This is a genomic window from Pseudomonas sp. P4_D7 (genome assembly GCF_056401755.1).
Window position 1 is genome coordinate 112989 of sequence record NZ_JBFUIR010000008.1, and the last position, 96746, is coordinate 209734.

At 60.3% G+C, this 96746-nt stretch carries 87 protein-coding genes; 44 read left to right on the top strand and 43 right to left on the bottom strand.

Annotated elements, in window-relative coordinates; translation table 11 throughout:
- Window positions 1-17: 17 nt before the first annotated feature.
- The 9 genes from AC1DVF_RS08235 to AC1DVF_RS08275 form a co-directional block, all read right to left on the bottom strand.
- The gene (locus AC1DVF_RS08235) at window positions 18-1175 is read right to left on the bottom strand and encodes a D-alanyl-D-alanine carboxypeptidase family protein (RefSeq protein ID WP_038361911.1); all 1158 of its coding nucleotides are present in this window, start codon (window positions 1173-1175) and stop codon (window positions 18-20) included.
- Between the two features lie 187 nt (window positions 1176-1362).
- Window positions 1363-2373, bottom strand: a complete 1011-nt coding sequence (locus tag AC1DVF_RS08240) for a septal ring lytic transglycosylase RlpA family protein (RefSeq protein ID WP_093434584.1) — start codon at window positions 2371-2373, stop codon at window positions 1363-1365.
- Window positions 2373-3383, bottom strand: coding sequence for a lytic murein transglycosylase B (mltB, locus tag AC1DVF_RS08245; RefSeq protein WP_093434581.1), 1011 nt, complete (start codon window positions 3381-3383; stop codon window positions 2373-2375). The genes AC1DVF_RS08240 and mltB overlap by 1 nt, the downstream gene beginning before the upstream one ends.
- A gap of 17 nt (window positions 3384-3400) precedes the next feature.
- Window positions 3401-4504, bottom strand: a complete 1104-nt coding sequence (rodA, locus tag AC1DVF_RS08250; protein ID WP_175559619.1) for a rod shape-determining protein RodA — start codon at window positions 4502-4504, stop codon at window positions 3401-3403.
- Window positions 4505-4535: 31 nt separating this feature from the next.
- Window positions 4536-6431: a penicillin-binding protein 2 gene (gene mrdA, locus AC1DVF_RS08255; protein ID WP_477782301.1), complete on the bottom strand. Its 1896-nt coding sequence runs from the start codon at window positions 6429-6431 to the stop codon at window positions 4536-4538.
- A gap of 10 nt (window positions 6432-6441) precedes the next feature.
- Complete coding sequence (rlmH, locus tag AC1DVF_RS08260) at window positions 6442-6909, bottom strand: 23S rRNA (pseudouridine(1915)-N(3))-methyltransferase RlmH (RefSeq protein WP_003185785.1); 468 nt, start codon at window positions 6907-6909, stop codon at window positions 6442-6444.
- Between the two features lie 9 nt (window positions 6910-6918).
- On the bottom strand, window positions 6919-7413 hold the full coding sequence (rsfS, locus tag AC1DVF_RS08265) for a ribosome silencing factor (protein ID WP_016986117.1): 495 nt from the start codon (window positions 7411-7413) through the stop codon (window positions 6919-6921).
- Window positions 7414-7485: 72 nt separating this feature from the next.
- Window positions 7486-8208, bottom strand: a complete 723-nt coding sequence (nadD, locus tag AC1DVF_RS08270) for a nicotinate-nucleotide adenylyltransferase (protein ID WP_093434574.1) — start codon at window positions 8206-8208, stop codon at window positions 7486-7488.
- Complete coding sequence (locus AC1DVF_RS08275) at window positions 8177-9448, bottom strand: glutamate-5-semialdehyde dehydrogenase (RefSeq protein ID WP_099759364.1); 1272 nt, start codon at window positions 9446-9448, stop codon at window positions 8177-8179. The genes nadD and AC1DVF_RS08275 overlap by 32 nt, the downstream gene beginning before the upstream one ends.
- A 177-nt stretch (window positions 9449-9625) precedes the next feature.
- Here AC1DVF_RS08275 and AC1DVF_RS08280 point away from each other — a divergent pair, with 177 nt between their 5' ends.
- The 6 genes from AC1DVF_RS08280 (at window position 9626) to AC1DVF_RS08305 (ending at window position 21711) form a co-directional block, all read left to right on the top strand.
- On the top strand, window positions 9626-10321 hold the full coding sequence (locus tag AC1DVF_RS08280) for a DNA-3-methyladenine glycosylase (RefSeq protein WP_093434571.1): 696 nt from the start codon (window positions 9626-9628) through the stop codon (window positions 10319-10321).
- Between the two features lie 71 nt (window positions 10322-10392).
- Entirely contained in the window at window positions 10393-11709 is a 1317-nt protein-coding gene (locus tag AC1DVF_RS08285; protein ID WP_186621790.1) for a bifunctional DedA family/phosphatase PAP2 family protein, read from the top strand.
- Between the two features lie 549 nt (window positions 11710-12258).
- Complete coding sequence (locus AC1DVF_RS08290) at window positions 12259-14091, top strand: hypothetical protein (protein WP_477782302.1); 1833 nt, start codon at window positions 12259-12261, stop codon at window positions 14089-14091.
- Between the two features lie 49 nt (window positions 14092-14140).
- Entirely contained in the window at window positions 14141-17614 is a 3474-nt protein-coding gene (locus AC1DVF_RS08295; RefSeq protein WP_477782303.1) for a calcium-binding protein, read from the top strand.
- Window positions 17615-17967: 353 nt separating this feature from the next.
- On the top strand, window positions 17968-19695 hold the full coding sequence (locus AC1DVF_RS08300; protein WP_477782304.1) for a hypothetical protein: 1728 nt from the start codon (window positions 17968-17970) through the stop codon (window positions 19693-19695).
- 48 nt (window positions 19696-19743) lie between these two features.
- Window positions 19744-21711: a hypothetical protein gene (locus AC1DVF_RS08305; RefSeq protein ID WP_460130267.1), complete on the top strand. Its 1968-nt coding sequence runs from the start codon at window positions 19744-19746 to the stop codon at window positions 21709-21711.
- Window positions 21712-21770: 59 nt separating this feature from the next.
- Here AC1DVF_RS08305 and AC1DVF_RS08310 read toward each other — a convergent pair whose 3' ends face one another.
- The 5 genes from AC1DVF_RS08310 to AC1DVF_RS08330 all read right to left on the bottom strand — a co-directional run bounded on the left by AC1DVF_RS08310 (window position 21771) and on the right by AC1DVF_RS08330 (window position 24427).
- On the bottom strand, window positions 21771-22331 hold the full coding sequence (locus tag AC1DVF_RS08310; protein ID WP_460089054.1) for a hypothetical protein: 561 nt from the start codon (window positions 22329-22331) through the stop codon (window positions 21771-21773).
- Between the two features lie 71 nt (window positions 22332-22402).
- Window positions 22403-22633, bottom strand: a complete 231-nt coding sequence (locus AC1DVF_RS08315) for a hypothetical protein (protein WP_093434550.1) — start codon at window positions 22631-22633, stop codon at window positions 22403-22405.
- A gap of 114 nt (window positions 22634-22747) precedes the next feature.
- On the bottom strand, window positions 22748-23338 hold the full coding sequence (locus tag AC1DVF_RS08320) for an LON peptidase substrate-binding domain-containing protein (protein ID WP_460130270.1): 591 nt from the start codon (window positions 23336-23338) through the stop codon (window positions 22748-22750).
- Between the two features lie 10 nt (window positions 23339-23348).
- Window positions 23349-24065, bottom strand: coding sequence for an LrgB family protein (locus AC1DVF_RS08325; protein ID WP_053124192.1), 717 nt, complete (start codon window positions 24063-24065; stop codon window positions 23349-23351).
- On the bottom strand, window positions 24065-24427 hold the full coding sequence (locus AC1DVF_RS08330; RefSeq protein ID WP_093434544.1) for a CidA/LrgA family protein: 363 nt from the start codon (window positions 24425-24427) through the stop codon (window positions 24065-24067). Before AC1DVF_RS08330 ends, AC1DVF_RS08325 begins: the two co-directional genes overlap by 1 nt.
- Before the next feature lie 193 nt (window positions 24428-24620).
- Here AC1DVF_RS08330 and AC1DVF_RS08335 point away from each other — a divergent pair, with 193 nt between their 5' ends.
- The 3 genes from AC1DVF_RS08335 (at window position 24621) to AC1DVF_RS08345 (ending at window position 27585) form a co-directional block, all read left to right on the top strand.
- A complete protein-coding gene (locus AC1DVF_RS08335) occupies window positions 24621-25076 on the top strand; it encodes a MaoC family dehydratase (protein WP_007909575.1) in 456 nt (151 codons plus the stop codon).
- A gap of 112 nt (window positions 25077-25188) precedes the next feature.
- A complete protein-coding gene (locus tag AC1DVF_RS08340; protein WP_099757277.1) occupies window positions 25189-26916 on the top strand; it encodes a C13 family peptidase in 1728 nt (575 codons plus the stop codon).
- A gap of 27 nt (window positions 26917-26943) precedes the next feature.
- A complete protein-coding gene (locus AC1DVF_RS08345; RefSeq protein ID WP_093434538.1) occupies window positions 26944-27585 on the top strand; it encodes an oxidoreductase in 642 nt (213 codons plus the stop codon).
- 127 nt (window positions 27586-27712) lie between these two features.
- Here the strand turns inward: AC1DVF_RS08345 and AC1DVF_RS08350 are convergent, their stop codons facing one another.
- The 4 genes from AC1DVF_RS08350 to AC1DVF_RS08365 form a co-directional block, all read right to left on the bottom strand.
- Window positions 27713-27997, bottom strand: coding sequence for a YceK/YidQ family lipoprotein (locus AC1DVF_RS08350; RefSeq protein WP_007909569.1), 285 nt, complete (start codon window positions 27995-27997; stop codon window positions 27713-27715).
- Window positions 27990-28637, bottom strand: coding sequence for a flavin prenyltransferase UbiX (ubiX, locus tag AC1DVF_RS08355; RefSeq protein ID WP_477782305.1), 648 nt, complete (start codon window positions 28635-28637; stop codon window positions 27990-27992). Before ubiX ends, AC1DVF_RS08350 begins: the two co-directional genes overlap by 8 nt.
- Complete coding sequence (mpl, locus tag AC1DVF_RS08360) at window positions 28634-29983, bottom strand: UDP-N-acetylmuramate:L-alanyl-gamma-D-glutamyl-meso-diaminopimelate ligase (protein WP_007909560.1); 1350 nt, start codon at window positions 29981-29983, stop codon at window positions 28634-28636. Before mpl ends, ubiX begins: the two co-directional genes overlap by 4 nt.
- Before the next feature lie 371 nt (window positions 29984-30354).
- Window positions 30355-32268 carry a sigma-54-dependent Fis family transcriptional regulator gene (locus tag AC1DVF_RS08365; protein WP_477782306.1) on the bottom strand — a complete coding sequence of 638 codons (1914 nt, stop codon included), beginning with the start codon at window positions 32266-32268 and terminating at the stop codon, window positions 30355-30357.
- Window positions 32269-32568: 300 nt separating this feature from the next.
- Between AC1DVF_RS08365 and exaC the strand changes: the two genes are divergently transcribed.
- The 11 genes from exaC to AC1DVF_RS08420 all read left to right on the top strand — a co-directional run bounded on the left by exaC (window position 32569) and on the right by AC1DVF_RS08420 (window position 42996).
- Window positions 32569-34089 carry an acetaldehyde dehydrogenase ExaC gene (gene exaC, locus AC1DVF_RS08370; RefSeq protein ID WP_016984137.1) on the top strand — a complete coding sequence of 507 codons (1521 nt, stop codon included), beginning with the start codon at window positions 32569-32571 and terminating at the stop codon, window positions 34087-34089.
- Window positions 34090-34369: 280 nt separating this feature from the next.
- Window positions 34370-35740, top strand: a complete 1371-nt coding sequence (eat, locus tag AC1DVF_RS08375; RefSeq protein WP_194934917.1) for an ethanolamine permease — start codon at window positions 34370-34372, stop codon at window positions 35738-35740.
- A 190-nt stretch (window positions 35741-35930) separates the two neighbouring features.
- Window positions 35931-37325 (top strand): ethanolamine ammonia-lyase subunit EutB, encoded by a 1395-nt coding sequence (locus tag AC1DVF_RS08380; RefSeq protein ID WP_477782307.1) that lies wholly within the window; start codon window positions 35931-35933, stop codon window positions 37323-37325.
- Window positions 37322-38155 carry an ethanolamine ammonia-lyase subunit EutC gene (eutC, locus tag AC1DVF_RS08385; RefSeq protein WP_371914441.1) on the top strand — a complete coding sequence of 278 codons (834 nt, stop codon included), beginning with the start codon at window positions 37322-37324 and terminating at the stop codon, window positions 38153-38155. The genes AC1DVF_RS08380 and eutC overlap by 4 nt, the downstream gene beginning before the upstream one ends.
- A gap of 115 nt (window positions 38156-38270) precedes the next feature.
- Window positions 38271-38732: a GNAT family N-acetyltransferase gene (locus tag AC1DVF_RS08390; protein ID WP_007910890.1), complete on the top strand. Its 462-nt coding sequence runs from the start codon at window positions 38271-38273 to the stop codon at window positions 38730-38732.
- Between the two features lie 230 nt (window positions 38733-38962).
- On the top strand, window positions 38963-39613 hold the full coding sequence (locus AC1DVF_RS08395; protein WP_064118832.1) for a DedA family protein: 651 nt from the start codon (window positions 38963-38965) through the stop codon (window positions 39611-39613).
- 4 nt (window positions 39614-39617) lie between these two features.
- Window positions 39618-40430 (top strand): M90 family metallopeptidase, encoded by an 813-nt coding sequence (locus tag AC1DVF_RS08400; RefSeq protein ID WP_320336268.1) that lies wholly within the window; start codon window positions 39618-39620, stop codon window positions 40428-40430.
- 112 nt (window positions 40431-40542) lie between these two features.
- Entirely contained in the window at window positions 40543-41070 is a 528-nt protein-coding gene (gene ppa / locus AC1DVF_RS08405) for an inorganic diphosphatase (RefSeq protein ID WP_003205933.1), read from the top strand.
- Window positions 41071-41293: 223 nt separating this feature from the next.
- Window positions 41294-42040 (top strand): S24 family peptidase, encoded by a 747-nt coding sequence (locus AC1DVF_RS08410; RefSeq protein WP_093434520.1) that lies wholly within the window; start codon window positions 41294-41296, stop codon window positions 42038-42040.
- A gap of 430 nt (window positions 42041-42470) precedes the next feature.
- Window positions 42471-42710, top strand: a complete 240-nt coding sequence (locus AC1DVF_RS08415) for a type II toxin-antitoxin system RelB/DinJ family antitoxin (protein WP_016984130.1) — start codon at window positions 42471-42473, stop codon at window positions 42708-42710.
- Window positions 42700-42996 (top strand): type II toxin-antitoxin system RelE family toxin, encoded by a 297-nt coding sequence (locus tag AC1DVF_RS08420; protein WP_016984129.1) that lies wholly within the window; start codon window positions 42700-42702, stop codon window positions 42994-42996. The genes AC1DVF_RS08415 and AC1DVF_RS08420 overlap by 11 nt, the downstream gene beginning before the upstream one ends.
- A 54-nt stretch (window positions 42997-43050) precedes the next feature.
- On the opposite strand, the gene AC1DVF_RS08425 is transcribed toward AC1DVF_RS08420, so the two are convergent.
- The 6 genes from AC1DVF_RS08425 to AC1DVF_RS08450 are packed head-to-tail and all read right to left on the bottom strand — an operon-like array spanning window position 43051 to window position 53246.
- The gene (locus AC1DVF_RS08425; RefSeq protein WP_099757285.1) at window positions 43051-43863 is read right to left on the bottom strand and encodes a YfaP family protein; all 813 of its coding nucleotides are present in this window, start codon (window positions 43861-43863) and stop codon (window positions 43051-43053) included.
- 3 nt (window positions 43864-43866) lie between these two features.
- On the bottom strand, window positions 43867-45486 hold the full coding sequence (locus tag AC1DVF_RS08430) for a DUF2300 domain-containing protein (RefSeq protein WP_477782308.1): 1620 nt from the start codon (window positions 45484-45486) through the stop codon (window positions 43867-43869).
- A 1-nt stretch (window position 45487) separates the two neighbouring features.
- The gene (locus AC1DVF_RS08435; RefSeq protein ID WP_477782309.1) at window positions 45488-50062 is read right to left on the bottom strand and encodes an alpha-2-macroglobulin family protein; all 4575 of its coding nucleotides are present in this window, start codon (window positions 50060-50062) and stop codon (window positions 45488-45490) included.
- On the bottom strand, window positions 50059-50709 hold the full coding sequence (locus AC1DVF_RS08440; RefSeq protein ID WP_093434508.1) for a DUF1175 domain-containing protein: 651 nt from the start codon (window positions 50707-50709) through the stop codon (window positions 50059-50061). The genes AC1DVF_RS08435 and AC1DVF_RS08440 overlap by 4 nt, the downstream gene beginning before the upstream one ends.
- Window positions 50694-52406 (bottom strand): DUF2138 domain-containing protein, encoded by a 1713-nt coding sequence (locus AC1DVF_RS08445; RefSeq protein ID WP_099757288.1) that lies wholly within the window; start codon window positions 52404-52406, stop codon window positions 50694-50696. The genes AC1DVF_RS08440 and AC1DVF_RS08445 overlap by 16 nt, the downstream gene beginning before the upstream one ends.
- A 48-nt stretch (window positions 52407-52454) precedes the next feature.
- Window positions 52455-53246, bottom strand: coding sequence for a YfaP family protein (locus AC1DVF_RS08450; RefSeq protein ID WP_186621763.1), 792 nt, complete (start codon window positions 53244-53246; stop codon window positions 52455-52457).
- 355 nt (window positions 53247-53601) lie between these two features.
- On the opposite strand from AC1DVF_RS08450, the gene AC1DVF_RS08455 reads away from it, so the two are divergent.
- The 4 genes from AC1DVF_RS08455 to AC1DVF_RS08470 all read left to right on the top strand — a co-directional run bounded on the left by AC1DVF_RS08455 (window position 53602) and on the right by AC1DVF_RS08470 (window position 58766).
- Window positions 53602-53844, top strand: a complete 243-nt coding sequence (locus AC1DVF_RS08455) for an exodeoxyribonuclease VII small subunit (protein WP_003228627.1) — start codon at window positions 53602-53604, stop codon at window positions 53842-53844.
- On the top strand, window positions 53841-54728 hold the full coding sequence (gene ispA, locus AC1DVF_RS08460) for a (2E,6E)-farnesyl diphosphate synthase (RefSeq protein ID WP_099757289.1): 888 nt from the start codon (window positions 53841-53843) through the stop codon (window positions 54726-54728). The genes AC1DVF_RS08455 and ispA overlap by 4 nt, the downstream gene beginning before the upstream one ends.
- A gap of 91 nt (window positions 54729-54819) precedes the next feature.
- Window positions 54820-56718: a 1-deoxy-D-xylulose-5-phosphate synthase gene (gene dxs / locus AC1DVF_RS08465; RefSeq protein WP_477782310.1), complete on the top strand. Its 1899-nt coding sequence runs from the start codon at window positions 54820-54822 to the stop codon at window positions 56716-56718.
- 164 nt (window positions 56719-56882) lie between these two features.
- Window positions 56883-58766, top strand: coding sequence for a TonB-dependent receptor domain-containing protein (locus AC1DVF_RS08470; RefSeq protein WP_099757291.1), 1884 nt, complete (start codon window positions 56883-56885; stop codon window positions 58764-58766).
- Window positions 58767-58876: 110 nt separating this feature from the next.
- On the opposite strand, the gene AC1DVF_RS08475 is transcribed toward AC1DVF_RS08470, so the two are convergent.
- The 12 genes from AC1DVF_RS08475 to nrdR form a co-directional block, all read right to left on the bottom strand.
- On the bottom strand, window positions 58877-59677 hold the full coding sequence (locus tag AC1DVF_RS08475) for a cobalamin-binding protein (protein ID WP_116255922.1): 801 nt from the start codon (window positions 59675-59677) through the stop codon (window positions 58877-58879).
- Window positions 59677-60096 carry a hypothetical protein gene (locus AC1DVF_RS08480; RefSeq protein ID WP_016984118.1) on the bottom strand — a complete coding sequence of 140 codons (420 nt, stop codon included), beginning with the start codon at window positions 60094-60096 and terminating at the stop codon, window positions 59677-59679. The genes AC1DVF_RS08475 and AC1DVF_RS08480 overlap by 1 nt, the downstream gene beginning before the upstream one ends.
- Window positions 60093-60710 (bottom strand): GTP cyclohydrolase II, encoded by a 618-nt coding sequence (gene ribA / locus AC1DVF_RS08485; protein ID WP_016984117.1) that lies wholly within the window; start codon window positions 60708-60710, stop codon window positions 60093-60095. The genes AC1DVF_RS08480 and ribA overlap by 4 nt, the downstream gene beginning before the upstream one ends.
- Before the next feature lie 148 nt (window positions 60711-60858).
- Complete coding sequence (locus AC1DVF_RS08490; protein ID WP_477782311.1) at window positions 60859-61596, bottom strand: substrate-binding periplasmic protein; 738 nt, start codon at window positions 61594-61596, stop codon at window positions 60859-60861.
- 37 nt (window positions 61597-61633) lie between these two features.
- Window positions 61634-62137 carry a phosphatidylglycerophosphatase A family protein gene (locus AC1DVF_RS08495; RefSeq protein ID WP_007910933.1) on the bottom strand — a complete coding sequence of 168 codons (504 nt, stop codon included), beginning with the start codon at window positions 62135-62137 and terminating at the stop codon, window positions 61634-61636.
- Window positions 62134-63099 carry a thiamine-phosphate kinase gene (thiL, locus tag AC1DVF_RS08500; RefSeq protein ID WP_460089063.1) on the bottom strand — a complete coding sequence of 322 codons (966 nt, stop codon included), beginning with the start codon at window positions 63097-63099 and terminating at the stop codon, window positions 62134-62136. The genes AC1DVF_RS08495 and thiL overlap by 4 nt, the downstream gene beginning before the upstream one ends.
- A 27-nt stretch (window positions 63100-63126) precedes the next feature.
- Window positions 63127-63627 carry a transcription antitermination factor NusB gene (nusB, locus tag AC1DVF_RS08505; RefSeq protein WP_477782312.1) on the bottom strand — a complete coding sequence of 167 codons (501 nt, stop codon included), beginning with the start codon at window positions 63625-63627 and terminating at the stop codon, window positions 63127-63129.
- Entirely contained in the window at window positions 63624-64100 is a 477-nt protein-coding gene (gene ribH / locus AC1DVF_RS08510; protein ID WP_003228649.1) for a 6,7-dimethyl-8-ribityllumazine synthase, read from the bottom strand. Before ribH ends, nusB begins: the two co-directional genes overlap by 4 nt.
- A gap of 91 nt (window positions 64101-64191) precedes the next feature.
- Window positions 64192-65283, bottom strand: a complete 1092-nt coding sequence (gene ribBA, locus AC1DVF_RS08515) for a bifunctional 3,4-dihydroxy-2-butanone-4-phosphate synthase/GTP cyclohydrolase II (RefSeq protein WP_039761895.1) — start codon at window positions 65281-65283, stop codon at window positions 64192-64194.
- 16 nt (window positions 65284-65299) lie between these two features.
- Entirely contained in the window at window positions 65300-65962 is a 663-nt protein-coding gene (locus tag AC1DVF_RS08520; protein WP_477782313.1) for a riboflavin synthase, read from the bottom strand.
- Window positions 65963-66009: 47 nt separating this feature from the next.
- Window positions 66010-67143 (bottom strand): bifunctional diaminohydroxyphosphoribosylaminopyrimidine deaminase/5-amino-6-(5-phosphoribosylamino)uracil reductase RibD, encoded by a 1134-nt coding sequence (gene ribD, locus AC1DVF_RS08525; RefSeq protein ID WP_460089064.1) that lies wholly within the window; start codon window positions 67141-67143, stop codon window positions 66010-66012.
- Window positions 67140-67604, bottom strand: a complete 465-nt coding sequence (gene nrdR, locus AC1DVF_RS08530) for a transcriptional regulator NrdR (protein ID WP_007910946.1) — start codon at window positions 67602-67604, stop codon at window positions 67140-67142. The genes ribD and nrdR overlap by 4 nt, the downstream gene beginning before the upstream one ends.
- A gap of 128 nt (window positions 67605-67732) precedes the next feature.
- On the opposite strand from nrdR, the gene AC1DVF_RS08535 reads away from it, so the two are divergent.
- The 3 genes from AC1DVF_RS08535 to trxA all read left to right on the top strand — a co-directional run bounded on the left by AC1DVF_RS08535 (window position 67733) and on the right by trxA (window position 69882).
- Window positions 67733-68197, top strand: coding sequence for a YbaY family lipoprotein (locus AC1DVF_RS08535; RefSeq protein WP_053124259.1), 465 nt, complete (start codon window positions 67733-67735; stop codon window positions 68195-68197).
- Complete coding sequence (locus AC1DVF_RS08540; RefSeq protein WP_320336258.1) at window positions 68194-68847, top strand: class I SAM-dependent methyltransferase; 654 nt, start codon at window positions 68194-68196, stop codon at window positions 68845-68847. The genes AC1DVF_RS08535 and AC1DVF_RS08540 overlap by 4 nt, the downstream gene beginning before the upstream one ends.
- A 162-nt stretch (window positions 68848-69009) precedes the next feature.
- Window positions 69010-69882 carry a thioredoxin gene (gene trxA, locus AC1DVF_RS08545; protein ID WP_093434468.1) on the top strand — a complete coding sequence of 291 codons (873 nt, stop codon included), beginning with the start codon at window positions 69010-69012 and terminating at the stop codon, window positions 69880-69882.
- An 88-nt stretch (window positions 69883-69970) separates the two neighbouring features.
- Here the strand turns inward: trxA and AC1DVF_RS08550 are convergent, their stop codons facing one another.
- Complete coding sequence (locus tag AC1DVF_RS08550) at window positions 69971-70330, bottom strand: hypothetical protein (protein ID WP_099757297.1); 360 nt, start codon at window positions 70328-70330, stop codon at window positions 69971-69973.
- A gap of 135 nt (window positions 70331-70465) precedes the next feature.
- Between AC1DVF_RS08550 and AC1DVF_RS08555 the strand changes: the two genes are divergently transcribed.
- The 5 genes from AC1DVF_RS08555 to AC1DVF_RS08575 all read left to right on the top strand — a co-directional run bounded on the left by AC1DVF_RS08555 (window position 70466) and on the right by AC1DVF_RS08575 (window position 74652).
- A complete protein-coding gene (locus AC1DVF_RS08555) occupies window positions 70466-71059 on the top strand; it encodes a DUF2796 domain-containing protein (RefSeq protein WP_093434462.1) in 594 nt (197 codons plus the stop codon).
- 138 nt (window positions 71060-71197) lie between these two features.
- Complete coding sequence (locus tag AC1DVF_RS08560; protein WP_016984101.1) at window positions 71198-71908, top strand: ABC transporter ATP-binding protein; 711 nt, start codon at window positions 71198-71200, stop codon at window positions 71906-71908.
- A gap of 1 nt (window position 71909) precedes the next feature.
- The gene (locus tag AC1DVF_RS08565) at window positions 71910-73175 is read left to right on the top strand and encodes an ABC transporter permease (RefSeq protein ID WP_093434459.1); all 1266 of its coding nucleotides are present in this window, start codon (window positions 71910-71912) and stop codon (window positions 73173-73175) included.
- Window positions 73176-73186: 11 nt separating this feature from the next.
- Window positions 73187-73705 carry a DUF3299 domain-containing protein gene (locus tag AC1DVF_RS08570; protein WP_093434953.1) on the top strand — a complete coding sequence of 173 codons (519 nt, stop codon included), beginning with the start codon at window positions 73187-73189 and terminating at the stop codon, window positions 73703-73705.
- 248 nt (window positions 73706-73953) lie between these two features.
- Window positions 73954-74652, top strand: a complete 699-nt coding sequence (locus AC1DVF_RS08575; protein ID WP_007910962.1) for an OmpW/AlkL family protein — start codon at window positions 73954-73956, stop codon at window positions 74650-74652.
- A gap of 382 nt (window positions 74653-75034) precedes the next feature.
- On the opposite strand, the gene AC1DVF_RS08580 is transcribed toward AC1DVF_RS08575, so the two are convergent.
- The gene (locus AC1DVF_RS08580; protein ID WP_093434456.1) at window positions 75035-75967 is read right to left on the bottom strand and encodes an NAD-dependent epimerase/dehydratase family protein; all 933 of its coding nucleotides are present in this window, start codon (window positions 75965-75967) and stop codon (window positions 75035-75037) included.
- Complete coding sequence (locus AC1DVF_RS08585; protein ID WP_049802170.1) at window positions 75960-76844, bottom strand: sugar nucleotide-binding protein; 885 nt, start codon at window positions 76842-76844, stop codon at window positions 75960-75962. The genes AC1DVF_RS08580 and AC1DVF_RS08585 overlap by 8 nt, the downstream gene beginning before the upstream one ends.
- 307 nt (window positions 76845-77151) lie before the next feature.
- Here AC1DVF_RS08585 and AC1DVF_RS08590 point away from each other — a divergent pair, with 307 nt between their 5' ends.
- The gene (locus AC1DVF_RS08590; protein WP_477782314.1) at window positions 77152-81438 is read left to right on the top strand and encodes a DEAD/DEAH box helicase; all 4287 of its coding nucleotides are present in this window, start codon (window positions 77152-77154) and stop codon (window positions 81436-81438) included.
- 115 nt (window positions 81439-81553) lie between these two features.
- On the opposite strand, the gene AC1DVF_RS08595 is transcribed toward AC1DVF_RS08590, so the two are convergent.
- The gene (locus AC1DVF_RS08595; RefSeq protein WP_477782315.1) at window positions 81554-83647 is read right to left on the bottom strand and encodes a mechanosensitive ion channel family protein; all 2094 of its coding nucleotides are present in this window, start codon (window positions 83645-83647) and stop codon (window positions 81554-81556) included.
- A gap of 360 nt (window positions 83648-84007) precedes the next feature.
- Between AC1DVF_RS08595 and AC1DVF_RS08600 the strand changes: the two genes are divergently transcribed.
- From AC1DVF_RS08600 to AC1DVF_RS08615, 4 genes are read left to right on the top strand one after another with little or no spacing between them, the layout of a single operon-like run.
- Entirely contained in the window at window positions 84008-84934 is a 927-nt protein-coding gene (locus AC1DVF_RS08600; RefSeq protein WP_477782316.1) for a DUF72 domain-containing protein, read from the top strand.
- On the top strand, window positions 84931-85728 hold the full coding sequence (locus AC1DVF_RS08605; RefSeq protein WP_095048826.1) for an endonuclease/exonuclease/phosphatase family protein: 798 nt from the start codon (window positions 84931-84933) through the stop codon (window positions 85726-85728). Before AC1DVF_RS08600 ends, AC1DVF_RS08605 begins: the two co-directional genes overlap by 4 nt.
- Window positions 85725-86999: a cardiolipin synthase ClsB gene (gene clsB / locus AC1DVF_RS08610; protein ID WP_477782317.1), complete on the top strand. Its 1275-nt coding sequence runs from the start codon at window positions 85725-85727 to the stop codon at window positions 86997-86999. Before AC1DVF_RS08605 ends, clsB begins: the two co-directional genes overlap by 4 nt.
- Window positions 86996-87982, top strand: coding sequence for a lysylphosphatidylglycerol synthase domain-containing protein (locus AC1DVF_RS08615; protein WP_093434437.1), 987 nt, complete (start codon window positions 86996-86998; stop codon window positions 87980-87982). The genes clsB and AC1DVF_RS08615 overlap by 4 nt, the downstream gene beginning before the upstream one ends.
- A gap of 115 nt (window positions 87983-88097) precedes the next feature.
- Here the strand turns inward: AC1DVF_RS08615 and AC1DVF_RS08620 are convergent, their stop codons facing one another.
- From AC1DVF_RS08620 to AC1DVF_RS08630, 3 genes are all read right to left on the bottom strand, one after another.
- Window positions 88098-88856: an alpha/beta hydrolase family protein gene (locus tag AC1DVF_RS08620; RefSeq protein ID WP_093434434.1), complete on the bottom strand. Its 759-nt coding sequence runs from the start codon at window positions 88854-88856 to the stop codon at window positions 88098-88100.
- A complete protein-coding gene (locus AC1DVF_RS08625) occupies window positions 88846-89955 on the bottom strand; it encodes a DUF3182 family protein (RefSeq protein WP_477782318.1) in 1110 nt (369 codons plus the stop codon). The genes AC1DVF_RS08620 and AC1DVF_RS08625 overlap by 11 nt, the downstream gene beginning before the upstream one ends.
- 278 nt (window positions 89956-90233) lie before the next feature.
- The gene (locus AC1DVF_RS08630; protein ID WP_460089073.1) at window positions 90234-91235 is read right to left on the bottom strand and encodes a GlxA family transcriptional regulator; all 1002 of its coding nucleotides are present in this window, start codon (window positions 91233-91235) and stop codon (window positions 90234-90236) included.
- 102 nt (window positions 91236-91337) lie between these two features.
- Here AC1DVF_RS08630 and AC1DVF_RS08635 point away from each other — a divergent pair, with 102 nt between their 5' ends.
- The 7 genes from AC1DVF_RS08635 to AC1DVF_RS08665 all read left to right on the top strand — a co-directional run bounded on the left by AC1DVF_RS08635 (window position 91338) and on the right by AC1DVF_RS08665 (window position 96583).
- Window positions 91338-91892 carry a cysteine hydrolase family protein gene (locus AC1DVF_RS08635; RefSeq protein ID WP_460089074.1) on the top strand — a complete coding sequence of 185 codons (555 nt, stop codon included), beginning with the start codon at window positions 91338-91340 and terminating at the stop codon, window positions 91890-91892.
- A gap of 143 nt (window positions 91893-92035) precedes the next feature.
- Entirely contained in the window at window positions 92036-92704 is a 669-nt protein-coding gene (locus AC1DVF_RS08640) for a YjfI family protein (protein ID WP_186621718.1), read from the top strand.
- Window positions 92705-92721: 17 nt separating this feature from the next.
- Window positions 92722-93420, top strand: a complete 699-nt coding sequence (locus AC1DVF_RS08645) for a PspA/IM30 family protein (RefSeq protein ID WP_016983574.1) — start codon at window positions 92722-92724, stop codon at window positions 93418-93420.
- A 199-nt stretch (window positions 93421-93619) separates the two neighbouring features.
- Entirely contained in the window at window positions 93620-94270 is a 651-nt protein-coding gene (locus tag AC1DVF_RS08650) for a DUF2491 family protein (RefSeq protein WP_093434420.1), read from the top strand.
- 14 nt (window positions 94271-94284) lie between these two features.
- Window positions 94285-94710: a DUF350 domain-containing protein gene (locus AC1DVF_RS08655; protein WP_007917221.1), complete on the top strand. Its 426-nt coding sequence runs from the start codon at window positions 94285-94287 to the stop codon at window positions 94708-94710.
- 17 nt (window positions 94711-94727) lie between these two features.
- The gene (locus AC1DVF_RS08660) at window positions 94728-95423 is read left to right on the top strand and encodes a DUF1190 domain-containing protein (protein ID WP_099757306.1); all 696 of its coding nucleotides are present in this window, start codon (window positions 94728-94730) and stop codon (window positions 95421-95423) included.
- 2 nt (window positions 95424-95425) lie between these two features.
- Window positions 95426-96583 (top strand): glutathionylspermidine synthase family protein, encoded by a 1158-nt coding sequence (locus AC1DVF_RS08665; RefSeq protein WP_477782319.1) that lies wholly within the window; start codon window positions 95426-95428, stop codon window positions 96581-96583.
- The last annotated feature ends 163 nt before the right edge of the window (window positions 96584-96746 follow it).

The following is a 96746-nucleotide window of genomic DNA, read 5'->3' on the forward strand; positions in this document are numbered from 1 at the left end:
ATGCAGGTCAACACAAATCAGTTGAACAAGCCGTAGAAGAATAGACGGATGCTATCCCACATGCGGCGGAAGATACCACCCTCCTCGACGCCATCCAGAGCGATCAGGTCAGCGCTGTGCACGACCTTGTCTTCCAGTTTGACTTCGACTTTACCGATCACGTCGCCCTTGGCGATTGGCGCGGTCAGTTGCGGGTTCATGGTCATGCTCGCAGCAAGCTTCTTCAGCTGGCCTTTTGGCAGGGTCATGGTCAGGTCTTCAGCCAGGCCGGCCTTGACTTGATTGGTGGTGCCTTTCCACACCGGGGCCTGAGCCAGTTCGGTGCCCTTCTGATAGAAGGTCTGGGTTTCGAAGAAGCGGAAGCCGTAAGTCAGCAGCTTCTGGGTCTCAGCGGCGCGAGCCACTTCGCTGTTGGTGCCGAACACCACGGCGATCAGACGCTGGCCGTCACGTACAGCCGAGGACACCATGCAGTAGCCGGCTTCGTCGGTGTGACCGGTTTTCAGACCGTCAACGGTCTTGTCGCGCCACAGCAGCAGGTTGCGGTTAGGCTGCTTGATGCCATTCCAGAAGAACTCTTTCTGCGAGTAGATCGCGTAGTGAGCCGGGTCTTCGTGGATGATCGCACGGGCCAGGATCGCCATGTCGTGAGCCGACGAGTAGTGCTCCGGGTTTGGCAGACCGGTCGGGTTCATGAAGTGGGAATTGGTCATGCCCAGATCAGTCACAGTCTTGTTCATCAGGTCGGCGAACGCGTCTTCGCTGCCGGCGATGTGCTCGGACAGCGCCACGCTGGCGTCGTTGCCGGACTGGATGATGATGCCGTGCAGCAGGTCGCTGACAGTCACCTGCGAGCCGACTTTGATGAACATCCGCGAACCGCCGGTGCGCCAGGCGTTTTCGCTGACGGTCACCGGATCGTTTTCACCGATCTGGCCGCGACGGATTTCCAGGGTCGCGATGTAAGCGGTCATCAGCTTGGTCAGGCTGGCCGGTGGCAGACGCTGGTCGCCATTGTTCTCGACCAGTACGTTGCCGCTGCTGGCATCCATCAGAACGTAGGCTTTGGCAGCCAGTTGCGGTGGCGACGGCATCATCTCGGCCGCGAAGGCGGCTGGCGAGAGGAGCAGCGGGACTAGCAGACACAGGCGTTTGGCAAAGGTGGTGATGTTCATCCGTCTCTCGAAATCGCTAATGGAAACTGTCCTTGCGGACAAAATTTAATCAGATGACTTTCTAACGAGTCATCGCGTGTTCAGTTGCTCACTCCAGTCACCCTTGCCGGGCTTTTGTTCTTCGACGAGCCAACAACCTGGTTCACCCCCCGATACCGCAAGTGAACCGTCAATCAAGTTCTACGTATTACTCGGTGACCACACTTGGCGAACCAAGGTTGGCCAGGCGCACGCTGTTCTGCACCTGGGCAATTTCACCCGGCGAGCCGATCGGCCCCAGGCGAACCCGGTGCAGGGTCTGTTGATTGCGCACGATCGAGCTGATGAACACCGGAGCGCTCACCATCCCGCTGAGCTTCGACCTCAGCAGTTCTGCAGCGTCCGGGTTGGCGAACGCGCCCACCTGCAGATACTGGCCAGACGCTGGTGCAGAAGCGTTTTTTTTTGCACTCATCGGCACAGGGACGGTGTCGGAGGCATGTTGCTGCGGTGGTGGCGTCCATTGCTCGACGGTGCCGGCCGAGGCCGTGATCACCGGGGCGCTATTCTGCGCGACTTGCGGCTCGTTGAGCATCAAAGGCGCCGGACGGCCCTTGGCGGCCCACCATTGCTGAGGATCGATGCCTTCGACCTTGACCCGCGCGGTGCCGATTTCGGCATAACCGAGCTTCTTCGCCGCAGCATAGGACAGGTCGATGATACGGTCGGAATAGAACGGCCCACGGTCGTTGACCCGCAGGATCACGCTCTTGTTGTTGTCCAGGTTGGTCACCCGAACGTAACTTGGCAGTGGCAATGTCTTGTGGGCGGCACTCATGCCGTAAAGGTCGTAGACCTCGCCGTTGGCCGTGTTCTGACCGTGAAACTTGGTGCCGTACCAGGACGCCGTGCCCGAAGCCACGTAGGTCTTCGATTCCTGCAGCGGGAAGTAGGTCTTGCCCAGCACCGTGTACGGGTTGGCCTTGTACGGACCGGTGTGCAGGGTCGGCGTGGCGTCCGGGATGCGCGACACATCGACGTCCCACCACGGCGCGCCATCTTTATGCGCACGGTTGATGTCCAGGCCCGGCTGGGCACGCACAGCGGTCGTGGTGGTTTTCTGAGTCGGCGAACGGCTGGTCGAGCAACTGGCGACCAGCACCGCCAACGCAGCGAATGCCACCAGCTTCAGGGGTTTATTGTTAGGCAATGCCCGCATTACTTGACGCCCCGTGCTTGTACCAGCTGTTCAGACAGTTGATGTACGGCCATGGCGTACATCACGCTGCGGTTATAACGCGTGATCGCGTAGAAATTCTTCAGGCCCATCCAGTATTCAGGGCCGTTGTCGCCTTCGAGGCGAAATGCAGTAACCGGCATATCATCGCGCAGCGCATCATGACTTGACCAGCCCAGCGCCCGCAACTCTCCAACGGTTTTCGTCGGCTCAATGCCGGTGGTCAGGCCTTCATCGACCTGCTCGCCGCGGACATCGGCACGGCTGACCACCGGCTCACCGGCGACCCAGCCGTGACGCTTGAAATAACTCGCGACGCTGCCGATCGCATCATCCGGGTTGTTCCAGATATTGATGTGGCCGTCACCGTCGAAATCCACCGCATAGGCGCGAAAGCTGCTCGGCATGAACTGCGGCAGGCCCATGGCCCCGGCGTACGAGCCTTTGAGGGTCAATGGATCGACCTGTTCTTCACGCGCCAGCAGCAGGAACTCACGCAGTTCCTTGCGGAAAAATTCGGCACGGGGAGGATAGTCGAAACCGAGCGTCGACAAGGCATCGATCACCCGGTAATTACCGGTATTACGTCCGAAAAAGGTTTCAACGCCGATGATCGACACGATGACTTGTGCCGGCACGCCGTATTCCTGCTCGGCCCGGGCCAGGGTGGCCTCGTGCTGACGCCAGAAGTCCACACCACGGGCGATACGCGCGTCGGTGATGAACATCGGACGGTATTCTTTCCACTGCTTGACCCGCTCGGCAGGCCTGGAAATGGCGTCGAGAATCGCCTGCTTGCGCTGAGCTTCGCGGAACACCGCCATCAGCTGCTCACCAGCAAAACCATAGTCGCGGGTCATTTCACCGACGAACTCGGCCACCTGCGGCGAGCCTTCGTATTCGCCGGCCAGCGCTTCCTGCACGCTGCCCAGCAGGCCCATCAGGCCTACCAATGGCGCGCATCGAGTCGCCCAGCCACGCATAACTTGCATTGAACTCTTCACCTTATTCAAACCTGTGCGATCCACTTGCGATGGGTATGGATCGACATCAAAACCCCAAACGCTGACAGCAGCGTCACCAGCGAAGTTCCTCCGTAGCTAATGAACGGCAACGGCACCCCTACAACCGGCAACAGGCCACTGACCATACCGATGTTGACGAAAACGTAAACAAAAAACGTCATGGTCAACGCGCCGGCGAGCAATTTGCCGAACAGCGTCTGGGCTTGAGCGGTAATCACCAGCCCCCGGCCAATCAGCAACAGATAGATCAGCAACAGCGCGCAGATACCGACCAGACCGAACTCTTCGCCGAGTACGGCAATGATGAAGTCGGTGTGGCTTTCCGGCAGGAAGTCCAGGTGCGACTGGGTGCCGAGCAGCCAGCCCTTGCCGAACACGCCGCCGGAACCGATCGCGGCTTTCGACTGAATGATGTTCCAGCCGGTGCCGAGCGGATCGCTTTCCGGGTCGAGGAAGGTCAGGATTCGCTGCTTCTGGTAGTCGTGCATGATGAAAAACCACATCGCCACCGACACCGGGATCGCCGCTGCCAGCACGCTGAGAATCCAGCGCCAGCGCAACCCGCCCATGAACAGCACGAACGCACCACCGGCGAGAATCAGCAGCGAAGTGCCGAGGTCAGGCTGACGGACGATCAGGATGAACGGCACACCGATCAGCATCAGGCTGATGCCGACATGCTTGAGTTGCGGCGGCAACGTGCGCTTGGACAGATACCAGGCGATGGTCGCCGGCATCAGGATCTTCATGAACTCCGAAGGCTGGAAGCGGATCACCCCGGGGATGTTGATCCAGCGCGTCGCGCCCATGGCGTTGTGGCCCATGATGTCCACCACCATCAGCAGCACCACGCCAATCACATAACCGAGCGGTACCCAACGGGCCATGAAACGCGGTTCGAACTGGGCGATGACGATCATCGACACCAGACCGATACCGAACGAAGTGGCCTGTTTGGCCAGCAGATCCCAGCTTTTGCCACTGGCCGAATACAGCACGAACAGGCTGCCGGCGGCGAGGATCAGCAGCAGGATCAACAACGGGCCATCGATATGCAGTCTTTGCAGCAGCGTCGCGCGGCGACGCATCACATCCTCACTGGAGAGCATGCGATCAAAGTTATTCATCACGGGCCGTAGCCTCCGCACTGATTGGGCTGGCGTATTCGGCCTTCAAACGTCCGTCCTGATCGAGCAGCCAGGCATCCATGACCTGGCGCACCACCGGCGCGGCAACGCCGGAACCGGACTCACCGTTCTCGACCATCACCGATACGACGATGCGTGGATCGTCGGCCGGAGCAAAACCGACGAACAAGGCGTGGTCGCGGTGGCGCTCCTGAACCTTGGAACGGTCGTACTTCTCGCCCTGTTTGATCGCCACGACCTGCGCGGTGCCCGACTTGCCGGCGATGCGGTATTGCGCGCCGATCGCCGCTTTGCGCGCGGTACCACGGGCACCGTGCATGACCTGCTGCATGCCGTGGTTGACCTTGGCCCAGTCCGACGGATCACGCAGGACAATGTCCGGCATCGGGTTTTCATCCACCGGCTTCACCCCTTCGAGGGATTTGGCCAGGTGCGGACGGTTCCACACGCCTTTGTTGGCCACCAGCGCTGTGGCTTGTGCCAACTGCAGCGGAGTCGATTGCATGTAGCCCTGGCCGATCCCGAGGATCAGGGTTTCGCCGGGGAACCACGCCTGCTTGCGCGTCGCCCGCTTCCACTCGCGGGACGGCATCAGACCTGGGGATTCTTCGAACATGTCCAGCGAGACCTTCTGGCCGATGCCGAACTTGTTCATGTAGGCCGACAGCCGATCGATGCCGAGCTTGTGGGCCAGGTCATAGAAGTAGGTGTCGTTGGACCGCATGATCGCCGTGTCGAGGTCGACGAAACCGTCACCGGTACGGTTCCAGTTACGGTACTTGTGGTCATAGTTGGGCAGCATGTAGTAGCCAGGGTCGAATACCCGGCTCGACGCAGTGACCACACCGGAATCAAGGCCAGCAATTGCCACCGCCGGTTTGATCGTCGAGCCCGGCGGGTACAGACCGCGCAACACGCGGTTGAAGAGCGGCCGGTCGATGGAATCACGCAACTCGGCATAGGCCTTGAAGCTGATCCCGGTGACGAACAGGTTCGGGTCGAAACTCGGCTGACTGACCATCGCCAGCACTTCGCCGGTCTTCGGATCGAGCGCAACTACCGCACCACGACGTCCACCGAGCGCAGCCTCCGCGGCTTCCTGCAACTTGATGTCCAGGCTCAGAACAATGTCCTTGCCGGGAATCGGATCAGTGCGCTTGAGCACGCGCAAGACGCGGCCGCGGGCGTTGGTTTCGACTTCTTCGTAACCGACCTGACCGTGCAATTCCGGCTCGTAGAAACGCTCGATGCCGGTCTTGCCAATGTGGTGGGTGCCGCTGTAGTTGACCGGATCGAGGGTCTTCAGCTCTTTCTCGTTGATCCGCCCCATGTAGCCGACCGAGTGCGCAAAGTGCGCGCCCTGCGGATAGTGACGAACCAGCTGCGCCACCACTTCTACGCCGGGCAGCCGGAACTGGTTCACCGCAATCCGGGCGATCTGCTCCTCGGTCAGCTCGAACAGGATCGGCACCGGCTCGAACGGTCGGCGCCCCTGACGCATGCGTTTCTCGAAGATCACCCGGTCCTCAGGCGTCAGCTCCAGCACTTCGACGATGACGTCGAGCACTTGCTGCCAGTCGCCGGAGCGCTCGCGGGTCATGCTCAGGCTGAAGCTTGGACGGTTGTCCGCCACCACCACGCCGTTGCGGTCGAAAATCAACCCACGGGTCGGTGGAATTGGCTGCACATGGACACGGTTGTTTTCCGAGAGCGTCGAGTGGTACTCGTACTGGATCACCTGCAAGTAATACAGCCGCGCGATCAACACGCCAATCAGCAACATGATCGCAATGGCCCCGAACACGACGCGGCTACGCACCAGGCGTGCGTCCTTTTCGTGGTCCTTGATGCGGATCGGCTGAGACATGTGGGCTGGATTACTTGTGGTAAGGGTGACCGGACAACACGGTCCAGGCACGATACAACTGTTCGCCGATCAGGATCCGCACCAACGGGTGCGGCAACGTCAGCGGCGACAACGACCAGCGCTGATCGGCACGGGCGCAGACTTCAGGCGCCAGCCCTTCCGGGCCACCGACCATGAAATTGACCGTGCGCGAATCCAGCCGCCAACGGTCGAGTTCGACCGCCAACTGCTCGGTGCTCCAGGGTTTGCCGTGGACTTCCAGCGTGACGATCCGCTCGTTCGGCCCGACCTTGGCCAGCATGGCTTCGCCTTCCTGGCGGATGAATCGGGCCACGTCGGCATTCTTGCCACGGGTATTGAGCGGTATTTCCACCAGTTCCAGCGCCAGCTCGGACGGAAGACGCTTGGCATATTCATGCCAGCCTTCTTCCACCCACTTGGGCATGCGTGAACCGACGGCGATCAGGCGCAGTCGCACAGCAATCCCTTACAGCTGGTCTTTGTTGAGCTTGGTGAAATGCTCGTGGGTGTTTTCCGGGCTGTGATGCTTGGCGTCGGCCGCGCGGCTTTGCTCGGCACCGGCCCACAGGCGTTCCAGGTCGTAGAACTGACGTGCCGAGGCGGTCATCATGTGCACGATCACCAGGTCCAGGTCGAGCAGCACCCAGTCACTGTCGCCCTTGCCTTCTTCGCCCAGCGGCTTGGCGCCCTGCTTTTTGACTTCTTCGCGAACCTTGTCGAGCATCGCGTTGATCTGGCGGTTGGAAGTACCGGTGGCGATGATCATGTAGTCAGTGATGCTCTGCTTGTCGCGAACATCGATGATCTGGATGTCTTGTGCCTTGACGTCTTCCAGGGCAGCCACGGCCAGCTTGACCAGTTCGTCGCCTTTCAGCGGCTCATTGGTGTTGACCGGTTCTGGCAGCGGGGCGCTCTTGAATGTGCCTTTGCGCTTTACTTTGGTTTGGTCTTTGTCAGTCATATAAAACTCGTTTTGCTCGTATATTCGGCGGCTTGGCGACACGTGGATTCGTATCAGTGAAGCACGCCTTGTTCAGTTCGACGCACGGTACAGACCGTGCGCATCGATGTAGGCCAGGACCGCGTCGGGCACCAGGAAACGTACCGACTTACCGCTGGCCAGCAGTTGACGGATCTGGGTGGCGGAAACCGCGAGCGGTGTCTGCCAGACGAATGCAATCTGTCCGCTCGGCCCTTTCAGGGCCAGCGGGTCGCTCACCGAACGCGCTGCCAGCAGGTTGCGCAAGGCATCCGGCGGTTCGCTGTCGGCGTCCGGGCGCTGTAGCACCAGGATATGGCAATGCTGGAGCAACTCTTCCCAGCGGTGCCAAGTGGGCAGGCCGCAAAATGCGTCCCAGCCCAAAAGCAGAAAAACCTGGGTCTCGGCGGGCATTTCAGCGCGCATCGACTCCAGGGTATCAATGGTCCAGGACGGTTTGTCCCGCTGCAATTCGCGGGCGTCCACCACCAGCGGCGGCAATCCGGCCACCGCACATTCGACCATCGCCAGTCGATCCTGCGCCGAGACCTGCGGCGTACCGCGATGAGGCGGCCGCGCGTTCGGCATCAGGCGCAACTCATCGAGCGCCAGCGCTTCGGCGACTTCCAGCCCACCGCGCAAATGGCCGATGTGCACCGGGTCGAACGTGCCGCCCAGGACGCCAATGCGCCGGGGGCGGGACTCGTTGCCGGTTTGCGGCGCTGTCAGGTCGAGGCCGGTCAAGTCAAACCGTCGCCTGGCCGCGCAACTGGCCATCACCGACCACAACGTACTTCTCGCAGGTCAGTCCTTCGAGACCCACCGGGCCGCGGGCGTGCAGCTTATCAGTAGAAATGCCGATCTCGGCACCCAATCCGTATTCAAATCCATCGGCAAAGCACGTCGGCGTGTTGATCATCACCGAGGCCGAGTCGACTTCCGCCACAAAGCGGCGGGTATCGGCGAGGTTTTCGCTGACAATCGAATCGGTGTGATGGGAGCCGTAATGGTTGATGTGTTCGATAGCCTGATCCAGACCGTCGACGACGCGAATCGACAGAATCGGCGCCAGGTACTCGGTGTTCCAGTCGTCTTCGCTGGCGGCAACGGCTTCGATGATCGCCCGGGTGCGCTCGCAGCCGCGCAGTTCGACGCCTTTTTCGCGGAACTGGGCGGCCATCGACGGCAGGAAATCCTTGGCAACAGTTTGATCGACCAGCAAGGTTTCCATCGCACCGCAGATGCCGTAGCGATAAGTCTTGGCGTTGAAAGCAATGCGTTGAGCTTTCGGCAGATCGGCGTGGGCACTGACGTAAACGTGGCAGATACCGTCCAGGTGCTTGATCACCGGCACGCGCGCGTCGCGGCTGATGCGCTCGATCAGGCCACGGCCACCGCGCGGCACGATCACGTCGACGTACTCGGGCATGGTGATCATCGCGCCAACGGCGGCACGGTCTGTGGTTTCAACCACTTGCACCACGGCAGCCGGCAATTCGGCCTCGGCCAGACCGCGCTGAATGCAGGCGGCAATCGCCCGGTTGGAATGAATCGCTTCAGAGCCACCGCGCAGGATGGTCGCGTTGCCGGACTTCAGGCACAGGCTGGCAGCATCGATGGTCACGTTGGGTCGGGATTCGTAGATGATTCCGATCACGCCCAGCGGCACGCGCATCTTGCCGACCTGAATGCCCGACGGACGGAAGCTCATATCACGGATCGCACCGACCGGATCCGGCAGTGCAGCGACCTGCCGCAAACCGACGATCATGCCGTCGATGCGCGCCGGGGTCAGTTCCAGACGCTCCAGCAGTGCCGGTTCCAGACCATTGGCGCGACCGGCAGCCAGATCCTGCTCATTGGCGGCGGCAAGCTCGGCGCGCGCGGCGTCCAAGGCATTGGCAGCAGCCTGCAAGGCGCGGTTTTTCTGCGCGGTGCTGGCACGGCCGATGACCCGGGAGGCTTCGCGGGCGGCGCGACCCAATCGGGTCATGTAGTCAAGAACGGACTCAGTCATGGTCTGCTGGGGTCTTGGCAAAGAGGAAAGCGGCAGATTATAGCTGTCGCGTCCCGGGACTAACAGCGGTGACGGGCGGATGGTCGAAATGAACGCGGATTCGCCGGCGTTCAGGCCCAATTAAGCCGCGCGTTGTTATCATCACGACCTCCTGAGCCTGGATAAACATTGCCTGCCATGTCCAACCTGACCGTTCGCAACCGCGCCGAACGCCTGCCGCTAGGGCTGCCGGACGCCTTTTTCGACCGTGATGCGCAAGTGCTGGCGCAGGATCTGCTCGGCAAAGTCATTCGTCACCGGGTCGGCGATCTGTGGCTGAGCGCGCGAATCATCGAAACCGAAGCCTATTACTGCGCAGAAAAAGGCAGCCACGCCTCGTTGGGCTACACAGAAAAGCGTAAGGCTTTGTTTCTGGATGGCGGCCACATCTATATGTATTACGCCCGTGGCGGTGATTCGCTGAATTTCAGTGCGCAGGGGCCGGGCAATGCGGTACTGATCAAATCCGCCTATCCGTGGGTCGATGAAATCAGCGGTCCGGCGAGTCTGGCGCAGATGCTGCTGAACAATCCCGACGCGCAGGGACGTGCGCGGCTTTCGCAAAAGCTCTGCGCCGGGCAAACCCTGCTGTGCAAAGCGCTGGGTCTGAAGGTGCCGGTGTGGGATGCCAAGCGTTTTGATCATGAAGTCCTTCTGGTAGAAGACACCGGGCCGGCACCTTCGCACATCATTCAAACCACCCGCCTGGGCATCCCCCATGGCCGTGACGAGCACCTGATGTACCGCTTTGTCGACGCCAACTATGCGCAATGGTGCACGCGGAACCCGTTGCGACGGGGTCAGGTCGAAGGCCGGGATTATTTTCTGCTGTAACCACACACTCCTGTAGGAGCTGCCGAAGGCTGCTCCTACAGGAGGCCATTAATGATTTGGAGTTTTTCTGTATGGGCCCATGGCTCGATAGCATTACCGGGTGGCTGGCAGCCAATCCACAATGGCTGGCGGCTGCTGTTTTCATTGTGGCCTTTGTGGAATGCCTGGCGATTGCCGGTTTGATCGTGCCGGGCACCGTGCTGCTGTTTGCCGTCGCCGTGCTGGCCGGCAGCGGCGCCCTGTCATTGAGCGAGACTTTGTTGCTGGGCTTCCTTGGCGGGATTCTCGGCGATGCCGTTTCGTACTTCCTCGGTCGCCATTTCCACCAGAACATTCGGCGCCTGCCGGGGCTACGGCATCATCCGGAATGGATGGCCGGTGCCGAGTCGTATTTCCAGCGCTACGGCATCGCCAGTCTGCTGGTCGGTCGTTTCATCGGGCCATTGCGACCGATGCTGCCCATGGTCGCCGGCATGTGCGACATGCCTTTCCCGCGTTTCGCCGCTGTCAGCCTGCTGGCGGCCGCCGGCTGGAGTCTCGCCTATCTGCTGCCGGGCTGGGCCACCGGCGCGGCCTTCCGCCTGCCATTGCCTGAAGGGTTCTGGCTGGAGGCCGGCATTGTCGCTGGCAGCATCGCCGCAATGGTCGGTCTCAGCGTGAACAGCAGCCTGCGTCGCCACCGTCGCGCGACCATCTGGATCAGCAGCATGAGCCTGTTGATTCTGATTGGTCTGTTCATCGGCTATCCGTACCTGACAGCGCTCGATCAAGGGGTGATGACACTGGTGCAGGAACATCGCCAGCCAATGCTGGATGAAATTGCGGTCACACTGACCCTGATCGGTGAGTTCCGCAACATGCTGCTGTTCAGCGTCCTGCTGACCGGCCTGTTGCTGGTGTGCCGGCAATGGCGTCATGCGATCTTCGTTGGCGGTACGCTGCTGGTGACCGCATTGGCCAACACCGGGACCAAATACTTCTTCGCCCGGGTGCGTCCGGAAGTGCTGACCGACCCACTGACCACTTACAGCATGCCCAGTGGTCATGCCTCAGGTTCGTTTGCACTGTTTCTGACCCTGGCGGTACTCGCCGGCCGTGGCCAGCCGCCACGCATGCGCCTGACCTGGTTGCTGATCGCCTGTATTCCGGCCCTCTCCATCGCCCTGTCGCGGGTCTATCTGGGCGCTCATTGGCCAACCGACGTGCTGGCCGGCGCCATGCTTGCCGCCTGTGTCTGCGCTGCCGCCCTGTGGCTGAGCCAGCGTAAAACCCCACTCAATCCCATGCCGTTCAAGATCTGGTGGTTGATCCTGCCGGCAATGTTGGCGCTGTTCGGATTTTTCGTCCTGCGGCACTTGCCTCATACCTTGTTGCGTTACGCCTATTGAATCTGGCGATACACAAGCCTTAATCCTTCTGCACTGCTCTTTTAGGAATTCTCCGACAAGAGCAGCGCTGTTCTCTTATTCAAACTTACTCGCCCACGGTAAGAATCCTTATTTACCAAACCGCAACTTCGCACACTTCAAACTAAAAACAACCGAAGTTACATATCAATTACGAACCCTAACGCCAGCGCCTTCCATAACTTGAAAAACCGGTTAGATTAAATCCACATATTTGAAACCCTTCGGCACATTCTCACCCATTAAAGTGAGACCGCCTGCACTTGCCTGCCCAACAATCAATTCAACTGACGAAGCGAGGGTTTCAATACATCAACTGATTTCGAGTACGCCATGAGTCCAAAGACACCGCGCAAACCACCCCAGAGCTCAACGCAACAACCTGACGCAAGCACATACCCGCCCCTGCGTACCGAGACACCGTTCACTCCAGGTGGCCCTTCGATTTTCCGGTTACCGGGTTTGCCGAGTGGCCAGAATCCCGTTGACACCGCTGGCGGCCGGCCGGTCGCGGATGGAACCCCGCCTGCCGTGGTCATCCAACCGATGCAGGCGACGAACCCTGCCCGCCTCGCAAACGATAATTCCCCCGACACTTACTGGCTGCGTGACGACTTCCTGCGTGGAATGAAACCGGCGGAGGATGACGGTTTTCGCTGGATCGTCGGACGACAGTTTGTCGACGTCGAATATGAAGGCGACTTGCGCACCACCCATGTCGGCCAGGATGCCGATGGGGTTTATCGCTGCAAGATGGTCACCGAGCGGTCCGCGTCCGGACCGGCGCTGTACCGGAATGAAGGCCGGTTGACCTGGCGCCTGACGGAGCATCCGGCACCCGCCATGGCCTCGACAAAGCGACCTGCGCCGCTACCGGGCGATCAACCGGGGATCGCCCCCGGCGCGAAACGGCCTCGACCTGCCCACCTCGATTCGAATCTGTACAAGGCATCGCTGCGCTCACCGGATGCCCAAGGCTATTACGAACTGGCCCCCGCATTCGGGGCGAACAACGCGATCACGCAATTTGCCTTTATGGACGCTTTTGGTCACTGGATCCCGGTCGATCCGCCCGCAGGCGGATTCGGTGCCCAGCCCACGCTCTTGAAGCATTGGACAGACCATGAGATCTGGCAGGTGTACAACATCCATGGCCAGGATCTCGTGCGTTTTCGCACCGAAGCCCAAGCCAGCGGCAAGAGTCCGCAATGGGCGATTCCCGAAGACACGAACCCGCACCGCGACTTGCTACGCGACACCCTGCGCTGGCTGCACCCAAGCATGAATCCTGCACAGCGCGAAGCATTTCTGCAGTCCTACAATCTGCTGCCCAGCCAACTGGCCCGCTTGCAACAGGACCTGAAGACCGAACTGAAAATGCCGCAATGGGCGCAGGCACACAAACACCTGATCGACGCTCTCGACCATCCGCAGCGCCTCGAGCAACTGAGCCGCGAGGCTGTCGAGGAACTTAACCTCAAGCGTGATGCCCGGCATGACTGGTATAGCCCGGAATCCAGCATGACCGCGCCGGTGCGCGAAGCGCTGCTGGGCAAACTCGGCTATCTGCGCAACAAGAACAATTGTCTGTACCGCACCGACGTGCCGGCGCTGTTCCGTGGCGATGAACGCACACCGTTCGAACTCGCCAATGACGGCTTCATGCTTCCGCGATACCAGCATAAACCGGGCGCCACCACGCATAAGCCGATGAGCGCAACCTTCAGCCTCAAAGAAGGCCTGGTGTACGCAAGGGAGCCTGACCCCGAGTACTTGCGGTTCAACAGCCAGACGAGCAAATACCCGGGGCGGGATGCTGACGATAGCGCCTCGGGCAGCGATGTCAGTGATACCGAGAGCAGCTCATCGTCCGAATGGTCCGACGCCACAAGCCCGGTGCCGTGGGATCGCGATCGCCGCTATGAATCAACACGCACACGTCAGCGGGAAATGTTTCTGTATGTGCTCGACACCCGCGACCTGGAAGTGGTGCCTCATGAAGAAAACATGAGTTTCAATTCAGCGGCCCGCGACACACCCCCCACTTGGTTTCCCTCCGATGACTTCGAAGGGCTGATATCAGTCAGCCGCAGAGGACTGGATGCCGAGCGTATCTGGCTGCTGAATTCGCACCTGAGCAAAGCCGTGAGGATCGATGACCTCAAGGAACAGGCAGGCGCGAACGCCGAGCGCATCGAAGCCGCCACCCATGCCGGACACGAGAACAAATTCGCCTACGACCAGTTGATCGACAACGCCGAAGCAGCCGGCAAACCTGTGCTCAGTCTGTCGGGCAACGGCGACGAATTCGCCTACGCCATCCACTGGCCCGAGTCGACAACGCCGGCGGCTCGGCATCAATGACACACCGGTAGGGACACCGGTCATGCGTTTTCATTAAAGGATTAATGACATGTCAAAACTTATCGCTCCGCCACTTCAAATCGCCAATAGCAGCGTCGTTCAGGTCAATCCCGTCAGCGTCTCGGCCAACCCCCATGCGCCGCCGGCGGGCACGCTCAACGCAGTGTTGCCAGACGACGCTGACGCCCCTTATCGACGCACACTCAAATCTCTCGACAAACATTTCGGCCCCTTGCGCATCGGCGAAATACTCACCAGCCGCGTCGAACTCCTGGCCTTGGGCGCGACCGTGCACGGCCAAGTCATCAGCCCGGCGAATGCCGGCATGCAGCGCGTGGATCAACACTTTCTCGACGGACTTAATTTCGATGCAGACCGGGTGCAGGCGCGTCTGTTGTCCGTCGACAATCCGGACAGCAATGTAGCGGCGATGCTGTTTTATGAAATCGCCTGCAAGCGCTCGGTCGATGCCGGGCCGCTGTTCGTCGCCGATATAACCATTGCCACCGGCAGCGCGGTGGACCGCCTGAACCAGTTGGGCAAGGCTGCGCAAAAACTGGATATTCATCGCGCCGACGCACTGGAAAATGCCCCGGGCTGGATCAGCAAAAACAAAAGCTATTTGATGAGCGGCGCCGGGGTCGGCATGCAGGCGTTCGGCATCTACAGCGGCTACAAGGCGATGATTGATGCGATCAAGCACGGAGACACGCTGGAAGCGGTTTTCCAGGGTGGCTCGATCGCCGCCGAGTTCGGCTCACTGATCATCGAACGCGGGCTGACCAAGACCGGTGAGGCCATGCTCAGAAACGGCGGCAACGCGCTGAAGTATTTCCCGCTGACCTCGGTGGGCAAATACATGAGCCGCGGTGCCGGGATGTTCGCCAGCGCCATCACCTTGCCCTTCGACATTGTCGATGCCATCAAGTCGTTCAATGCCGCCGCCGCGGCGCAGGGCAAAGAGGCCCAGGATCATTACGTCAGCGGCGGTCTTAGCGTCGCCGGGGCGGGTATCAGCCTGGTGCTGGGCGTCGCCGCACTGGCCGGGTTTGGCAGCGTCGCCGGGCCGGTCGGACTGGTCGCCGCCGGACTGCTTATCGCCGCCTCGATGATCTACCAGGCCGCCCGAGTGGTGGACGACATCGATGACTACATCGAACTGACGTTTGAAGAACGCATGCGCTCGGGCTGGTTCGCCTTCACCAACAAGGAACTGGACCAGGACGTACTGGATCGCTTCAAGCTCGCCAAGGGCTATCGGGACCACCAGCGACAACTGCAGTTGTCGGCCAAGGACATGCTGGAGAACGCCTACAAACACACCATCGAACACGTGATCAACGGTGCCTTTCAGGTTGAATTGAAGCCCGTTGAAATCTGGCGCTACCAGTGGGACGAAAGCGCTGGCCAACAACCGTTCAAGCTCGACAACCAGGCCGTGGTTGTCGACGGCGATGACGTGATCGATGCCGGCAAAGGCCTGCCCGCCAACCTCAAAGGCAAAGTGTCGGGCAGTGCCGGTGATGACAAAGGCATTTTCTGGCGCTTGGGTGACGGCAATGACCGGGTTATCGGGGTCCGGGACAAGCCCAATCTGTTCACCTATCGCGCGGATCACAAGGCTTTGACCGGAGGCGACAGGGACGATGCGTTCTATCAGGACATTACCGAGCAGCAATTGAACCTCACCAGCAAACCGGCCCACCTCAATGTGCTGGACGGCGGCGCAGGTGCCGACACCCTGGCCTTCGAAGGCAGCCGCCCGCTCAGCGACACCCGCCATATCGGTCACGACATCAACCTGCACAGTGGCAGGGTGGCGCTGCGCGGTCTTGATCCTGAGGAAAATGCCGTTGACGTCGCGCAGCTCACGTCGATCGAAAACGTCTCGACCCTGCGCAGAGGCACCAGCCGCGTCAGCGGAAACGACGCGGCCAACCGGATTTCCGCCAATGGCTACGACCGCATCAGCGCCGGCGCCGGCGATGACACGATTGCCGTCTACGGAGTGGACTGCCGGGTGGACGGCGGCAGCGGCGCAGATCGTTTTTACATCGCCAGCAGCAACGCCCGCACGACCATCAACGAGGACGCTGAAGCGTCGAGTCTGATCGAGTTCGGCTGGCCGGCGGAGGTCATCCAGCGTTGGCAGATCGTCGGCACTGCGCTGGTGATCAGCTCATTGCGCGGCAAGGATGGTAACGACCCGGAACATGTACTGACACTCGAAAATGTCTACCAGTGGGTCGATGGCAAACGCCTGCTGAACAATGACCGTTTCCGTTTCAAGACCGAGGATGGCTATGAGCTGCTGGTCCAGCTACCCCAGCAGCCAGGTGAGGTGCTGCAGCAGGATATAACCCCCGTCGTTGTCGTCATCGGCCAACCCGCCGCTGCACCGCAAATCGTTAACGGCGGCATGATCGAGATCGCCGAACAGGGCTTGAAGCAGCACTTTGTTGCTCGCACCGAGCGTCCGGTGGAATTCGTTGCCCAGCGCAATACCGCCGAAACGTCCCGCACTGTTTATCTGGAATTCGACAACGCCGAAATAATCGATGTGCAGGTCAGTTATGAGGTGCAGGTGCGCAAAGGCGTCTCTGGGACGACCCACTTGTACTACACAGACTTCACCCTGTCGGTCTCCCTGCCGTCGAAATTGGTCATGTTCAAAGGTGTGGTCCAGCCCATCGCGGCAGCCACCGGTTACAGCGGCAGAAACAACCTGAAAGTCACCACCCCACGCCTGCAGCAGGATGTTGTGCTGGTGCTGCAGGACCAGGTTTCCTACCGCCTGCAAGTTCCCGCACTGGATTATGAAGACGATGTAAAAAACCCCGGCACCCGCGTACGCAGCACGCGAAGTTGCCTCAAGCAACGCAATGGCAACTATCGCTTTGTCAGACCATTGGCCAGCGTGAAACCGCTGATAACGGCAGAACCCAGTCGCATCACCATCGACACCGGTTCGCACACCGGCATCTATGTACTCGATGGCCAGAGCTCGATGTACGATGTCCATCTGGCCAGCAACACCATCATTCGCCTTTCGACGCCAGGCGCTGCAGCGAAAACCGCCGATGCGTCGACCTGGACGCTGTACACCGACAAAATGAAAGAAACGGTCACCCGCGACGACATCCAACTGGACGGCAATCGTCTGCACATCGCCAGCGTCACCGTCGAATTGCCCGATATCGAAGACGACGTCCCGGTGGAATCCATCAGCGTGGCCACTTCGGCCGGCCATATTTATGAAGTGTCGCTGTTGTTTGAAGTGCTGCAGCTTTACGTCATCGATGCACGTGGCTACGCCGATATCGAAGCTCTGTTGGCCGAGATCAATGCCCATCAACAGCGAAACGAACTGGCAGCAAGGGTTCATGTAACCCACGTCGGAATCGACGCCGGAACGATCGGTACGGTGGTTTACAACGCAGTAAGGAAACACTGGGCGCTGGCCAGCGATCCACAGATACGAATCAACCCGCAAGACCTGGTCTTTTCCAACGACAAGACCTGATCCTCGCCACGTGCCCGTATGGACCTGACGTCCACACGGGCACCCGTCCTCCTCAGCCTACGGACAGGCTGACTCGCAAAAAAAGGAGTTTATTCATGCGTCAAAAACCCGGGCTACGGCCTAAATCACCTTCAGTCGAAACGCCCGCCACCTCAACACTGGCCTCCGCAGATCATTCGCCGAGCAGAGCGATAGTTGCAAACCCTGAAAACATTCCGGGGCCTATACCCGTCGAGGCGCCCTCTTCACCCAAGCGAGCTCGTCTGGAGGAACCCGGGACCTCCCAAGCAAAAACCTCACCCATCGAAGTGAGCGTCACATCGAGATCCGCCACAGACAGACAGGACTTTTCGATGACGTCGCTGGAAGATTTCGCCCATCCGTATTTCGGCGATCTGCCAGGTCCGAATGAAGCCGGTATCCGGCGTTATCTCGCCAAGGACTGGGTGGACGTGCGACTGCCAGGCTCAGAAGGCCGACACCACGTTTGTGTTCAATATGATGCCGACCTCAGGGCCTATCGGGCGATATCCTCCTGGCGCCTGGCACCAGGCCCACCCATTTACCGGACCACGCAAGGCCATCTGTGGAGCCTGGATCGGCACCTCACCCTCCTCAACGTCGATGACTACACGTTTTCCGCGACACCGAATGCTGACGGTTACTACACCTTTCGCGCTCTCGAAACGAGCGGCGATGACGCCATCCTCGGCTATGCCATCAAGGATCCGGAGCATCACTGGATTGCCATCGATCCCGCGCAGGCAAAACGCGACAGGAAAGCCGATGCGCCACTTGCGCAATGGTCGGATCAGGACATCCAGCGCATGTACATTCTGGATGACACCCGGATTGCCGCCTTCCGCGCAGAAGCACAAGCGGCCGGTAAGCCACCGGACTGGGCTCTTCGCGCGCAGAACACCGAAGACCATCTGTTTGTCGCTGATTCTTTGAAGTGGCTGCATCCACACATGACCCTTGCCCAGCGCCTGCAATTGCAGCGCAGCTATAACCTGACCCAGAACCAGCTGTGTCGGCTGCGCACAGAGTCGGGCGACGGCCAGATACCGCAATGGGCTGAACAGCACAAACGCCTGACGCTCGATGCGACCAATGAGCAGCGCTTCAAGCTGATCGGCGAGGAGCTGGAAAACTACGTTGAGGAATTACGGAGTCAAGGGCTGGCCCTCGCCCACCATTGGCCCGCCACCCGCTACAGCGACGCCTTTTTGGCCGACTACGCGACCCACCTCGGCTACCAGCGAACCCGCCACGGCATGTTATATCGCACCGACATTCCGGCGATGTTCCGCGGCGAAACCCGATTACCCTTCGAGTTGGCGCGGGATGATCGAATGATGCACCGTAAAGGCAATCCCAAGGGCACCACGAACAAGCGCGCATTGAGTGCAACGTTCGGACTGCATGACGCCACCGCCTACGCGGCGACCAAGGGCGGCTTCTATCACGAGCTGCATTACAACTCGCAGGCCAATCGCTTTCCCGGGGTGAATCCTCAAAGCTCGAAAACACGAACCGGCGAATCCTCCGACTCGGGCAGCAGTTCGGTGTCGGAGGGTAAACGAACCGGCGACGAGACCGACTCTGACAGCTCGTTCGTTTTCGATGATTCGAAAGATTATGTATCCACGCGCCGCCAGCAAACCACGTCATTCGTCTACGCCATTGATACCCGAGGCCTGGAAGTGGTGCCGGGGGCGGAAAACAAGGCATTCAACCCCGCTAACGGCACATTCCTCTTCGACGACCTGGAAGGGCATATCTCCACGCCCACACGCGGCATCAGTGCCGAGCGGATCTGGCTGGTGCGTTCCGACCTGACAAAAGCCGCCCGGGTCAAGGATGTGCTGACACAGGCGGGTGACCGGGTCGCGGCCATCGAGCAGGCCACCTGGGCGGGAACCGACAGTCGTGCTGCCGGGTATTTTGGCGCCAACGCCTATGACAGCCTTATCGATGAAATCGCCGGTTCTGGCGGCGTGATACTGGATCTGCCCAAAGGCGACAAGACGTTCGCCGACGACATTGTCTGGCCGGTACCCGAGCACGACCGGCCCTGACCCTGTTCAGCCATTGGATGGCTGACTCAACCACATGGAGTGACATTTATGCGCCAAAAACCCGGGCCGCTGCGCCCATCCCCCACACCCGAAACGCCCGGCACCTCGACCTCCCGGCCTGTGCCCTACGATCGTCCTGTCGAACTGGATTCCCGTCTACCTGGACGCATCAAACCGGACGGTTCAACCGAATCGCCGGGCATTCACTCCGACAGTCCTCACAGCAGCACCGAGAGAGTCGAGCACGGCATTACGATTACGCAAATGCCCGAAACGCAGACACCTCAACGTCGAGCAGCGACATCACCTCTGGAGCCCTATTTGCAGAATGTCGACGAGTCGTTGAGTCACAATGCCGAAGGATTGAAGGTGTACAAGGGTCGAACATTCGCTGACATCGCCAACGACGACGGGGCAGCCGCCGGACTGACGGTGATGGTGGCGTTTCACGATCTGATCAAAACCTACCGCGCCCGGTTACCCAGTGAGCGGGTGCCATCAGGACCTCCGCTTTATCGCGTGGCCGACAGTAATGTCTGGAGCCTGAACAAGCCGATCGAATACTACGACCCGATGCAATACGCCTCGTCTTATACCGTGGATGCACGGGGATACTACTCAGTTCACGAACACCGGGCGGTGGAGCACGCTGGCCCGTATGGCAAGTGGATTGAGTTCATCGTGGTGAAGCGAGAGGCAGGTTTCGCCTTTATCGATGAGCATCGACGCTTGATTCGGGTTGATCCGGACGAGGCACGGGGCGATACATCTGTCCCGCTCAAACTTGCGCATTGGAGCGATGGTGATATTTGGAGCCTATACCGCCTGAAGGGCGCGCAGGCCCTGGTCTTTCGAATCGAAGCAGAAGCCCTGGGAAAAGCACCAGACTGGGCCACGCGTTTCAACGAGCCGGATACGCGCAAATTTCTCAGCGACTCATCGAGATGGTCTTATCCACAGAAGTCCGAGACGGAACGTGCGCAAATCCTGCGCAGCTACAACTTGAGCATGGCTCAGCAAAACCGACTGCGACAAGACATGGAGCATGGGCGGTTCCCAGAATGGGCCGAACAGCACAAACGCCTGACTCAGAATCTGTCGGACGACAGCCGCTTTGAGCAGATTGCAGAAGAATTGCAGCCTCTTATACTAAGAATGAGAGAGGGAGGCCAGACCCCTTACTTCGACTCGCATCCCGTTGAGCAGCGCTATGAAGAGAGCTTTCTGAAGAGCTATCTGGAACATGCCGGCTACCAGCGCAATCAGCATGACTACCTTTATCGAACGGACATTCCCGCCATGTTCCGCGCCGATTTGCGCACGCCCTTCGAACTGGCTCGGGACAAACGCTTGGTGAAGTTAAGGGGGAATCCCTCCGATTCCACGACCAAATCGGCCTTTAGCGCGACATTCGGTGCGGCCAATGCTTTGAGCTACACGGGATTTGATTACTACTCCAACCCTCGGCACTACAACACTCAGGCGAACCTGTATCCAGGGCATTTTTCTGACAGTGATTCCTCTAGCGGGTATCGACATAATTCGGCTGAAGAATCTGATACATCCTTTGAAATGGATCACTCGCGTGACTATCCATTGCTCCGTCGCAAACAAACATTGGGCTTTGTGTATGTCATCGACACCCGCGGCATTGAAGTGGTCCCGCGAGTCGAAAACATTTATCTGAACGACAAGGATTTTGACGGGGACAAACTGGAAGGCCGGATATCAATGCCCACACGTGGGATCAGTGCAGAGAGGATCTGGTTGGTGAACTCGGACCTGAGCCAAGCGGCAAGAGTCGAGGATATTTTGCGCGAGGCCGGGGACAACGCTGAGGCTATCGAGAAAGCCACATGGGCAGGAGCCGATTTCATGCGGTATGGCGCTACCGAATATGACCAGTTGATCAATCGAATAGCCCACGCCGGTGGCGTTGTGTTGAAGCTGCCCAAAGGTGAAAACAGCTACTCCAACGATGTGACCTGGCCGGTACCCGAGCATTACCGAACCTGAAAAAAGGCGCCATTCATCCAGACATGAATGGCGCCTTTTTATGGAGTAGCGGCTGGGCGCTATTGGATAACCTTGATCACAAATATTGCCGGTTTGTGATTGAAGGCGTTATGCCCCGTCCTGTTAGGATCGACGTCGAGGAATGTGCTCATTCCGCTGCTTATATGGCGATACAAGGGCTTGTCATCAGGTTCGCGGATCAACTCCAGATAGGCAGGACCGGATTCGATATCACTGAAGGAGGCCTTTGAAGCACCAGACTTGCTGATTGAAAAGTATTGCTCTGGCGCACGGGTACTGGCCAACAGATTATGAGTCTTGTCCTCTATGAATAACCGCGCACCATCGAATATTCCCGCGAGCACAAGGCTGATTGCATATACGTCACCCTTTGGGACGAACTTCAACAACAGTGGTGTGTCGTCATCATGGTCAGCCAGCGTTATGAAGCTGGACACGCGCGAATCCGCCAACCCCACTTCGGCATCCAGTTTTTCTGCCTTGGTTATGCGAAGGTCACGCAAAGCCTGTTGCAGACGTAGTTGATTAAGTACCACTGGCCGGCCATCAAGATAAAGATGCGCAGTGAATGTCTGGTTATTTGTTTTTGCTAAAGCCATGGGATTGCCCACCTGTAAACACCCCGCCGTCAATTAGCCACGACGACAGGCAATGCTGAAAAAGGAAATAATCAAACCGCAGTCGCAGTCACTACGCTGGTGGCGGACGCCGACATCCGTGGCACTTCGCCGCCAGGAACTTTTTCAGATTTTCGTTTACGCCGGGCTATTACCATCCGGTCCGCATAAGTGGATGCCGCCTCAATCACGTGGCTAACGTTATGATCCGTCTCGGCATGTTTCAAAATATACTTGCCGGCAATATCATCCCAAAACGCCCATTCATCTTCATAGACAGTCATGCTTTCATCCTTATTTTTATTCAAGTTATCCGCTCCCTGCGGACAACTTGAAATTAAGACAAAGACAAAAGCAAAACAATGCTGGCAGGCGCCATCAGTTAATTCAAAGTGCAACTAGGCGAACAATTCACCTTGTAGTTCGTCGAGCAGCGCCTGAATTGCATCCAGCCGCTGCTGGGGATCATCGAGTTGTAACAGATCGATCTTGTCTTCTTCGGCGAAGGGCAGCAGATAGGCCAACTGATTGGCCAGCGATTGCTGACCCAGCGCTTCAGTGCCCATGTCCAGCGCTTCCACCATCGGGTGCTCGGCCAGTGCCTTGAGCAACGCCACCAGATCAGCATCCTCGTCCTGTAACGGTTGCTCGGGTTCGTCATCCAGCCAGTCGACATCGGCGAGGATCAACTGATCGCGCTGCACCTCGGTACGCAACACCGCGAACCGCCGCCCGCCCTGCACACGAATGCCGAGCAAGCCGTTGTCCTGCTGCTGAAAGTCGGTGATGCGCGCTTCGCAGCCGACCCGAGCAAAACCTTCTGGCGCGACGCCGACTTCGTGGCCATCAAGGATGCACACCACACCGAAACCGCCACCCTGCTTCATGCAGCGGCCGATCATGTCGAGATAGCGCGCCTCGAATATCTGCAAATCGAGGTTGCAGCCGGGAAACAACACGGTGTTCAGCGGGAAAAGCGGCAGACTCATAGACATTTCCTTACACCACCATCGACACCGCCAGCGGCAGGAAGACTGCCGTGGCCACGCCCATCAGACTCATCGCCAGCGCCGCAAACGCGCCGCACTCATCACTTTCCTGCAACGCCACCGACGTGCCGACCGCATGCGCGGTCATGCCCAGCGCCATGCCGCGCGCCTCGGGACTGTGCACGCCGAGGCGGGTCAACAACGCCGGGCCGAAGATCGCACCGATCACCCCGGTGATCAACACGAATACCGCCGCCAGCGCCGCAACGCCACCAATCTGCTCAGCCACCAGCATTGCGATCGGTGAGGTCACCGACTTCGGCGCCATGGTCATCAGAATCATGTGCTCGGCACCGAACCACCAGCCCAGCAACACGCCCATGCCCGTCGCGACCACCCCGCCTATCACCAGCGTAGTAAAAATCGGCCAGAACAATTGGCGAATACGCCGCAGGTTGAGATACAGCGGCACCGCCAGTGCCACGGTCGCCGGGCCAAGCAGAATGCTGAGGATCTCGGTGCTCTTGCGATATTCGGCATAGGTCAGGCCACAGCCGACCAGCACACCGATCACCAACAGCATGGAGACCAGCACCGGTTGCAGAAAGATCCAGCGGGTTTTCTCGAAAGCCGCCAGCACCAGTTGATAGGCGCCGAGGGTGATGCCGATGCCGAACAGCGGATGATGGATAACGGAGGCCCAGGCGCCCTGCCAGTCAAAGAGCATCAGGACTCCTCCGACGTGGGGGCGTGCCGTTTGACCAGGCGTTGCATCAGCACCCCGGCGAAGGCCATCGACAGGATCAACGACAGCACCAACGCACCGACAATCGCCCAGAAATCCGCGGCAATGTCGCTCGCATAAACCATCACGCCCACGGCCGGGGGCACCAGCAGCAATGGCAGATAGCGCAGCAGGCTGCCAGCAGCGAGGTTCAGCGGCTCCCCCACTTCACCGCGAACGATCAGGAAGACCAGCAACAGCAGCAGACCGATGATCGGCCCCGGCAGCACTGGCAAGAGCAAATGATTGAGCGCCGTGCCGAGCAATTGGAACAGCACCAGCAGGGTCAGGCCACGTAGCAACATCCGACATCTCCGTCTTACTTTTCACCCAGCAGGGGCTCGGCATTATAAGCACGCCTGCGCTATGGATCGGCATTCGCCAAAAGCATGGTCGATTGACCGGAGCAAATCGCCATGATGATCTACAGTGGTTCGCAGGGCGGTCAAATCCCCCACCTGAAAAACTATAAAACCGATGAACCCAAGGAGAGTCTCAATGCCCTATGTTCCCGTTGCAGAGCTCAAAGATTATGTCGGCAAGGAACTCGGACGTTCCGAATGGCTCACCATCGATCAGGAACGCATCAACCTGTTCGCCGAAGCCACCGGTGATTATCAGTTCATTCACGTCGACCCGGTCAAAGCCGCGCAAACGCCATTTGGCAGCACCATTGCCCACGGTTTCCTGTCGTTGTCGCTGATCCCGAAATTGATGGAAGACATCCTGATTCTGCCGCAAGGCGTGAAGATGGTGGTCAATTACGGGCTGGACAGCGTGCGTTTCATCCAGCCAGTGAAGGTCAATTCCAAGGTCCGCCTCAAGGTCGATCTGGGCGAAGTGACCGAGAAAAAACCGGGCCAGTGGCTGCTCAAGGCCACCGCGACACTGGAGATAGAAGGCTCGGACAAACCGGCCTATATCGCCGAACCACTGTCGCTCTGCTTCGTCTGATGGTTCTGGATGCGAAGCAGCGCACGCTGTTTCGCGTCAACACTGTTTTTACCGGCTGCATTAGGTCACATAGCTGCGGCATACTCGGTCGCCTAATTGCCCGGATCCCGCTATGCGCTCACTCGCTCGTCTTGCACCCCTTGCCTTGACCCTGATGCTCACCGCGTGCGGCGACGGCGAATCGCTGCTGCCCCCGGATGCGCGCCTGCCCGACGGTGGACGCTATCGTGGTGAACTGGTCGATGGCTTGCTGCAAGGTCAGGGCCGCGTCGACTACCCCAACGGCAGCTGGTATGCCGGGCAGTTCGATAAGGGTCAGTGGCATGGTCAGGGCGAATGGCATGGCAGCAACGGCGAGGTCTATCGCGGACAGTTTCAGCAAGGCCTGTTCGACGGCCAAGGCAGCCTGACCACCAACGCCAGTAGTTACACCGGCGGCTTCAAACAGGGACGCCGCGAAGGCGAAGGCACCCTGAAAGAAAACGCCATGACCTACCGTGGCGAGTTCAAGGCCGATCAATATTCCGGGCTCGGCCGTCTGGAAATGGACGACGGCAGCTCCTATCAAGGCCAGTTCGCCCACGGCAAGCCCAACGGCGAGGGCCAGCGCGGCGATGCCAGCGGTAACTCGTTCAGCGGGCATTTCGTCAACGGTCAGCTGGAAGGCAAAGGCACCTTCAACAGCGCGGACGGCGATATCTACGTCGGCGGCTTCAAGAACAATCAACTGCACGGCAAAGGTCGCTACGAAAACGCCGACGGCGATGTCTGGCTCGGCCAGTTCAAGGAAGGCGCGCTGACCGGCAAGGGCGAACTGATCGGCGCCGACGGTAGCCATTACATCGGCACGTTCAGCGACTGGCGCTTCAGCGGTCAGGGCCGCTTGAACCTGTCCGATGGCAGCTTTTACATCGGCGGCTTCGACAACGACAGTTACTCCGGACGCGGCACCCTGGTGCTCACCGATGGCAGTGTGATGAGCGGCACCTGGGTCAATGGCCAGCGCGTGCGCGACGCCGACGGCAAGTTATTGCCCGATACGCTCGAACTCGGCTTGCTCGCTCAGGGCCGCCTGCTTGATGACGCGTTGGCCGCCATTCCCGCGTCGACCCCGGCGGTCGAGTTGTACACGTTGACCCTCGGCGGCGACGGCAAACAAAGCGTATTCCTGCGCGAATCCGACTACGTCGCCAACATGCTCAACACGCGCTTTGGCGCTTATGGCCAGGTCCGTCTGGTCAACCACCGTGACCACCTCGGCGACCGGCCGATGGCCACCCGCGAGAACCTGCGTCGTGCCGCGCAAACGCTGGCCGAACGCAGCGGCCCGGAAGATCTGCTGTTCATCTACCTGACCAGCCACGGCACCGCCGAGCATGAGTTGGTGCTCGACCAGCCGCGCATGGAACTGGCCGACCTGCCCGCCGATGAACTCGCCGCTGTACTGGCGCCGCTGAAAAATCGCGACAAGATCATCGTGATTTCGTCGTGCTACTCCGGCGGCTTTATCCCGGCGCTGAAAGACGAACGCACGCTGATCATGACCGCCTCGCGCGCGGATCGGGTGTCCTTCGGCTGCTCGGAAGAAGCCAACTTCACCTACTTCGGCGATGCACTGTTCGCCCAGGCGCTGAACCAGACCGATGATCTGGAGCAAGCCTTCAAACTGGCCAAGGCCACCGTCGCCGAGCGTGAACTGGCGGATAATTTCGAAGCGTCGGAGCCGCAGATCTGGGCGCCGAAAACCGTGCTGTCGCACTGGCAACTGCTGCGCAAACAGCAAGCCAGAAAAGCATTGCAGAGTGCTGCATTGAACGACGGAGCGACAAAGAGCAACTAAGCTGAACAGTATCAAGGGAGAGACACTATGTACTTGACGCCTCAGCACGTATTGCTTGCCGGAGCCACCGGTTTGACCGGTGAACATCTACTCGACCGTTTGCTCAACGAGCCGACGATTTCTCGCGTGCTCGCCCCTTCCCGTCGCCCCTTGGCCGAACATCCGCATCTTGAAAACCCGGTGGGCGATCCGCAGGTGTTTCTGCCGCAACTCAGTGGCCGCGTCGACATCGCCTATTGCTGCCTCGGCACCACCATCAAACAGGCCGGCTCTGAAGCAGCGTTTCGCGCGGTGGATCTGGACATGGTGGTGGCGTTCGCCAAACGCGCGCGGGAGATGGGCGCGCGGCATCTGATCGTGATCAGCGCAATTGGCGCGGATCCGAAATCGTCGGTTTTCTACAATCGGGTCAAAGGCGAAATGGAGCAGGCCTTGCGTGCGCAGGACTGGCCGCAATTGACCATTTGCCGGCCTTCGCTGTTGTTGGGTGAACGGACCGAACCACGTCTGGCCGAGCAACTGGCCGCGCCGTTGTCAAAGCTGATTCCGGGTAAATACCGGGGCATCGAAGCGTGCCAATTGGCGCGGGCGATGTGGCGGTTGGCGCTGGAAGAGCAGGATGGGGTGCGGGTGATCGAGTCGGATGAGCTGCGCAAGCTGGGCAAATAATCTTCCGCCGCATGATCGTTCCCACGCTCTGCGTGGGAACGCAGCCACGGACGCTCTGCGTCCCAAAGCGTGACGCAGAGCGTCACCGGAGGCGTTACCACGCAGAGCGTGGGAACGATCTGTCTAACTACAAGCCGCCCGTTGCCTGAAAACTCACGCCAATCACCGTGAGCAGTGACAACGGCAGCAACAACGTATCGAGTAATGCACTCGCCGGCAGATCCACCCCCGGATAGCTCGGCGCTTCAGCCCCGAACCGATCCATCGCGCAACACCCGCCATTCAATGCATACAAGTCCAGCCGCGTCCCGGAATACACCACCGGCGCGCCCGGTTTGGCGGCGTCGAGAGTGCGCGCAGTGGCGCAACCGGTCAGTTGCAGCGCCAGCAAAATCGCCAGCAGCTTATTCATCGCTGCTCAGATGATGCTCACCCCAACGTGGCAGCATGTCCTGGGGAATGCCGAGCAGATTGAGAATCCGCGCAACAACGAAATCGATCAGGTCATCGATGGTCTGCGGCTGATGATAGAAACCCGGTGAGGCCGGCAGAATTGTCACACCCATGTTCGACAGCTTGAGCATGTGCTCCAGATGAATACTCGAATAGGGCGCTTCGCGCGGCACCAGAATCAATTGGCGACGCTCTTTCAAAGTGACATCAGCCGCACGCTCGATCAGGTTGTTGCAAGCGCCCGTGGCAATTGCCGATAGCGTGCCCGTGGAGCACGGCACCACGACCATCGCCGCCGGCGCGCCAGAGCCCGAAGCCACCGGCGACATCCAGTCTTCCTTGCCGTACACGCGGATCTGCCCGGCGGCAGCCCCGGTGTATTCGGTCAGGAAGGCCTGCATCATTTGCGGCTTGGGCGGCAGCGTCACATCGGTCTCGGTGGCCATCACCAGTTGCGCAGCCTTGGAGATCAGGAAGTGCACCTCGCGATCTTCCCGCACCAGGCAATCGAGCAGGCGCAAGCCGTATTGCGCGCCAGACGCGCCGGTCATCGCCAGCGTGATGCGTTCGGGGCCATTGCTCTCAAAATGAGTGTTCATTGCAGCGCCTCGGCGAGTTTGCCGTGCAGGCCGCCGAAGCCGCCGTTACTCATGATCACCACATGCGTGCCCGGCTGCGCCTGGCTCTTCACGCGCTCGATGATGCCTTCCAGCGAGTCGCTGACGATCGACGGCACGGTGCACAACGCGGCGGTGCCGGCCAGGTCCCAGCCTAGGTTGGCCGGGGCGTACCAGATCACCTGATCGGCATCGACCACGCTGTCCGGCAAACCATCACGGTGCGCGCCGAGTTTCATCGAGTTGGAGCGCGGTTCGATGATCGCGATAAGAGGCGCGTCGCCGATGCGTTTGCGCAGGCCGTCGAGGGTGGTGGCAATGGCAGTCGGGTGGTGGGCGAAGTCGTCATAGATGGTAATGCCGCGTACTTCAGCGACCTTCTCCATGCGGCGTTTGACGTTCTTGAACGCGCTCAGGCCAGCGATGCCCATCGACGGCACCACGCCCACATGACGCGCAGCCGCCAAAGCAGCCAAGGCGTTGGCGACGTTGTGCTGACCGGTCAGCTCCCATTCGACGGTGCCTTGCGACACGCCTTCGAACATCACTTCAAACGCCGAACCGTCTTCGCTGAGCAGTTTGACCTGCCATTGGCCGCCGGCACCGGTGGTCTGCACCGGGGTCCAGCAGCCCATTTCGATCACCCGTTGCAAGGCCGGCTCGGTGGTCGGATGGATGACCAGGCCTTCGCTCGGGATGGTCCGCACCAAGTGGTGGAATTGCCGCTCGATCGCTGGCAGATCCGGGAAGATGTCAGCGTGATCGAACTCAAGGTTATTGAGGATCGCTGTGCGCGGACGGTAGTGGACGAATTTCGAGCGCTTGTCGAAGAAGGCGCTGTCGTACTCGTCGGCCTCGATCACAAAGAACGGCGTACCGCCTAAACGCGCCGACACCGAGAAGTTCTGCGGCACGCCACCGATCAGGAAGCCCGGGCTCATGCCGGCGTGTTCCAGGACCCAGGCGAGCATGCTGCTGGTGGTGGTCTTGCCATGCGTACCGGCAACCGCCAATACCCAGCGACCTTGCAGTACATGGTCAGCCAGCCATTGCGGGCCGGACACGTAAGGCAGGCCTTTGTTCAGGACATATTCCACCGCCGGATTGCCGCGGGACATGGCGTTGCCGATTACCACCAGATCCGGTGCCGGATCAAGTTGCGCTGGATCGTAGCCCTGCGTCAGTTGAATGCCCTGGGCTTCCAGCTGCGTGCTCATCGGCGGATAGACGTTGGCGTCGGAACCGGTCACGTGATGGCCCAGCTCTTTGGCCAAGACTGCCATCGAGCCCATGAAAGTCCCGCAGATACCCAGAATATGAATGTGCATAGTCGACCTCGTAAAACATGGCCGCAGGTTAGCGTAGGGAGGGGGAAATCGCACTCTTTAGGTGAGGGGCGGGGTGGATGGGCCGTAACATCTCGACTCGACTGCAGACTGCCGCCCTCACCCCAGCCCTCTCCCAGAGGGAGAGGGAGCCGATCTGCGTCGTTTTCAAATCCTGAGTTAGGTTCGATATTTCAGGTCGGCGTAGATCAGTAGATCTGGACTCGGCCAGTCCACTTTTCGCCGGGCGAGGGAGCCGATCTCGGTGGCTTTCAAATCCTGAGTTCGGCTCAATATTTCAGGTCGGCGTAGATCATTAGACCGACTCGGTCAGTCCCCTCTCCCTCCGGGAGAGGGCTAGGGTGAGGGCCTTACTAACTGACCCGCCGCTCAATCCCATGCTTACGTAGCTTCCTGTAAAGAGTGTTGCGGCTGACACCCAGTTGCTGAGCCGTTTGGGTCATGTGCCAGCGGGTTTGCTCCAGCGTATTGAGCAGAGCCAACCGTTCGGCGTCTTCCAGCGGATGATCGGACTCCTTAACCGCTAATACTGCCGGACTCCCCTGCCGAATCATCACCGGTAAATCCTCAACACCGATCCGCCCTTCATCACACAACGCCGCCAGCGTACGCAGCACATTGCGCAACTGCCGCACATTCCCCGGCCACTTGAAGGCCAGCAAAGCCTGTCGCGCCGGCTCTTCGATCAGGATCACTTCAGCGCCCGCCTCTTCAGCCAGCAGAAAATCCAGCAACTGCGATTTATCACTGCGCTCGCGCAAAGCCGGCAACGCCACTTCCAGGCCGTTCAGCCGATAATACAAATCCTCGCGGAAGCTGCCGTCCGCAACCCGATCCAGCAGATGGCGGTGGGTGGCGCTGATGATCCGCACGTTGACCGCTTCCGGCTCGCCGCCAATCGGTACCACCTGCCGATCCTCAAGCACCCGCAACAGCCGAGTCTGCAAGGCCAGTGGCATATCGCCGATTTCATCGAGGAACAACGTGCCGCCATCAGCCTGTTGCAACTTGCCACGCATGCCGTCCTTGCGCGCACCGGTGAAGCTGCCGCCGCGATAGCCGAACAGTTCGCTCTCGATCAGGCTCTCGGGGATGGCCGCACAATTAAGGGCAACAAAAGCTTTGCTCGAGCGTTGACTGGCCTGATGCACGGCCTTGGCGAAGGCTTCTTTGCCGGAGCCGGTTTCGCCGTTGATCAACAGAGGTACGTCGCGCTCGAAGACGCGCAAGGCTTTTCGGAAGTCAGCCTGCAATGCCTCATCACCGAGACAGATACCCGACAAGCGCGGTGCCTCAGCCACCACCGGCGTCGATAGCATCGGTACAGGTTTGCGCGATTCCCCGCGCAACACAGCAAACAAATGTCGCCCGTCACGGGTGCGCAGTGGCCAACTGGCACTGGCATTGGCACTCGCGCGGCCCAGCAATTCATCCAGTGAACAATCGAAAAACGCCTCGACCGGTTTACCCAGCAAGCCGCCGCGAATATGCCCGAGCAAGTTCAGCGCACTCTGATTGACCGCACTGACCCGCCCTTCGCCGTCAAACGCCAACAAGCCTTCGCTGAACAGCCCGACCGATTCGGCCTGCAAATGAAAACGCAACAACCATTGGTTATCGAAACAGCGCAGGAAGTAGCAACTCTCGATCATCTTCGCCGAGAGGTTGACCAGCGCCATGGTGTGAAACTGGCTCTGCCGCGAGACATCGTGACGCGCCGAAGACACGTCGAGCACCGCCAACAATTCACCGTGCGGGTCGAACACCGGGCTCGCCGAACAGGTCAGGCCGGTGTGACGGCCGCGGAAGTGTTCGTCCTGATGGATGGTCAGGGCCTGACGCTCGACCAGGCAGGTGCCGATGCCGTTGGTGCCTTCGCAGGCCTCGCTCCAGTCAGCACCAAGCCAGAGCCCGGCGCGTTCGAAGATCTTGCGTTCGGCCGGCGCGGTGACGCAGTTGAGGATCACCCCGCGCGCGTCGGTCAGCAGCACCGCGTGGCCAGCGCCGGAGAGTTGTTGATGCAGGCTGCTCATTTCATTGCCGGCGATCTGCAGCACTTGTTGCAGGCGTTCGCGGCTTTCCAGTACGCGCCCGTGTTCAAGCACGGTCGGCGCCATGCTCAGCGCCGGGTCGAGATGATAGTCCTCAAGACAGCGCAGCCATGAACGGGCAATCGACGGATCGGCGCCGGGCCCGTGCAGGTGCGGTTTGCCCTGGGTCACGGTGAGAACCTGTTGGGCATGGCGACTCAAATGATTGTCGTGCATTTCTTATTGTTCTCCCCGAGGCTCGACGGCCAATGCTGAGGTGATGCCCAGCATCCTCCAGCCATCGACGCATTGCAATGCTGGCAAGACTGTCCAGTCACTGGCTGTGCCAAAAGCGGCACAAACTGTCACCCCCTCAGTACCGAAACTGTCACAGGTGCCATCCACCCGTCCGACAAAAACCTGCCAACCCCTTGATTTACCTGCCCTGCACGGCAGTGGCCCGACCTTTGCTCTACGCTTATAGCAAGCGCACTTGCGCGTTTCTCTAATAAGTACAAAGCCAAGGAGAACATCATCATGCGTTACGCTCACCCCGGTACTGAAGGCGCCAAAGTCTCGTTCAAAGCCAAGTACGGTAACTACATCGGCGGCGAGTTTGTCGCGCCTGTCAAAGGTCAGTACTTCACTAATACCTCGCCAGTGAATGGCCAACCGATTGCCGAATTTCCCCGTTCCACTGCCGAAGACATCGACAAGGCACTGGACGCCGCCCACGCCGCTGCCGACGCATGGGGCGCGACCTCCGTGCAGGCGCGCTCGCTGATCCTGCTGAAAATCGCCGACCGCATCGAACAGAATCTCGAACTGCTGGCGATCACCGAAACCTGGGACAACGGCAAAGCCATTCGCGAAACCCTCAACGCCGACATCCCGCTGGCCGCTGACCATTTCCGCTACTTCGCTGGCTGCCTGCGCGCCCAGGAAGGCAGCGCTGCCGAAATCGACGGCAACACCGTGGCCTATCACATTCACGAACCGCTGGGCGTGGTCGGCCAGATCATCCCGTGGAACTTCCCGATCCTGATGGCCGCGTGGAAACTCGCGCCAGCGTTGGCCGCCGGCAACTGCGTGGTGCTCAAACCGGCCGAGCAAACCCCGCTGGGCATTACCGTGTTGCTGGAACTGATCGGTGATCTGCTGCCGCCGGGCGTGCTGAACATTGTTCAAGGCTATGGCAAAGAAGCCGGCGAAGCGCTGGCCACCAGCAAACGCATCGCCAAGATCGCCTTCACCGGCTCGACCCCGGTCGGCTCGCACATCATGAAGTGCGCCGCCGAAAACATCATTCCGTCGACCGTGGAACTGGGCGGCAAGTCGCCGAACATCTTCTTCGAAGACATCATGCAGGCCGAGCCGACCTTCATTGAGAAAGCCGCTGAAGGTCTGGTGCTGGCGTTCTTCAACCAGGGCGAGGTCTGCACCTGCCCATCGCGCGCGCTGGTACAGGAATCGATCTACGACGAGTTCATGGCTGTCGTGATGAAGAAAGTCCTGCAAATCAAACGCGGTGATCCGCTGGACACCGACACCATGGTCGGCGCGCAGGCGTCCGAGCAGCAATTCGACAAAATCCTTTCGTACCTTGAAATCGCCAAGGGCGAAGGCGCCGAGTTGCTGACTGGCGGCAAGGTGGAAAAACTCGAAGGCAATCTGTCGACCGGCTATTACATCCAGCCGACCCTGCTCAAGGGCACCAATAAAATGCGCGTGTTCCAGGAAGAAATCTTCGGCCCGGTGGTGAGCATCACCACGTTCAAGGACGAAGCCGAAGCTCTGGCGATCGCCAACGACACCGAGTTCGGCCTCGGCGCCGGTCTGTGGACTCGCGACATCAACCGCGCCTACCGTATGGGCCGGGCGATCAAGGCCGGCCGCGTATGGACCAACTGCTACCACCTGTACCCGGCACACGCCGCGTTCGGCGGGTACAAGAAGTCCGGCGTCGGCCGTGAAACCCACAAGATGATGCTCGATCACTATCAGCAGACGAAAAACCTGCTGGTGAGCTACGACATCAATCCGTTGGGCTTCTTCTAAAAACCCGGGGCAACACTGATGTTTCAGTGTTGCCCTATCGACCGCTATCGCGAGCAGGCTCACTCCTACAATTGCACCGTATTCCTCCTGTAGGAGTGAGCCTGCTCGCGATTGGCGTCCTCAATGACACAACACAAGGCCTGGCCGCTCTGGCACGGCCCTTGCGTACCCGTCATTCAGGTTTCGCACTAAAACTGCCGCTGCGTGAACAGCACTCATCCACCCAACTACTGCACCCGAAAGTCCAACAGATCGAACAATAAAAAAACAGAGAGGACTTATGACTTCCACCACACAGCTCAAACCCACACTCGGCACCCTGCATCTGTGGGGCATTGCCGTCGGCCTGGTGATTTCCGGCGAATACTTCGGCTGGAGTTACGGCTGGGGCACCGCGGGCACCCTCGGATTTCTGGTCACGGCGCTGATGGTCGCGACCATGTACACCTGCTTCATCTTCAGCTTTACCGAATTGACCACCGCCATCCCACACGCCGGGGGGCCGTTTGCCTACAGCCGTCGGGCGTTCGGCGAAAAAGGCGGATTGATCGCAGGCATCGCCACGCTGATCGAGTTCGTCTTCGCGCCACCGGCGATTGCCATGGCCATCGGCGCTTACCTGAATGTGCAATATCCGGAACTTGATCCGAAGATCGCCGCCGTCGGCGCGTATTTCGTCTTCATGACCCTGAACATCCTTGGTGTCAGCATCGCTGCGACTTTCGAACTGGTGGTCACCGTGCTCGCCGTCGCCGAATTGCTGGTGTTCATGGGCGTAGTCGCACCAGGCTTCAGCTTCAGCAATTTCGTGCTCAATGGCTGGTCGGGCGCCAACGAATTCACCTTGGGCTCGATTCCGGGGATCTTTGCGGCGATACCCTTTGCGATCTGGTTCTTCCTCGCCATCGAAGGTGCAGCCATGGCGGCCGAAGAGGCGAAAGACCCGAAACGCACGATTCCCAAGGCCTATGTCAGCGGCATTCTGACCCTGGTGTTCCTCGCCATCGGTGTGATGGTCATGGCTGGCGGTGTCGGCGACTGGCGCCAACTGTCGAACATCAACGATCCGCTGCCGCAAGCGATGAAAGCCGTGGTCGGTAATAACTCGTCGTGGATGCACATGCTGGTGTGGATCGGTCTGTTCGGGCTGGTGGCGAGTTTCCACGGGATCATCCTCGGCTACTCGCGGCAGTTCTTCGCCCTCGCCCGTGCCGGTTATCTTCCCAAAGGTCTGGCCAAGCTGTCGCGCTTCCAGACGCCGCATCGGGCGATTCTGGCTGGTGGCGTGATCGGCATCGCGGCGATTTACAGCGACGGCCTGGTCAATCTGCAAGGCATGACCCTGACGGCGGCGATGATCACCATGTCGGTATTCGGGGCGATCGTGATGTACATCATCAGCATGCTCAGCCTGTTCAGACTGCGTAAGACCGAACCGAATCTGGAGCGCACCTTCCGCGCCCCGGGCTATCCAGTGGTACCGGCGATTGCGCTGTTTCTGGCGGTCGTGTGCCTGGTGGCGATGGCGTGGTTCAACACGCTGATCGGTTGTGTGTTCCTCGGTTTCATGGCTGCCGGTTACCTGTATTTCCAGCTGACCGCCAAGCAGCGCTCCGAAGCGCCGGCAGACGCTATGCTCGAAGGTATCTAGTTGCACCGGCACCGGGCCTTTCGCCCGGTGCCCGCTATATAGAAGTGCATGAAAATCCAATGTGGGAGCGAGCCTGCTCGCGAAAGCGGAGTATCAGTCGACAATTGTTTTGAATGTCGGTCCGCTTTCGCGAGCAAGCTCGCTCCCACAGGGGACTGAGTTATCCACAGAATCAGGAGGACACCGCCCCATGGCCGCATTCGCCCATTCCGTCGGCGCCCAGACCTATCGCTTCGACAGTCTCAAGGACGTCATGGCCAAGGCTAGCCCGACGCGTTCCGGGGACTTTCTTGCCGGCGTCGCCGCGCTCAACGACGGCGAGCGCGTAGCCGCACAAATGGCCCTGGCCGACATCCCGCTCACACATTTCCTGCAGGAAGCGCTGATCCCCTACGAGTCCGATGAAGTCACCCGACTGATCATCGACACCCACGACAAGCAGGCCTTCGCGGTGGTCAGCCACCTCACCGTCGGTGGTTTCCGTGACTGGCTGCTCAGCGACGCCGCCGATGAAACCAGCCTGCGCAACCTCGCCCCCGGGCTGACCCCGGAAATGGTCGCCGCCGTGTCGAAGATCATGCGCGTGCAGGATCTGGTGCTGGTGGCGCAAAAGATTCGTGTCGTGACCAAATTTCGCGGCACCCTCGGACTGCGCGGACGTTTGTCGACGCGCCTGCAACCCAATCATCCGACCGACGAACCGTCCGGCATCGCCGCGAGCATTCTCGACGGTCTGCTCTACGGCAACGGCGACGCGATGATCGGCATCAACCCGGCCACCGACAGCATCGCCTCGATCTGCGCGATGCTGGAAATGCTCGACGCGATCATCCAGCGCTACGACATTCCGACTCAGGCCTGCGTGCTGACCCACGTCACAACCTCCATCGAGGCGATCAACCGTGGCGTGCCGCTGGATCTGGTGTTCCAGTCGATTGCCGGTACCGAAGCGGCTAACGCCAGTTTCGGCATCAACTTGAACGTGTTGCAGGAAGGCTACGACGCCGGCCTGAGCCTGAATCGCGGCACGCTCGGACAGAACCTGATGTATTTCGAAACCGGTCAGGGCAGCGCCCTGTCGGCCAACGCCCACCACGGTGTCGACCAACAGACCTGCGAAACCCGGGCCTACGCCGTGGCGCGACATTTCAAGCCGTTTCTGGTGAACACCGTCGTAGGATTTATCGGCCCGGAGTACCTGTACAACGGCAAACAGATCATCCGCGCCGGCCTCGAAGATCATTTCTGCGGCAAGTTGCTCGGCGTGCCGATGGGCTGCGACATCTGCTACACCAACCACGCCGAAGCCGATCAGGACGACATGGACACCCTGCTGACCCTCTTGGGTGTCGCCGGGATCAACTTCATCATGGGCATCCCCGGCTCCGACGACATCATGCTCAACTACCAGACCACCTCGTTCCACGACGCCCTCTACGCCCGCCAGACCTTGGGCCTGAAACCGGCGCCGGAGTTTGAGCAGTGGCTGGCGAACATGGGCATCTTCACCCAAGCGGACGGCAAGGTTCGCTTCGGTAACAACTTGCCGCCGGCCTTCCGCCAGGCGCTGGCGCAACTGGGATGAGTCACATGGAAAAACCGCCCGTCGACCCGCAAAACCCTTGGCTGGAACTGCGCCGCCTGACCCCGGCACGGATCGCCCTCGGCCGTACCGGCACCAGTCTGCCGACCAGCGCGCAACTGGATTTTCAGTTTGCCCACGCGCAGGCACGCGATGCCGTGCATCTGCCATTTGATCATGCCGGACTCAGTGCGCAATTGACTGAACGCGGACGCGAAAGCCTGCTGCTGCACAGCGCCGCTACGGATCGAAACAGTTATCTGCAACGCCCGGATCTGGGGCGCAAGCTCAGCGATGAATCGGCGCAGGCCTTGCGTGAATACGCTGCGGCGCATCCGGGTGGTGTCGATCTGGCGATTGTCGTGGCCGACGGCCTGTCGGCACTGGCGGTTCATCGGCATACCCTGCCGTTTCTGACCCGACTGGAGGAGCAAATGAGCGCTGACGGCTGGTCGATGGCGCCCGTTATCCTGATGGAACAGGGTCGCGTTGCCGTCGGTGATGAAATCGGCCAATTGCTCGGTGCAAAAATGCTGGTGATGCTGATTGGCGAGCGCCCGGGCCTCAGCTCACCGGACAGTCTCGGTTTATATTTCACCTACAATCCAAAAATCGGCCTGACCGACGCCTACCGCAACTGCATCTCCAATGTGCGGCTCGAAGGCTTGAGCTACGGCATGGCGGCGCATCGCTTGCTCTATTTGATGCGCGAAGCCTGTCGGCGGCAGCTGTCAGGGGTCAACCTGAAGGACGAAGCACAGGTTCAGACGCTGGAATCGGACGCCGGTGTAGACATGAAAGGTAATTTCCTACTCGATCCGCCCACAACCTGAACCGTTTCCGCATTGCGTTTCTGCGCCGGTTTCAGGCAGGATCGATGCACGGCCGCACGGGTTTCCCATCGCCGTCAGAGCAGTTGAAGACAGCCACTTGAAGACGAGACCTATCATGCGGATTATTCAAGCGACCCTCGAACATCTGGATTTGTTGACTCCGTTGTTCGTCAAATATCGCGAGTTCTACGGTTCACTGCCTTACCCGGATTCCTCCCGTGCGTTCCTTGAAAAGCGTCTGCGCCGCAAGGAATCGGTGATCTACCTGGCCCTGGCCGACGATGACGACAAGAAGCTGATGGGCTTTTGTCAGCTCTATCCGAGCTTCTCCTCGTTGTCGCTCAAACGCGTGTGGATCCTCAACGACATCTATGTCGCCGAAGACGCGCGCCGGCAACTGGTCGCTGACAACCTGATCCGCACTGCGAAGAAAATGGCCAAGGAAACCCAAGCCGTGCGCATGCGTGTCTCCACCAGCAGCAACAATGAAGTCGCGCAGAAAACCTACGAGTCCATCGGGTTCAAGGAAGACACCGAGTTCAAGAACTACGTGTTGCCGATCAGCGAAGAGCTTTGACCGCGCGTGCAGCCTGTGATGAGGGAGCCTGCTCCCTCAGCCACGTTAAATACATCCTGACAATTGTTCACACCCCGACATCCCCCGCGACAAAACCAACGCGCTTTTCATCTTTCAGACCGTATAATCCCGAGCTTTCCGGCTTGTAAGAAAAACTACACCCCGCTGTAGGCTTACACCCGAATCATCCGCACAGGCCTGCAGAGTCGGGCCGTCATACAGGTGCCCCCATGGATTTCAACCCGCTCGACCTTATCCTGCATCTCGATGTGTACCTCGATTTGCTGGTGAACAACTATGGGCCATGGATCTACGCCATCCTGTTTCTGGTGATTTTCTGTGAAACAGGTCTGGTGGTGATGCCATTCCTGCCGGGTGATTCGTTGCTGTTCATTGCCGGTGCCGTGGCCGCTGGCGGTGGCATGGATCCGGTGCTGCTGGGCGGCCTGCTGATGCTCGCGGCCATACTGGGCGACAGTACCAACTACGTGATCGGACGAACGGCGGGCGAGAAGTTGTTCAGCAACCCGAACTCGAAAATATTCCGTCGCGATTACCTGCAACAAACTCACGACTTCTACGACAAGCACGGTGGCAAAACCGTGACCCTGGCGCGTTTTCTGCCGATCATCCGCACCTTTGCACCCTTCGTCGCTGGTGTAGCGAAGATGCCCTACCCGCGTTTTTTCGGTTTCAGCGTGTTCGGTACGGTGTTGTGGGTTGGCGGTCTGGTGACATTGGGCTACTTCTTCGGCAACGTGCCGTTCATCAAGAAAAACCTGTCGTTGCTGGTCGTCGGCATCATTCTACTGTCGCTGGTACCGATGATTATCGGTGTGGTTCGCAGCCGCTTCGGCGGCACCAAAGCCCAATCGCACTAAGCCGATGTGGTCGCTGAGCGCCTGGCGTCGCCGGCGCACTCTGGCAAAGCACCCGATTGCCGACGACATGTGGCAACGGGTGCGCCATCACCTGAGCTTCCTTGACGGCATCAGCGCAGCCGAAGACCAGTGGCTGCGCGAAGCCAGCGTGCTGTTCCTTGCAGACAAACACCTGAGCACCCTGCCCGGCGTCGAACTGCATCAGGAACAACGCCTGTTGCTCGCCGCCCAGGCGCAGCTGCCGCTGCTCAATCTCGGCGATCTGAACTGGTATCAGGGTTTTCATGAAATCGTCCTCTACCCGGACGATTTCCTCAGCCCGCAACGTCATCGTGACGCCAGCGGTGTCGAGCATGAGTGGGACGGCGAACACAGCGGCGAAGCCTGGCAGCAAGGGCCGATCATTCTTGCCTGGCCGGGTGTGATGGCCAGTGGTGGCTGGGAAGGCTACAACCTGGTGATCCACGAACTGGCGCACAAACTCGACATGCTCAACGGCGACGCCAATGGCCTGCCGCCGCTGCATGCCGACATGCGTGTCAGCGACTGGGCCGACGTCATGCAAAAGGCTTACGACGACCTCAACCGTCAGCTCGACCATGATCCTGACGCCGAAACCGCCATTGATCCCTACGCCGCCGAAAACCCCGCCGAGTTCTTTGCGGTCACCAGCGAGTACTTCTTCAGCGCCCCGGATCTGCTGCACGAGGCTTATCCACAGGTCTATGCGCAGTTGCAGCTTTTCTACCGGCAGGACCCGCTGGGCAGGTTGCGGCAACTTCAGGCCACAGACCCGGTCTATCAGGCGCACGACTAAGGTCTGCACGACTTTCGGTACATGGCGTCGACGGCAGAATATGCCTATAATCGCCGCCACTTTTTGGTCAATCCGGCCAAGTGTTTTTGGTCAACTACGGGGGCAACGCCCAATGAGCTACAGCAAGATTCCGGCTGGCAAAGACCTGCCGAACGACATCTACGTCGCGATCGAGATCCCGGCCAACCACGCGCCGATCAAATACGAAATCGACAAAGACAGCGATTGCCTGTTCGTTGACCGTTTCATGGCCACCCCAATGTTCTACCCGGCCAACTACGGTTACATCCCGAACACCCTGGCTGACGACGGTGATCCGCTCGACGTACTGGTTGTGACCCCTTACCCGGTTGCCCCAGGTTCGGTAATCCGCGCGCGTCCAGTCGGCATCCTGAACATGACCGACGACGGCGGCGGCGATGCCAAAGTCATCGCAGTACCACACGACAAGCTGTCCCAGCTGTACGTCGATGTGAAGGAATACACCGACCTGCCGCCACTGCTGATCCAGCAGATCGAGCACTTCTTCGCGAACTACAAAGATCTCGAAAAAGGCAAATGGGTCAAGATCGAAGGCTGGGCCGGTGCAGACGCCGCCCGCGAAGCGATCACCAAGTCGGTTGCCGCCTACAAAGGCTAAGCAGTTGCGCTACGCGTGAGGCTTGAAGAAAACCCCGGTTGATCCGGGGTTTTTTGTGCTCGGGAAAAGCCGCCTTAAACAGAGTGTTTATGACGGACTACAGAAAAGTTTTATCTTGTGTAATTTCCCACAAGAACGTCTTACATCCCGTCGCAAAATTCAGCCCGTTTTTGAACGCCCGGTTTATTCAAACCGCTCTGGCACGGCCGTAGACTCCGTGTTTATGAGAAAGAACACTAGCGGTCCAAGATTCAAGGCACTCCTGGAAGCTGCGAACATCTCGACGACGGGTTTCGCAAAGTTCTGGGGCACGGAAGCCCAAAATGTCCACAACTGGTACACCCGGGGCGTCCCGGCGTATCGCATGGAAGAAGTCTCACGCCTGCTGTCCGTCAACAGCGAATGGCTGAAAACCGGACAAGGCACAAAAGAGCTGCCAAGCCTGACTCCGCCAGCCAGCAATGGCGACAGCTTTGACGCTCAGGATCCCCAGGGGTCCTATCGATTCATCCATCCCAACGACATCGAACTGGCCTTCTTCAAAGAAACACCCCTGACCAACGGCTCCGACAAAACCCACGTCATCCAGGACCCTGACCTGTCCATCCGCCTGCTGCGTGCCCCACTGGATCAACTGGAAATCCGCCACGCCGACGCCATCTGCGCGCACATGATCGGCAACAGCATGGCCGAACGCATCGAAGACGGCTCCATCGTCGCCATCGACCGCAGCCTGACCCAGGTCGTCGACGGTGAGATCTACGCCATCGAACACGACGGCATGCTGCGCATCAAATACCTGCACCGCATGCCCGGCAACGGCCTGCGCCTGCGCAGCCACAACAACGCCGAATACCCGGACGAAGTGTTCCGCCCGGCACAGATCGAGGAGCAAAGGATTCACATATTGGGCTGGGTGTTCTGGTGGTCGACAGTGAGCAAGCGGCGACCGGTGGTGCCGTTTCTATGATCTCACGGCCTGCAAAGCCTCCTGTAGGAGTGAGCCTGCTCGCGATGAGGCCCTGATAATCGGTACAAATCTCGAATTTGTTCGACTGCGGTCGCTCTAAACCGCACTTCAGGCTGGGAATCCACAGCAAAACTCAGTATCCTGCGCCCCACATTTGCGCATCGACCCGCCCCGCGGCTCAGACAGCGCCCGACGCGGCAGACCAACGTCTGACCAAGTCCCACAGCCGGACGCAGATCCGGATGTACGTTTTGAAGGCTGGCAAGGCTTACCAAAAATAGGCCAAGCCAGTCCCCGAGAAGCCGGCCACAAGCCGGCTTTTTAATGCCTGAAATAAACCCGGCCTACCGTCTGAAACATAAATTCGCGCTTGTCGAACAGAAGAGCCTCTTGGTACCGTAACGACAAACGTCATTACAGGTATTTCATCATGGCCTCCATCAATATTCGCATCGACGATGATCTGAAGCAGCGCTCCTTCGCCGAACTGGAAAAGCTGGGAGTAACTCCCTCAGAGCTTTTGCGTCAGACACTCCAATACGTCGCCGAGCGAGGCAAGCTACCCTTCAAAGCAGCATTGCTCAGCGAGGAAGATGAAGTACTCATAGCCGTAGTCACCGAACGCCTCGCGGCACCTCAACGAGTCAAGGTAAGTCTGGATGACCTATAACCTTGAATTTGATCGTCGTGCTTTAAAGGAGTGGAACAAACTCGGCGATACGGTTCGCCACCAGTTCAAGAAGAAGCTCACAGAGGTATTGGAGAATCCTCGAATAGAAGCCAATCGACTTCGCGAGCTCCCGGATTGCTACAAAGTGAAGCTGAAAAGCGCTGGCTATCGCCTGATCTATCAGGTCCTTGATCAAGAGATTGTGGTGTTTGTAATCGCAATCGGGAAGCGAGAGAGAGAAGCTGCTTACGAGGTTGCGCAGGACCGTCTTTCGCTCCTGCCCTGAGTCGGTCCAATGTCTGCGACCTGAAATTGGGCAGCAACCCGCAGCCCAATTCCCTCACGGATAACTGAACGCCTTAACCAACGTCAACTCCCCCACCGCCCGCATCGGGATCAGAAACGTCTCCATCTTCTCGCTCGGCGTACCCTCTTCAGTAATCACCGTCACCTGCGCCGTAGTCAGTGCCTGTACCGCTTCATCCCCGCCCTCGTCATCCCCGCGATACCCACCGCCGTAATAATTCACATACACCAGATACTGCCCCTTGATCGGCGCCGGCATGGCGAAGATTTCCGGGCCATAACCGGTGGTGACGTCAACGTCGAGTGCGGCGCCGTTGGCGGCGCTGCGGTTGCCGTACCAAATGTGCGCGCCGTCAGGGGTGATCAGGTGCAGGTCGAGGTCGGTGCCGTCGCTGTCCCACGCCAGCAGTACGCGCAGTTTTGCCGGGGTGGCGCCGCCGCTGGTATTGAGGAATTGCGTGCGGTGGCGTTGCTGGCCGTCGGGACTGCGTACTTCGACGCTGTTGCTACCGTTGGGGAAGGAGAACGGGCGGTCGAAGCGGCCGCTGTCGTCGATTTTCAGCGGCATGCTCACGCCGTTGACGATCAGGCGGCCGGGTTCGTTGTCCTTCCGCGCAGCTTTGATCTCGCCGCTGATGCGGGCAGTGTTGGCCTGGCCGACCGGGGTGTTGACCGATGAGGCCGGGTAATTGACGGTCTGGCGGAAGCTTTCACCCTCGCCTTCGGGGGCGCCGCTGCGCCAGCCGCCGATCGGGGTGTCGAGTTTGACGCCGTCGGCAGCGATGGCTGGCGAGAGCGCAGTCAAGGTGCAGAGCAGCAGCAAGACCTGTGGATAACGGAGTGTCATGGTCTATTCCAGCAAAAGGTGACGGGCGAGCCCTTCGATGTAGGTTTCATCCTGGCCGTTGGGGTGTGCTTCAAAGGCCAGGTGCAGATATTCGTGGGTCAGGTCGAGGCGATCCTGCAGGGTCAGTACGCCGCGTACGTAGATGCGTTGGCGTTCGCGGTCGACGAAGGGCCTACCGAAGGCCAGTTTGCACACGGCGAAGGTGCTGACTTCGTTGTAGCCGGTTTCACTTTCCAGTCTTGGGCGCCAGCCGCGTCGCTGTTTCTGCAGCCAGTCTTGCGCGGCGGGCAGCGCTTCGCAGGAGGCGACCGGATTGTCCCAGCGACTGAGGCTGGCGCGCGGATAGGCGTGCAGCAGAATCGCGTCGTAACGCTGACCGGCATTAGCTTGCTCGACGGCTTGTTGCCAGGCGAGTTTGTCCGGGCCGGGTTGATCGGAGTGATAGGTGACGGTGCTACCGGCCAGTACCAGATCCGCCGTCCACGCCGCGATGTTGCGTGACTCGGCCGAGGCTGGACGCGGGGCGACGCGTTGGCGATTGCTGCTGTCGTCGATGTTCAGGCAATCGCCGTTGCGCGTGGCGTTTTGCAGCAGATAGGTGCGGATTGCCACGGCCAGCGCTTTGGCCGCTTCGGCGGGTTCGGGTTTGGCTTCGCGCTCAAGGACGCGAGCTACATATTCTTCGCGATCAAGCCTTGCGACCAGTTTGTCGTTGAGCAGAAACAGTTCGCCGTCACTGTGGATATCCAGCGCGTTGCCATTGGCGAATTCGACGCGGTAATCGCCCTGCAACGGGCCGGACGTCACCATCCGCTCACCATCCAAAACCCGCGTGAGCGGATAGCGCGAGAACAACCCGACTTCAACACAGCGCCCGGCTTCTGCCGGCCATGCGGCGGGCAACACCGTCGCCAGTGCCTGTCCGTAATGGCGCAAAACCATCTGACTGGTACCACGCCCACCCGCCCAGAGCGGAGATCCGTCCGCGGTCCAACCGGCGAAACCACCCTGGCGCGACTGCGGATCCTGATCGCCAAGCCAGCTCCAGGTTTTCACCCGCAAACGCCCGCCCAGTTCGCCGACGACATTACCGTCCGCCGCATTCAGCACCACATCGAGCAGCACTCGACGCGCTTGATCCTGCGCCGGCAAAGCAGCCAAGACCTTCAACAACTCGATCACGGAAACCCGTTGAGCCGGCTGCACCGACGGCAAATCCAGCAGCCACGATGGCGCCCGCCGCGCCTGCCAATACGTGCGCCAGTCGGCAGAAGAAAGCCCCAATCGCGCAGGCTCAAAGTACAACCCGCAGGATTTCACCAACGCCTGATCACGCTCGATCCTGCTACCCGCCGAGCAGCAATAAACCTCTTCCTTCGACTGTCCGCGACATTCATAAGCAGGCTCACGCGCACCGGTATCGACCAGCCATGCGTATACGAACAATTTCCACAGACTGCCCAACGGGGTATCGAGCGTCGGCGGCAAGGGCTCGCGGGCGATCAATTGCGTCTGACTCAGCGACAACAACTCGCCCTTATAGGCCACGCGCAACGGCTCATCCTGCGCCGTCGCCAGCGCAGGTATCACACACATCAGCAGCCACAGCAGCGGCCGGCTCATGTCAGTTGACCGTGACCTGACCAAGGGCGGCTTTCGCTTCCTGGGCCTGATGCTGCGGCGCGTAGACTTGCTTGAAGCGCACCGGCGGCAGGTTGAACTGGCCCTTCTGCGAGAAGCGCACCAGATGGCGCAGGCGCAACTCACCACTCAACGCATCGACCGGCACCGCGTACGCCAGTTGACCCGGTTCGAAGCGCGCCTTCTCCAGCGCGGTCGGCTCGGTGCCGTCCTTGCCCTGCAACTTGATGCCCCAAGTGGTGCGCTCGACATCGGCGCCCGGTGGTAGCGGCACTTCGAGCATGCCGTAGCGCAGCGGTTTCGGCGCTTTGCTGGTGAGGATCACTTCGTCCAGATACAGGCTGTCGCTGGACAGCGGCTTGCTGCCGATCGGCTCCAGTTTGAAGGTGAACGCTTCGTCGCCCGGCACCAGTCGCGACAGGCGACGGGTAATGGTCACGGCCATCGGATCGACTGCCGCTTGCTGGGTCTGGAAACTCAACGCCGCGCGCAGCGGACGCTCCTGCGTACCGGACACCGACAACACGCTCGGCACTGGCGTCGCGCCCTGCCACGTCCAGTACATCTCGCCGCTGGCTCCGTAGTTCTTCTTCCAGCCTTCACCCGGCGTCAGTGCAATGGTCGGCGACGCCTGGGCGATGCTGCGTTGCAGCCAGGTCAGCGCCAGCGCACGTTCGAGGGTCGATTGCTGCGGCAGCAAACGTTGCAACAACGCCGTAGCACGCGCCTGATCGAATGCTTGCAGCGACAGGTTCAGCGCCTCGGCGAACGGCTGCGAACTGACCGCCAGACGCTGTTGCGCAGCCCCCACCTGACGATTGAACGTTTCCGGCAAGGCAACCTTCGACTGCGTGGCCAACGCAGCGGTCAACACCCGCGCCGCCGCCAGACCGAGCGCCGAATCCGGGTCRCTCATCACCAGACTGTCTTCGCCGTCGTCCATCAGGGTTTCGGCGTTGCCTTCACCGGCCTTGGCCAGATCCTCCATCAAGCCGCTGAGCAAGGTGTTCACCGGCAAATGCATCTGCTTGGCGAACGACAGAATCAGCGCGCGCTGCAGCAACGGTGTGTTCGGCGCTTGCTTGGCGTAGACCTCCAGCACTCGCTGCCAATGTTCCGGCGGCAAGGTCAATTCCAGCACCTGGCTAGCGTTCCAGTCGGCGTAGTAAGCGTAAGCCGTGAGGAACGCATCCGGTTCACCGTCGTAGCCCCACCAGGTGAAGCTCGCCGACGGCCCGGCCATTTGCACCAGACGCAGACGGCTGTTCTGCATGATCAGACGCAAGCGATCACGAATCTGCGGATTCGATGCCAGCGATGGATAGGCAATGCTCAACGGCAGCAAACGGCTGGCAGTCTGCTCGACGCCGCCGTACGGATAGCTGAGCAGATCATCGAGTGCCGAGCGGAACAACGCTTGCGGGCTGTCATCCAGACGCAGGCGAATATCGGTGGCGTCGGCCGGCAGACTCAACGGTGTGTCACCGCTGGCCACGTCGAGGCTTTGAGTCTGAGTGACTTGCCAGCCGTCACCGGTCGCACTCAGGCGCACGGCGAGAGAGTCGGCGGCCTTGCCGTCCTGCACCAACTCCGCCGTCCATTCGCCGGAAGCCAATGTGAATGCCGGCAGCGGCAAATAATTGATGCCGTTGTTCAGGGTCACAGGCAGACGCTGTTCGGCGCCCGCATAGTGAGTCACCAGTTCAGCCTTGACCGGTTTCTCGGCCTGACTGAACGCAAACACGCCAAGTTGCGGCTGATCACCCTTGCGGAATTTGCTCGGCCCGCTCCACTTCAGGTACAGCGGTTTTTCCGAACGCACGAACTGCTTCTTCTGCCCGACCTGACCATCATCGGCAATTGCCCGCGCGGTGATGCGCCAGCGGGTCAGCGAGTCCGGCATCTTGAAGGTGAAACGGGTTTTGCCGTCGGCCCCGGTCAACAACTCTGGCTGCCACGCAGCGGTATCGACGTCCTCACGACGCGGCCGCTCCAGCACTTTCACCCCGCGCTCGCTGCGGTTGGCTTTGCCCGGTGCGCCGGGGCTGCCCGGCAACGCGACGTCGTAACTGATGAACGACAGGCTGGCACTGGTGCGCACGTTGTTACGGCGCGGGTGATAGAAGAACTGGTCGATGGTCGGCGCGACTTCCGGTTGCAGTGCGTAGACCATTTCGTCGACAACACTGACGGTCAGATGCGCCGGAACCGCTTTGCCGGCGAACTGGGTGGTCAGATCAACCGTGACCGTGTCGCCCGGCAGGTACACCGCTTTGTCGGTGCTGATCGCCACGTCGATTTGCGGCGCAACCACTTTGATCCCGGCGTTCTGGAAGCTGTACTGACCGCCCTTGGTGTAGAGCACGGAGAAGGTCAGGTTCGGTGCAAAGTTGTCCTTCACCGGAATGCGCGCGCGGTATTGGGTGTCGCTGAGTTTTTCCAGTTTCAACCAGTCGCCGCCCTTGGCCAGCAGCGCGGTGGCTTCGACCTTGTCGCGTTCCAGCGAGAGCAACGCATCACTGACCGGCTCCGGGAAAGTGATCAGCGCCAGCGCTTCATCGCCGGCCTTGTACTCAGGCTTGTCGAGGACGATTTCCACAGTGCCCGGTACCGCTTTGACGCCGTCGCCAGTGACCGAATGCCCCGTGGCACCGAGGACGCGACCGTGTTGATCTTTCAAGGTCAGGTTGTAAGTGCCCGGGCGTTCGAAGGCCATGCTGAAGCCCTTGTCAGTCGCCGCGAGCTTGCCTTCACCGGTGCTCTGGTCTTCCAGACGTACCCAGCCATAGGTGCTCGGCGTCACCGCTTTGCTTTGCTCGGTGCCGCCCTCGTTGGCGTAGCTGAATGCGACTTTGTCGCCGACCGCGCTGAAGCGTTGCGGCGCACTCAGACGGAAGCTCGCCGCGCCACGGTCGATAAGGATTTCCTTGGTGGTCTTGACCCGATACGCCGCGCCATCGCTGGCGAACACGGTGAGCATGTAGCGGCTCGGCTTGTCGGCGGCCGGCAGGTCGAGGCTCGCATTGCCTTTGCTGTCGGTGGTCAGTTCGGTGCTGGTCAGCTCCACCGGGAATTGCCCGAGGTATTGCAGCTCGTTGTCGACCATCGACAGTTGCTGGGCGCGCAGGCTCAGGGTCAACTTGGCGTTGGCCACCGGTTTGCCGTCCGGGTACAGCAACAGCAGACTGCCTTTGACCGGCTCGCCAGTGCGGTAATCCTGCTTGGCCAGATTCAGCGAAATCTCGAAGTGCGGCTTGATGTACTCGGCCACGCGGAAAGCGCTGCTGTAAGCCTGGTCCTTATAGTTGAAACGGATCTCGTAACCACCGGCCACAGCGTTGTCCGGCAACTGGAAGCGGCCCTGAGTGCCGGCCTTCGAATCGAGCTTCAGGTCGAGGTGTTGCAACTCAGTGCCTGTGGCGTCAAGCACGCTGACCGTGACATCTGCAGCACCCGGCAACACCGAGTCCCGCGCATTCTTGAACTCACGACCAACGATTTTCAGCGACACCCAATCACCTGGGCGATACAGCGGCCGGTCGGTGAACGCGTAGAGTTTGGTGTCGTAGATTTCGCTGTCGTAATAGAAGTTCTCGGAGACGAACACCCCGCCTTCTTCGTCCTCGCCGATGACGAACGAACGCTCCGGGCTGACGTGTTTCAGGCGCAGCAAACCGTCAGTATCGGTGGCACCGCTGCTCATCACGCCGAGGCCGTCGGTCCACAGCACATTGACCTTCGGTACCGAACTGCCTTCGTGTTTGCGCGCGGCCCAGACCAGCAATTCATCACCGGCAATCTTGCTCACCGCGACGGTGTTGGAGACGAACACCATGGTGGTTGCGCGGTACTTGCCGATCAGCGCTTCGACCAGGTACAGACCCGGCTTCAGATTGCCCAACGGGATATAAACGTTACCCGGCGCGACGCTGACGAAATCGCTCGAAGACCCGGCCAGATTGACCCCTTCCGGCGGCTGAATCGGCTTGGCCTGCCACAGCGGATAACGGAACTGGCTGACCACCGGTAGACCCGGAATCAGCGCAAATTGCGGCTGCGCGTCGTACGGCGTCGGCGCTGCGATGGCGTTGCCCATCTTCAGTTCCGGCACTTCTTCGGTGACCTGTTTGCGCGATTCATAAGAGAACGCGCGCTGCATCACCCGTCGGGATTTGCGGTACCAGTTGTCCCACAGATACGCGAGGGTGTTGGACAGGCCTTCACCCTTGAACTGGCCGTCGCTGACCACGCGATGCAGATTCTTTTGACGCTTGAGGAAATCCAGCGGTTTGTCGATGCGGTACACACGAATATCCGCGCCGCCGTAAGGTTCCATGCGGAAACGACGATAGTCACGGCCCGGCGCTTCGAGACGGACCATTGCCTGTTCATCAGCAGCAAAACTGCTGTCGGCGAGCAGGAAAAAGCTTTCACCCGAGACCGGCGTGTAGCCGCTCGGCTCGACCGAATCTTCGGCGCTGACGGTAGCCACTGGCAGCAACAGCGCCAGCAGCAAAGGAATTCGGGAGCAGAGTCGCAACATGCGGGCACCGGTCATTGGGAGAGAAAGTTCAGTCGATAGACGCCGATGAAGTTGGGGTTGGCTGCGTCGGGTATCCATCGGGTGTCCTTCCATGTCATGAGTTGCTGCAGGCTTGCCGAACGCATGCCGTTGTCAGTGGGGGTGGTGGTGCCGGTGTGATAGGCGATGTAGCGGCCCATCCAGATCATCAGGTGCTGGTCGTCGCCCTGATCGAAAAACATCAAATCACCGGGCCGTGCCTGCGAGACGTCACGGCTGACCAGATGACTATTGAACTGAATCAGTTTGATCGCGTTGACGTACGGCCCGACCTTGCCGCCGCCCTGCTGCCATTGCTGGGCGAGCTTGCGTTGCTCATTGCTGAGCGACAGCTCCGGCGGCAAATAGCGATTGGACAGGCCATTGCTGCGCAGCCATTTGTCGTCGTGGACTTTCAGCGCTTCGTTAGCGGCAAAACGCACCAGCCCGGCACAGTCCTGCTGATACCAGCGCGGACTTGGGCCTTGGCTCAACTGCTCTTGAGCGATGCGCACGAACCAGGCGCGAAACACCTGGGATTGCGCCGGATCGAGTGCGGGTGCTTCAACGGCGCGGGCGCCCGCACTGAGCAACAGCGCGAGCAGGCCGAGGCTGCGGATCAGTGTCGTCACAGCGCTTTCCATTCCAGCGGCAACCATTGCCAGTGGCCGTCAGGCTCGCTGCCTTCCGGCAGCGTCAGCGCGTACTTGCCGTAGCCGCCGAGGGTGCGCAGCTTCGGAATCAGATAGGTTTGCGCGGCGTTGTAGAACACCGGCTCCATGTCCTGCGGCAGGCTATCGAGGGTTTCTTGCTGCATCAGCTGCGCCATCGAATCCGGGCCGAAATAGATCGGCATCAGCACGTCTTTGGGCAACACGTCGGCCATCGGCGGGAAGCGTTTGTCGAGGGTGCCGAGGGCCTTGTCGACGAGTTTGTCGTCGAGGGAAAACAGCAGCGTCGAACCGTGGCGAGCTAGGCTGACCTTCATGAAAGCCTTGCCGGAAATCGCGTCCGGGTTCTCCGCAGTTTTCGCCGCATACGGGCCGAAGTTGGAGCTGACCTGACGCTGCCAGACGTGGTTCTGGCCTTCCTGCTTCTCGACTACCGGGAACACGTTTACTTCAACGTTGGCTTCGAATGCACCGACCATCGAACCGAACAGTTTGCCAAGATCACCGTCGAGTTTGCTGCTGTCCTCGTCTTTCAGACTGGCCACCAGCAATGGCGTGTACAACCGCGAATCGGCGTACCAGCACAGGCCTGCCGCGCCGGCCACGTGTTCGGTGAGAGTTTGCGCCACGGTTTCTTCAGCGCCGAGTTTCACCAGCAATGGTTTTTGCGGTTCGGCCGCGACCGGAAGGGTCACGCAGGCACTTGCGCCCAGCGGCATTGCTTGCCAGACCGGTTTGAAATCGAAGTCGGGCTGGTTGTCCAGTTCGTCCATGGCGAGGTAGCTGTGCCAGCCCTTGTCATCCATGTCGAAGCGCAGCCCGGCGAAGTTCGGGATGAAACGTTGATAACCCATGGCCAGAACGCTGGAGTTGACCGACAGGCGTTGCTTGGTTTCCGGAGTTTTCGCCGGCAGGCCGAACGCTTCGGGGAACAGTTTTTCGCCATTGAGCAGCGCCGCCAGCGCTTGTGGCGAGACATGGCCGGATTCCTCGGAGGCGCCGCTTTCCGGGTCGTAATACTTGGCCGGGTTGGACAGCACCACCAGTTTGTCGCCGTGGGAGGCGAACAACAGGGCTTTGCTGGCGTTATAGGTCAGTTGATACAGCGGCACAGTGTCGCCGCCGACCTTGAGTTCGCTCATCTGACTGAGCTGCGTGTCATCCAGCGCAACCTTTGCCAATGGCTCGAGCAGTTTCGCCAGCCCACCACGATCCATCACCAAAAGGAAATCCTTCAAGCGCCCATCCGCGCCACGCCACAACGCAACGTCGGCCGGTTGATCGAAAAGCTGCTCGATCAGGCTGTCCTGCAACTTCAGATCATGCTCGTAAATGATCCGGCGCAGACTGCCAATCAGCCCCAGGCGGTCGGCGTGGGTTTCGTAATAAAAGACGAAATCTTCGGTGAGCGTGGCCTTGAGGAACGGCACCGTCAGCAAGTCCTTGGGCAACTGACTCAGCGAGCGGGTTTCCAGCAACGCATCCGGGCGGCTGAGGCCGAGCTTGTCACTGGCCAATTCCGCCGGCGGCGCCTTGGGCTTGAGCAGCAGCCAGCCAAAACCACCCGCTACACCGGCCACCAGGCACAACCCGGCCAGCAGCAAGGGCCAGCGCCGCGAAGGTTTGGCCGCTGGCGTGTCGGCAGCCGAAGTAACAGTGTTATCGCTCATCTTTTCGCTCATTTCCCAAAGCTCAGGATTTCATCCGTGGCGGAATGCTTAATAGTTGAAAGTCTTGACCAGCAGCAGATCACCGATCGCCCGCAGGGGCACGATGAACGTTTCGCGTTTTTCGTCGACGGTGTTTTCGTTGAGCACCAGCGTGATTTGCGAGGTGATCACCTCGTTCTGGTTGCTGGTCTCCTCGAAGTTATAGCCGCCGTTGCCGAAGTTGCCCCAATAGTTGACGTAAACCAGATAAGTGCCGTGCAGCGGCGCAGTCATGGTGAACATTTCCGGGCCGGGGCCGTCGACGCCATCCGGGTCGAGACCGCCGCCATTACTCAGCGCCGGCTGCGCCCAGAACGCATGCTGACCGTCGGGCGTGACAATGTGCAGATCGAGCTCGGCTTTTGGATCGTCCCAGCCCAAGACAAGACGAATTCGCGCCGGCGTGCGCAAATTGTTTGCTTCATAAAATTGCACGCGCTTGAGCGACTGGCCTTGGGCGCTGATCACTTCGACGCTGTTGGAGCCGGCGCCGAACGCGTAGGGCCGGGCGAAACGGCCCTGGTCGTCGGTGTACAGATTCAATGGATTGCCATTCACAGCGAGGCTGTGCGGCGGGCGCATATGGCCGATGGCCTTGAGCTGGCCCTGGATCATCGTGCGATTGCGCTGAATGCCGCGATCAATCGGCGGCGTGGGATAGGCGACTTGCGGGTTTTCCGTGCGATCGAGCAAGCCGTGATAGCGCCAGCCGCCCACCGGTTCCGACAGTTCAGCGCTCGGCGCGGCCGACAGCGCGGGCGCGCAGGCCAGGCCGATCAGTAGCCAAAGAAATGAACGCATGTAATGCCTCCTGCCATGCCTGAACGAAACCTTGCACCCGATCCTCGGTACTTCACAGCGGTGAAAACTGCGTTTCGTCTGAAAGACCCGTGACTGTAGGGTCGTAGAAGGCGCGAAGATTAGCGATTCGGCGGTTTTTTAACAATCGGATACATGTGCAATCGCTGTAGGAAACCTGCTTTTCAAGGGGCGTGAGCCGAATAGAGAGATTATTCGGCTCACAAAATGAGCCGAATAGGTTTCAGCCATCCCGAATCGCCTCAGGAAAAAGGGCCGGTCGCACCCCGCTCATTTGCCCATAAACCCCCTATCTGCTAGTGTCGCGCCGGTTTAACGTCAACCGGAAATCGCCGCCATGGCCCGCAAAAAAGCTGCACTGGATTTCGAACAGTCCCTCGCCGACCTGCAAACATTGGTCGAGCGTCTGGAGAACGGTGAATTGTCGCTGGAAGACTCGCTGACCGCTTTTGAGCAGGGCATCGGTCTGACCCGTGATTGCCAGGCAGCGCTGGCGCAAGCCGAGCAGAAGGTGCAGGTGCTGCTGGAGCGCGATGGCGAACTCGCCGAGGAACCCTTCGACGCGGAACAGCCAGAATGATTGCGGCGTATACGGCGAGCAGCCAGACTCGGGTTAACGCGGCTCTGGAAACCCTGTTCAACGCGCCGTTACCGGAGTTGGCGCGGCTTTACGAAGCCATGCGCTACAGCGTGATGAATGGCGGCAAACGCGTGCGCCCGCTGCTCGCCTACGCGGCGTGCGAAGCGCTCGGTGGCAAGGCTGAACAAGCCAACGGTGCGGCCTGCGCGGTTGAGCTGATCCACGCTTATTCGCTGGTTCACGATGATTTGCCGGCGATGGACGACGACGATCTGCGTCGCGGCCAGCCGACCACCCACAAGAAATTCGACGAAGCCTGCGCGATTCTCGCCGGTGACGGCTTGCAGAGCCTGGCTTTCAGTGCCCTGCTCGACCCGCGCCTGAGCGATTGCAGCAGTGACATCCGCCTGCAAATGGTCACCGCGCTGGCTAATGCCGCAGGCCCGGCAGGCATGGTCGGCGGTCAAGCCATCGACCTCGGTTCGGTCGGCCTCAAACTCGATCAGAAAGCCCTTGAACAGATGCACCGGCACAAGACCGGCGCGCTGATCGAAGTCAGCGTCAAACTCGGCGCTCTGGCCAGCGGCCGTGCCGAGCAGGATGAACTGCGTGCCCTGCAGACTTATGCACAGGCCATCGGTCTGGCCTTTCAGGTGCAGGACGACATCCTCGACGTCGAAAGCGATACCGAAACCCTCGGTAAACGCCAAGGCGCCGACATCGCCCGCGACAAGCCGACCTACCCGGCGCTGCTCGGCCTCGACGCCGCCAAGGCTTATGCGCTGGAACTGCGTGATCAGGCTCTGCACGCCCTGCGACCGTTTGACGCGGCCGCCGAGCCCTTGCGCGAGCTGGCCCGGTATATCGTCGAGCGGCGCAACTGACGGCGTATCCGCCAAAAAAGACCAACGCGTGGGCAGGGGGCGATGCATCAGGTAAACTGCCGCATCTTCTATACCTATAACGATTCGCCTGATGCCCACGACGTTTCATGAGATTCCCCGCAAGCGCCCGACCACGCCCCTGCTCGACCGCGCGAACACGCCGGACGGCCTGCGCCGGTTAGGCGAAGCCGAGCTGGAAACCCTGGCCGATGAGTTGCGCCTGGAATTGCTCTACACGGTCGGTCAGACCGGTGGGCATTTCGGTGCCGGCCTGGGCGTGATCGAGCTGACCATCGCGTTGCATTACGTCTTCGACACACCGGACGACCGTCTGCTGTGGGACGTCGGGCACCAGGCGTATCCGCACAAGATCCTCACCGGTCGCCGCGAGCGCATGGGCACCCTGCGCCAGAAGGACGGCATTGCCGCGTTCCCGCGTCGCGCCGAGAGCGAGTACGACACCTTTGGCGTCGGCCACTCCAGCACTTCGATCAGCGCTGCACTGGGCATGGCCATCGCCGCCCGCCTGCAGAACAGCGATCGCAAGGCAATCGCGGTGATTGGTGACGGCGCGTTGACCGCCGGCATGGCTTTCGAGGCGCTGAACCACGCGCCGGAAGTCAACGCCAACATGCTGGTGATCCTCAACGACAACGACATGTCGATCTCGCGCAATGTCGGTGGTCTGTCGAATTATCTGGCGAAGATCCTTTCCAGCCGCACCTACGCGAGCATGCGTGAGGGCAGCAAGAAAGTCCTGTCGCGCCTGCCCGGCGCCTGGGAAATCGCCCGTCGTACTGAAGAATACGCCAAAGGCATGCTGGTCCCCGGCACCCTGTTCGAAGAGCTGGGCTGGAACTACATCGGCCCGATCGACGGCCACGACCTGCCAACCCTGATCGCCACCCTGCGCAACATGCGCGATCTGAAAGGCCCGCAGTTCCTGCACATCGTCACCAAGAAAGGCAAGGGTTTCGCCCCGGCGGAAGTCGACCCGATCGGCTACCACGCGATCACCAAACTCGAACCACTGGACGCCCCGGCCGCAGCGCCGACAAAGACTGGCGGGCCGAAGTATTCGGCCGTGTTCGGCGAGTGGCTGTGCGACATGGCTGCTACTGATCCGCGTCTGGTCGGGATTACCCCGGCGATGAAGGAAGGCTCGGATCTGGTGGCGTTCAGTGAACGTTTCCCGCTGCGCTATTTCGACGTGGCGATTGCCGAGCAACACGCGGTGACATTCGCGGCCGGCATGGCCTGCGAAGGCGCAAAACCGGTAGTGGCGATCTACTCGACGTTCCTGCAGCGTGGTTACGACCAGTTGGTGCATGACGTCGCGGTGCAGAACCTCGACGTGCTGTTCGCCATCGACCGTGCCGGCCTGGTGGGCGAAGACGGCCCGACCCACGCTGGCAGCTTCGATCTGTCCTACCTGCGTTGCATCCCGGGCATGGTCATCATGACCCCGAGTGATGAAAACGAACTGCGCAAAATGCTCACCACCGGCCACCTGTACAACGGCCCGGCAGCTGTGCGCTATCCACGCGGCACCGGCCCGAACGCGACGATCGACAAAGACCTCGAGCCGATTGAAATCGGCAAAGGCATCGTCCGTCGCCAGGGCAGCAAAGTCGCTCTGCTGGTGTTCGGCGTGCAACTTGCCGAGGCGCTGAAGGTGGCTGAAAAACTCGATGCCACCGTGGTCGACATGCGTTTCGTCAAACCGCTGGATGAAGCGCTGGTGCGCGAGATTGCCGGCAGTCATGAGTTGCTGGTGACCATCGAGGAGAACGCGATCATGGGCGGCGCCGGTGGCGCGGTCAGTGAATTCCTCGCGCGGGAGAACATCCTCAAGTCGATGCTGCATCTGGGCTTGCCGGACGTCTACGTCGAACACGCCAAGCCTGCGCAGATGCTGGCCGAGTGCGGGCTGGATGAGGCAGGGATCGAAGCGTCGATTCGTGAGCGTCTGGAATTGCTCAACAAGTAATCGCAATACCTGTGCAAAACCCTGTGGGAGCGAGCTTGCTCGCGAATGCGGACTGTCAGTCGACTCACTCATGACTGACCCACCGCATTCGCGAGCAAGCTCGCTCCCACAGTGGTTTATGAACTTTCAAAATTGAATTCGCCCTACGCGTCAACGGACCACCGATGAACCTCTCGCGCCTCGCCCTGCCCTTCCTCCTGCTGCCAGCCGCCAACGCCCTCGCCGACACCTTCGAACGTGAGCAAGCCCTGAAGCTGCCCGACATGCTGATCTCCGCCAACCGCCAGGTCGAAGCCCGCAACGACAGCAGCGCCGCCAACACGGTGTTCACCCGCGAAGACATCGACCGCCTGCAGCCGAGTGACGTGCCGGACCTGCTGCGTCGCGTCCCTGGTGTGCAAGTGGCGCAAGCCGGCGGACGTGGCAGTCTGCCGGGCATTTACATTCGCGGCACGCAGTCGGCGCAGAGTCTGGTGCTGGTCGACGGCCAGCGCATTGGCAGCTCCACTTCCGGCGACAGCAACCTGCAGCATCTGAACATCGAGCAGATCGAGCGGGTGGAAGTGCTGCGCGGTTCGCGTTCGGTGATTTACGGCAGCGATGCGATTGGCGGGGTGATTCAGATCTTCACCCGGCGCGGCACTGAGCAAGGTTTGCAGCCACGGATGCACGTCGGTTTCGGCAGCAACCAGACCTGGGAGCGCAGCCTCGGCTTGTCCGGGGGCGACGAGAAAACCCGCTTCAATCTCGGTGCCAGCCTTGATGAAACCGACGGAGGTGACCGTACTCACCAGTCGTACCCAAGCGATGCCGATCACGACGCCTACCGCAATGAGTCCGTTAGCCTGAGCCTCAGCCATGCGCTGAGCGATGACATCGAAGTCGGCGCCAATCTGCTGGATAACCGCGGCAAGAACGAGTTCGACAACCCGTTCGGCCGCTTCGACATGAACACCTTCGAATCGGTCCAACAGCAGCCCTACAGCGATTTCAACGTCAGCAGTGTCAGCAGTTACGTCGATGCTCGGGTCAACGAAACCTGGAAAACCCGGATCGAATTCGGCCATACCGAGAACCGCGAGAAGAGCCTCGACAAGCTCAGCGACGAACGCACGGTGTTCAACACCTACCGCGACTCGGTGAACTGGCAGAACGATCTGACGCTGGACGCACGCAACAGCCTGATTCTCGGCGGCGACTGGTACGAAGACCGGGTCAACAGCAGCACCGCATTCGACGAAGACAGCCGCTGGAACCGCGCCGCATTCATCCAGCATCGCTATCAGGCCGACAGCTTCTCCACGGAACTGGGTCTGCGTCACGACGACAACCAGCAATTCGGCAGCCAGAACACCTGGAGCGGCACGTTCACATTGCCGCTGAACCCGGACAACGACCTGTTGCTGAGCTATAGCGAAGGCTTTCGTGCGCCGACTTTCAACGATCTGTACTACCCCGACTTCAGCAACCCGGATTTGAAACCGGAAACCTCGAAAAGCTATGAGTTGCAGTGGCGCAGCCAGTTGAGCGACAGCAGCCGTCTCGAGGCGTCGATTTACCGTACGGACCTGGAAGACGCGATCATCTTCGGCAGCAATTCACGCCCGGAGAACGTCGCGTCGGCGCGGATCAACGGTTTTGAAGCGGCACTGAAACAGGAACTGTTCGACTGGCAGAGCAACCTTGGCGTATCGATCATTGATCCGCGCGACCGTGATACTGGCCACACCCTGGCCCGGCGTGCGCGGCGCACGTTGAGTTGGGATCTGGATCGACAATTTGATCAAGTCAGCCTCGGTGCCAGTTGGCAGGCGGTCAGCAGCAGTTATGACGACCTGAAAAATGAAAACCCGCTGGGTGGTTATGCGTTGTTCGGCTTGCGCAGCAGTTGGGCGTTGAACCGCGAGATCAAGCTGGATCTGAAGGTCGATAATGTTTTCGACAAAGGTTACAGCCGGGCGAATTACAGCTATGACGGCAGCCAGTACGGTTATCGCGAGGAAGGTCGGGTGTGGATGTTTGGGGTGACTTGGACTCCCCAGCTTTGATTTGAATCTTCGGTGATTTGACTGACCCCTTCGCGAGCAGGCTCGCTCCCACATTTGGAATGCAATCCTCCTGTGGGAGCGAGCCTGCTCGCGAAGAAGTCACCGCAATTTCAGCGGTCAGGCGCGATCAATTGGCAGAGTTTGGCGGTAGCGTTGATCATTTGGCCACTTGGGCGTTCGAGACCTTTGTCGGTGACCAACAGTAATTTTTCCTGCTTCACCGCCGCCACCTGTGGCCAGGCTTTCCACGCATTCAGTTGCGCCTGATCACTCGCCAGAATCACTTCAGGGTCGCGCTGCAACACTGCCTCAATACTCACCTGCGGCGCCGGCAGACTCAGGTCGGCGAACACATTGCGCGCCCCGCACACCTCAAGCGCATCGCTGATAATCTGCCCGCCACCGACGGTGTACAGCGGTTTGTCCCAGACCTGATAGAAGACCCGCAACGGCACTTCCCGGCGATAGCGCTGGCGCAACTCCACGAGTCGTTGGCGCAACGCCGCCGCCCGTTTCACCCCACGCTCCGGTCGCCCCAATTGCACGGCAATGGCTTCAATCTGGGTGGTGAGTTGTTCTAAAGAATGCGGTTCGGCGACGAAGGTCGGGATGCCCAGGCGCTTCAGTTGATCACGCTGCGCCGGGCCGACACTGCCGGGCCACAGCAACAACAAGTCAGGTTTGAGGCTCAGCAACTGCTCCATATCGAGCTGACCATAGCGGCCGACAGAAGGAATGCTGGCAATCGCCGCTGGCCGCTCACCGGCATCAAGCACACCGACCAACAGATCTGCCGAATCCAGCTCAACGACAATTTCAGAAAGGGACGGCGCGAGGCTGACCACCCGCAGGCCCGCCAGCACCGGAGTCGAGACGGCCAGCAGCAGAACCGCCAGCCAGAGGCGGCGCATCAGCCGAGTTGACGCGGGATACGGTAGAGATAAAACAGCACCGCCGTGGACAACGCCAACAGCATCAACGGTACGGCTTCAAGACCGACAAACACCGCCAGTGCGCCGATCCACGCCGGCAAGGCTGCCACGAGAAAAGCCGCACGACGACGAGCTGCAAGCGCAATCCACGCGGCCGGTTCATCCGGGGTATCGAGGGCTTTTTGCGTGGCGATCAGCGCATGTTTATAACGGCCAAAAAATTTCAGGCTGACAAACATCGATGCCACGCCGGCAATAAAGAACGGCATCGCCAGCACAGGAAGAATGCCTTCGCCCTGACCGAACAACGCGTTGAGTACGAACAGCGGCACCAACGCCAGTGCGAGGTATTTCCACCAATCGACCGATAACCGGCGCCGCACCTGACCCCGCGTCACGCGCGATCGACCTCGCCCTGATGCTCGTTGCCCATCATGTGGTCGAGCTTGCTGGCCTTGGTCGCCAGATACAGTTTGTTGTGGGGGTTGTGACCGGTGTGTAGCGGCACGCGCTCGGCGACAGTAATGCCCATATCGGTCAAGGCTTTAACCTTGCGCGGGTTGTTGGTCATCAGGCGCAGGGATTTCACGCCCAGATGCTCGAGCATCGGCAGGCACATGGCGTAGTCACGCTGATCAGCGGCAAAGCCCAGACGCTCGTTGGCTTCAACGGTGTCGGCGCCGCCATCCTGTAATTCGTAGGCACGGATCTTGTTCAACAAGCCGATGCCACGACCTTCCTGACGCAGGTACAGCAACACACCACGACCTTCACGGGCGATGGCTTTAAGCGCGCCTTCCAGTTGCGAACCGCAGTCGCAACGCTGGCTGAACAAGGCATCGCCGGTCAGGCATTCGGAGTGCAACCGGCCGAGTACCGGGGCACCGTCGGCAATTTCACCCAGGCTCAGCACGACGTGCTCGCGGCCGGTGGCTTCATCGAGAAAACCGTGCATGGTGAATTGCGCAAAAGGCGTTGGCAGCTTGGAAGCGGCGACAAAGACGACAGGCACCGGTGTGCTCCTGATCTAAAGAGTCTGAAAATTCGCAGGCCGGCATTGTAACAGCAGGTTCCTACCGGCGCTTAGGCTGAATTATCGGGCATAACGATCAAAAAGTTTGATAACAACTGAGTTGCCTCGCTCCCACAGGGGTAAGTGGTCAGTTCGAGTTGAACGGATACGGCTGCTGCCACTTCTCGAAGATCGGCTTCAACTCGCCGCTCTTCACCAACTGCTCCATACGCTGGTCATACAGCGCCATCAGCGCTCGCGCCTGTGGCGTGTCGGCAAAGCCGAGAAACAGCGGCAGCTCGGCCAGGTGTGAATAGCGATACTGCGCCGGATCGGCTGCGGTTTTCACCACGGCTTCAATCTCGGTCAGCGCATCGATGTAGTAATCCGCCCGCCCCTGCTTGAGCATCGACAGGATCCCGCTACGCCGCTCGATCTGGTTGTAGCGCTTGATATTCGGCAAGAAGTTTTCGTAGCGATAACCGCGCACCCAGGCCAGGCGATACTTGCCCAGCGTCGCTTCGGTAGGCGCCGGATTACTCGCCAGGCCCAATGCGTAAATATGGTCGGAATCGAAATTCCAGTGCGGGTACAGGACCTGCTCGGCTTCGTCACGGTAGGAGCCGACCAGCGCGTCGACTTCCTTCAATTGCACCAGCCCGACCGAGCGGGTGTAAGGCACGCTGCGAATGTCCAGCTTGACCCCGGCCGGTTCGAACACTTTGCGCAGCACGTCCCAGCCCAGGCCATGGCCGTCAGCGGCGGTGTAGTCTTCCCAGTCTTCGCTGGCCAGATGGATGACCGCCGGCGTCGGCGCAGCTTCCTGCGCACCCACCACGGAGTTCAGCAAAGCCAAAACCACTAGCGCCAACCAGCGTCGAGCCATCCCTAGTCCCCTCACTTGACCCTGATATCCCTTGGACTCAGGCGAAAATCCACACCAGTCCCTGCATCGCCAGCCAGGCGAACACGCCGGCCAGCACGTCGTCGAGCATGATGCCGACGCCGCCATGCACGTGCCGGTCGATCCAGCGGATCGGCCATGGCTTGAGAATGTCGAAGAAACGGAATACGAGGAAACCCGCGAGCAACCAGTACCAGCCTTCCGGCACCAGCCACAAGGTGATCCACATCCCGACCATTTCGTCCCAGACGATGCCTTCGTGGTCGTGTACCCGCAGATCGTCAGCGACTTTGCCGCACAGCCAGAAGCCGAACAGCATGGTGATCCCGAGCATCAGCCAGTAACCCCAGTCGGGCAACATCTGCCATAACGGGATAAAGGGTAGCGCAACCAGCGAGCCCCACGTTCCCGGCGCCTTGGGCAAGGTGCCGGAACCGAAGCCGAACGCGAGGAAATGCCAGGGATTGCGCCAGACCGACGGCGGAACGAATTCGGCCGGAACCTGTTTCGGGTGATCTGTCACGGTGTCTCCTGAAAATGTTGATAACCCCGGATTTGCGGGGTGATGTCGTGACCTTCGCGATCCAGCAGGACCACGCCCTGACCTTCGGACACTCGACCGATCACATGGATCGGCCAGCCATTGGCCAGCAGCGCCGGCAACTCGACAGACGGCAAGGTGAACGCCAGCACGTAATCATCGCCACCGCTCAGCGCAGCACGCTCGGCGCCGCGCTGACCGAGAAACGCCACTAATGCATCCGACAGCGGTACGCGCTCGCGTTCAATCTCAAGTCGGACCTTTGAGGCCAGCGCGATATGGCCGCAGTCGGCGAGTAATCCATCGGAGATGTCCAGCGCCGAGGTGGCTTTGCCACGCAGGGCCTGGCCGAGGGCGAGTTGCGGTTGTGGCGACCAGTAATGATCAAGCAGCGGTTGGGCGACGTTCGCTTCGGCGTCACGCTGACCGAGCACCAGCGGCAAGGCGCCGGCCGCATTACCAAGTTCGCCACCGACACAGAGCAAGTCGCCCGCCTGCGCACCGCTACGAGTCAGCGCCTGACCCGCAGGCACGCGACCAAACACGGTCACCGTCAGGCTCAACGGCCCGCGCGTGGTATCGCCGCCCACCAGCGCAACGCCGCAGCTCTGCGCCATGCGGTTCAAACCGAGGGCATAGGCTTGCAGCCAATCGGCGGTCACCGTCGGTACAGTCAGGGCAAGGGTAAAGGCAACGGGCGTGGCGCCCATGGCGGCCAGATCGCTGACCGCAACGGCCAGCGAGCGCTGACCGAGCAGAAACGGATCGCAGGGGTCGGCGAAATGCACACCGGCCACCAACGTATCGGTAGAGATTGCCAACTGCTCCCCGGGGGGAACAGCGAGCAAGGCGCAGTCATCGCCGATCCCCAGCGCAACGCCTTCGCCGCCCTGCGCACAAGGCGCGGCGGCGAAGAAATTGCGGATCAGCTCAAACTCGCCCATGGCTGAGACAAAGTGTTCAAGCGCCGATCAGCGCTTGAACGCCTTCACTTCAGCTTCACGCAGGCGCGGGGCCAGCTTGTCGAGCACGCCGTTGACGAACTTGTGGCCGTCGGTCGAACCGAAGACTTTCGCCAGCTCGATACCTTCGTTGATCACCACGCGGTACGGCACGTCGACGCGCTTGAGCAGTTCCCAGGTCGACAGGCGCAGCACGGCCAGTTCAACCGGGTCCAGCTCTTCGATCGTCAGATCCAGGCAAGGCGTCAGAGCGGTGTCGATCTCGGTCTTGAACTGCGGAACCCCGTGGAGGATTTCGCGGAAGTAGGCACCGTCGACATCGGTGAAATCGTTATCAACGCGAAACTGCGCTTCGATCTCGTTCAGCGATTGCTTGGCAATGTGCCACTGGTACAGCGCTTGAGTCGCGAGCTGACGGGCTTCGCGACGCTTGACGCTTTTCGAGGGCTTGCCGGCATCCGCAGGTTTCGGATCGCGCGGGTTGAAACGATCGCTTTCGTCGCTAATCACTTGGCCTCCAACTGCGCCAGCAGGCTGACCATTTCCAGAGCGGACAGGGCAGCTTCGGCACCTTTGTTACCGGCCTTGGTGCCGGAACGTTCGATGGCTTGCTCGATGGAATCAACGGTCAGGACGCCGAAGGCAACCGGAACGCCGAACTCCATGGACACCTGGGCCAGCCCCTTGGTGCACTCGCCTGCCACGTATTCGAAGTGCGGAGTACCGCCACGAATGACCGCGCCGAGGGCGATGATGGCTGCGAATTCACCTTTCTGGGCGACTTTCTGCGCAACCAGCGGGATTTCGAAGGCGCCAGGTGCGCGGATGATGGTGATGTCGCTTTCGCTCACGCCGTGGCGAACCAGGGCATCAACTGCACCGCTGACCAGGCTTTCAACAACGAAGCTGTTGAAGCGGCCCACTACCAAAGCGTAGCGGCCTTTAGGGGCGATGAAGGTACCTTCGATGGTCTTCAGGGTCATTCGTCAGTTCTCTTAAAGAGCCGGGACGCGTCTGCTACGCGTCCCTCAGTGATTTATTTGCCGCGAATCGGAGACCGGAAACAACCGGTCATTATTCGGAGGGCACGTATTCTACAACTTCCAGATCGAAACCGGATATCGCATTAAATTTCATTGGCGCAGACATCAAACGCATTTTGCGCACACCGAGGTCACGCAGAATCTGCGAACCGGCACCGACGATGCTGTAAGTGGTCGGTTTTTTCGGCGCTGCCTGCTCGCCCGTTTCACGGATATGTGCCAGCAGCACATCGCCATCGAGCGGGTGACCAAGCAACAACACGACACCGCTGCCCGCCTCGGCCACCGCAGCCATGGCGGCGCGCAGGCTCCAGCGGCCCGGTTGTTTGACCATCAGCAGGTCGCGCAGCGGATCCATGTTGTGCACCCGAACCAGGGTCGGCTCTTCGGCGCAAACAGTGCCCAGCGTAAGGGCCATGTGCACATCGCCTTCCACCGAATCACGATAGGTCACCAGGTTGAATTGGCCCAGTTCGCTGTCCAGTGGCTGCTCGGCAATCCGCTGAACGGTACGTTCGTGGATCATCCGGTAGTGAATCAGGTCGGCGATGGTGCCGATCTTGATGTTGTGCTCAGCAGCGAACGCTTCCAGTTCAGCGCGACGGGACATGGTGCCGTCGTCATTCATCACTTCGCAGATCACGCCACTTGGCTCGAAACCGGCCATGCGCGCGAGGTCGCAAGCCGCTTCGGTGTGGCCGGCACGAGCGAGGGTGCCGCCGGCCTGGGCCATCAGCGGGAAAATATGGCCCGGGCTGACGATGTCTTCAGCCTTGGCGTCTTTGGCGGCAGCCGCTTGCACGGTGCGCGCACGGTCGGCGGCGGAAATGCCAGTGGTTACGCCTTCGGCGGCTTCGATCGACACGGTGAACTTGGTGCCGAAACCGGAACCGTTGCGCGGCGCCATCAGCGGCAGCTTCAACAGTTCGCAGCGCTCGCGGCTCATCGGCATGCAGATCAGACCACGGGCATGTTTGGCCATGAAGTTGATGTGCTCGGCCTGGCAGCATTCGGCGGCCATGATCAGGTCGCCTTCGTTCTCACGGTCTTCGTCATCCATGAGGATGACCATCTTGCCTTGGCGGATGTCTTCAACCAGTTCTTCGATGCTATTGAGCGCCACAAGGCACCCCCTTCAGTCAGGATTTGAGGTAGCCGTTGGCGGCCAGAAAGCTTTCGGTGATGCCACCAGCGCTCGGCTCTGCGGCCTTGTCGCCGAGGAGCAGACGCTCCAGATACCGCGCCAGCAAGTCAACTTCCAGATTCACCCGGCGACCTGGCTTGTACGACGCCATGATGGTTTCACTCAGGGTGTGCGGAATGATCGTCAGCATGAACTCGGCGCCATCGACGGCGTTCACGGTCAGGCTGGTGCCGTCGACAGTGATCGAGCCTTTATGGGCGATGTACTTGGCCAGTTTCTTCGGCGCGCGAATGCGAAATTCCACGGCGCGGGCATTGTCGCTGCGCGAGACGATTTCGCCGACACCGTCGACGTGGCCGCTGACCAGGTGCCCGCCGAGACGGGTGGTCGGGGTCAGGGCTTTTTCCAGATTGACCGGGCTGCCGCTTTTCAGGTCGTTCATGGCGGTGCAGTCGAGGGTTTCACGGCTGACGTCGGCGGCAAAGCCGTCGCCCGGCAGCTCAACAGCGGTCAGGCAGACGCCGTTGACCGCGATGCTGTCGCCGAGTTTGACGTCGCTCAGGTCGAGCTTGCCGGTGGCGACGTGGACCCGCACATCACCGCCCTTTGGGGTCAATGCGCGGATACTGCCGATGGATTCGATGATGCCGGTAAACATGGGGTTCTCCTTGAGAACTGGGCCAGCGCTAACGCGATGGCCGGGAATTATACGCTCGCCGAAAGGACAGGGATGGCAGTGACTCGCCAGTCATCGCCCACCGCGCGAATTTCAGTGATTTTCAGCTCCGGCGCATCCTTCATATAAGCCAGCGGCCAGTCCAGCAGCGGACGCGCCGAAGAACCGAGGAACTTGCCGGCGATGAAGATCACGAATTCGTCGACCAGACCGAGCTGAGCAAAGGCACCGGCCAAGCGTGGGCCAGCCTCGACCAGCACTTCGTTGGTGCCTCGCTTGGCCAGTTCGATCAGCAATTGATGCAGATCGACCTGACCGTCATCACCCGGCACGATCAGGCACTCGGGGCCATGCGCGTATTGCTCTTCGATCGCGACACAGGTGGCAACCAATGCCGGGCCAGCCTTGAAGAACGGCGCATCCAGCGGCACCCGCAGGCGCCCGTCGATCAGCACGCGCAGCGGTGGTCGGCTCATGGCCAGCGCGGTTTGCTCGGCATCCAGACCCAACTCGTCGGCACGCACGGTCAAACGCGCGCCATCGGCCAGCACGGTGTCGGCGCCGGTCAGCACCACGGTGGCCTGAGCGCGCAAACGCTGAACGGCCGAACGTGCGGCCGGGCCGGTGATCCACTGGCTCTCGCCGCTTTCCATGGCCGTGCGCCCGTCGAGGCTCATAGCCAACTTGACCCGCACGTACGGCAAGCCGTGCTCCATGCGTTTCAGAAAACCTTGATTGAGCTGGCGCGCCTCGGCTTCGAGCACGCCGCTTTCGGTAGCAATGCCGGCATCGGCCAGGCGCTGCAGACCACGTCCGGCGACTTGCGGGTTCGGATCGCGCATCGCTGCCACCACCCGGGCAACCCCGGCATTCACCAGCGCTTCGGCACACGGCGGCGTGCGGCCATGGTGGCTGCAGGGTTCCAGCGTCACATAAGCGGTCGCGCCCCGGGCCAATTCACCGGCGGCGCGCAGGGCGTGGACTTCGGCGTGCGGTTCGCCGGCGCGCTCATGCCAGCCTTCGCCGACGATCTGCCCATCACGCACCACCACGCAGCCGACCCGAGGATTGGGATGGGTGGTGTAATGACCTTTGCGCGCCAGTTCCAGCGCGCGAGCCATGAAGTGAGCGTCGAGGATGGCCTGCTCGCCGGCGCTGGTCATTCTTTCACCGGTTCGCGGGCGAGGCGGTCGATTTCTTCACGGAACTCGTTAAGGTCCTGGAAGCGTTTGTACACCGAGGCGAAGCGGATGTAGGCGACTTCATCAAGCTTTTGCAACTCAGCCATCACCAGTTCGCCGACCACGAGGGATTTGACCTCGCGCTCGCCGGTGGCGCGCAGCTTGTGCTTGATGTGAACCAGGGAGGATTCGAGGCGCTCGACGCTCACCGGACGTTTCTCCAGGGCGCGCTGCATGCCGGCGCGGAGTTTTTCTTCGTCGAACGGTTGGCGGCTGCCGTCGGTTTTGATCAGGCGCGGCAACACCAGTTCGGCCGTCTCGAACGTCGTGAAACGCTCGCCGCAGGCCAGGCATTCACGCCGGCGGCGCACCTGTTCGCCCTCGGCGACCAGACGCGAGTCGATGACCTTGGTGTCGTTGGCACCGCAGAAGGGACAGTGCATGGTGGCTGGCAACAAAAAAAGGGAGGGCCATGGTAGCGCATCCCGGTGGCAAGACAAGCCATAGGCTTTGCGGTATACAGAACGGCATGATCGTTTGATCCATGGATTTCATTTTGCTGGAGCATCCAATGCCGTTACGTCCGCTCGTTTTGCTCAGTCTTTTCAGCCTGCTGGTGGCCTGTGGCAGCGATGCACCCAAGCCCCAGCCGCCAACACCGGGACCTGCCCCGCAGCAAGCGCAGAAAAAAGCCAAAGAGGCTGCCGAACTTGGCCCGCTGCCGGCTTATCAACGGGAATTGAGCGGCACCCTGCAAGGCGTGCCGGCCGGTGCCGAAGTCGAACTGGCGCTGCTGGTGATCGACGAAAAGGATCGCCCGCAACAATTGCTCGCCAGTTCCAGCCTGATCGGCAACAACCAGATCCTGCCGTTCCGCCTGCGCTTCAACCCGGACGCGTTCCCGGCCGGCGCGCGGGTTGAGCTGCGCGGGCGCGCCAGCCAGTCCGGTCAGTTGATCCTGCATCTGCCGTCGCAAACCATCAGCCAGCCGACCACCCAGGCGCTGGGCCAACTGCAATTTGTCAAAGCACCATGAATGCACCGCTCGACCTGCAACAGGCGTTAGGTGAATTGCTCGGCGACGCCAGACTCAAGGTCTGTGCGTTGCCGGACACTGATTTACAGCTATGGCTGATCGATGGCGACAACATGGGTCGCGAATTCAGCCAGGAAGAAATTCAGCGAATCCTGCATGAGCCACCGTATTGGGGTTTCTGCTGGGCCAGCGGTCTGGCGGTGGCGCGTTATCTGGCGGAATTTCCCGAGTGGGTGCGCGGCAAGCGTGTGCTGGATTTCGGCGCTGGTTCCGGGATTGCCGGGATCGCGGCGGTGAAGGCCGGGGCGCTGGAGGTGGTGGCGTGCGATCTGGATCCGCTGGCGATTTCCGCGTGTCGGGCGAATGCCGAGCTGAATGATGTGCAGATGAGTTATTCGACGGATTTCTTTGCCGAAGCGGATCGGTTTGATCTGATTCTGGTGGCGGACGTGTTGTACGACCGGGCGAACTTGCCGTTGCTCGATGCGTTTTTAAGTCGTGGCCGTGAAGCGCTGGTGGCGGATTCGCGGGTTCGGGATTTTAGGCATCCATTGTATGAGCGCATTGAAATGCTTGAGGCGATGACCTTGCCCGATCTGGCGGAGCCGGAAGAATTCAGACATGTCAGCCTCTACCATGCGCGGCGCTAGCTAAAAGCTTCGCGAGCAGGCTCGCTCCCACATTTGGAATGCGTTTCCCTGTGGGAGCGAGCCTGCTCGCGAAGGCGTCCTGCCAGACAACACATCTCTGCCTTCCGGCCACCCCCCGCCAAGCCGTATAGTTGCCCCATTCACGCTTCTACGAGATCCCCCATGAGTGAGCAAACGCCGTACATCTTCGACGCCACGACGGCCGATTTCGACCAGTCGGTGATCGAGGCTTCCTTCAACAAACCGGTGCTGGTGGATTTCTGGGCCGAATGGTGTGCGCCGTGCAAAGCGTTGATGCCGATGCTGCAAGGCATTGCCGAGAGCTATCAGGGCGAGTTGCTGCTGGCCAAGGTCAACTGCGACATCGAGCAGGACATCGTCGCCCGCTTCGGTATTCGCAGCCTGCCGACCGTGGTGCTGTTCAAGGACGGCCAACCGGTCGACGGTTTTGCCGGTGCACAACCGGAATCCGCCGTGCGCGCCCTGCTTGAGCCGCACGTGCAGATGCCACCACCGGCTGCAGCCGATCCGTTCGAGCAGGCTCAGGCGTTGTTTGATGACGGCCGTTACGCCGACGCCGAGGCAGCGCTGGTGGTGATGCTTACTGAGGACAACACAAACGCCAAGGCACTGATCCTCTACGCGCGTTGCCTGACCGAGCGCGGCGAACTGGATGAAGCGCAAACTGTGCTCGACGCGGTCAAGAGCGACGAGCACAAGGCTGCACTGGCCGGGGCCAAGGCGCAGATCAAGTTCCTCGGTCTGGCGCGTGACTTGCCGGATGCTGCCGACCTGAAAGCGCGACTGGCGAAAGATCCGCAGGACGATGAAGCGGTGTATCAACTGGCGATCCAGCAACTGGCGCGTCAGCAGTACGAAGCGGCGCTGGATGCTTTGCTCAAGCTGTTCGTCCGCAACCGCAACTATGCCGAAGGTCTGCCGCACAAGACCTTACTGCAAGTGTTCGAGCTGCTGGGCAATGATCATCCGTTGGTGACGATGTACCGCCGCAAGATGTTTGCTGCGCTTTATTAAGATCAAAAGATCGCAGCCTGCGGCAGCTCCTACATTGGGATCGTGTACACCCTTGTAGGAGATGCCGCTGGCTGCGATCTTTTGCGGTTCACTCGATCCAGCTGTAGAGCGGCGTATCCCCGCCGCTCACCACTTTCACGTCCGCACTGTGGCGCAGGCGCACCAACAAGCGTTTGCCCGCCACCGCGCTGCCGGTCAGCCCTTCCAGTTGATCAAGCAGATCCGGACCGCTGAGCTGCCCGGCCTTGCGCAACAGATCCTTGGCCAACTGCCACAAGGCATCGTCCTGATTCAGCGGTTTCGCCGCCGGGGCAGACGCGACCGCCTCAGATTGAGCAACCGGCGCCTGCCCATTCAGTGCCGAACCGAGCTTCGCCCAATCGCCGTCATCCAGCTCCACCGTCAAATCCACCGGCACGTCGCCGACGGTTCCGCGTATCCGCAACATTGAGTTCGCTCCTGCACTTTTCTGACGTGCATGCTCCCACGGGACTTGTGCAACGCCAAGCGCACGGGCAAACTCTGCGCACTTTCGTTATAAGATTACATAACAAACTCTTCACTTTACTTCCCGGAGACCGTCATGCGTCGTCTGCTGCTCGCTTTGCCGTTTGCCCTGTTGCCGCTGGCCATCGCCCATGCTGCCGATGAGCACGATCACGACCATGAACACGGCAGCCTCGGTGCGCATGAACATGGTGTTGGCCGTCTGAATGCCGCGCTCGATGGCCAGACCCTTGAGCTGGAGCTGGAAAGCCCGGCGATGAACCTCGTTGGTTTCGAACACGTTGCGACCACGGACGCCGACAAGGCCAAAGTCGCTGCAGCCCGTGCGCAACTGGAAAAGCCGCTGACCCTGTTCAGCCTGCCCACTGCTGCCGGTTGCAAAGTGGTCAGTCAGGAACTGGAAAGCCCGTTGTTCGGCGACAAGCCGGATGCCGATGACCATGACGACGATGAAGCGGACAAGGACGGTCACGAGCATCACCACGACCACAGCGAAATCCACGCGCATTACCAATTCAACTGCGCCACACCGGGTGCGTTGAAGACGCTGGACCTGACTAATGTCTTCAATACCTTCCCGGCGACGCAGAAAATTCAGGTACAACTGATCAGCGCCAGCGGCCAGCAAGGTACCGAAGTGACGGCCAAGGCTGCTGCCCTGAAATTCTGAAATCTGTGAAGATTCCTTGTAGGAGTGAGCCTGCTCGCGATAGCAGACTGTCAGTTGATTCAGTGCTGACTGGTACACCGCTATCGCGAGCAGGCTCACTCCTACAAAGGGGCCACTCAACTCCATATCCGGTTTCAAATGACCCAAGCACTCATCGAACTGTCCGACCTGGGCTTCAACTGGCCCGGTCATCCGCCGCTGCTGGACATTCCGGCGTTTCGTCTGGAAGCCGGTGAAACCCTGTTCCTCAAAGGCCCCAGCGGCAGCGGCAAGACCACCCTGCTCGGTCTGCTCGGCGGCGTGCAGAAACCCGGTCGCGGCAGCATTCGCTTGCTCGGCCAGGAGCTGACCGAACTCTCCGCCGGCGCTCGCGACACCTTCCGCGTCGATCACACCGGCTACATTTTCCAGCAGTTCAACCTGCTGCCGTTTCTTTCGGTACGCGAGAACGTTGAACTGCCGTGTCACTTTTCCAAGCTGCGCGCGCAACGGGCGAAACAGCGCCACGGCAGCGTCGATCAAGCCGCCGCCACCCTGCTCGCCCACCTCGGCTTAAAGGATGAAAGCATCCTCAGCCGCCGCGCCGATTCGCTGTCGATCGGCCAACAGCAGCGGGTTGCAGCAGCCCGCGCCTTGATCGGTCAGCCTGAGCTGGTGATCGCCGACGAACCGACCTCGGCACTGGATTACGACGCCCGGGAAAACTTCATCCGCCTGCTGTTCGCCGAATGCCGCGAGGCCGGATCGAGTCTGCTGTTCGTCAGCCACGACCAGAGCCTGGCGCCGCTGTTCGACCGTCACCTGTCCCTGGCCGAACTCAATCGCGCCGCCACGTCTGCCGAGGTCTGAGATGTATCTGTTTCGTCTGGCCATGGCCAGCCTGGCCAACCGCCGCTTCACCGCTTTGCTCACGGCTTTTGCCATCGCCCTCTCGGTGTGTCTGTTGCTCGCCGTTGAGCGGGTGCGTACCGAGGCCAAAGCCAGTTTCGCCAGTACTATCAGTGGCACCGACCTCATCGTTGGTGCCCGTTCCGGCTCGGTGAACCTGTTGCTGTACTCGGTGTTCCGCATCGGCAACGCCACCAACAACATCCGCTGGGACAGCTTCGAACACTTCGCCAGCAATCCGAAAGTGAAGTGGGCGATCCCGATGTCCCTCGGCGACTCCCATCGTGGCTACCGGGTGATGGGCACTACCGAAGCCTACTTCGAGCATTACCAGTACGGTCGCCAGCAGCATCTGCAACTGGCGGACGGTCGTGCGTTTGCCACCGATCCTTTTGAAGTGGTGCTCGGTGCGGAAGTGGCCGATGCGCTGCATTACAAGCTCGGTGACAAACTGGTGCTGGCCCACGGCGTGGCCGCGATCAGTCTGGTCAAGCACGACGACAAACCGTTCACCGTGGTCGGCATTCTCAAGCGCACCGGCACCCCGGTCGATCGCACATTGCACATCAGCCTCGGCGGCATGGAGGCGATTCACATCGACTGGCACAACGGTGTTCCGGCGCGTGGCAATGGGCGGATCACAGCGGATCAGGCGCGCAACATGGACCTGACGCCGCAAGCGATCACCGCATTCATGCTCGGCCTCAACAGCAAGATTTCCACCTTCGCCCTGCAACGCGAGATCAACGAATTCCGTGGCGAGCCGATGCTGGCGATTCTGCCGGGTGTAGCCTTGCAGGAGTTGTGGAGCCTGATGAGCACCGCTGAAAAAGCGCTGTTCGTGGTCTCGTTGTTTGTGGTGTTGACCGGGTTGATCGGCATGCTCACGGCGATTCTCACCAGCCTTAACGAACGGCGTCGCGAGATGGCGATCCTTCGTTCGGTCGGTGCGCGCCCTTGGCATATCGCGAGTCTGCTGGTGCTCGAGGCGTTTGCACTGGCGCTGACCGGGGTGATTGCCGGGGTGGCGTTGTTGTACATCGGCATCGCCGCCGCGCAGGGTTATGTACAGGCCAATTACGGTTTGTATCTGCCGCTGGCGTGGCCGAGCGAGTATGAATGGACGCTGCTCGGTGGCATTCTGGCGGCCGCGCTGCTGATGGGCAGCGTGCCGGCCTGGCGCGCTTATCGCCAATCCTTGGCCGATGGCCTGTCGATCCGTTTATGAGGATGTTCACCATGCCCCGCGCTGCACTCGCGCTGCTGTTGCTGATCGCCCTGCCCGTGTGGGCAGCGGCGCCGAAAGACCTGACGTGGTCGGAAATGATTCCACCGGACGCCGCGCCGGAAGTGCCGAACATGACCCCGCTGCACGACATGTCGAAGATGAGTGATGCGCTGTCCGCCGAGTCCGCGCCAGCGGCCAAGCAGGACCTGCCGAACGCGCCGGTGGTGAAGTCCCTCGACGGTCAGAACATTCGTTTGCCGGGTTATATCGTGCCGCTGGAAGTCAATGAAGAAGGACGCACCACGGACTTTTTGCTGGTGCCGTATTTCGGCGCCTGCATCCACGTGCCGCCACCGCCGTCGAACCAGATTGTGCATGTGAAAAGCGAGTTGGGCGTGAAGCTTGATGAGCTGTATCAGCCGTACTGGGTCGAGGGACCGTTGCAGGTCAAGGCGTCGAGCAGCGAACTGGCGGATGCCGGGTATCAGATGGATGCGGACAAGATTTATGTGTATGAACTGCCGGAGTAAACCCCGGTAGTTTTGTGCTGTTGCAATGACCCCTTCGCGAGCAAGCTCGCTCCCACAGGTTTCGGTGGTGACCATAAATTTTGTGGTCGACTCGATCAATGTGGGAGCGAGATTGCTCGCGAAGGGGCCTTCAAAGGTTCCACAGAAACCCGCCCCTTCACTGTTTCATTGAGCTGAGTCAAAAGACCGTATCAGTTGGCTTCGTACCATAGGACATCAGACATTTCTAACGTCCTTTCGGAGCCCCCATGAACAAGTCCTTGCTCAGCGCTTCGCTGTTTGCCCTCGCGCTCGCAGCCCCGCTCGCCCACGCCCACGAAGCCGGTGACATCCTCATCCGCGCCGGTGCGATCACCGTCAACCCGAAAGCCGACAGCTCCAGCGTCAAGGTCGATCAGGGTCCGTTGAGCGGCACCAATCTGGGCGGCAAAGCGACCATGAGCAGCGACACTCAATTGGGTCTGAACTTCGCTTACATGCTTACCGATCACGTCGGCCTCGAGTTGCTCGCGGCCACGCCGTTCGAGCATGACGTCAAACTCAAGGGCACTGCCCTGCCAGCGGCCAACGGCAAGCTCGGCACCCTGAAACACTTGCCGCCGACTCTCAGCGTTGTGTACTACCCGCTGGATTCGAAGTCGCCGTTCCAGCCGTATGTCGGCGGCGGTATCAACTACACCTGGATCTATGACGAGCACGTCGGCAGCGAAGCCAGCGCCAACGGTTTCAGCAACTTCAAGGCGAAAAACTCCTGGGGTCTGGCCTGGCAGGTCGGTGCCGACTACATGCTGACTGACAACATCATGCTCAACGCCCAAGTGCGTTACATCGACATCGACACCCGCGCCACCGTCGAAAACAACGCCGTTGCGCCGGGCACTCGCGCACGGGTGAATGTGGATGTGGATCCGTTCATCTACATGGTCGGTTTGGGCTATAAGTTCTAAGTCGATTGACCGAACGTTCACGTGGTGGTGAATGAGGCTTGGTGGTGAGCAGGCATAGAACTGACGGCGACCGTACGCAGTTGATCGGGGGATAACATCCCCTTGCCACAGGAGTAGCGACATATTCCGGCCGTGAAAAAGGCGCCTGTCAAAGGGCGCCTTTTTCATGTCTGCCTGGAATGCGTGGTGAGTTTGAGATCTATCCCCCTCACCCCAGCCCTCTCCCTCAGGGAGAGGGGGAAAGGGAGCCGATTTGTGTGTTCTTCAAAATCTCAGTTCGACTCGGTATTTCACGTCGGCGTAACTCGAAAGAACACCTCGGTCAGTCCCCTCTCCCTCTGGGAGAGGGTTAGGCGGGCGGCGTTCCGATGAGGGGCTCTTTTCAGGCACGCCCCAACAACCGCGCCAAACCCACGCTCATCGGCGTCTGCTGCGGCAGCTTGAAGCGTTCCAGCAGACGAGCGTTATTCGCCCGGGAATGACGGATATCACCGGAGCGCGCCGGGCCGTAGCTGACGGGTGGCAGTTGACCGACCACCGCTTGCAGGGCTTCAAGCATCTGCTTGAGGCTCATCGCCTGATTCCATCCAACGTTCACCGGACCGACTTCCACCTCAGGTTTTTCGATGCCCTGTACCAGCAAATCGACCAGGTCTTCGACATAGAGGAAATCGCGCGTTTGCTCACCGTCACCGAACACGGTAATCGGCAAGCCTTTCTGTGCGCGTTCGCTGAAGATGCTGATCACCCCGGAGTACGGCGAGGACGGATCCTGACGTGGGCCGAAGATATTGAAGAAGCGGAAAATCACCGGCTCCAGGCCATGCTGGCGGCGATAGAAATCGAAATAATGTTCGCCCGCCAGCTTGTCCGAAGCGTAAGGCGTCAATGGGGCTTTGGGCGTTTCTTCATCAATCGACTCGCCCTCGCCATTGTTGCCGTACACCGCCGCACTGGAGGCATACAACACGCGCTTGACCCCGGCCAGACGCATGGCTTCGCAGACATTCAGCGTGCCAATGAAGTTGCTCTGGTGAGTTTTCACCGGATCGTCCACCGAGGCCTGCACCGACGCCACGGCCGCCAGGTGAGCGACTGCGCTGCAGCCTTGCATGGCTCTGGCCACCAGCGTCGCATCGGCGACATCGCCGACAATCAGCTCAACCTTGGAGTTATCCAGCGGCAGGTTGCTGCGCTTGCCGGTCGACAGATCGTCGAGAATGCGCACCGAATGCCCCTTGGCAAGCAAGGCGTCGGTCAGGTGCGAGCCAATGAATCCGGCTCCGCCGGTGATTAAAACAGTCCCTTCAGCCATGACGGTAGAACCTATCCAGTAAGCCCGGGAGTGCGGCGCGCCAGGCGCGCGGTTTGATCCCGAAAGTGTGCAGAATTTTCTTGCAGGCCAGCACCGCATGTTGCGGCTCTTCGGCAGCGTCCGGTCGCGCGGCGTGAGCCTGGGCGGTTGGTGCTTCGATCGCTAGGGCGTGCAGGCTGCGCGCTTCGGTCAGAATCGCCTGGCCCAGCGCCAGCGGTGTGGTCGCTTCGTGGCCGGCGTAGTGGTAAGTGCCCCACAGCGGCGCGGCGCAATCGAGTTGTTTGAGCACCGAAATGATCACTCGTGCGGCATCGTCGACCGGGGTCGGATTGCCACGGCGGTCATCGGCCAGCAGCAACTCTTCCGGTTGTTCGGCGCGGGCGAGGAAGCGCCCCAGAGTGCCGTCCGGGCTGTCATCGAGCAACCAGCCAAATCGTAGCAAAACGTGTTGCGGACAAGTGGCGCGCACACTTTGTTCAATTCGCCACAACGCCTGACCGCGCAAACCCAGTGGCACCGGTTCGTCTTTTTCGCTGTACGCCGTGGCACGCGAACCGTCGAACACCCGATAACTGGAGGGCTGGACGAGGACGATGTTGTGGTGCTGGCACAGTTCGGCCAGACGTTCGATCGCACGTTCCTGCCCGGCCATGCGGCTTTCGCTGACGGTTTCGGCCTGGAACCAGTCGAAATAGTAGGCGAGATTGATCAATGCATCGGGACGGGTGTCGTCGAGCAATTGGGTCAGGCTCGCGGCATCCCAGCCGTTTTCGGGCGGGCGGGGGGCGAGGAAACCGATGTCTTCCTCTGCACCGAGGCGAATCAGCGCCTGCCCAAGGGCATTTCCGCCGCCCAGTAACATAAGGCGCATTCGCATAGAGTCAGCAGGCCCAGTCTGATTGGAACGATGGCTTTAGCGACGGCTCTTGTGAAACCGTCGTCGATAATTGCCGGAATCGTTGCATTTTGCGGGTTTAGTGCGCAACCGTCATCCGTAAAGTGCAGATCGCCGGGATTTGTGTCGTGGCCACTGGCCCCTTCGCGAGCAAGCTCGCTCCCACAAGGGATTTACGGCGCACACAAATCCACTGTGGGAGCGAGCTTGCTCGCGAAGAGGTCCGGCAAGACGCTGAAGATCCCAGCGGTACTTGCATCTTCACACCCGCGCCCGCATAACTTAAGCCATGAATCTGCCCATCCCCACGGACGCGGCCCTGGCAGGCTTTCACCCCGCCGTCAGCGCCTGGTTCAGCAACACATTCGCGACGGTCACCGCCGCCCAGGCCCGCGCATGGCCGTTGATCCGCCAGCGCCGTTCGACGCTGATCGCTGCGCCCACCGGCTCCGGCAAAACCCTCACTGCGTTTCTGGCCGTGCTCGACGACCTCGTCCACCGAGGCCTTGAAGATCCCGACGGCCTGCCCGACGAAACCCTGGTGGTCTACGTCTCGCCACTGAAGGCGCTTTCCAACGACATTCGCATCAACCTGCAAAACCCATTGGCGGGGATCACCGAACACCTGCGGCAGATGAGTCTACCTAGGCTGGCAATCACCACCGCCGTGCGCACTGGTGACACCCCGCAAAAAGAACGCGCGGCCATGCGCAAGACCGCGCCGCACATTCTGGTGACCACCCCGGAATCGCTCTACGTGCTGCTCGGTTCGGAATCGGGACGAAAAATGCTCGGCACCACGCGCACGGTGATCATCGATGAAATCCACGCGATAGCCGCAGGCAAACGCGGCAGTCATCTGGCCCTCAGTCTTGAGCGACTGCAGGCGCTGTGCGGCGAACCGCTGACCCGCATCGGCCTTTCGGCCACGCAGAAACCGGTCGAAGCCGTGGCGCAATTTCTCGTCGGCCATGAGCGCCCCTGCGAAATCATCGACATCGGCCATGCGCGGCCACGGGATCTGGGCATCGAAGTGCCGCCCGTGCCGTTGTCGGCAGTGATGGCCAACGATGTCTGGGAACGGGTCTACGACCGCCTCGCCGAACTTGCGCGCGAGCACCGCACCACGCTGATTTTCGTCAACACCCGGCGCCTGGCCGAACGCCTGAGCCGGCACCTCAGCGAACGCCTGGGCAAACACGCCGTAGCCGCGCACCACGGCAGCCTGGCCAAGGAGTTTCGCCTCGACGCCGAACAACGGCTCAAACGCGGCGAGCTAGAGGTGTTGATCGCCACCGCCTCGCTGGAACTGGGCATCGATATCGGCGAAGTCGATCTGGTCTGCCAGATTGCCTCACCGCGCTCTATCGCCGGTTTTCTGCAACGTGTTGGCCGCTCCGGGCACCAGGTGGGCGGCACACCCAAGGGCCGTTTGTTCGCCACCACCCGCGACGACTTGATCGAATGCACCGCCCTGCTCGACTGCGTGCGCCGAGGCGAACTCGACACCCTGCACATCCCGGTCGCGCCGCTGGATGTTTTGGCGCAGCAGATCATCGCCGAAGTCAGTTGTCAGGAATGGCCGGAGGACGCCTTGCTGGCGATGTTCCGCCGCGCCTCGCCCTACCGCGACCTCGACGAAAAACACTATCAAGCCCTGCTGAGCATGCTCGCTGAAGGCTACAACGGTCGCCAGGGCATCCGCAGCGCCTACCTGCACCGCGACGCCGTCAGCCGCACCTTGCGTGGCCGTCGCGGTTCACAACTGACCGCCGTGACCAGCGGCGGCACCATTCCCGATAACGCCGACTACAGCGTCATGCTCGAGCCGCATGGCCTGAACATCGGCAGCGTCAACGAAGACTTCGCGGTGGAAAGTATTGCCGGCGACGTGTTCCAGCTCGGCAACACCTCCTATCGCATCCTGCGCGTGGAAACCGGCAAGGTCCGCGTCGAGGATGCCCACGGCCAGCCGCCGACCATTCCGTTCTGGCTCGGCGAAGCGCCGGGACGCAGCGATGAATTGTCATCGGCTGTCGCACGTCTGCAAGCACAACTCGATGAACTGCTCAGCGCCAGCCCCGGCAATCTGCAACCGGCACTCGACTGGCTGACACAGACCCTCGGCCTCAACCGCGCCAGCGCCGAACAATTGGTCGAATACCTCGCCCGCGCCCGGCAGACCCTCGGCGCCCTGCCCTCGCAAGACACGCTGCTGATGGAGCGCTTTTTCGACGAATCCGGTGGCACCCAACTGATCATTCACTCGCCGTTCGGCAGCCGCATCAACCGCGCCTGGGGCCTGGCCCTGCGCAAGCGATTCTGCCGCACCTTCAACTTCGAATTGCAGGCCGCCGCCAGCGAAGACGCGATCGTCCTGTCGCTGTCCACCAGCCACAGCTTCGAACTCGATGACATCTGGCGTTACCTGCACAGCAACAGCGCCGAGCACATCCTGATTCAAGCCGTACTCGACGCGCCGCTGTTCGGCGTGCGCTGGCGCTGGAATGCCGGTGTGGCGTTGGCGCTGCCRCGCTTTACCGGCGGGCGCAAAGTTGCGCCGCAGTTGCAGCGGATGAAAAGCGAAGACCTGATCGCCAGCGTGTTTCCCGATCAGATCGCCTGCCTGGAAAACCTTGCTGGCGAGCGCGAGATTCCCGAACATCCCCTGATTGAGCAAACCCTCGACGATTGCCTGCACGAGGCGATGGACAGCGAGGGCTGGCTCAATCTGCTACGGCGCATGGAGCGTGGCGACGTGCGCTTGATCAGCCGCGACTTGCCGGCGCCATCGCCGCTCGCGGCAGAAATTCTCAGCGCGCGGCCGTACACCTTTCTCGACGATGCACCGCTCGAAGAACGTCGTACCCAAGCGGTAATCAATCGGCGCTGGAGCGATCCACAATCGACCGATGACCTCGGTGCGCTGGATGCGGACGCGATTGCCGCCGTGTATGAAGAGGCGTGGCCGACGCCAAACGCTGTGGATGAAATGCATGAGGCGCTGATGAGCCTGGCGTGCATCAGCGATGAGGAGGTGCAAACGAACGAAGGCTGGCGTGCATGGCTGGAAAATCTGGCCAGCAGTGGTCGCGCCTGCCGTCTACAGATCGATGCCGAGCATGGCTTGTGGCTGGCCCGCGAACGCCTGACGTGTCTGCAAGCGCTTTATCCACAGGCCAAATTGCAAGCCGAACTGAAGGCGTTGCCGGGATTCGATGAGGCGTGGACGTTCGATGAAGCGCTGGTCGAAGTGATCCGCGCACGCCTCGGTGCCTTCGGACCGCTGCCGTTATCCGCGATTGCCGAACCGCTCGCGTTGCAGGCCACTGAAGTCCATCAAGCCCTTGCCCAACTGGAGCGCGAAGGTTACGTGCTACGCGGCCAGTTCACGCCCAAGGTCAACATTGAGGAATGGTGCGAACGGCATCTGCTCGCGCGCATTCATCGCTACACGGTCAAGCGCCTGCGCCGGGAAATCGAACCGGTCGCGCTGCAGGATTTCATGCGGTTTCTGTTCGACTGGCAGCATCTGTCGCCCGCAACTCGCGGTCAGGGCAGCGCCGTGTTGCCCGCGATTGTCGGCCAGTTCGAAGGCTACGCGGCGGCCGCTTCGGCGTGGGACAGCGACATTCTTCCGGCCCGCCTCAAAGACTACTCACCGAGCTGGCTGGATGATTTGTGCCGCAACGGCAAACTGGTGTGGACGCGCCTCAGTGCCCGGCAGAAAGTCAGCGGCACGGCGTTGCGCAGCACGCCGATCGTGCTGCTGCCACGTAGTCAGGTCGGTTTGTGGAGTGCGCTGGCCGAACAGACGCCGGTGAACGAACTGTCGCCAAAAACCCAGAAGGTCTTTGAAGCCTTGAGTCAACACGGCGCGCTGTTTTTCGATGAGTTGATTCATGAAGCGCGCCTGCTGCGCACCGAACTGGAAATCGCCTTGCAGGAGCTGGTTGGCGCCGGTCTGGTGAACGCCGACAGCTTCGCCGGCCTGCGCGCCTTGATCACCCCGCCGAGCAAACGCCAGCAGCGCAGCAGTCGTCGTGGGCGCGGGGCGTTTGTCGGTGGAATGGATGATGCCGGGCGCTGGGCGTTGTTGCGGCGCGGAACGGCTGTGGATAACAGCGAAACCCTGGAACACGTCGCGATGACATTGTTGCGCCGTTATGGCGTGGTGTTCTGGCGCTTGCTGGAGCGTGAGGCGGACTGGTTGCCGAGCTGGCGCGAATTGTTGCGCACGTTTCATCGGCTGGAAGCACGGGGCGAGATTCGCGGTGGACGATTTGTCAGTGGTTTGGCGGGGGAACAGTTTGCCTTGCCCGAGGCGATTCCATTGTTGCGCGAAGTGCGTCGGCGAACGCATGACGGCAGTCTGGTCGCGGTGTGCGGGGTCGATCCATTGAACCTGGCCGGGACGTTGTTGCCAGGGACGAAAGTGCCGGCGCTGGTGAGTAATCGGTTGGTCTATCGGGATGGGATTCCAGCGGCGGCGGAGATTGCCGGAAAGCAGCAGTTTTGGCTGGAGCTGGATCAGATCGGCATGGAGCAGGTGCGCGGCAAGCTGATCCGGCATTGAGGTTGGCGGGTCTGGCGCCATCGCGAGCAGGCTCACTCCTACATTTGGAATGCGTTCCCCTGTAGGAGTGAGCCTGCTCGCGATAGCGCTGGCATTCCCACCAAAAAACTACCCGTTAAGTCCGCGATTCCTGCGGCACCTCGCTCACCACCACCGCCCCTTCCTGCTGCCGCTTCGGCAACAAAACCTGCTGTGGATAAGTCTGCGCGAAATGCACCACCGGGCTGTTATCCACAAGCTTCTTCAAACGCTGATTGAACGCCCGGCTCACCGCATACTGCCCACCGGATACCGTGCGGAACTGCGCCGTCAGCACCACGCCGTTCAAATCCATTTTGTCCACGCCAAACACATCCAGCGGCCCTTGCAGGTTGTACTTGAGGAACGGGTCTTCGCGGATCGAATCGCCCGTCTCGCGGATCAACTCGATGGCCTTATCCACGTCCGTGTCGTAGGTGAACTGCACCGAGAAAAACGCAAAGGCAAACTGCCGCGATTGGTTGGTCACAGCCTTGATCTGGCCGAACGGCACCGAGTGCACAAAGCCCTTGCCGTCACGCAGACGCAGGGTGCGAATGGTCAGCCCTTCGACGGTGCCGGCATGGCCCGAATCGAGCACCACCCAATCGCCAATCGACAGGGTGTCTTCAATGATGATGAACAGCCCGGTGATCACGTCCTGCACCAGTTGCTGCGAACCGAAACCGATGGCCAGACCGACCACTCCGGCACCGGCCAGCAGTGGTGCAACGTTGATCCCCAGATTGGCCATAGTGGTGATTGCGCAGATCACCACGAGGATGATTTTGATCGCGTTGCGCAGCAGCGGCAGGATGGTTTTCACTCGCGTACTCGGCTGGCGCGCCGCGCGTTTGCTGAGCGGCGGTTTCAGTGCTTCCTGAATCGCCGTGTCGAGTACCACCCACAGCAACCACGTGACCAGGAAGATCAGGCCAATGCTGCTCAGCGCGTTACTGATGGCTCGTCCAACCGTGCTGCTCTGAGCGAAATCGAGCAACGAAACGCCCCAGATCCGCCCGAGAATATCGATGAAGGCGATAGCGATGACGATCCGCAGCAAGGCATGCAAGAGGCTGAGAAAACGTTCCTTGTAGGCGCTGCTGCGCTGGATCGCTTCGGCTTTTCGTGACTTGAACAAGTGCTGCAGGATCGTGCTGAGGAATACCGTGCCGATTAACAAAACCGTGGTGAACAACGCGCAACGCAGAGCTTTCTGATTGTCCTCGCCGATGCCGATCAGATTCACTGCCGAGACCAGCACCATCAGCACGATTGGCCAGTACCACAGCCCCGAGAAAATCCGCAGCGACTCCTGCAACGACGGTTGTTTCAGGCGTTGGCTCAGCGAACGATTGCGGATCAGATGCGCCACCGGGCGGCGCAGGCGGATCACCAGCAAGCCAAAAATGATCGAGGCGATCAGCCCGGTGAATACCGCGACGCTGCTGGTGATATTGCCGCCCAGTTGTCGTGCGATCTGCGGGCTGGTCAGCGCGTCGCTGAGGGCGGCTAGGAAGCCGATCAGGAACAGCGGCCGCGGGCAATAATCACGAATGATCCGCGCCGCCGGACGTTTATGGCCAACGTTGAACATCACCACCACGCACAGCAACATCGAGGTGGAAAAGATGCCGCTGCTGGTGGCGTAGGCCAGACACAGCGCCAACGCGCGGCCGACCGAAGCTTGCAGAAAATGGCTGACGTACAGCGTCAGCGGCAGGCAGATCAGCGCCGGCACGGTGTACGGCAGCAAGTAACCAATCAGATCCTGACTGCGCTGGCGGGTGCGCAACCAGCGGCCCTCGCGCAGACGCTTGGCCATCAAACTGCCGAGCACGGTCAACAACGCGAAACTGCCGAGCCAGACTCCCGACAGCGTAAGGAAGTCCCCGGTAATGCTCCAGCCCGAGCGGTTCGAGGGTTGGTTGACCAGTTTGTCGACTTCATCGGCGGCGCGATCGGCGCGCAGGCGCCAGGCGTCGACCAGGTGTTCGTTGAGATCGAGTTTGTCCTGCACATCATCGATGCTCGAACTGATCGCACCGAGCAGACCGCCCTGCACTATCGGCTCGGGTTTGGCCGCTTCTTCGGCGGCGGCCGGCACACCCGGCAATGCAGCGGCGTCGATTTCACTGGCGCCGAGAAACAGCAGTGCTCCCAGCACAATGGCGATCCTGAACTTGATCAAAACTCCGATCTCCCGTGGCTGAACCTGTAAGGAACTGATCGATATTTGTACGGCAAGTTCAAGAGCGCCCTCACCCTAGCCCTCCCGAAACGTCGGACCGCCCATAGGGAGAGGGAACTGACCGAGTTGTCTGCGAGAAGTACATCGACCTGAGTGTCCGGAGTCGAACTCAACCCCTGAAAACCCTGAAGATCTGCTCCCTTCCCCCTCGCCCCCTCTGGGGGAGAGGGTTGGGGTGAGGGGGAACGCTTTTGATCTTCGACTTGGACGTGACCGTCCGTAACGCCATCGAAACTTTCCCGAACCGCCCGCAGTCATCAAAAGATACCGGCAACACGAGGACTTTCGACGGAGGGCGGCATGGCAACGATCCACATCGGTATTTCCGGCTGGCGCTACGCACCGTGGCGCGGGGACTTCTACCCCAAAGGACTGGCGCAGAAACGCGAATTGCAGTTCGCTTCGCGGGCGGTCAACAGCATCGAAATCAATGGATCGTTCTACGCCCTGCAACGGCCCGAACGCTATTCGCAGTGGTACGCCGAAACGCCGGACGACTTCGTTTTCAGCGTCAAGGCGCCGCGTTTCATTACCCACATCCGTCGCTTGCGCGACATCGAAAAGCCTCTGGCCAATTTCTTCGCCTCGGGGGTGCTGGAGCTCAAGGAAAAGCTCGGGCCGATCCTTTGGCAGTTCCCGCCGAACTTCAAATTCGAGCCTGAGCGCTTTGAACATTTCCTCGCGCTACTGCCCCACGATACCGAAGCCGCCGCCACCCTCGCCCATCAACACGACTCCCACCTGCATGGCCACGCCAGCATGAAAGCCTGGCGCAAAAAGCCACTGCGCCATGCCGTGGAAATCCGCAACGATAGCTTCCTCGATCCCGACTTTGTGCGTTTGTTGAAACGCCACAACACCGCACTGGTGATCGCCGACACCGCCAATAAATGGCCGTACCGCGAAGACCTCACCAGCGACTTTGTCTACCTGCGCCTGCACGGCGCCGAAGAACTTTATGCCAGTGGCTACACCGCACCGGCACTCAAGCGCTGGGCCGAGCGCATCGACGCCTGGCACCACGGCGAGCAACCCAAAGATGCTCATCTGATCGCGCCACGCTTGAAGCCACGCGCACGCAAATCCCGCGAAGTTTTCTGCTATTTCGATAACGACATCAAAGTCCGCGCACCGTATGACGCTCGCGAGTTGTTGCATCGTTTCGAACTGGATAAAGACCTCGCCACCACCCCCGGCGAACCTGCTGGCGAAGGAGTGTTGGCATGAGCATTCCGGAACCGGTCGGTTTTACAGACGAAGGTTCGGTAGTCGCGCCATCGGTACGCACGTTCACCGTGCTGACGGTCAATACCCACAAGGGTTTCACCGCCCTCAACCGGCGTTTCATCCTGCCGGAGTTGCGCGAAGCAGTGCGCAGCGTCGCCGCGGACGTGGTGTTTCTGCAGGAAGTCCATGGCACCCACGAACAGCACCCCAAGCGCTACAACAATTGGCCGACGATGCCGCAGTACGAATTCCTCGCCGACAGCCTCTGGCCGCAGTTCGCCTATGGGCGCAACGCGGTGTACCCGGAGGGGGATCACGGCAACGCGCTGCTGTCGAAATTCCAGATCATTCGCCACGACAACCTCGACGTATCGATCAGCGGCCATGAGAACCGTGGCCTGCTGCATTGCGTCCTGCGCCTGCCCGGTGACGGCACCGAAGTGCATGCGATCTGCGTGCATCTGGGCCTGCGCGAGAGTCATCGCAACGCCCAGCTGGACTTGCTCATGCAACGCTTGGCGGAGTTGCCCGACGACGCACCAGTGATCGTCGCTGGCGATTTCAACGACTGGCGCCAGCGCGCCGATGCGCAGCTCAAACCCTGCGGCCTGCGCGAAGTATTCGCCGAGCACCAGGGCAAACCGGCGCGCAGCTTTCCCGCGCGCCTGCCAGCACTTCGGCTTGATCGTATTTACGTGCGCAACCTCAAGGCCAGCCAGCCGAAAGTCCTGGCGAACCGGCCCTGGTCGCACCTTTCCGACCACGTTCCTTTATCGGTAGAGATCGAACTATGAGCAGTGCGCCGCTGGAGAAATCCGCCGTGGAACCGATCGCCATCAACCCGCCGATACGCGAGCCCGGCCATGTTGATGTCGAGTACAGCTGGCAGGGCAACAATCGCGTTGAGTTGCTGGAGAACGGCGAGGAGTATTTCCCGCGGGTGTTCGACGCGATGCGCGCGGCGAAGAGTGAAATCCTCCTTGAGACGTTTATCGTTTTCGAAGACAAGGTCGGTGCCGAGTTGCAGGAGATTCTGATCGACGCCGCGCGACGAGGCGTGCGCACCACCGTGAGCCTCGACGGCTTCGGTTGCGGTGAGTTGACTACCGGTTATCTGACTGCGCTGAGCGAAGCCGGCGTGCACCTGCAAATCTTCGATCCGGCACCGAAACGCCTGGGCATCCGCACCAACTGGTTCCGCCGCTTGCACCGCAAGATCGTGGTGGTCGACGGCCTGGTCGCGTTTATTGGCGGGATCAACTTTTCCGGCGATCACCTGGCCGATTTTGGCCCCGAAGCCAAGCAGGATTACTCGGTGCAAGTCCAGGGGCCGGTGGTCGCTGACATCCACCACTTTGCCCTGCTGCAAAGCGGTCGCCCCGGACGCGCACGCTTCTGGTGGCAACGCCGGCGCCAGCGCCGCGCGGAAATGGCGTTCAACGATCACGACGGTCAAGTACGCCTGGTATTCCGCGATAACGACCAGCACAACTCCGACATCGAAGACGTGTATCTGCAGGTGCTGCGGCGCGCCAAACGCCGGGTCGTGATCGCCAACGCCTACTTCTTCCCCGGTTATCGCCTGTTGCGGGAAATCCGCAATGCGGCACGCCGTGGAGTCGAGGTGCGCCTGATTCTGCAGGGGCAACCGGACATGCTGGTGGCCAAACTGGCGGCGCGCATGACCTACGACTACTTGCTCAAGGCCGGGGTGCAGATCCACGAATATTGCCAGCGCCCGCTGCACGGCAAAGTCGCGCTGGTCGATGAAGAATGGAGCACCGTCGGTTCGAGCAATCTTGATCCGCTGAGTCTGTCGCTGAACCTGGAAGCAAACGTGCTGATCCGCGACCGCGCGTTCAATCAGCATCTGTTCGAGCGTCTTGAAGACCTCAGCCAGAACCACTGCAAAGCCATGGACCCGAGCAAGTCCCCGCGTGGTCGGATCTGGCACATGACCGTGGGTTTTCTGGTGTTCCATTTCTTGCGGCATTTTCCGGCGATGGCCGGTTGGCTGCCGGCGCACAAACCACGGCTCAAGCCATTTCGAGGAAACACGCCATGAGCCATTCCGAAGCGCATTCGAGCGGTCATTCGGCACCAGCGACGCACTCGAAATGGAGTCGCTGGAAACGCCCGTTGAGCCTGCTGTTTTTCCTCGCACTGATCGTCTTGCTGACGCTGTTCGCCACGCGTATCGAATGGGCCGAAGTGCTGCAAACCCTTGCCGACTTCAAGCTGCGCACGCTGATCATCGCCGCCGGCCTGACCCTGCTGAGTTTTCTGGTCTACGCCAGTTTTGACCTGATCGGCCGCACCTACATTCGTCAGGACCTGACCTGGAAGCAGATCCTGCCGGTGGGGATCATCAGCTATGCGTTCAACCTCAATCTCAGCGCGTGGGTTGGCGGGATCGCCATGCGCTATCGCCTGTATTCGCGACTGGGCGTGAGCAAAGGCAACATCGCCAAGATCCTCGGGTTGAGCCTGGCGACCAATTGGTTTGGCTACATGACCATTGCCGGCGTGGTGTTCAGCAGCGGACTGGTGCGCATGCCGCCGGGCTGGAAAGTCAGCAGTGATGCATTGCAAGGCATTGGTGTTTTGTTATTACTGATCAGCGCCGGCTATCTCGCGGCGTGCCAGTTTTCCAAGCGCCGCGAGTGGTCGATTCGCGGGGTGGAAATCAATCTACCGTCGTTGCGCATGGCGGTCCTGCAACTGCTGTTGGGAGCGTTGAACTGGTCGCTGATGGCGGCGGTGATCTTCACGTTGCTGCCGAGCAAACTGGATTATCCGTTGGTGCTGGGGGTGTTGCTGATCAGCGCGATTGCCGGGGTCATTACGCATATTCCGGCGGGGCTTGGGGTGCTGGAGGCGGTGTTTGTGGCGCTGCTGCAACACGAGGCTTCGCGCGGCAGTCTGGTGGCGGGGTTGCTGGCGTATCGGGCGATTTATTTTCTGTTGCCGTTGTTGATTACGGTGGTGATGTATCTGGTGGTTGAGGCCAAGGCCAAGGCGCTTCGGATCGAGAAAAACCCCTCTTGAGTTAGTTTTTGAATTCGAAATCGCTATCGCGAGCAGGCTCACTCCTACAAGTGAACGCATTCCAAAATGTAGGAGTGAGCCTGCTCGCGATAGCGTTCGAAAGAACACTAAAAAATCATGCTGATTGAATAATGCTCAACCGCTCGCCCACCACCATCTCGGTAATCCAGTCCACCAGAATCGAGGTGTAGGCCTGCTGCGACACCGGTTCGCTCAACGCATGATCCGCGCCATCGATAATCCTGTGCGTCAGTGAATGGGTCTGCTGGCACGCCGCGCGGTAACTCATGATCGCCGCATGGGGCACGTAATCATCGGTTTCCGACTCCACCAGCAACACATCCCCGGTGAATTGTGAACAGGCATGCAGCGCGCGGTTAGTGTCCGCGCGCACCAGCGTGCTTCGATAATCACGCAAATCCGCCTTGTCCAGATCGCGCTTGGGTGTGTGCCATTGCTCATCGCGATACAGCGCCGGTACGCGCAGTGCCAGCCAGCGTACCGGGCGCAATGAGGTCAGGATGGCCGCCAGATACCCACCATAACTGGTGCCGACCACGGCGATAGCCGAAGTGTCGAGCGCCGGATGCGCGAGCAGACGATCGTACGCCGCGAGCAAATCACGCAGGTTATCTTCGCGAGTCACGCGGGTCAGCGGGATCCCGGTACCGCCGGTATGTCCGCGCAAGTCGAACGTCAGGCACACACACCCGAGACCGGCGATGCCTTTGGCCCGCTCCAGATCACGCTCCTGACTACCGCCCCAACCGTGGACAAACAACACGCCAGGCACTTTCGATTTGGGACTGAGAAATGTCCCGCTCATCTGTTCATCATCAATGTCGATTTGAATGCTTTCGCTTCTAGCCGTCATAGGATTTGACCGTTACGTATTTGAGGAGAAATTCGCTGTTCTCAGCCGGGCCGCGATAAACCTCGATGGCATCCGCCGGCAACGGCTGATCGATGTAGGTTTCTACCGAAGACACACGGATCGCGCGCATCCCCGGATCGTTGACGAAGCTTTGCAACGCGGCAACTTCAGCACTGCTGGCACCGCCCATGCGCCAGGATTGTTCGAGCACACCGCTGCGGGATTTACCGTTGCTGTCCAGACCCTGGGCGATGTCGTAATTGCGCCGCGAGGCATAAAAGCGCGGATAGGCTTCATCCGCAGCACCGTCGAAGACCTGCGCCTGCTCGATGGCCAGGCGAACATCGTCGGGCAATTCCAGCGCCAGCAATTCGTCGTAACCACCCTGCACTACCAGCAAGTTCGAGCCGCCGTAAACCTCTTCGCCGTGGGCGTCCTGGGTCAAGTATTGATCACCGCAGTAACTCAGCACTTTATCGCCGATGAACGACTGGCCGACGCTGTGGGTGACAACGTCGCTCAAGTCCTGCTCCAGCACCACGCCTTCGCTGAACTGCTTTGCAATGTCGGGTCGGGACAGGATTTCGTCGAAGGCATCAAGGCTCTTGATCACTTCCTGACCTCGACCGGCGCAGGCGTGAACCGGCTTCATGCGTATCGGGCCGCTGTACAGCAGATGTTCGGCGGCGGGTCGTGCATCTTCCAGGGCAAACACGCTGAGGCCGTCGAGCACCACGTTGCGCACGCGCTCGGAAAACAATGGCGACCAGCCTTGCGGCGCGTGGGCCAGATGACTGCGCAGGCCGTGGCTGATGGCTTTGGTGCAGATGAAGTCGTGCTCGACGAAACCGCCCCACAGATCGTCCGGACCTTTGATGCCGAGTTGCTGAGCGCTGGCCGTGCCGACAATGGTTTGCGTCGGCAGTAGATACAGCTCACGACCGCGATGTTTGTCCGGATCGTAACTGCCGCCGAATTTGCATCCGAGAATCTGCGCCAGCCAGCGCGCCAGGGCTTTATTGGTTTGCACTTCGTGCTGCGGCGCGTCAGGGCGCACCGAGTGGGCAACCACGATTTTCCTGCTGGGTGTCGGGGTCATGCGTCCCCCTTCCATCGGTTCGATAACTGTGGCGGTAAGAGGTGCAGAGATCAGGCCAACGGCTGCTCCACAAAAATCCTAGCCTAATCAGAAACTTGCCAGAATCGTACTGGCACCGCGCCTGTTTCAATCTGCACGACCGCGCGCCGATCCCCGGCAAATTGCACGATCTATGGCCCGGTGGAGTTCAATGTCGGAGCGAGCCTGCTCGCGAAGGCGTAGTGCCAGCGAACAACAGTTTCGCAGATCCACCGCTTTCGCGAGCAGGCTCGCACACATTAGATATTCGTCGGCTTCGGGTTTGGGGACACACCAAACCGCGTCCGATAATCACTCGGCGCCAGCCCGGTAATCTTCTTGAAGATCGCGCGAAACGCCCCCGGATCCTGATAACCCACCGTCCACGCAATGTGATCAATCGTGCCATTACTGAATTCGAGCATTTCCCGTGCCTTGCCCACCCGCAGATGCTGGCAGTACTCGGTCGGTTTCAACCCGGTTGCCGCACGGAACCGGCGCAGAAACGTGCGCTCCTCCAGGCCTGCCCGCTCGGCCATCGCCGTCAGCGAAACATCCGTCGCGCCGGTGCTTTGCAGCCAATGCTGAACCTTGAGAATCGCCGCATCGCCATGCCCGAGAATCGGCGCGAAATTACTGCCGCACTCACTGGCGCTGTCACTGTGCTCTATCACCAGAAATCGCGCGGTGCCGGTGGCAATGCTCGGCCCGAGCAACCTGTCGACCAGGCGTAATCCCAGCTCCGACCAAGCCATCAATCCGGCCGTGGTGATCAGGTCGCCGTCGTCGACAATCGGGGTATCAGCCTTGAGCTTGATCTTCGGGTAACGCTCGGCGAAGGCCTTGGCCGAGGTCCAATGGGTGGTGGCGCTGCGGCCGTCGAGCAGACCGCTTTCAGCCAACATCAGCGAGCCTACGCAAACCCCGCCCAGCGTCGCACCGTGGGCATGTTGATCCCGTAACCATTGCATCAGGCTGGCCGGCGCTTGCGCCGCCGAGAACCCGCCGATCGATGGCGGAATCAGCACCGCCAGCAAAGCCCTGTCGTCACCCGCATGACTGGCGTAAGTGCGCGTTGGCGGCTGCTCACCTTCGACCTGCCAGTGACTGACCCGCAGCACAGGCAACTGCGCGGCCTGATGTTCGGCGGCAATCCGGTTGGCCACCGCAAACAGATCGGTCAGACCATGCACCGCCGCCATTTGCGCGCCGGGATAGATCAGCACACCCAATTCAGCGATGGCGGCACTTTCTGCGCCCATTGTCAGTTTTCCCCTGTCTATTGTCGGTGCGGCCAATCCCCGAATCGCTGATCAGCGCCAATACTGCAGCCACTTCCAGCCAACACATCAAGGACACCCCCCATGGCCAAGCAAGCGCTCATCGTAGTCGATATCCAGAACGACTACTTCCCCCAAGGCAAGTGGCCGCTGGCCGGTGCCGACGCCGCTGCCGACAACGCCGCCCGGCTGATCGCCGCCTTCCGTGAGGCCGGCAATACGGTCATCCACATCCGCCACGAGTTCACCTCAGCGGACGCGCCGTTTTTCACCCCGGGCTCGGACGGCGCCAAGCTACACCCGAAAGTGCTCAATCGCGCCGATGAACCGGTAGTACTCAAGCACTTCGTCAACTCGTTCCGCGAAACCGAATTGCAAGCGATCCTCGACGAACAAGGCATCAAGGAGCTGGTGGTGGTCGGCAGCATGAGCCACATGTGCATTGACGGCATTACCCGCGCGGCGGCGGATCTGGGTTACGCCGTCACGGTGATTCATGACGCCTGCGCCAGCCGTGACCTGGCGTTCAATGGTCTGACGGTGCCGGCGGCACACGTCCATGCCGCGTTCATGTCGGCGCTCGGTTTCGCCTACGCCAGCGTGGTATCTACTGACGAATACCTCGCTGCCAAACACTGAGTCATTCTGCGAAAAACCTGGGCCCGCCTCGTAGCGGGCCTTTTTTCGTCTGTCATAAAAATCTCACGCGTGAGCCATTGATGGCACTTTGAATTGGTTGTAGTGTGGCTCACGCGTGAGATGTCCATAACCGAGCCATTGCCATGAAAAGCCGTTCCCCCACCGCGAAATCAGAGAGTCCCAAGGGGGATCGCGCGAAACCGTCTGCGAAAAAACCTTCGAGTTTCTATATGAAGCAGATGCGCGCAGGCCTGGCCGCAGCAGGTTATGTGAAACACGAAACTTGGGTGCTTCCCGAAAACCGAAGCTTGCTCAAGCAAATGGAGCAACAGCTACGCCAACCGATTCTGGCTGGCTCTTTCATGTCGGAGAATTACATGAGCGCAGGCAACAACTGGACCATCGATAGCCTCTTCAACGCCCTCAAGGCCCTCGACGAGGTGGCTTCGCAAGAAATCACGCTGTCGCTGATCCAGAGCTCCGAACCCAGCATCAAGCTGGAAATGAACGAATTCGGCGGTCTGCCGATTCACATCGCCCTGGCCGGCCAGCAGATCATCGTCGACACCGTGCTGGTGGACATCGATTCGATCAGCGACGTGCGCGCCTTCAACGATGCCGTGTTGCGCAGCCGGGAAATGTTCCCGCTGTCGTCGATCGGGATCGAGTCGATGCCGAACGGGCAGACCGTTTACAACATGTTTGGCGCCCTCAGCGCCGACTCGAGCCTGACCAACGTCGTCACCGAGGTGAAAACCCTGGTCGACAATGTGCAGCGCGCGAGCGAAGCCTTCGAACACTTCTTCAAGTAATCAACAGGGAATATCCAATGACTCAGTCCATCTGGAGCAAGTTGTTCACCGCACTGCGCGGCGGCGCCAATGAAGTCGGCGAAGCGATCGCGGACCAACAGGCCCTGCGCATCCTCGATCAGGAAATCCGCGATGCCGACAGCGCGCTGTCGAACGCCCGTCGCGAACTGGTCACCATCATGGCTAAACACAAACTGGCCGCCGACCGCGTAAGCGAGTACGACGCCAAGATCAAGGATCTGGAGGCCAAAGCCGTCTCGGCGCTGAACGCTGGCCGTGAAGACCTGGCGCTGGAAGTGGCCGAAGCGATTTCGACCCTGACCAACGAGCTGGATGTTGAGAAAAAGCAGAGCGACGAATTCGGTACTTACGCCGAAAACATGCGCAAAGACATCAGCAAAGCCGAGTCGCGGATCAAGAGCCTGCGCCAGCAAGTGGACATGGCCAAGGCCCGCGAAAGCGTGCAGAAAGCCCAGGTCAGCGCTTCCATCGCCAGCGGCGGCGCCAATGGCAAACTGGAAACTGCCGTCGGTACGTTGAACCGTCTGCAGGCCAAGCAGCAGCAACGTGCTGCCGAGCTGAGCGCGGCGGACGAACTGGCTGACGCCTCGACCGGCAACGACCTGGAACGCAAACTGCGCGACGCCGGCATCACGCCGAACGAAGGCAGCGCCAATGCGATTCTTGAGCGTCTGAAGCAGAAGTCCTCGCAGTAAGCATTTGCACGAAACCTGTGGGAGCGAGCCTGCTCGCGAAGACGGAGTATCAGTCGGCATATGAGTCAGCTGACATGACGCTTTCGCGAGCAGGCTCGCTCCCACATGGTTTGTGGCGTGTCGTTGATCGCTCAGCCCGGTACACTAGCCACGCTTTTTTCGCCGACGAACACCTCCACCCGCTTCAAGGAACGTACCCATGGGATGGTTTAAAGACTTGCTGGGCACCAGCAACTGGCAGACCGCTGCGCCAACACCGACCGTTGCCAGTGGCCCACTCGGCATGGCGCAAGGCAAGGCCGTCAGGTTCGATACAACCCTGGCGCTGCTGCTCGATGGTTCGACCACCGTGCGGGTACCCTTCGATCAGGCGATCTGGAGCCATGGCTGGGTCGACCTCGGCCAGTCCAACAAACTGCACCGCTATTACATGAACGACGAGGATTTCTGGCTGCAGATCCACGTCACCGGTGACGACCAGATCGAATCGGTTACCCTGTTCAACTACCTCAGTTACGTGACCGTCAACAGTGACGCCGAACTGCAACGCCTGGCCGGCCCCAACAGCTCGATCGGTCTGCCCGCCTACAGCCACGACGGTGTCGAATACACCCGCGAGTGGGGCACCGAACAAGGCCAGACCGAACTCGTACCGATGACCGAACAAGTGGTCAATCCGGACGAGAGCTACACCATCGAACACCACTCCATGCTTTATGCGCGCGAGACCGGCCTGACCGATCGCCGCGAATTGCTGCTGTTCTCCGTCGAACAGGACGAAGAAGGCACCGTCAGCCTGAGCACCTCGCTCGGCATTTCGCTGTACACGACAGATCTGAGCACCATTTAAAAAGGAAGTTTTTCATGCTGGAAGTGCTGGCCGTTTCCCTGAACAAAACCGCGCTGGTCGGTTTCGTCGTCTACCTCATCGGCGCCGTGCTGCTGTTCATGCTATTTCAATTTGTCTATACCCGCATCACGCCGCACAAAGAGTTCGAGCTGATCCGCTCCGGCAACGTTGCAGCCGCCATCGCCCTGTCCGGCGCGATCATCGGCTTCGCGATTCCGGCCAGTAACGTGATTGCGTTTTCGGTCAACGTCCTCGACTTCGTGCTCTGGGCGGTGATTGCCGCGGTGGTGCAACTGCTGGCATTCCTCGCCACGGGCCTGGTGCTCAAAGGCACATCCCAGCGCATCGCCAACGGCGAAGTGGCTTCGGGTATCTATGTCGCTGCGGTCGCGATCAGCGTCGGCATGCTCAACGCCGCGTGCATGACACCGTCCAACTGATCGGCAGGAAGCCTTAGATGAAACGCAGCAAATACGTTCAGTTGTCCCTCGCCGCCTCGGTGGCGATGGCCATTTCCGGCCAGGCGACAGCCGCAGATCAACCACGAAGTTTCCAGAATGTGGAACAGTGCGTCGACGCCGAAGTGGCCGCCGATGTCTGCTCCAACGCTTACGTCGCCGCCCTGACCGAACATCGGCGCATTGCCCCGGCGTACGACAACAAGGCCAAGTGCGACGCGGACTTTGCCGCTGACTGGTGCCAGAAGAATTCTGACGGCCGCTTCGTGCCGAGACTCGGCGGCTTCAAAGTGCCGAAAGACGGTGAGCCGGCGCAGAATCTTGACGCCATCGCCGGCGCGCAAATGCCTGCGGGTGATGCGGCGGCTGTGCAGAGTGTGCAAAACACTTCGCACACCTCCAGTGGCGGTGGCAAYGGTTGGCTGACCGGCTGGCTGATCGGCAACGCGATGAGCAACAACGCCGAACGCACGGTTTACCGCGATCGCGAAACGCGCCAGCCGTACAACACCTCGACGCAGTACCGCAGAGCCGAAACCACGACGCGCAGCCAAACGGATTACGAAAGCAGCAAAAGCAAACCGGTCAACGTGGCTTCTTCGACCTCACGCGGCGGCTTCGGCAGCCAGTCCAGTGCCCGTAGCGGCTGGGGTGGTTGGGGCAGCAGTTCTGGTTCTGGTCGTTCGAGCAGCTGACGATGAAGAAGATCCTCTGCGCCGAGCGCCCCGACTGGAAACAGACCGCCGAGAGCCTCGGTTTCATGTTTCACACCATCGACGATGAGCCGTACTGGGACGAAAGCGCGTACTACCAGTTCACGCTCGCGCAAATCGAAAACGATCTTGAGGACCCGACCACCGAACTGCACGAGATGTGCATGGATCTGGTCGACCGTGTAGTTAACAGCGAAGAGTTGCTGGATCGCCTGAGCATCCCGGCGGCGTACTACGACATGATCCGCACGTCCTGGCGGGAAGGTCATCCGCATCTGTATGGACGCATGGACTTTTCCTACAGCGGCAACGGCCCGGCGAAGCTGCTGGAGCTCAACTACGACACGCCGACCAGTCTTTATGAAGCGGCGGCGTTCCAGTGGGGCTGGCTGGAACAATGCATCGAGCGCGGCACGCTGCCGCGTCATGCCGACCAGTTCAACAGCATCGACACCCATCTGCATCAGGCCTTCGCCGAATTACAACTGAAGCGGCCGTTCTACTTTGCCTCGATGAAAGACTCGGTCGAGGACAAGGGCACAACGGATTATCTGCGGCTGATCGCCGAGAAAGTCGGCATCGAGTCGCGGCACATCGATATCGAAGACATCGGTTTGACGGCTGAAGGGCGCTTCGTCGACCTGGAAGATCGCTGGATCCCGCACCTGTTCAAACTGCATGCCTGGGAATTCATCTTCCACGAGCCCTTCGGCGCGGCGATTGCCGAGTGCGATACGCAGTTTTTCGAACCGGCGTGGAAGGCGATTCTGTCGAACAAGGGTGCACTGCCATTACTGTGGGAACTGCACAAAGGGCATCCGAATCTGCTGGCGGCGCATCTCGATCCGAACCCGACCAATGCAGTGCCGAAAGGCTGGGTACGCAAGCCGTACTTTTCCCGCGAAGGGGCGAACATTGAGTTGCAAACGGCTGACGGTCTGATCGTCAAAGAGGACGGGCCCTACACGGATGCGCCATTTATCCTGCAGGAGTTTGCGCCGTTGCCGAAGTTTGGCGACAGCTACACGCTGATCGGTTCCTGGGTGATTGGCGATCAGGCTGCGGGGATTGGTGTGCGGGAAGACAACAGTTTGATCACCAAAGACTCCAGCCGCTTCCTGCCCCACCTGATCCTTGATTGAAACCCAGATCCCTTCTGTGGGAGCGAGCCTGCTCGCGAAAGCGGTGTGTCATTCAACCATTTTTTGAACTGACCGACGCCTTCGTGAGCAGGCTCGCTCCCACAGTTGATCGGGGGGATTGCAGGTTATTTGCTCCACAAAAAAAGGCCCGTCGTTTAAGCGA

Excerpts from the sequence above, each read along its gene's own strand:
- AC1DVF_RS08235 (WP_038361911.1), bottom strand. The coding sequence starts at position 1,175 with ATGAACATCACCACCTTTGCCAAACGCCTGTGTCTGCTAGTCCCGCTG.
- AC1DVF_RS08240 (WP_093434584.1), bottom strand. The coding sequence starts at position 2,373 with ATGCGGGCATTGCCTAACAATAAACCCCTGAAGCTGGTGGCATTCGCT.
- mltB (WP_093434581.1), bottom strand. The coding sequence starts at position 3,383 with ATGCAAGTTATGCGTGGCTGGGCGACTCGATGCGCGCCATTGGTAGGC.
- rodA (WP_175559619.1), bottom strand. The coding sequence starts at position 4,504 with ATGCGTCGCCGCGCGACGCTGCTGCAAAGACTGCATATCGATGGCCCG.
- mrdA (WP_477782301.1), bottom strand. The coding sequence starts at position 6,431 with ATGTCTCAGCCGATCCGCATCAAGGACCACGAAAAGGACGCACGCCTG.
- rsfS (WP_016986117.1), bottom strand. The coding sequence starts at position 7,413 with ATGACTGACAAAGACCAAACCAAAGTAAAGCGCAAAGGCACATTCAAG.
- nadD (WP_093434574.1), bottom strand. The coding sequence starts at position 8,208 with ATGGCCAGTTGCGCGGCCAGGCGACGGTTTGACTTGACCGGCCTCGAC.
- AC1DVF_RS08275 (WP_099759364.1), bottom strand. The coding sequence starts at position 9,448 with ATGACTGAGTCCGTTCTTGACTACATGACCCGATTGGGTCGCGCCGCC.
- AC1DVF_RS08280 (WP_093434571.1), top strand. The coding sequence starts at position 9,626 with ATGTCCAACCTGACCGTTCGCAACCGCGCCGAACGCCTGCCGCTAGGG.
- AC1DVF_RS08285 (WP_186621790.1), top strand. The coding sequence starts at position 10,393 with ATGGGCCCATGGCTCGATAGCATTACCGGGTGGCTGGCAGCCAATCCA.
- AC1DVF_RS08295 (WP_477782303.1), top strand. The coding sequence starts at position 14,141 with ATGTCAAAACTTATCGCTCCGCCACTTCAAATCGCCAATAGCAGCGTC.
- AC1DVF_RS08300 (WP_477782304.1), top strand. The coding sequence starts at position 17,968 with ATGACGTCGCTGGAAGATTTCGCCCATCCGTATTTCGGCGATCTGCCA.
- AC1DVF_RS08305 (WP_460130267.1), top strand. The coding sequence starts at position 19,744 with ATGCGCCAAAAACCCGGGCCGCTGCGCCCATCCCCCACACCCGAAACG.
- AC1DVF_RS08310 (WP_460089054.1), bottom strand. The coding sequence starts at position 22,331 with ATGGCTTTAGCAAAAACAAATAACCAGACATTCACTGCGCATCTTTAT.
- AC1DVF_RS08315 (WP_093434550.1), bottom strand. The coding sequence starts at position 22,633 with ATGACTGTCTATGAAGATGAATGGGCGTTTTGGGATGATATTGCCGGC.
- AC1DVF_RS08320 (WP_460130270.1), bottom strand. The coding sequence starts at position 23,338 with ATGAGTCTGCCGCTTTTCCCGCTGAACACCGTGTTGTTTCCCGGCTGC.
- AC1DVF_RS08325 (WP_053124192.1), bottom strand. The coding sequence starts at position 24,065 with ATGCTCTTTGACTGGCAGGGCGCCTGGGCCTCCGTTATCCATCATCCG.
- AC1DVF_RS08330 (WP_093434544.1), bottom strand. The coding sequence starts at position 24,427 with ATGTTGCTACGTGGCCTGACCCTGCTGGTGCTGTTCCAATTGCTCGGC.
- AC1DVF_RS08335 (WP_007909575.1), top strand. The coding sequence starts at position 24,621 with ATGCCCTATGTTCCCGTTGCAGAGCTCAAAGATTATGTCGGCAAGGAA.
- AC1DVF_RS08340 (WP_099757277.1), top strand. The coding sequence starts at position 25,189 with ATGCGCTCACTCGCTCGTCTTGCACCCCTTGCCTTGACCCTGATGCTC.
- AC1DVF_RS08345 (WP_093434538.1), top strand. The coding sequence starts at position 26,944 with ATGTACTTGACGCCTCAGCACGTATTGCTTGCCGGAGCCACCGGTTTG.
- AC1DVF_RS08350 (WP_007909569.1), bottom strand. The coding sequence starts at position 27,997 with ATGAATAAGCTGCTGGCGATTTTGCTGGCGCTGCAACTGACCGGTTGC.
- ubiX (WP_477782305.1), bottom strand. The coding sequence starts at position 28,637 with ATGAACACTCATTTTGAGAGCAATGGCCCCGAACGCATCACGCTGGCG.
- mpl (WP_007909560.1), bottom strand. The coding sequence starts at position 29,983 with ATGCACATTCATATTCTGGGTATCTGCGGGACTTTCATGGGCTCGATG.
- AC1DVF_RS08365 (WP_477782306.1), bottom strand. The coding sequence starts at position 32,268 with ATGCACGACAATCATTTGAGTCGCCATGCCCAACAGGTTCTCACCGTG.
- exaC (WP_016984137.1), top strand. The coding sequence starts at position 32,569 with ATGCGTTACGCTCACCCCGGTACTGAAGGCGCCAAAGTCTCGTTCAAA.
- eat (WP_194934917.1), top strand. The coding sequence starts at position 34,370 with ATGACTTCCACCACACAGCTCAAACCCACACTCGGCACCCTGCATCTG.
- AC1DVF_RS08380 (WP_477782307.1), top strand. The coding sequence starts at position 35,931 with ATGGCCGCATTCGCCCATTCCGTCGGCGCCCAGACCTATCGCTTCGAC.
- eutC (WP_371914441.1), top strand. The coding sequence starts at position 37,322 with ATGAGTCACATGGAAAAACCGCCCGTCGACCCGCAAAACCCTTGGCTG.
- AC1DVF_RS08390 (WP_007910890.1), top strand. The coding sequence starts at position 38,271 with ATGCGGATTATTCAAGCGACCCTCGAACATCTGGATTTGTTGACTCCG.
- AC1DVF_RS08395 (WP_064118832.1), top strand. The coding sequence starts at position 38,963 with ATGGATTTCAACCCGCTCGACCTTATCCTGCATCTCGATGTGTACCTC.
- AC1DVF_RS08400 (WP_320336268.1), top strand. The coding sequence starts at position 39,618 with ATGTGGTCGCTGAGCGCCTGGCGTCGCCGGCGCACTCTGGCAAAGCAC.
- ppa (WP_003205933.1), top strand. The coding sequence starts at position 40,543 with ATGAGCTACAGCAAGATTCCGGCTGGCAAAGACCTGCCGAACGACATC.
- AC1DVF_RS08410 (WP_093434520.1), top strand. The coding sequence starts at position 41,294 with ATGAGAAAGAACACTAGCGGTCCAAGATTCAAGGCACTCCTGGAAGCT.
- AC1DVF_RS08415 (WP_016984130.1), top strand. The coding sequence starts at position 42,471 with ATGGCCTCCATCAATATTCGCATCGACGATGATCTGAAGCAGCGCTCC.
- AC1DVF_RS08420 (WP_016984129.1), top strand. The coding sequence starts at position 42,700 with ATGACCTATAACCTTGAATTTGATCGTCGTGCTTTAAAGGAGTGGAAC.
- AC1DVF_RS08425 (WP_099757285.1), bottom strand. The coding sequence starts at position 43,863 with ATGACACTCCGTTATCCACAGGTCTTGCTGCTGCTCTGCACCTTGACT.
- AC1DVF_RS08430 (WP_477782308.1), bottom strand. The coding sequence starts at position 45,486 with ATGAGCCGGCCGCTGCTGTGGCTGCTGATGTGTGTGATACCTGCGCTG.
- AC1DVF_RS08440 (WP_093434508.1), bottom strand. The coding sequence starts at position 50,709 with ATGGAAAGCGCTGTGACGACACTGATCCGCAGCCTCGGCCTGCTCGCG.
- AC1DVF_RS08445 (WP_099757288.1), bottom strand. The coding sequence starts at position 52,406 with ATGAGCGATAACACTGTTACTTCGGCTGCCGACACGCCAGCGGCCAAA.
- AC1DVF_RS08450 (WP_186621763.1), bottom strand. The coding sequence starts at position 53,246 with ATGCGTTCATTTCTTTGGCTACTGATCGGCCTGGCCTGCGCGCCCGCG.
- AC1DVF_RS08455 (WP_003228627.1), top strand. The coding sequence starts at position 53,602 with ATGGCCCGCAAAAAAGCTGCACTGGATTTCGAACAGTCCCTCGCCGAC.
- ispA (WP_099757289.1), top strand. The coding sequence starts at position 53,841 with ATGATTGCGGCGTATACGGCGAGCAGCCAGACTCGGGTTAACGCGGCT.
- dxs (WP_477782310.1), top strand. The coding sequence starts at position 54,820 with ATGCCCACGACGTTTCATGAGATTCCCCGCAAGCGCCCGACCACGCCC.
- AC1DVF_RS08470 (WP_099757291.1), top strand. The coding sequence starts at position 56,883 with ATGAACCTCTCGCGCCTCGCCCTGCCCTTCCTCCTGCTGCCAGCCGCC.
- AC1DVF_RS08475 (WP_116255922.1), bottom strand. The coding sequence starts at position 59,677 with ATGCGCCGCCTCTGGCTGGCGGTTCTGCTGCTGGCCGTCTCGACTCCG.
- AC1DVF_RS08490 (WP_477782311.1), bottom strand. The coding sequence starts at position 61,596 with ATGGCTCGACGCTGGTTGGCGCTAGTGGTTTTGGCTTTGCTGAACTCC.
- thiL (WP_460089063.1), bottom strand. The coding sequence starts at position 63,099 with ATGGGCGAGTTTGAGCTGATCCGCAATTTCTTCGCCGCCGCGCCTTGT.
- ribH (WP_003228649.1), bottom strand. The coding sequence starts at position 64,100 with ATGACCCTGAAGACCATCGAAGGTACCTTCATCGCCCCTAAAGGCCGC.
- AC1DVF_RS08520 (WP_477782313.1), bottom strand. The coding sequence starts at position 65,962 with ATGTTTACCGGCATCATCGAATCCATCGGCAGTATCCGCGCATTGACC.
- ribD (WP_460089064.1), bottom strand. The coding sequence starts at position 67,143 with ATGACCAGCGCCGGCGAGCAGGCCATCCTCGACGCTCACTTCATGGCT.
- nrdR (WP_007910946.1), bottom strand. The coding sequence starts at position 67,604 with ATGCACTGTCCCTTCTGCGGTGCCAACGACACCAAGGTCATCGACTCG.
- AC1DVF_RS08535 (WP_053124259.1), top strand. The coding sequence starts at position 67,733 with ATGCCGTTACGTCCGCTCGTTTTGCTCAGTCTTTTCAGCCTGCTGGTG.
- AC1DVF_RS08540 (WP_320336258.1), top strand. The coding sequence starts at position 68,194 with ATGAATGCACCGCTCGACCTGCAACAGGCGTTAGGTGAATTGCTCGGC.
- trxA (WP_093434468.1), top strand. The coding sequence starts at position 69,010 with ATGAGTGAGCAAACGCCGTACATCTTCGACGCCACGACGGCCGATTTC.
- AC1DVF_RS08550 (WP_099757297.1), bottom strand. The coding sequence starts at position 70,330 with ATGTTGCGGATACGCGGAACCGTCGGCGACGTGCCGGTGGATTTGACG.
- AC1DVF_RS08555 (WP_093434462.1), top strand. The coding sequence starts at position 70,466 with ATGCGTCGTCTGCTGCTCGCTTTGCCGTTTGCCCTGTTGCCGCTGGCC.
- AC1DVF_RS08560 (WP_016984101.1), top strand. The coding sequence starts at position 71,198 with ATGACCCAAGCACTCATCGAACTGTCCGACCTGGGCTTCAACTGGCCC.
- AC1DVF_RS08565 (WP_093434459.1), top strand. The coding sequence starts at position 71,910 with ATGTATCTGTTTCGTCTGGCCATGGCCAGCCTGGCCAACCGCCGCTTC.
- AC1DVF_RS08570 (WP_093434953.1), top strand. The coding sequence starts at position 73,187 with ATGCCCCGCGCTGCACTCGCGCTGCTGTTGCTGATCGCCCTGCCCGTG.
- AC1DVF_RS08575 (WP_007910962.1), top strand. The coding sequence starts at position 73,954 with ATGAACAAGTCCTTGCTCAGCGCTTCGCTGTTTGCCCTCGCGCTCGCA.
- AC1DVF_RS08580 (WP_093434456.1), bottom strand. The coding sequence starts at position 75,967 with ATGGCTGAAGGGACTGTTTTAATCACCGGCGGAGCCGGATTCATTGGC.
- AC1DVF_RS08585 (WP_049802170.1), bottom strand. The coding sequence starts at position 76,844 with ATGCGAATGCGCCTTATGTTACTGGGCGGCGGAAATGCCCTTGGGCAG.
- AC1DVF_RS08600 (WP_477782316.1), top strand. The coding sequence starts at position 84,008 with ATGGCAACGATCCACATCGGTATTTCCGGCTGGCGCTACGCACCGTGG.
- AC1DVF_RS08605 (WP_095048826.1), top strand. The coding sequence starts at position 84,931 with ATGAGCATTCCGGAACCGGTCGGTTTTACAGACGAAGGTTCGGTAGTC.
- clsB (WP_477782317.1), top strand. The coding sequence starts at position 85,725 with ATGAGCAGTGCGCCGCTGGAGAAATCCGCCGTGGAACCGATCGCCATC.
- AC1DVF_RS08615 (WP_093434437.1), top strand. The coding sequence starts at position 86,996 with ATGAGCCATTCCGAAGCGCATTCGAGCGGTCATTCGGCACCAGCGACG.
- AC1DVF_RS08620 (WP_093434434.1), bottom strand. The coding sequence starts at position 88,856 with ATGACGGCTAGAAGCGAAAGCATTCAAATCGACATTGATGATGAACAG.
- AC1DVF_RS08625 (WP_477782318.1), bottom strand. The coding sequence starts at position 89,955 with ATGACCCCGACACCCAGCAGGAAAATCGTGGTTGCCCACTCGGTGCGC.
- AC1DVF_RS08630 (WP_460089073.1), bottom strand. The coding sequence starts at position 91,235 with ATGGGCGCAGAAAGTGCCGCCATCGCTGAATTGGGTGTGCTGATCTAT.
- AC1DVF_RS08635 (WP_460089074.1), top strand. The coding sequence starts at position 91,338 with ATGGCCAAGCAAGCGCTCATCGTAGTCGATATCCAGAACGACTACTTC.
- AC1DVF_RS08640 (WP_186621718.1), top strand. The coding sequence starts at position 92,036 with ATGAAAAGCCGTTCCCCCACCGCGAAATCAGAGAGTCCCAAGGGGGAT.
- AC1DVF_RS08645 (WP_016983574.1), top strand. The coding sequence starts at position 92,722 with ATGACTCAGTCCATCTGGAGCAAGTTGTTCACCGCACTGCGCGGCGGC.
- AC1DVF_RS08650 (WP_093434420.1), top strand. The coding sequence starts at position 93,620 with ATGGGATGGTTTAAAGACTTGCTGGGCACCAGCAACTGGCAGACCGCT.
- AC1DVF_RS08655 (WP_007917221.1), top strand. The coding sequence starts at position 94,285 with ATGCTGGAAGTGCTGGCCGTTTCCCTGAACAAAACCGCGCTGGTCGGT.
- AC1DVF_RS08665 (WP_477782319.1), top strand. The coding sequence starts at position 95,426 with ATGAAGAAGATCCTCTGCGCCGAGCGCCCCGACTGGAAACAGACCGCC.